General features: G+C 71.8%; 92 protein-coding genes (2 of these 92 only partly in view). 48 read left to right on the top strand and 44 right to left on the bottom strand.

The features are described 5' to 3' along the window. Positions 1-246, bottom strand: the beginning of a protein-coding gene (locus tag AN215_RS09185) for an aromatic ring-hydroxylating oxygenase subunit alpha (protein WP_070013872.1). It extends 927 nt beyond the left edge of the window; the window shows 246 of its 1,173 coding nt (coding positions 1-246); it begins with the start codon at positions 244-246; its stop codon lies beyond the left edge, outside the window. Positions 247-709: 463 nt separating this feature from the next. On the opposite strand from AN215_RS09185, the gene AN215_RS09180 reads away from it, so the two are divergent. The 9 genes from AN215_RS09180 (at position 710) to AN215_RS09140 (ending at position 10,134) form a co-directional block, all read left to right on the top strand. Continuing rightward, positions 710-1,222: a hypothetical protein gene (locus AN215_RS09180; RefSeq protein WP_070013083.1), complete on the top strand. Its 513-nt coding sequence runs from the start codon at positions 710-712 to the stop codon at positions 1,220-1,222. Then, complete coding sequence (locus AN215_RS09175) at positions 1,219-2,610, top strand: NADH-ubiquinone oxidoreductase-F iron-sulfur binding region domain-containing protein (protein ID WP_070031137.1); 1,392 nt, start codon at positions 1,219-1,221, stop codon at positions 2,608-2,610. The genes AN215_RS09180 and AN215_RS09175 overlap by 4 nt, the downstream gene beginning before the upstream one ends. Before the next feature lie 23 nt (positions 2,611-2,633). Continuing rightward, positions 2,634-2,825, top strand: coding sequence for a ferredoxin (locus AN215_RS09170; protein WP_070013084.1), 192 nt, complete (start codon positions 2,634-2,636; stop codon positions 2,823-2,825). A 1-nt stretch (position 2,826) separates the two neighbouring features. Continuing rightward, positions 2,827-4,899: an acetate--CoA ligase family protein gene (locus AN215_RS09165; RefSeq protein WP_070013085.1), complete on the top strand. Its 2,073-nt coding sequence runs from the start codon at positions 2,827-2,829 to the stop codon at positions 4,897-4,899. Between the two features lie 70 nt (positions 4,900-4,969). Further along, entirely contained in the window at positions 4,970-6,142 is a 1,173-nt protein-coding gene (locus AN215_RS09160; RefSeq protein WP_070013086.1) for an acyl-CoA dehydrogenase family protein, read from the top strand. Between the two features lie 128 nt (positions 6,143-6,270). Beyond that, on the top strand, positions 6,271-7,443 hold the full coding sequence (locus AN215_RS09155; RefSeq protein ID WP_070013087.1) for an acyl-CoA dehydrogenase family protein: 1,173 nt from the start codon (positions 6,271-6,273) through the stop codon (positions 7,441-7,443). Between the two features lie 280 nt (positions 7,444-7,723). After that, positions 7,724-8,629 carry a 3-hydroxybutyryl-CoA dehydrogenase gene (locus tag AN215_RS09150; RefSeq protein WP_070031136.1) on the top strand — a complete coding sequence of 302 codons (906 nt, stop codon included), beginning with the start codon at positions 7,724-7,726 and terminating at the stop codon, positions 8,627-8,629. Between the two features lie 104 nt (positions 8,630-8,733). After that, positions 8,734-9,336 carry a TetR/AcrR family transcriptional regulator gene (locus tag AN215_RS09145; RefSeq protein ID WP_070013089.1) on the top strand — a complete coding sequence of 201 codons (603 nt, stop codon included), beginning with the start codon at positions 8,734-8,736 and terminating at the stop codon, positions 9,334-9,336. A 147-nt stretch (positions 9,337-9,483) separates the two neighbouring features. Next, positions 9,484-10,134, top strand: a complete 651-nt coding sequence (locus AN215_RS09140) for a 2'-5' RNA ligase family protein (protein ID WP_070013090.1) — start codon at positions 9,484-9,486, stop codon at positions 10,132-10,134. Positions 10,135-10,349: 215 nt separating this feature from the next. Here the strand turns inward: AN215_RS09140 and AN215_RS09135 are convergent, their stop codons facing one another. Next, positions 10,350-11,345 (bottom strand): aldo/keto reductase, encoded by a 996-nt coding sequence (locus AN215_RS09135; protein WP_070013091.1) that lies wholly within the window; start codon positions 11,343-11,345, stop codon positions 10,350-10,352. Positions 11,346-11,497: 152 nt separating this feature from the next. Here AN215_RS09135 and AN215_RS09130 point away from each other — a divergent pair, with 152 nt between their 5' ends. Continuing rightward, entirely contained in the window at positions 11,498-12,553 is a 1,056-nt protein-coding gene (locus AN215_RS09130) for a hypothetical protein (protein WP_245694360.1), read from the top strand. Positions 12,554-12,561: 8 nt separating this feature from the next. On the opposite strand, the gene AN215_RS09125 is transcribed toward AN215_RS09130, so the two are convergent. After that, positions 12,562-13,359, bottom strand: coding sequence for a TetR/AcrR family transcriptional regulator (locus AN215_RS09125; RefSeq protein WP_070013874.1), 798 nt, complete (start codon positions 13,357-13,359; stop codon positions 12,562-12,564). A 223-nt stretch (positions 13,360-13,582) separates the two neighbouring features. Between AN215_RS09125 and AN215_RS09120 the strand changes: the two genes are divergently transcribed. Both AN215_RS09120 and AN215_RS09115 read left to right on the top strand, forming a co-directional pair. After that, positions 13,583-14,611 (top strand): ATP-binding cassette domain-containing protein, encoded by a 1,029-nt coding sequence (locus tag AN215_RS09120; protein WP_070013092.1) that lies wholly within the window; start codon positions 13,583-13,585, stop codon positions 14,609-14,611. Then, positions 14,608-15,546 (top strand): ABC transporter permease, encoded by a 939-nt coding sequence (locus AN215_RS09115; RefSeq protein ID WP_079122838.1) that lies wholly within the window; start codon positions 14,608-14,610, stop codon positions 15,544-15,546. The genes AN215_RS09120 and AN215_RS09115 overlap by 4 nt, the downstream gene beginning before the upstream one ends. A gap of 113 nt (positions 15,547-15,659) precedes the next feature. Here AN215_RS09115 and serC read toward each other — a convergent pair whose 3' ends face one another. The 3 genes from serC to AN215_RS09100 all read right to left on the bottom strand — a co-directional run bounded on the left by serC (position 15,660) and on the right by AN215_RS09100 (position 18,074). Then, a complete protein-coding gene (gene serC / locus AN215_RS09110; RefSeq protein ID WP_070013093.1) occupies positions 15,660-16,778 on the bottom strand; it encodes a phosphoserine transaminase in 1,119 nt (372 codons plus the stop codon). 253 nt (positions 16,779-17,031) lie between these two features. Continuing rightward, positions 17,032-17,793 (bottom strand): DUF1990 family protein, encoded by a 762-nt coding sequence (locus tag AN215_RS09105; protein WP_070013094.1) that lies wholly within the window; start codon positions 17,791-17,793, stop codon positions 17,032-17,034. A 20-nt stretch (positions 17,794-17,813) separates the two neighbouring features. Continuing rightward, complete coding sequence (locus AN215_RS09100) at positions 17,814-18,074, bottom strand: hypothetical protein (protein WP_245694358.1); 261 nt, start codon at positions 18,072-18,074, stop codon at positions 17,814-17,816. Between the two features lie 41 nt (positions 18,075-18,115). Here AN215_RS09100 and AN215_RS09095 point away from each other — a divergent pair, with 41 nt between their 5' ends. After that, positions 18,116-18,865, top strand: coding sequence for a DUF1990 family protein (locus tag AN215_RS09095; RefSeq protein WP_079122837.1), 750 nt, complete (start codon positions 18,116-18,118; stop codon positions 18,863-18,865). Positions 18,866-18,925: 60 nt separating this feature from the next. After that, positions 18,926-21,880 (top strand): FAD-binding and (Fe-S)-binding domain-containing protein, encoded by a 2,955-nt coding sequence (locus tag AN215_RS09090; RefSeq protein ID WP_079122836.1) that lies wholly within the window; start codon positions 18,926-18,928, stop codon positions 21,878-21,880. A gap of 127 nt (positions 21,881-22,007) precedes the next feature. Here AN215_RS09090 and AN215_RS09085 read toward each other — a convergent pair whose 3' ends face one another. Both AN215_RS09085 and AN215_RS09080 read right to left on the bottom strand, forming a co-directional pair. Next, positions 22,008-23,555, bottom strand: coding sequence for an MFS transporter (locus tag AN215_RS09085; protein ID WP_070013096.1), 1,548 nt, complete (start codon positions 23,553-23,555; stop codon positions 22,008-22,010). Continuing rightward, positions 23,552-24,163 (bottom strand): TetR/AcrR family transcriptional regulator, encoded by a 612-nt coding sequence (locus tag AN215_RS09080; RefSeq protein ID WP_070013097.1) that lies wholly within the window; start codon positions 24,161-24,163, stop codon positions 23,552-23,554. Before AN215_RS09080 ends, AN215_RS09085 begins: the two co-directional genes overlap by 4 nt. Before the next feature lie 181 nt (positions 24,164-24,344). Between AN215_RS09080 and AN215_RS09075 the strand changes: the two genes are divergently transcribed. From AN215_RS09075 to AN215_RS09035, 9 genes are all read left to right on the top strand, one after another. Then, positions 24,345-25,178 (top strand): TIGR03084 family metal-binding protein, encoded by an 834-nt coding sequence (locus tag AN215_RS09075; protein ID WP_245694356.1) that lies wholly within the window; start codon positions 24,345-24,347, stop codon positions 25,176-25,178. Between the two features lie 158 nt (positions 25,179-25,336). Further along, positions 25,337-27,052 carry an acyclic terpene utilization AtuA family protein gene (locus tag AN215_RS09070; RefSeq protein WP_070013878.1) on the top strand — a complete coding sequence of 572 codons (1,716 nt, stop codon included), beginning with the start codon at positions 25,337-25,339 and terminating at the stop codon, positions 27,050-27,052. Then, positions 27,049-28,650, top strand: coding sequence for an acyl-CoA carboxylase subunit beta (locus AN215_RS09065; protein ID WP_070013098.1), 1,602 nt, complete (start codon positions 27,049-27,051; stop codon positions 28,648-28,650). Before AN215_RS09070 ends, AN215_RS09065 begins: the two co-directional genes overlap by 4 nt. 86 nt (positions 28,651-28,736) lie before the next feature. Further along, the gene (locus tag AN215_RS09060; RefSeq protein ID WP_070013099.1) at positions 28,737-31,043 is read left to right on the top strand and encodes an ATP-binding protein; all 2,307 of its coding nucleotides are present in this window, start codon (positions 28,737-28,739) and stop codon (positions 31,041-31,043) included. Beyond that, positions 31,040-32,212, top strand: a complete 1,173-nt coding sequence (locus tag AN215_RS09055) for an acyl-CoA dehydrogenase family protein (RefSeq protein ID WP_070013100.1) — start codon at positions 31,040-31,042, stop codon at positions 32,210-32,212. The genes AN215_RS09060 and AN215_RS09055 overlap by 4 nt, the downstream gene beginning before the upstream one ends. A 262-nt stretch (positions 32,213-32,474) precedes the next feature. Continuing rightward, positions 32,475-34,073: a 4-coumarate--CoA ligase family protein gene (locus AN215_RS09050; protein ID WP_070013101.1), complete on the top strand. Its 1,599-nt coding sequence runs from the start codon at positions 32,475-32,477 to the stop codon at positions 34,071-34,073. 179 nt (positions 34,074-34,252) lie between these two features. Next, positions 34,253-35,086, top strand: a complete 834-nt coding sequence (locus tag AN215_RS09045; protein WP_070013102.1) for an enoyl-CoA hydratase family protein — start codon at positions 34,253-34,255, stop codon at positions 35,084-35,086. After that, positions 35,074-35,682 carry a TetR/AcrR family transcriptional regulator gene (locus AN215_RS09040; protein WP_070013103.1) on the top strand — a complete coding sequence of 203 codons (609 nt, stop codon included), beginning with the start codon at positions 35,074-35,076 and terminating at the stop codon, positions 35,680-35,682. Before AN215_RS09045 ends, AN215_RS09040 begins: the two co-directional genes overlap by 13 nt. A 321-nt stretch (positions 35,683-36,003) precedes the next feature. After that, positions 36,004-37,560, top strand: a complete 1,557-nt coding sequence (locus tag AN215_RS09035) for a sodium:solute symporter family protein (RefSeq protein WP_070013104.1) — start codon at positions 36,004-36,006, stop codon at positions 37,558-37,560. A gap of 121 nt (positions 37,561-37,681) precedes the next feature. On the opposite strand, the gene uvrA is transcribed toward AN215_RS09035, so the two are convergent. After that, positions 37,682-40,384, bottom strand: a complete 2,703-nt coding sequence (gene uvrA / locus AN215_RS09030; RefSeq protein WP_070013105.1) for an excinuclease ABC subunit UvrA — start codon at positions 40,382-40,384, stop codon at positions 37,682-37,684. Between the two features lie 176 nt (positions 40,385-40,560). On the opposite strand from uvrA, the gene AN215_RS09025 reads away from it, so the two are divergent. Further along, a complete protein-coding gene (locus AN215_RS09025; RefSeq protein ID WP_070013106.1) occupies positions 40,561-41,358 on the top strand; it encodes a MerR family DNA-binding transcriptional regulator in 798 nt (265 codons plus the stop codon). A gap of 52 nt (positions 41,359-41,410) precedes the next feature. On the opposite strand, the gene AN215_RS09020 is transcribed toward AN215_RS09025, so the two are convergent. Further along, positions 41,411-42,511 carry a citrate synthase 2 gene (locus AN215_RS09020; protein WP_070013107.1) on the bottom strand — a complete coding sequence of 367 codons (1,101 nt, stop codon included), beginning with the start codon at positions 42,509-42,511 and terminating at the stop codon, positions 41,411-41,413. A gap of 412 nt (positions 42,512-42,923) precedes the next feature. On the opposite strand from AN215_RS09020, the gene pdxH reads away from it, so the two are divergent. Beyond that, positions 42,924-43,571: a pyridoxamine 5'-phosphate oxidase gene (gene pdxH, locus AN215_RS09015; protein WP_070013880.1), complete on the top strand. Its 648-nt coding sequence runs from the start codon at positions 42,924-42,926 to the stop codon at positions 43,569-43,571. 508 nt (positions 43,572-44,079) lie between these two features. Beyond that, positions 44,080-45,648, top strand: coding sequence for a PAS domain-containing protein (locus AN215_RS09010; protein WP_070013108.1), 1,569 nt, complete (start codon positions 44,080-44,082; stop codon positions 45,646-45,648). A gap of 54 nt (positions 45,649-45,702) precedes the next feature. On the opposite strand, the gene AN215_RS09005 is transcribed toward AN215_RS09010, so the two are convergent. After that, positions 45,703-46,455 carry an SIS domain-containing protein gene (locus tag AN215_RS09005; RefSeq protein WP_070013109.1) on the bottom strand — a complete coding sequence of 251 codons (753 nt, stop codon included), beginning with the start codon at positions 46,453-46,455 and terminating at the stop codon, positions 45,703-45,705. A 220-nt stretch (positions 46,456-46,675) separates the two neighbouring features. On the opposite strand from AN215_RS09005, the gene AN215_RS09000 reads away from it, so the two are divergent. From AN215_RS09000 to purU, 6 genes are all read left to right on the top strand, one after another. Next, positions 46,676-47,371, top strand: a complete 696-nt coding sequence (locus AN215_RS09000; protein WP_070013110.1) for an iron-dependent transcriptional repressor DtxR — start codon at positions 46,676-46,678, stop codon at positions 47,369-47,371. 706 nt (positions 47,372-48,077) lie between these two features. Further along, complete coding sequence (locus AN215_RS08995) at positions 48,078-48,995, top strand: alpha/beta fold hydrolase (RefSeq protein WP_070013881.1); 918 nt, start codon at positions 48,078-48,080, stop codon at positions 48,993-48,995. A gap of 288 nt (positions 48,996-49,283) precedes the next feature. After that, positions 49,284-50,672, top strand: a complete 1,389-nt coding sequence (locus AN215_RS08990) for an NsdA family TPR-like regulatory protein (protein ID WP_070013111.1) — start codon at positions 49,284-49,286, stop codon at positions 50,670-50,672. Between the two features lie 139 nt (positions 50,673-50,811). Continuing rightward, a complete protein-coding gene (locus AN215_RS08985) occupies positions 50,812-52,608 on the top strand; it encodes a hypothetical protein (protein ID WP_070031135.1) in 1,797 nt (598 codons plus the stop codon). A gap of 131 nt (positions 52,609-52,739) precedes the next feature. After that, on the top strand, positions 52,740-53,186 hold the full coding sequence (locus tag AN215_RS08980) for an SCO4402 family protein (RefSeq protein ID WP_070013113.1): 447 nt from the start codon (positions 52,740-52,742) through the stop codon (positions 53,184-53,186). Positions 53,187-53,253: 67 nt separating this feature from the next. Continuing rightward, complete coding sequence (gene purU / locus AN215_RS08975) at positions 53,254-54,240, top strand: formyltetrahydrofolate deformylase (RefSeq protein ID WP_079122832.1); 987 nt, start codon at positions 53,254-53,256, stop codon at positions 54,238-54,240. A gap of 48 nt (positions 54,241-54,288) precedes the next feature. On the opposite strand, the gene AN215_RS08970 is transcribed toward purU, so the two are convergent. Together AN215_RS08970 and AN215_RS08965 are read right to left on the bottom strand one after the other, a co-directional pair. Continuing rightward, positions 54,289-55,623, bottom strand: coding sequence for a zf-HC2 domain-containing protein (locus AN215_RS08970; RefSeq protein ID WP_338057914.1), 1,335 nt, complete (start codon positions 55,621-55,623; stop codon positions 54,289-54,291). Positions 55,624-55,871: 248 nt separating this feature from the next. Then, entirely contained in the window at positions 55,872-56,456 is a 585-nt protein-coding gene (locus AN215_RS08965) for a sigma-70 family RNA polymerase sigma factor (protein WP_070013115.1), read from the bottom strand. Positions 56,457-56,927: 471 nt separating this feature from the next. On the opposite strand from AN215_RS08965, the gene AN215_RS08960 reads away from it, so the two are divergent. Then, positions 56,928-57,305 (top strand): STAS domain-containing protein, encoded by a 378-nt coding sequence (locus AN215_RS08960; protein WP_171904156.1) that lies wholly within the window; start codon positions 56,928-56,930, stop codon positions 57,303-57,305. Between the two features lie 426 nt (positions 57,306-57,731). Continuing rightward, a complete protein-coding gene (locus tag AN215_RS08955) occupies positions 57,732-58,235 on the top strand; it encodes an ATP-binding protein (RefSeq protein WP_070031134.1) in 504 nt (167 codons plus the stop codon). Between the two features lie 29 nt (positions 58,236-58,264). Here AN215_RS08955 and AN215_RS08950 read toward each other — a convergent pair whose 3' ends face one another. After that, positions 58,265-59,458 carry a GlxA family transcriptional regulator gene (locus AN215_RS08950; RefSeq protein WP_079122831.1) on the bottom strand — a complete coding sequence of 398 codons (1,194 nt, stop codon included), beginning with the start codon at positions 59,456-59,458 and terminating at the stop codon, positions 58,265-58,267. Positions 59,459-59,601: 143 nt separating this feature from the next. On the opposite strand from AN215_RS08950, the gene AN215_RS08945 reads away from it, so the two are divergent. Further along, positions 59,602-60,933, top strand: a complete 1,332-nt coding sequence (locus tag AN215_RS08945) for an MFS transporter (RefSeq protein WP_070013884.1) — start codon at positions 59,602-59,604, stop codon at positions 60,931-60,933. A gap of 92 nt (positions 60,934-61,025) precedes the next feature. On the opposite strand, the gene AN215_RS08940 is transcribed toward AN215_RS08945, so the two are convergent. After that, positions 61,026-62,162, bottom strand: coding sequence for a flavin-containing monooxygenase (locus AN215_RS08940; RefSeq protein WP_079122992.1), 1,137 nt, complete (start codon positions 62,160-62,162; stop codon positions 61,026-61,028). A gap of 211 nt (positions 62,163-62,373) precedes the next feature. After that, positions 62,374-63,021: a TetR/AcrR family transcriptional regulator gene (locus AN215_RS08935; protein WP_070013118.1), complete on the bottom strand. Its 648-nt coding sequence runs from the start codon at positions 63,019-63,021 to the stop codon at positions 62,374-62,376. Positions 63,022-63,617: 596 nt separating this feature from the next. Here AN215_RS08935 and afsK point away from each other — a divergent pair. After that, the gene (afsK, locus tag AN215_RS08930) at positions 63,618-66,254 is read left to right on the top strand and encodes a protein serine/threonine kinase AfsK (RefSeq protein WP_070031133.1); all 2,637 of its coding nucleotides are present in this window, start codon (positions 63,618-63,620) and stop codon (positions 66,252-66,254) included. 85 nt (positions 66,255-66,339) lie between these two features. Beyond that, complete coding sequence (locus AN215_RS08925; protein WP_245694352.1) at positions 66,340-66,723, top strand: VOC family protein; 384 nt, start codon at positions 66,340-66,342, stop codon at positions 66,721-66,723. Between the two features lie 16 nt (positions 66,724-66,739). Here the strand turns inward: AN215_RS08925 and AN215_RS08920 are convergent, their stop codons facing one another. Continuing rightward, entirely contained in the window at positions 66,740-67,672 is a 933-nt protein-coding gene (locus AN215_RS08920) for a hypothetical protein (protein WP_070013121.1), read from the bottom strand. A gap of 197 nt (positions 67,673-67,869) precedes the next feature. Between AN215_RS08920 and AN215_RS29500 the strand changes: the two genes are divergently transcribed. Further along, entirely contained in the window at positions 67,870-68,463 is a 594-nt protein-coding gene (locus AN215_RS29500) for a hypothetical protein (RefSeq protein ID WP_070013122.1), read from the top strand. 107 nt (positions 68,464-68,570) lie between these two features. Here AN215_RS29500 and AN215_RS29770 read toward each other — a convergent pair whose 3' ends face one another. The 11 genes from AN215_RS29770 to AN215_RS08865 all read right to left on the bottom strand — a co-directional run bounded on the left by AN215_RS29770 (position 68,571) and on the right by AN215_RS08865 (position 81,104). Next, the gene (locus AN215_RS29770; protein ID WP_171904155.1) at positions 68,571-68,720 is read right to left on the bottom strand and encodes a hypothetical protein; all 150 of its coding nucleotides are present in this window, start codon (positions 68,718-68,720) and stop codon (positions 68,571-68,573) included. Positions 68,721-68,874: 154 nt separating this feature from the next. Continuing rightward, positions 68,875-69,117, bottom strand: a complete 243-nt coding sequence (locus tag AN215_RS08910; protein WP_070013123.1) for a hypothetical protein — start codon at positions 69,115-69,117, stop codon at positions 68,875-68,877. A gap of 219 nt (positions 69,118-69,336) precedes the next feature. After that, a complete protein-coding gene (afsR, locus tag AN215_RS08905) occupies positions 69,337-72,291 on the bottom strand; it encodes an SARP-family global regulator AfsR (protein WP_070013885.1) in 2,955 nt (984 codons plus the stop codon). A 199-nt stretch (positions 72,292-72,490) separates the two neighbouring features. Further along, positions 72,491-73,678 (bottom strand): cytochrome P450 family protein, encoded by a 1,188-nt coding sequence (locus tag AN215_RS08900; RefSeq protein WP_245694451.1) that lies wholly within the window; start codon positions 73,676-73,678, stop codon positions 72,491-72,493. Beyond that, entirely contained in the window at positions 73,627-75,075 is a 1,449-nt protein-coding gene (locus AN215_RS30040) for a cytochrome P450 family protein (RefSeq protein ID WP_070031132.1), read from the bottom strand. Before AN215_RS30040 ends, AN215_RS08900 begins: the two co-directional genes overlap by 52 nt. A 134-nt stretch (positions 75,076-75,209) precedes the next feature. Next, the gene (locus tag AN215_RS08890) at positions 75,210-75,785 is read right to left on the bottom strand and encodes a GTP-binding protein (RefSeq protein ID WP_070013887.1); all 576 of its coding nucleotides are present in this window, start codon (positions 75,783-75,785) and stop codon (positions 75,210-75,212) included. A gap of 121 nt (positions 75,786-75,906) precedes the next feature. Beyond that, positions 75,907-76,272 carry a DUF742 domain-containing protein gene (locus AN215_RS08885; protein ID WP_070013125.1) on the bottom strand — a complete coding sequence of 122 codons (366 nt, stop codon included), beginning with the start codon at positions 76,270-76,272 and terminating at the stop codon, positions 75,907-75,909. Then, complete coding sequence (locus AN215_RS08880; protein ID WP_070013126.1) at positions 76,269-76,694, bottom strand: roadblock/LC7 domain-containing protein; 426 nt, start codon at positions 76,692-76,694, stop codon at positions 76,269-76,271. The genes AN215_RS08885 and AN215_RS08880 overlap by 4 nt, the downstream gene beginning before the upstream one ends. After that, positions 76,691-78,382: an ATP-binding protein gene (locus tag AN215_RS08875; protein ID WP_070013127.1), complete on the bottom strand. Its 1,692-nt coding sequence runs from the start codon at positions 78,380-78,382 to the stop codon at positions 76,691-76,693. The genes AN215_RS08880 and AN215_RS08875 overlap by 4 nt, the downstream gene beginning before the upstream one ends. Positions 78,383-78,779: 397 nt before the next feature. Further along, positions 78,780-80,279, bottom strand: a complete 1,500-nt coding sequence (locus AN215_RS08870; protein ID WP_488803504.1) for a CehA/McbA family metallohydrolase — start codon at positions 80,277-80,279, stop codon at positions 78,780-78,782. Between the two features lie 222 nt (positions 80,280-80,501). Continuing rightward, complete coding sequence (locus AN215_RS08865) at positions 80,502-81,104, bottom strand: hypothetical protein (protein ID WP_139140706.1); 603 nt, start codon at positions 81,102-81,104, stop codon at positions 80,502-80,504. A 133-nt stretch (positions 81,105-81,237) separates the two neighbouring features. Between AN215_RS08865 and AN215_RS08860 the strand changes: the two genes are divergently transcribed. Together AN215_RS08860 and AN215_RS08855 are read left to right on the top strand one after the other, a co-directional pair. Further along, positions 81,238-83,847, top strand: a complete 2,610-nt coding sequence (locus AN215_RS08860) for a bifunctional FO biosynthesis protein CofGH (RefSeq protein ID WP_070013130.1) — start codon at positions 81,238-81,240, stop codon at positions 83,845-83,847. Between the two features lie 147 nt (positions 83,848-83,994). After that, the gene (locus AN215_RS08855; RefSeq protein WP_070013131.1) at positions 83,995-85,089 is read left to right on the top strand and encodes an ADP-ribosylglycohydrolase family protein; all 1,095 of its coding nucleotides are present in this window, start codon (positions 83,995-83,997) and stop codon (positions 85,087-85,089) included. A gap of 93 nt (positions 85,090-85,182) precedes the next feature. Here the strand turns inward: AN215_RS08855 and AN215_RS08850 are convergent, their stop codons facing one another. The 3 genes from AN215_RS08850 to AN215_RS08840 all read right to left on the bottom strand — a co-directional run bounded on the left by AN215_RS08850 (position 85,183) and on the right by AN215_RS08840 (position 87,793). Next, a complete protein-coding gene (locus AN215_RS08850; protein ID WP_070013132.1) occupies positions 85,183-85,392 on the bottom strand; it encodes a DUF397 domain-containing protein in 210 nt (69 codons plus the stop codon). Positions 85,393-85,530: 138 nt separating this feature from the next. Continuing rightward, on the bottom strand, positions 85,531-86,391 hold the full coding sequence (locus AN215_RS08845) for a helix-turn-helix domain-containing protein (RefSeq protein ID WP_070013133.1): 861 nt from the start codon (positions 86,389-86,391) through the stop codon (positions 85,531-85,533). Between the two features lie 598 nt (positions 86,392-86,989). Continuing rightward, the gene (locus tag AN215_RS08840; protein WP_079122828.1) at positions 86,990-87,793 is read right to left on the bottom strand and encodes a GOLPH3/VPS74 family protein; all 804 of its coding nucleotides are present in this window, start codon (positions 87,791-87,793) and stop codon (positions 86,990-86,992) included. A gap of 229 nt (positions 87,794-88,022) precedes the next feature. Here AN215_RS08840 and AN215_RS08835 point away from each other — a divergent pair, with 229 nt between their 5' ends. Together AN215_RS08835 and AN215_RS08830 are read left to right on the top strand one after the other, a co-directional pair. Continuing rightward, a complete protein-coding gene (locus AN215_RS08835) occupies positions 88,023-91,127 on the top strand; it encodes a D-alanyl-D-alanine carboxypeptidase (RefSeq protein WP_070013134.1) in 3,105 nt (1,034 codons plus the stop codon). A 99-nt stretch (positions 91,128-91,226) separates the two neighbouring features. Then, positions 91,227-93,608, top strand: coding sequence for a DUF8823 domain-containing protein (locus tag AN215_RS08830; protein ID WP_070013135.1), 2,382 nt, complete (start codon positions 91,227-91,229; stop codon positions 93,606-93,608). A 107-nt stretch (positions 93,609-93,715) separates the two neighbouring features. On the opposite strand, the gene AN215_RS08825 is transcribed toward AN215_RS08830, so the two are convergent. The 3 genes from AN215_RS08825 to AN215_RS08815 all read right to left on the bottom strand — a co-directional run bounded on the left by AN215_RS08825 (position 93,716) and on the right by AN215_RS08815 (position 95,450). Then, on the bottom strand, positions 93,716-94,102 hold the full coding sequence (locus tag AN215_RS08825) for a VOC family protein (protein WP_070013136.1): 387 nt from the start codon (positions 94,100-94,102) through the stop codon (positions 93,716-93,718). 191 nt (positions 94,103-94,293) lie between these two features. Next, on the bottom strand, positions 94,294-94,728 hold the full coding sequence (locus AN215_RS08820) for an SSI family serine proteinase inhibitor (RefSeq protein WP_070013137.1): 435 nt from the start codon (positions 94,726-94,728) through the stop codon (positions 94,294-94,296). Positions 94,729-95,039: 311 nt separating this feature from the next. Continuing rightward, on the bottom strand, positions 95,040-95,450 hold the full coding sequence (locus AN215_RS08815; protein WP_070013138.1) for a hypothetical protein: 411 nt from the start codon (positions 95,448-95,450) through the stop codon (positions 95,040-95,042). Positions 95,451-95,659: 209 nt separating this feature from the next. Here AN215_RS08815 and AN215_RS08810 point away from each other — a divergent pair, with 209 nt between their 5' ends. Further along, positions 95,660-96,241: a dihydrofolate reductase family protein gene (locus AN215_RS08810; RefSeq protein WP_070013139.1), complete on the top strand. Its 582-nt coding sequence runs from the start codon at positions 95,660-95,662 to the stop codon at positions 96,239-96,241. A gap of 47 nt (positions 96,242-96,288) precedes the next feature. Here the strand turns inward: AN215_RS08810 and AN215_RS08805 are convergent, their stop codons facing one another. The 4 genes from AN215_RS08805 to AN215_RS08790 form a co-directional block, all read right to left on the bottom strand. After that, a complete protein-coding gene (locus AN215_RS08805) occupies positions 96,289-99,162 on the bottom strand; it encodes an NHLP bacteriocin export ABC transporter permease/ATPase subunit (protein ID WP_079122990.1) in 2,874 nt (957 codons plus the stop codon). A gap of 352 nt (positions 99,163-99,514) precedes the next feature. Next, the gene (locus AN215_RS08800) at positions 99,515-101,632 is read right to left on the bottom strand and encodes an NHLP family bacteriocin export ABC transporter peptidase/permease/ATPase subunit (protein WP_245694450.1); all 2,118 of its coding nucleotides are present in this window, start codon (positions 101,630-101,632) and stop codon (positions 99,515-99,517) included. Positions 101,633-102,006: 374 nt separating this feature from the next. Beyond that, the gene (locus AN215_RS08795) at positions 102,007-102,810 is read right to left on the bottom strand and encodes an HlyD family efflux transporter periplasmic adaptor subunit (RefSeq protein ID WP_070031131.1); all 804 of its coding nucleotides are present in this window, start codon (positions 102,808-102,810) and stop codon (positions 102,007-102,009) included. Between the two features lie 296 nt (positions 102,811-103,106). After that, positions 103,107-103,310 (bottom strand): hypothetical protein, encoded by a 204-nt coding sequence (locus AN215_RS08790; RefSeq protein ID WP_070013141.1) that lies wholly within the window; start codon positions 103,308-103,310, stop codon positions 103,107-103,109. Positions 103,311-104,430: 1,120 nt separating this feature from the next. On the opposite strand from AN215_RS08790, the gene AN215_RS08785 reads away from it, so the two are divergent. Together AN215_RS08785 and AN215_RS08780 are read left to right on the top strand one after the other, a co-directional pair. Next, on the top strand, positions 104,431-105,711 hold the full coding sequence (locus AN215_RS08785; protein WP_079122827.1) for an MFS transporter: 1,281 nt from the start codon (positions 104,431-104,433) through the stop codon (positions 105,709-105,711). Between the two features lie 108 nt (positions 105,712-105,819). Beyond that, the gene (locus AN215_RS08780) at positions 105,820-106,296 is read left to right on the top strand and encodes a phospholipase (RefSeq protein WP_070013143.1); all 477 of its coding nucleotides are present in this window, start codon (positions 105,820-105,822) and stop codon (positions 106,294-106,296) included. A 130-nt stretch (positions 106,297-106,426) separates the two neighbouring features. Here the strand turns inward: AN215_RS08780 and AN215_RS08775 are convergent, their stop codons facing one another. Then, entirely contained in the window at positions 106,427-106,660 is a 234-nt protein-coding gene (locus AN215_RS08775) for a hypothetical protein (RefSeq protein ID WP_070013144.1), read from the bottom strand. A gap of 444 nt (positions 106,661-107,104) precedes the next feature. Further along, positions 107,105-108,934, bottom strand: coding sequence for a bifunctional metallophosphatase/5'-nucleotidase (locus tag AN215_RS08770; protein ID WP_070013145.1), 1,830 nt, complete (start codon positions 108,932-108,934; stop codon positions 107,105-107,107). A gap of 348 nt (positions 108,935-109,282) precedes the next feature. Between AN215_RS08770 and AN215_RS08765 the strand changes: the two genes are divergently transcribed. Beyond that, a complete protein-coding gene (locus tag AN215_RS08765; protein WP_070013146.1) occupies positions 109,283-110,104 on the top strand; it encodes an SAM-dependent methyltransferase in 822 nt (273 codons plus the stop codon). 93 nt (positions 110,105-110,197) lie between these two features. Here the strand turns inward: AN215_RS08765 and AN215_RS08760 are convergent, their stop codons facing one another. Next, positions 110,198-110,647, bottom strand: coding sequence for an SRPBCC family protein (locus AN215_RS08760; protein ID WP_070013147.1), 450 nt, complete (start codon positions 110,645-110,647; stop codon positions 110,198-110,200). A gap of 228 nt (positions 110,648-110,875) precedes the next feature. Here AN215_RS08760 and AN215_RS08755 point away from each other — a divergent pair, with 228 nt between their 5' ends. Continuing rightward, complete coding sequence (locus AN215_RS08755; RefSeq protein WP_070013148.1) at positions 110,876-112,159, top strand: CapA family protein; 1,284 nt, start codon at positions 110,876-110,878, stop codon at positions 112,157-112,159. 95 nt (positions 112,160-112,254) lie between these two features. Here AN215_RS08755 and AN215_RS08750 read toward each other — a convergent pair whose 3' ends face one another. Then, the gene (locus AN215_RS08750) at positions 112,255-112,941 is read right to left on the bottom strand and encodes a response regulator transcription factor (protein WP_070013149.1); all 687 of its coding nucleotides are present in this window, start codon (positions 112,939-112,941) and stop codon (positions 112,255-112,257) included. Then, positions 112,938-114,212 carry a sensor histidine kinase gene (locus AN215_RS08745; protein ID WP_139140705.1) on the bottom strand — a complete coding sequence of 425 codons (1,275 nt, stop codon included), beginning with the start codon at positions 114,210-114,212 and terminating at the stop codon, positions 112,938-112,940. The genes AN215_RS08750 and AN215_RS08745 overlap by 4 nt, the downstream gene beginning before the upstream one ends. 192 nt (positions 114,213-114,404) lie before the next feature. Between AN215_RS08745 and AN215_RS08740 the strand changes: the two genes are divergently transcribed. Further along, a complete protein-coding gene (locus AN215_RS08740) occupies positions 114,405-114,851 on the top strand; it encodes a hypothetical protein (RefSeq protein WP_139140704.1) in 447 nt (148 codons plus the stop codon). A gap of 127 nt (positions 114,852-114,978) precedes the next feature. Here the strand turns inward: AN215_RS08740 and AN215_RS08735 are convergent, their stop codons facing one another. Then, positions 114,979-115,343, bottom strand: partial view of an SAM-dependent methyltransferase gene (locus AN215_RS08735; protein ID WP_070013152.1) — the final stretch only. Its footprint extends 448 nt past the window's final position; the window shows 365 of its 813 coding nt (coding positions 449-813); the start codon falls outside the window, past its right edge; it ends in the stop codon at positions 114,979-114,981.

Genomic DNA, 115,343 nt, shown 5'->3' with positions numbered 1-115,343 from the left:
AGCGGCGAGGCCGCCGTCCTCGGTGCGTACGACGAGGACTTCGCGTCCGGCCGCGGTCGCGGCGAGCCGTGCGCCCGCGCCGGGCAGGTCCGACTCGTGGCAGACCAGCTGCCAGGACTTGGCGAAGATGTGCCGGTTCTCGGCCTCGGCGACACCCGGGTCGGTGTAGTAGCGGCCCGCCAGCGCCTCGCCCGGCGTGGGCGGTGCGGCTTCCGCGCGGCTGCGCGGCGGCTTCGTGGCGGGCAAGCCGGGGGACGGTCCCGTGGGGGGCGAGCCCGTGGTCCCGGCGGGGGTGGCGGGGGATTTCGCGTACATCGGCTGACTCCAGTGGGGAACTGGCTCGAAGCTGACTGAATGGTTAGTCAGCCTGGGGAGCGACTTGTGAACTGTCAAGGGTTGCGGACTGACTAATCAATTAGTTAGCTTCGGTCCGTCGCCGCGCCGGTTCCTCTGCCGTACGCGGCCCGCCCCGGGCCGTCCCCGCCCGGCTTCGCCGCGCTCCGCGGCCCCGTTCACTTCCCCGACCCGTATCCCGCCACCCGACCTCTCCGGTCACCCCTGCCGTCCCGGCGGTGCCCGGGACGCTCCCGGGCCGCCCGGCACAACCGGTCCCGCCGCACACCCGGTCCGGCGATCCACCCGGTCCGGCAATCCACCAGGTCACCTCCCGGCAGCGGCCGGGTCCCCACACCTCACCCCGGAGGCACGCATGAGCGGTCGTCGGAGTCTGGTCTGGCTCGGCCTCACCCCCGAGCCGGAACGCGAACTTCCCTCGAACGTGGCTGCCCTGCGCAGCCCGCCGACGGCCTCCGCCGTCGAGTACCGCCGCGTGCAGCGACTGATCCTGCACGGCAGCGAGCGCAGCTGGCTGCGCTACCTGGCCGAGGTCACCGAGCTGGTGACCGGCGTCGCGACCGGCACCCGGCCCGGCGACCGCCGGGCCGCCCTGCTGGCCGCCGAGGTCGTCCTCGACCACCACCGGATGCTCATCGGACTGCCGGGCAGCGCCTACGCCCGTACGGCCCGCCAGCGCGACGCCCTGGAGTCCGCGCTCCACAGCCTGCGCACGGGTGACGCCGACGCGGCCGGGAGGGCCGACGACGCCGGCGGCACCGGCCACGGCAGCGACGTCAGCAGGGCCAGGAGGGCCCGCGGCGCACACGGCTCCGGGGACACGGCCCGCTCCCACGACGCCACCTCACACCTTGGAGGGCACGCATGACCACGACGCGAGCCCGCGGGGCACGGCGGACCGCCGTCCGGTCCCTGATGCCCCCCGCAGCAACCGGTCCCGACGCGGGTGAGCGCACCCCCGGCACCGTTCTCGGCCCGCACCCCGACCGGCTGGAGAACGCGCGGACCTACCTCGCCCACGGCGGGTACGCCACCGCCACCGCCCCCGACGCGCTGCCGGGGCTCCTCACCCGGTCAGGGCTGTGCGGGCGCGGCGGCGCGGGCTTCCCGACCGCCGTCAAAATGGCAGCCGTGCGCGACGCAGGCGGTGCGCCCGTCGTCGTCGCCAACGGCGAGGAGGGCGAGCCCGGTTCCGTCAAGGACCGGTGGCTGCTGCGGGCACGCCCCCACCTCGTACTCGACGGCCTCGCCCGGGCGGCCACCGCCATCGGCGCCCGGCGCGGGTACGTCTACCTCTCCGACCCGGCGGCGGCCCGCCACGTCCGGCAGGCCCTCGCGGAGCACCCGCCGCCGCTGTCCGTCCAGGTGGTGGAGACCGAGCACACCTATGTGGCCGGTGAGGAGAGCGCGGTGGTCCGCCGTATCAACGGCGGCCCCGCACTGCCGGCCGCCAAACCGCCCCGGCCCTTCGAACGGGGCGTCGGCGACGAGCCCACCCTCGTCGCCAACGTCGAGACCCTCGCCCGGATCGCCCTCCTCGCCGCCCGCCCCGACCTGAGCCGCCGGATCGCCGAGGCCACCCTGCTGACCGTCTCCGGCGGCGGCGACCACGCCCCGCTGCTCACCGAGGCCCCCTACGGCACGACACTGCGCGAGCTGGCCTCCGCCCACGGCGGACCGGACGGCGGCGCGCATCCCGAGGGGGCGCTCATGGGCGGGCTGTTCGGCGGCGTCGTCGCCGGGGAGTCGCTGGACCTGCCTGTCGACCCCGGCCGCCTCGCCGCGGCGGGCACCGCCCTGGGCTGCGGCGCCATCCGCTTCCTCGGCCCGCAGGACTGCCCCGTGACCGCTGCCGGCGAGGCCGCCGCACACCTCGCCGCCGAGAGCGCCCGCCAGTGCGGCGTGTGTGTCGCCGGTACGGGATCGATCCGCGACGCCCTGCGGCAACTGGCCGCCGGCAGCGCGACGGAGGACGTCCGCGCGTCGCTGGCGCGCTGGTCCGCGGGGCTGCCCGGCCGCGGCGCCTGCGGGCTCCTCGACGCCGCTGCCGGCACCGCGGGCAGCCTGCTGCGCGCCTTCCCGGCAAAGGTCGGTGCCCACCTGGCCGCCCCGTGCACCGTCTGCGCCGCCGGCTTCGGCATGCCGGACGGGCCTCCGGCCTCCACCCGGCTCACCGTGCCCGTGCCCGTGCCCGAGGTGCCGGACACTCCCCAGCCCGCTCCCGGCCAACCGGCCGGGGCCGCTCGCCGCCCCTGAGACGGACCGCTGAAAGGACCGCCATGAAACTCCTGCTGGACTCCACCCTGTGCCAGGGCTACGGCCTGTGCCAGGAACACGCCCCCGAGCTGATCGAACTCGACGAGTGGGGCTACGCCTCCGTCGTCGCCGCCGACGTCCCGCCCGGCGCGGAGAACGCTGCCCGGGACTGCGCCGACAGCTGCCCCAACTCCGCACTCAGGCTGGAGAATTGACATGGCCCGCACGCCCGGCCGGCACCTGACGCCCCTCTTCGACCCCAAGTCCGTCGCCGTCGTCGGCGCCAGTGACGACCCCGCCAAGTACGGCAACGCGATCGCCGCCCAGGTCCTGCGCGCCCCCGGACGCCGCCCCGTACACCTGGTGAACCGGCGCGGTGGCACCGTGCTGGGCAGGACCGCGGCACCCAGCGTCGCCGCGATCGGCGAACAGGTCGACCTCGTCGTGCTCTCCGTTCCCGGAGCGGGCTTCGAGGCCGCCGTCGACGACGCGCTGGCCTGCGGTGCCCGTGCCCTGGTGGCGATCACCGCCGGATTCGCCGAGACCGGCGCCACCGGGCGCGCCCGCCAGCAGGCGATAACCGCCCGCGTCCGCGACGCCGGAGCCGTCCTCGTCGGCCCCAACTGCCTGGGCATCGCCGACAACACCACCGAGCTGTACCTCGCCTCCGGCACCTTCGCTCCCGGCGGCGTCGCCCTGCTCAGCCAGAGCGGCAACCTCGCCCTCGAACTCCAGCTGCGGCTGACGCCGTACGGGCTGGGCTTCTCCCGGTTCGTCTCGCTCGGGAACCAGGCCGACATCACCCTCGTCGACCTCGTCGCCGACTGCGCCAGTCACGAGGGCACTTCGGCCATCGCCGTCTACGCCGAGGACTTCGGCGACGGCCGGGCCTTCGCGGAGGCCGCCGCGGTGGCCGGCAAGCCCGTCGTCCTGCTCACCGCGGGACGCGGCACAGCGTCCGCGCGCAGCGCGCAGTCCCACACCGGAGCCCTGACCACCTCCGCCGACGTGGTGGCCGCCGCCTGCCGCGACGCCGGTGTGCAACTGGTCGCCACCCCCCGGGAGATGGCGACCGTGCTGGCCGCCCTCGGCACCCAGGACCGCCGGGCCGGGAGGCGCACCGCGATCTTCACCGACGGCGGTGGCCACGGCGCGATCGCCGCCGACGCGGCCGAGGCCGCCGGGCTCGACGTCCCCGAACTCGGCGAGCCCGCACAGGCCCGGCTGCGCGAGGTGCTGTGGGAGCAGTCCGCCGTCGGCAACCCCGTGGACCTGGCGGGCATGGGCGAGCAGGACCCCGGCTCCTACGCCACCACGATCGAGGCGCTACTGGCCACCGAAGAGGTCGACACCGTGTTGCTGACGGGCTACTTCGGCGGCTACGCCGCCTCGGAGGCCGGTCTCGGTGAGGGCGGAACGGCACTGTCCGTGGGCGAGCTGGAGGCCGCGCAGGAGATCGTCCGCGCGCACGACGGGCGTCCCAAGCCGCTGGTCGTGCAGTCCATGTACCCCGCCTCGCCCAGCTGCCGGATCCTCGCCGAGGGCGGCATCCCCGTCTTCGGAGCCACCGAGGACGCGGCCCGCGCACTCGCCGCCCTCACCATCAGGGAGCCCGCCGGCCCTGCCGGGGTGCCCCCGCTGCCGCCTCCCGCTCCCGTGGTGACCGACCCCGGCTACCACTCCGTGCGGGCCCTGCTCACCGCCGCGGGCCTGCGCTTTCCCGCGGCCCGCCGAATCACCGGCGAGGAGCAGCTGCGCGCCGCGGCAGCGGAGTTCGACGGTCCGTACGTCCTCAAGGCGCTGCACCTGCTGCACAAGTCCGACGCGGGCGGTGTCGCGCTGCGGCTGCCCGACGAAGCCTCGCTGCTGGCCGCGTACCGCGAGATGGACGCCCGGCTCGGGGCGCCCGCCTACTCGGTCGAGGCCATGGCCGACCTCGGTGACGGGGTCGAACTGATCGTCGGCGTCAACCGGGACCCGCGCTTCGGCCCGGTCGCCATGGTCGGTCTCGGCGGCATCCTCACCGAGACCCTGCAGGACGTCGCGTTCGCCCTGGCACCCGTTCCGGCGGCACGGGCCGAGCGCCTGCTGCGCGGACTGCGCACCGCCGGGCTGCTCGGGGGCGTCCGTGGCCGCCCCGCCGTCGACGTGGCCGCGGCCGCCGAGGCCGTCGCCCGCATCACCGAAGTCGCCGCCGCACACCCCGAGATCGCCGAATTGGAGATCAACCCCCTCCTCGTCCGGCCCGACGGCGCTCTCGCCCTGGACGCCCGCGCCGTACTCGCCTGACCCGACCGCCCCGACCGCCCCGACCCGCCAACCGGCACGTGTCACCCACCGACCGCCTGGAAGGATCGCCATGGACTTCCGCTACACCCCCGAGCAGGCCGACCTCAAGGCCCGCGCCGCCGCCTACTCCCAGCGGCTGATGCAGTACGAGAACGAGTCGGAGGAGGCCGGCGGCCCGCTGCCGGCCGAAACCGTCCGCGCACTCACCCGCGAGGCCATCGACGCGGGTGTGTTCGCGATCAACATGCCCGCCGAGTGGGGTGGCGCCGGACTCAGCCTGCTCGATCAGGTCATCGTCGAGGAGGAGTTCGGCAAGGTCACCAACTGCCTGTGGGACATCCCCTGGCGGCCGGCCAACGTCCTGGCGTACGGCACCGAGGCGCAGCGCGAGAAGTATCTGCTGCCCGTCATCCGCGGCGAACGCTTCGACGCGTTCGCCGTCACGGAGCCCGGCGCCGGATCGGACGCCGGATCCGGTTCCAGCACCGCCGAGAAGACCGAGGGCGGGTGGCTGCTCAACGGTGAGAAGTGGTTCGTCACCTGCGGCGACGTCGCCGACTTCCTGCTGGTGCAGGCGGACGCGGGTCCCGAGCGGCAGCCCACGCTCTTCTTCGTCGGCAAGCAGGCGCCGGGCGTGCGGATGACCCGCGTCCCGCGCTTCATGCACTCGGCGGTCAACGGGCACCCCGAGTTCGTCTTCCAGGACGTGTTCGTCGCCGACGAGGACGTGCTCGGCGGCGTCGGCAAGGGCTACGAACTCACCAAGGAGTGGTTCACCGACGAGCGGCTGATGATCGCCGCCCGTACGACCGGCGCGGCGGAGCGCGCCCTGGAGCTGGCGCGGGAGTGGGCGGTGGAGCGGCGGCAGTTCGGCTCCCGTATCGCCGACTTCCAGCTGATCCAGGGCATGCTCGCGGACTGCGCCGTGGACATCGCCGTCAACCGGGCCTACACCCACCAGGTCGCCTGGGAGGCGGACCAGCCCGGGACCGAACGCAAGGCCCTGCACGCCAAGGCCTCCACGGCGAAGCTGGCCGCGAGCGAGGTGGCCGGCCGGGTCGTCGACCGCTGCCTGCAGATCTTCGGCGGGCGCGGCTACGACCGCTCCTACCCGGTCGAGCGGCTCTACCGCGAGCTGCGGGTCGACCGGATCTGGGAGGGCACGTCCGAGATCCAGCGCCTGATCATCGCCAACGAGCTGATCAAGCGCGGCACCCGGGCCCTCGCCCTGCCCCGTCACTGACTGCCCGACCCGGCTCCCTGACTGCCCGACCCGGCTCCCCGCGTCCGCCGGGTCCGCAGCCCCGCTCCCCGGCCCACGGGCCTTCGTCGTCTCCGCCCCGCCCGTCACTCCGCATCCCAAGGACCGACATGGACTTCCGCCTTACCGCCCGCCAGCAGGAACTCAAGGGCACGGCCCGCAGGCTCACCGACCTCGTCATGAAGTACGAGGAGGACTGTGAGGAGAACAACGGTCTGCCCCCGCAGGCCCACGACGCCATCCGCGTCGCCGTGCTCGACAGCGGCCTCCAGGCCGTCAACATGCCCGCCGAGTGGGGCGGCGCCGGGCTCAGCATCTTCGAGCAGGCCGTCGTCCAGCAGGAGTTGGGCCGGCTGACCGGCGCCCTGTGGGACATGGTCTGGCGCCCGGCCAACGCGCTGCGCTTCTGCACTCCCGAGCAGCGCGAGCGCTTCCTCGTTCCGGTCATCCGCGGCGAGCGCCGCGACTGCTACGCCGTCACCGAACCGGAGGCGGGCTCGGACCCGCAGAACCTCAGCACGACCGCGACCCGCACCTCCGGCGGGCACTGGAGCCTCGACGGGGAGAAGTGGTTCGTCACCGTCGGCGACCACGCCGACTTCCTGATCGTCCTCGCGGCGGCCGGGGACGAGCGGGCACCCACCCTGTTCCTCGTGGACAAGGACACCCCGGGCGTCGAGATGACCCGGGTGCCGCGCTTCATGCACACCTTCGTCTACGAGCACCCCGAGTTCACGTTCACCGATGTGCGGGTGCCCGACGGCGCGGTGCTCGGCGGCATCGGCGAGGGCTACGACATCACCCGCTCCTGGTTCACCGAGGAGCGGCTGATGATCGCGGCGCGCACCATCGGCGCGGCGGAGCGCGCCCTGGAGCTGGCGCGGGAGTGGGCGGTGGAGCGGCGGCAGTTCGGCTCCCGTATCGCCGACTTCCAGCTGATCCAGGGCATGCTCGCGGACTGCGCCGTGGACATCGCCGTCAACCGCGCGTACACCCACCAGGTCGCCTGGGAGGTCACCGAGGGCACCGTCGACCGTAAGACCGCGCACGCCAAGGCGGCCATCGCGAAGCTCGCGGCGAGCGAGGCGTCGGGCCGCGTCGTCGACCGCTGCCTGCAGATCTTCGGCGGGCGCGGTTACGACCGCTCCTACCCGGTCGAGCGGCTCTACCGCGAGCTGCGTGTCGACCGGATCTGGGAGGGCACGTCCGAGATCCAGCGTCTGATCGTCGCGGGCGAGCTGATCAAGCGCGGTACGGGCGTTCTGCAACTGCCCGCCGCCTGACACGCCGTGCTGAAGGGGCGTCCCCGACGGGCGTCCCCGACGTCCCCGACGTCCCCGACGTCCATGCGGGATGTGTCCGAGTGCGCGGGCGCCGCGTCGGACCGCTGACGCGCCCGGCAGACCGGCGAGGCGGATGGACGGACGGCCATGAGCCCCACGGCCGGCCCGTCCGGCGTCACGAGCCGACCACGGGCGGCTCCCGGTCCCGCCGGGAGCCGCCCGCCCGGAAACGTGCCGTCCCGGGACCACCGGGACGGCCATCGTTCGGAAGGAGCCACACATGACGGAGCCGGTGACCGCGGGGCCCGCCCCGCTCCCTGAGCACGGTGCGCCCGTCCGACGGGTCGGCATCGTGGGCTGCGGCCTCATGGGTTCCGGCATCGCCGAGGTGTGCGCCCGGGCCGGGCTCGACGTCGTCGTCGCCGAGTCCGGCGCCGCGGCCGCGGCCGCGGGCCGCTCCCGCATCGCCAGGTCCCTGGAACGCGCCGCCGACGCGGGCAAGCTCACCGCGGCGGACCGGGACGCCGCCCTGGACCGGATCGCCGTGACCGGCGGCCTGGACGGGCTGGACGACCCCGATCTCGTCATCGAGGCCGTCGCGGAGGACGAGACGGCGAAGCTGGAGGTGTTCAGGCGGCTGGACGCCGTGGTGCGGCGCCAGGACGCCGTCCTGGCGACCAACACCTCCTCCCTCCCGGTCATCCGCCTCGCCGCCGCCACCCGACGCCCCGAACATGTCGTGGGCCTGCACTTCTTCAATCCCGTTCCCGTGCTGCCGCTGGTGGAACTGGTTCCGTCGCTCCTGACGAGCGAGCACACCGCGCGCCGCGCCGAGTCCTTCGTCACCCAGGTGCTGGGCAAACAGGTCGTACGAGCCCGGGACCAGTCGGGCTTCGTCGTCAACGCCCTCCTCGTCCCCTACCTCCTCGCGGCCGTGCGCATGGTCGAGTCCGGAACGGCGTCGGCCGAGGACGTCGACCGTGCGATGACGCTCGGATGCGCCCATCCGCTCGGTCCGCTCGCGCTCACCGACCTCATCGGACTCGACACCACCCGGGCCATCGCCGAGTCGCTGTACGGAGAGTTCCGCGAACCCCGCTACGCCCCACCGCCGCTTCTTGCCCGCATGGTCGACGCGGGTCTCCACGGCCGGAAGACCGGCCGTGGCTTCCACACCTACCACTGACCGGTCCCGCCCCGGTCGCGCCCAGTGCCGATGCGGGAAGATGGGACAGGGCGAGAGGCCGGCGCACCCCGGCCACCGGACCGAACGACCAGGGGAGCACGCACGTGTCCACCGCCGAACGCACCCGCGAGCGGATCCTCGCCGCCGCGTGCGAAGTGATCGCCGAGGTCGGCTTCGAGAAGATCCGCATGCGCATGGTCGCCGAGCACGCCGGGGTGTCCACGGCTCTGCTCCACTACCACTTCGAGAACCGCGAGAAGCTCTTCGCCGAGGCGATGACGCACTCCTTCGCCCACACCAGCACCGAACTCGAACGGGACGCGGGCTCGGTGCCCGCCGCCGTCATCCTCGCCCGCATCCTGCGCAACCTCTTGCCGACCGATCCGGAGCTCCGCCAGGACTGGCGGCTGTGGCAGGAGCTGTGGGTGCGGGCGCTGCGTGACGAGACGGCACAGGGCCTCGCCGTGGACCTCTACGACCAGCTGCACAGCTGGGTGGGCGAGGCCCTGCGGCGAGGCATCGGCTCCGGCGAGTTCGCCGACTGCGACATCGACACCACCAGCACCACGCTGCTCGCCCTGTGCGACGGCTTCGGCATCCGCCTCATGCTCGGCGACCCCCGGGTCACCGTCGGGACGGCGCAGACCGCGATCTGGGCGGCGGCGGCCCGGGAGCTGAAGATCACGCCTGAGTTCCCCCGGCTGTGACGCGCCGGTTCTCGCCGTCGTCTCTCCCACGTCTCCGCCGGGACTCGAACCGGCCGTGCAGGGCTGCGGCGGACACACCGCGGAACCGGGGAGCGCCGGGGTACGACCCGGGCCGCAAGGCTCAGGGTAGGGCGGCATGCTGGGGCCATGAGACTCTTCACGGCTCTGCTGCCGCCCGCCCGCGTGCTCGACGGCCCAGGCCAACTCTCCGACAAGGTCGCGGAGTTGCGCTCCCTGGACGACACCGGACGGTTGCGCTGGGCCGACCGTGCCAACTGGCACATCACCCTTGCCTTCTACGGCGAGGTGAGCGACGCGAAGCTCGACGAGCTGTGCGAACGCCTCTCGCGCGCGGCCCGGCGCGGGCACCCGCTGCGCCTGCGGATCGCGGGCGGCGGACGGTTCGGCGACCGCTCCCTGTGGGCCGGTGTCACGGGCGCGCCCCCGGGCGACGGCGGTGAAGGGGAGGAACGGGAGCAAGCGGGCCATGCGCAGGTGAGCGGTCCCGGCGGCGAGATGCACGCGCTGCGGCGGCTGGCCGCCGCCGCGACCGCCGCCGGGCGCCGCACGGGCCTCGGGACGGACGAGCCCCACCAGTTCCGGCCCCATCTGACGCTGGCACGGGCCCGTTCGCACGGGCCCGGTCTGCGCCCGTTCACGGCGGCCCTGGACGGGTTCGCGGGTGAGCCCTGGACCGCGGACGGGCTGGCGCTCGTACGCAGCAATCTGCCGGACAGCGGCGTGCAGGGTGAGCAGCCCCGTTACGAGCAGATCGCGGGCTGGCCGCTGGGAGAGTGAGGGACTTGGTTACCGTTGGGGGCGTGAATACCAAGACGAGGACGCGCATCGTCAGCGGTGCGCTCGTGCTGATGCTCATCGTGGTGGCCGTCGCGGCCGCCGTCGGAGGCTGAGGGCTTCGCAGCCGAAGGCGCTGTCCGGCCCCGGTGCGTCCGGGGCCGGACGGCGCCTGTCCGGTGCGGTTGACCTCTCCGGTCAGAGCACCGGCGGCGCCGCTACCAGGCGAAGGCCTCCGGTGTCGGCCCCGGGCCCGGGAAGATCTCGTCGAGCGAGGCCAGCAGGCCGTCGTCGAGCTTCAGTTCCACCGCGCGCAGTGCCGACTCCAGCTGCTCCGGGACGCGCGGGCCGACGATCGGGCCCGTCACGCCGGGACGGGTGAGCAGCCAGGCGAGGGCCGTCTCACCCGGGTCGAGGCCGTTCCCGGCGAGCAGGTCCTCGTAGCGCTGGATCTGCTCGCGGACCCGGGTGTTCGCCAGTGCGTCCGCCGAACGTCCCGATGTGCTGCGTGCGCCCTCGCCCGACGTCTCCTTACGGATCGCGCCGCCCAGCAGCCCGCCGTGCAGCGGCGACCAGGGGATGACGCCCAGGCCGTACTCCTGCGCCGCGGGGATCACGTCCATCTCGGCGCGGCGTTCGGCGAGGTTGTACAGGCACTGCTCGCTGACGAGGCCGTACGTGCCGCGCCGGGCGGCCGTCTCGTTTGCCTGCGCGATGTGCCAGCCGGCGTGGTTGGACGAACCCGCATAGATGATCTTGCCCTGCTGGATCAGGACCTCGATGGCCTGCCAGATCTCCTCCCAGGGCGTCCTGCGGTCCACGTGGTGGAACTGGTAGAGGTCGATGTGGTCGGTCTGCAGCCGCTTGAGGCTCGCGTCCACGGCGCGGCGGATGTTGAGCGCGGAGAGCCGGTCCTGGTTGGGCGTGCGGTCACCCTCGGCGGCCATGCTCCCGAACACCTTGGTGGCCAGCACGGTCCTCTCGCGGCGGCCGCCGCCCTTGGCGAACCAGGTGCCGATGATCTCCTCGGTGCGGCCCTTCTCGGGGCCCCAGCCGTACACGTTGGCGGTGTCGAAGAAGTTGACGCCGGCGGCCTGCGCGGCGTCCATGATCGTGTGACTTCCGGCCTCGTCGGTCTGCGGTCCGAAGTTCATCGTTCCGAGGACGATCCGGCTGACCTTGAGGCCGGTGCGGCCGAGCTGCGTGTACTCCATGCCTGTAGAGCCAAGCCCTTGGAGTGGGCTCGAAGCAAGCGCCGGGGGGAGCCGGAAGGGAGCCGGAGGGGGCCGGGGGAACGGGCCGGGGGAACGGGCCGGAAGCAGGCGCCGGGCGCCTGCCGGGTACCGCCGTACGGGAGACTGGGGCCATGTCTGTGCTTTGGCGCCGCGCCGTCGCGGCTGTGGGGGTCGGGGGAGCGGCGGGTCTTCTCGCGCTGGGGCCCACGACGGGGGCGTCCGCCGTACCTGCCGTCTCCGCCGCAGGAAACGGCGGAGACGGGGCCTTCCGTATCAAGGACCCCCGGATCACCGAGTCGAGCGGGCTGGCGGCCAGCCGTACGCACAAGGGCGTCTACTGGACGCACAACGACTCGGACGACGGCCCGTACGTCTACGCGGTCGACTCGTCGACGGGCCGGACCGTCGCCACGGTCACCCTCAAGGGCATCGACCCCCGCGACCTGGAGGCCGTCTCGGCCGGCCCCGGCGGCGAGGTGTACGTCGGCGACATCGGCGACAACCTGAACGGCGGCTGGAACGAGGTGTGGATCTACCGCTTCGACGAGCCGGAGGAGCTGCGCGACGTCACGGTGACGCCGACCCGCTACACGGTGCGCTACGCCGACGGGCCGCGCGACGCCGAGTCGCTGATGGTCCATCCGAAGACCGGCCGGGTCTACATCGCGAGCAAGAGCCAGGAGAAGAAGGGCGGCGTGTACGCCGGACCCGAGCGCCTCACACCGTCAGGCGTGAACACTTTCCGCCGCATCGCCCGTACGGAGGTCTGGGCGACGGACGGCGCCTTCTCGCCGGACGGGACGCGGCTGGTGCTGCGCGGCTACTTCGGGGGCGAGATGTTCCGGTGGCGGGACGGGAAGCCCGAGGCCCTGGACACCCCCGTCAGCGTGCCCGTGGCAGGGCAGGGCGAGTCGGTGACGTTCACCGCGGACGGGCGCACCCTGATGTGCGGCTCGGAGGGCAAGGGCAGCACGGTCGACCCGCTGGAGCTGGACGGGGAACTGCTGCCGGAGAGCGTCCCGGCGGGCGAGGGGCAGGCGGACGGCGGCACGGAGGGCGGCGGTGCCGCGAGCGGCGGTGACGAGGGGAAGCTCAGCGAGAAGAAGGTCGTCGTGGGAGGCGCGGCTGTTGCGGTCGCCGTGGTGCTGTGGACGTTGCTGCGGCGGATCTTCCGGCGGCGCGGCTGACCCGCGGGTCACCGCTCACCGTCACCCCTCGCCGCGTCGCCGCGTTTCCGCGTCTCCGCCCTTCTTTCGTCGATGAGTGTCTGGAATCCGTCCAGCAGTGCCCGCAGCCCGAGCCGCATGGTCTCGCGGGCGCTCATCGAGAAGGAGTCCTCCGGCATGGCGGCCAGATGCGGGTACTGGCCGGTGCTCATCGCCCGTTCCAGATAGGGCACTTGGGCGTCCCAGAACTCCCGCTCGGACCGGCTGGAGCGCTCCGTGGCCTGCTGCTGCAGTACGTGTGTGCGCGCGGCGCCCAGCACGTAGTTGTCGAGGCCGCTCAGCAGGCCGATCTTCTCCCTGCCCGCCAGCTCCAGCCCGTCCAGCGCCGCCAGCGCGAACTCGACGCTCATCAGCGAGGCCGGGCCGAGAACAGGGCGCACGTACGAGACCTGCAGCAGCCAGGGGCTGTTGATGTAGCGCTTCCAGGCACCCTCGGCGATCAGCTCCATGCTGGTGCGCCAGTCCTTGCCGCGGTACTCGTCCAAGTCCCCGGCCGGGCCGTTGACGTGGTCGAGCATCAGGTCGAGCAGCTCGCCCTTGCCCGGCACGTACCGGTAGAGCGTCATGGTGCCCACGCCCAGCTCGGAGGCGACCCTGCGCATGGAGAGCGCTGAGAGGCCCTCGTCGTCGGCGAGTGCGACGGCTGTGGCGACGATCCGTTCCAGCGTCAGGCCCGGCTTGGGTCCGCGGCTGGGCTGCTCCTTGCCCCGCCAGAGCAGGTCCAGGGTGCGGGTGAGATCGCCCGTGCCGCTGTACTCGGTCGTCATGCGCGCCCGCCCGCCGTCGAACGGAGGTGCGCTCGCCGGCATGTGCGGGGCTGCGCCTGGCGCGGTGTTCGTGGCTGTCTCGTCGGCATCGTGGCCGCCATCCTAAGCCGCTTGCGTAAATCTGCGTGCGCTGTACGCTGTTCTTTATGAGTACACCGTACCCAATTTCTCTGGCCCGCAGTGCGTGCAGTGCGCACTGCCCGGAAGCAAGGGGGGAGCAGCTGTGACAACCACACCGGGGGAGGCCCCGCCGGCGGGCGGCCGGGAGTTCTCGGTCGTCGCCCAGGGGCTGCGCAAGAACTACGGCGACAAGCGCGCACTGGACGGCCTGGACCTGGCGGTGCCGCGCGGCACCGTCTTCGGCCTGCTCGGCCCGAACGGCGCGGGCAAGACGACGGCGGTGCGCATCCTGTGCACCCTCAGCAGGGCCGACGGCGGCAGCGCCGGCGTCGGCGGCCACGACGTGACGAGCCGGCCCCGCGAGGTGCGCCGCAGCATCGGCCTCGCCGGGCAGCACCCGGCGGTCGACGAGATCATGACCGCCCGTCAGAACCTGGAGATGTTCGGGCGGCTGTTCCACCTCGGCCGTGCGCGGGCGCGGCTCCGCGCGGGCGAGCTGCTGGAGCAGTTCGGCCTGAGCGACGCCGCCGGGCAGCAGCCCAAGAACTTCAGCGGCGGCATGCGCCGCCGCCTCGACCTCGCCTCCAGCATGATCCTCGCCCCGGAGGTGCTCTTCCTGGACGAGCCGACGACCGGACTGGACCCGCGAGGGCGCAGCGAGGTGTGGCAGGCGGTGCGGTCGCTGACGGAGACCGGCACGACCGTGCTGCTGACGACGCACTATCTGGACGAGGCCGACAAGCTGGCGGACCGCATCGCGGTCATCGACCGCGGCCGTAACGTCACCGACTCCTCGCCCGCCTTCGGTGGCGAGACGCCCACGCCCGCGGCCCTGAAGCGGGCGATCGGAGGGGACCGCATCGAGGTGATGGCCCGCGAGGCCGCCGACATGCCGGACATCGTCAAGGCCGTGGCCAGGGTCGCTGCCGAGGGCAGCGAACCGGAGACCGAGGACGCGACCGGGCGCATCCATGCGTCCGTCCCCGCCGGGGAGGGCGTGGCCGCACTGACGGAGGTCGCGCGCGGCCTGCAGGAGGCCGGCATCACCGTCGAGGACATCGGTCTGCGCCGGCCCACGCTGGACGAGGTCTTCCTGACGCTGACCCGGGAGAAGCAGGAGGCCGCAGCATGAGCAGCGACGTCACCGGAACCGTCACCGGAACCACCGACGGGACCACCGCAGCAACCGCGGCCGGAACCCCCGGCGGGACCGCGGCCGCGACCGCCGCCGGCCCGGGCGCTCCGCTGCCGCCGCCCGCGCACGGCTCGGCCGGGGAGCGGCGCCTGTACTGGGCGCTGGCCGACTGCTGGACGGTCGTACGGCGGGACCTGACCCACCTCGCCAAGCAACCCTCGGTCATCGCCTGGCAGTTGGGCTTCCCGATCGTCTCCGTCCTGCTCTTCGTCTTCGTCTTCGGCAGCGCGATGGACGTCGGCGAGGGCGTGGACTACAAGGACTACGCGATGCCCGGCATGTTCGCGATGACGATGGCCTTCGGCTTCATGAACACCGCGATGAGCGTCGTCATCGACAAGGAACGCGGCGTCACCGACCGCTTCCGCTCCATGCCGATGGCGCCCTCGGCGGTCGTCACGGGGCGCGGCGTCTCCGACGTCCTGCACGCCGCGCTCGACCTGCTGGTGATGGCGGGGATCGCGCTCGTCGTGGGCTGGCGCTCGGACGGAGGGCTGTTCGCGACGGTGTACGCCTTCGCGCTGCTCCTCCTCCTGCGCTTCTCACTCATCTGGGTCGGGGTCTGGCTCGGCTTGATCGCCCCGAACCAGGAGGTGGCGGGCAATCTCTTCGCCGTGGCCTTCCCGTTCGGGATGATCTCCAGCGTCTTCACGCCGCCGTCGGCGATGCCGGACTGGCTGGGCGCCATCGCCATGTGGAACCCGGTCTCCGCCACCTCGAACGCCGTCCGCGAGCTGTACGGGAACCCGCTGCCGGTGGGGAGCAGCTGGATCGAGCAGAACTCGGCGCTGATGGCCGTGGTCTCGCCGCTGGTCATCACGGCGGTCTTCCTGCCGCTGGCCGTACGGAAGTTCCAGCGGCTCTCGGCCTGACACCCGGCGGCGCCCGGCACCCGGCGGTGGCTGATACCCGGTGGTGCGGGCGAGCGAGGCGGGCCCGGGCGTTCTCACGACGCCCGGGCCCGCCTCCTGTCCGTGCGCGCTGCCTACTGGTTCTCGATGACGTAGTCCACGCAGCGTGTGAGCGCCTCGACGTCGGAGGGTTCGACGGCGGGGAACATCGCCACGCGGAGCTGGTTGCGCCCCAGCTTGCGGTAGGGCTCCGTGTCGACCACGCCGTTGGCGCGGAGCACCTTGGCGACGGCCGCGGCGTCGACGTCGTCGCCGAAGTCGATCGTGCCGACCACCTGCGAGCGCTGCGCCGGGTCGGAGACGAAGGGCGAGGCGAACTTGGCGTCCTCGGCCCATCCGTACAGCGTCCGGGAGGACGTCGCGGTGCGGCGCACCGCCCAGTCCAGGCCGCCCTGGCCGTTGATCCACTCCAGCTGGTCGTTCAGCAGGAAGAGAGTGGAGACGGCGGGAGTGTTGTACGTCTGGTTCTTGCGGGAGTTGTCGATCGCGGTCTGCAGGTCGAAGAACGCCGGGATGTGCCGGTCGGACGCGGCCAGGCGCTCCGCACGCTCGATCGCGGCGGGCGAGAAGACGGCGATCCACAGGCCGCCCTCGGACGCGAAGGACTTCTGCGGGGCGAAGTAGTACACGTCGCTCTCGCGCACGTCGACCGGGAGACCGCCCGCGCCGGAGGTGGCGTCGACGAGCACCAGCGCGCCGTCGTCGGCACCCGCCACACGCCGGATGGGCATGGCGACGCCGGTGGATGTCTCGTTGTGGGTGAAGGCGTAGACGTCGGTGCCGGCTTCGGCCCGCGGAGCCGGGTGGGTGCCGGGCTCCGACTCGATCACCGTGGGCTCGCCCAGCCACGGTGCCTGCTTGGAGGCCTTAGCGAACTTGCTGGAGAACTCGCCGAAGGAGAGGTGCTGCGACCTGGACTCGATCAGCCCGTGCGTCGCGATGTCCCAGAAGGCGGTCGTACCGCCGTTGCCGAGGACCACTTCGTAGCCCTCCGGCAGCTGGAACAGGTCCTTGACGCCCTCACGCACCCGGCCGACGAGGTTCTTCACCGGGGCCTGGCGGTGTGAGGTGCCGAGAAGTGATGTGCCGGTGGCAGCCAGCGCGTTCAGCGCCTCCGTACGCACCTTGGACGGGCCCGAGCCGAATCGACCGTCGGCGGGCTTGATGTCAGCGGGAATCTGGAGATCAGCCACACAGGCAGCCTAGTGCGTTCCTTCACATGGCACGGCAGGTGGTCCAGCGGGTGAGACGAACGCCCTGCTCGGGCCGGGTCTGGTGGAGTCCCCCTCCACGGAAGGCATGTACCTCCGCGGAGGGGGCCGGCGGCCGGTGCTGTGTTCTCAACTGCCGGCGCCTTCATCCCGTGCAGCGCTGCGAGATGCACAGACTCGGGTCTCCGTTCACGGCTTGTTCAACCACGCGGGTGCCGAACGACTGCGGACGGGTTCAGGAGGCGCCCGCTCCTCGTCCGCCTCGTCCGACTCGTCCTCCCCGCCCTTCCCGTCCGGGGGCTCCGGGACCGGGGGCGATCACGACGCCGCCGCCGTACGGGTGGGGCTCGGGCACCGACGGCGGAGCCCCGTCCAGCTCCTGGAGCAGCAGTCTGCGCAGCCGCCGTCCGCTGCGGCGGTAGAAGCGGCGCTGTGTGAGACGTCCGAAGAGCAGAAAGCCGTACCGGATCAGGGGACTGCGGATCGGGGCGCGGCGGGAGTATCCGGCGATGACGAAGTCCACGCGGCCCGTGGCCAGATGCTTGACGACCTCGTATGTGAGCTCGCCCTCTTCCAGGTGGCCGTCGAGCGTGCGGTAGCTCCAGCCCCAGACGCGGCGTGCGCCCGCGTCCGAGCCGCGCGTGACGTCCGTCACGGAGGTGACGCGTACGCCCATGTCGAAGCGCAGCCCGCAGAAGCGGCCTTCGAGGAGCATGTTCCGTCCCGGCAGCGGCTCTCCGGCGTCGTAGAGAGCGCGCAGGATGCGGGGATCGGCGAACTGGTAGTCGCGCACGAGACGGCACGCCGTCTCCCACGGGCCTCCCGCGGCCGGCGCCCCGGCGGGCTCCGCGGGCAGCGCCTGCACGAGCGTGTCGAATTGCCAGCCGGAGGCGGGGGCGGGGTCCGGCGGCGGCTCCGCGTAGTTGACGCCGAGGCCGCGGAGGGCGCGCAGCGTCCTGACCGCACGCTCACGGCGCAGGCGTCGCTCACGGATCATTCAGGGCCGGGCCTTCGGGGTCAGTCGAACTCCCGCAGCGACTGACTCATCAGCCACAGCATCGGAGCCCACATGGAGACGAAGAGTGCGCGGCGTTCCGCGTTGCCGCGCTCGTCCTGGTCCACACTCGCGGCGCGCGACCACAGGGCCACGCAGAGCGCGATCGAGCCCAGGGACGCGGCTTCCAGGTGCCCGCTTCGCAGACCGAGCATCCGCAGCAGGCGTCCGGTCCGCATGACGACCTCCTTCGCCGCCCCGGCGGGCGGCCGTTCCTCGGACATCCAGATCGCTCATGTATCGCTCATATGGTGTCATAAGCCGCATGAGCGCACTCCGCAGAGCCTCGTCCGGTGGTGTGACTCTCAGGCGGCGGGCCGGGACCCTGCTGCGGCTTCCGGCCGGCATCCTGCTGGTCTCATGGCAGTACTTCTGGCGCATCACGGCCCTCCACCGGAGCGAGACGCGCGGCGACGAGGGCGATCTGCCGCCGCCCATCCCGCCGGACGCCGTGGACGAGCGGAGCAAGCTGCTCTCCGACGGCGTCGGGCCGATGTTCCACCGCCGATTCAGGGTCCGCATCGTCGGGGCGCGGATGAGCGCCGGTGAGCTGGCCGCCACCGTGGCGGCGAACCCGAACCGGGCCGCCCCGTGGACCGTCGCGGTCTTCGTCAAGACCCGCGGTGAGAGGGGGAAGCTGCGCGTCGGCGACGAGTACCGGGTGCAGATGCCGGGCCCCTGGGACGGGCCCGTACGCGTCGTGCACAGCGGTCCGGCCTCCTTCAGGCTCGGCACCCTGCGGGGCCATCTGGAGGCGGGGCAGATTCAGTTCAGCGCGCGCGCCACCGGTGACGGCGCACTCGAGTTCCAGGTCGAGGCGTGGTCGCGGGCCGGGGACCGGATGGCGGCGCTGCTCTACAGCCGGCTGCGGGTGGCCAAGGAGATCCAGTTCAACATGTGGGTGCACTTCTGCCTCAACGCCGCCGCCTTCTCCGGCGGGCGTCCCTCCGGCGGCGTCGTGATCGAGACCCGGGGAGTCCCGGCCGGGCTCTGCCGGGACGCCGACGGGCGCTGAAGGCGGACGGGTCGGTGGGGAGGGTGCCCCTCAGGCACGATCACCGTGCACGCTGGTGGCATGGCACATGCACAGGCGCGGGTGGCGGCAGACGGACGGGCAGACGGACAGGCAGGCGAGCGGGAGCGGGCGCGCGAGGCCGAACGGGCACGCGAGGTCGAAGGCGCGCTGCGGCAGGCGCTGCGAGGCGGAGAGGTCGAGTTCGGCACCGGCACGCGCTCGCTGTTCACCATGGACGCCTCGAACTACAGGCGCGTGCCGCTGGGCGTGGTCGCGCCCCGCGACGCGGACGACGTCGAGGCGGTGCTGGCCGTCTGCCGCGAGCGGGGTGTGCCCGTGCTGGCACGCGGCGCCGGTACGTCCATCGCGGGGCAGGCCACCGGGACCGGAGTGGTGCTCGACTTCACCCGGCACATGGACCGCATCGAGTCCGTCGACCCGGAGACGCGCACCGCGCTCGTACAGCCCGGCGTGATCCTCGACCGGCTGCGTGACGCCGCCGCGCCGCACGGGCTGACCTTCGGGCCCGATCCCTCCACGCACAGCCGCTGCACCCTCGGCGGGATGATCGGCAACAACTCCTGCGGCTCGCACTCCGTCGCCTGGGGCACGACGGCCGACAACGTGCGCGAGCTGGAGGTGACCGGCTACGGCGGGCGGCGGATGACGCTCGCCCGCGGCGGTGAGGGCGTGCCGTCCGCGCTGCGCGAGGACGCCCGTGCGCTGGTGCGGGAGGAGCTGTCGCGGCTGCGCACCGGCTTCCCCGAACTGCCGCGCCGCATCTCCGGTTACGCCCTGGACGAGCTGCTGCCCGAGAAGGGCGAGGACTGGGCCCGCGTCTTCACCGGCAGCGAGGGGACGCTGGGCGTCCTGACGCGGGCACGCGTCTCGCTCGTGCCGGTGCCTGGGGCGCGCGTGCTCGCCGTGCTCGGATACGCGGACGAGAGCGCGGCGGCGGAGGCCGCGGCGGGGCTCCTTCCGTACGGACCGCTGACCGTCGAGGGCATGGCGAACGACCTCGTCTCGGACGCGGCCAGGAGCGGACTGCCGCGCGGCGGTGCCTGGCTGTTCGTCGAGATCGGGGGCGACGACGAGGCGCACGCGCGCTCACGGGCCGGGGAGCTGTGCCGGGCCGCCGCCGCTGACGGCACGACCGACCACAGCCTCGTCGTCGAGGCGGCGGCGCAGCGCGCGCTGTGGCGCATCCGCGAGGACGCCTCCGGCACGGCGACGCGGCTTCCCCTGTCCGGGGACGCCACCCAGGCCGACGGTTCCGGCGGAGTGGACCGCGAGGCGTGGCCCGGCTGGGAGGACTGCGCGGTTCCGCCGCCCCGGCTGGGCGCGTATCTGCGGGACTTCAGGGCGCTGCTGCGACAGCACGGGCTGCACGGACTGCCGTACGGGCACTTCGGCGACGGCTGCATCCACGTACGCATCGACTTCGACCTGATGAGCGAGGCGGGCATCCGGCGCTTCCGCGATTTCTCGGCGGACCTGGCCGACACCGTCGTCGCGCACGGCGGTTCCCTCTCCGGCGAACACGGCGACGGGCAGGCGCGCGCCGAACTGCTGCCGAGGATGTACGGGGAGGAGATGGTCGGCCTCTTCGGACGCTTCAAGGACATGTGGGACCCGGACGGCGGGCTCAACCCGGGAATGCTGGTGCGGCCCGCGCGCATCGACGAGAACCTGCGCTTCGCGCCGCTGCCGCGCGAGCCGGTCGACGTGGAGTTCGGCTACCCGCACGACGGCGGCGACTTCTCGGCGGCGGTGCGCCGCTGCGTGGGCGTCGCCAAGTGCCGTAACACGGACGCCGGTTCGAGCGTGATGTGCCCGTCGTTCCGCGCGACCGGCGAGGAACAGCACTCCACGCGCGGACGTGCGCGGCTGCTGCACGAGATGCTCGCGGGTGAAGTGGTCACCGACGGCTGGCAGTCGGAAGAGGTGCGGGAGGCCCTCGACCTGTGTCTCTCGTGCAAGGGCTGCCGCAGCGACTGCCCGGTGGGCGTCGACATGGCCACGTACAAGGCCGAGTTCATGCACCACCACTACGAGGGCAGGCGCCGGCCGATGGCCCACCACTCGATGGGGCGGCTGCCGCAGTGGCTCCGGCTGGCCGCGGCGAGCCGGATGGTTCCGCTGCTCAACGCGGCAGCCCGCGTACGGCCGTTGGCGGCCGTGGCGAAGCGGCTCGGCGGCATCGCGCCGGAACGGGACATCCCCGCGCTGCCGCGCGAGCCGTTCACGCGGTGGTGGCGCAGGAGGGCGCGCGGGGGTGCGCGGGGTGCGGGTGCCGGGCGGGAGATCGTGCTGTGGCCGGACACCTTCACCAACTACCTGTCGCCCGAGGCCGGTTCGGCCGCCGTGCGGGTGCTGGAGGACGCCGGTCTGCGGGTGGCCGTCCCGGACAGGCAGGTGTGCTGCGGCCTCACGTACGTCTCCACGGGCCAGCTCGACCGGGCGCGTGAGGTGATGCGCCGCACCCTGGACCGCATCGAGCCCGCCCTGGACGCGGGTCTGCCGGTCACCGTCCTGGAGCCGCCGTGCGCCGCCGCCCTGCGGACGGACGTACCGGAGCTGCTGGGCGACGACCCGCGTGCGCGGCGGCTTGCCGGAGCCGTACGGACGTTCGCGCAGACGCTGGAGGAGTACGCCCCGGACTGGGAGCCGCCACGTGTCGGCCGTCCCGTCGCGGGCCAGACCCACTGCCACCAGCACGCCGTCATCGGCGACGCGGAGGACCGGCGGCTGCGCGAACGGGCCGGGCTGACAGGTGAGTTGAGCAAGGGCTGCTGCGGCCTCGCGGGCAACTTCGGCTTCGAGAAGGGGCACTACGAGGTGTCGGCGGCCTGCGCCGAGGACCAACTGCTGCCCGCCGTACGGCAGGCGGCGCCCGGCACGGAGCTGCTGGCCGACGGCTACTCGTGCCGTACGCAGCTGGAGCAGCTCGGCGGTCACCGCAGCCGGCATCTGGCGGAGGTGCTGGCGGAAAGGCTGGACGCGCGGGACGGGTGAAGGCCGGACACCGGTGAACCGGCAGGCCGTGCCTCCGGGCTCCGGTCGTTGAGGACGAGGGCCTCACGCGGTCACGAGGACCGCCGACCGGAGCCCCGTGGCTTGCCGGACGCTCAGTGGGTGACGGTCAGTGGGTCTGCTTGGTGATGTCGAGGTCGCGGGGGACGAGCACAGCGGCGACGACGGCGGCTCCGGTCATGATGAAGAAGCCGACGAGCCCCGTGAGGGTGAGGGAGTCCGTGAAGGCGTCGGCGGCGCGGTCCGCCAGGGCGGACGAACCCGTCAGCGCGGCGATCTCCATGGCTCCGCCGAGGGATTCCCGTGCGGCGTCCGCCTGGGCGTGGCTGAGGCCCAGCGCGGACAGGACGGCGCCGCCGAGGTGGGACTTGTAGGCGGCGGAGGCGATGCTGCCGAGAACGGCCACACCGAGCACGCTGCCGAACTCGTAGGACGTCTCCTCCAGGGCGGCGGCGTTGCCGGCTTTCTCCTGCGGGGTGCCGGACATGACGATCGCCGACGCGACCGCCAGCGAGCTGCCGCCTCCGCCGAGCAGCGCCAGGGACAGCGCGATCCAGGAGTACCCGAGCGGACTGGGCGCCACGCAGATGACGAGGAACCCCAGTCCGGCGACTGCGAGGCCGCCGCCGAGGACGTTCCGGGCGCCGATCCGGGCGGCGAGCGCCGGGGCGATCGGTGAGACCACACCCATGGCTATGGCGGCCGGCAGCAGGGCGACGCCTGCCTGAATGGGGGAGCGGCCGTCGACGAGCTGCAGCCACTGGGCGACCAGCAGCAGGAGCGCACCCATGGCGAACATCGAGGCGAGCGCGGCCAGGATGCCCGCGGTGAACGGCGGCCTGCGGAAGAGCCGCAGGTCCAGCATCGGGTCCGGCCGGTTCAGGCATCGGCGTACGAACCAGCCCAGGATCAGGACTGCCGCCGCGAGCGCGGCCCATGACGCGGCGTCATGGAAGCCCTTCTCCGCGAAGTGCTTGACCGACCAGACCAGCGCGACCATGCCCGCGATCGAGGCGAGCGTGCCGGCCATGTCCCAGCGCGGCTTGGCCTTCGTGCGGTACTCGGACAGCAGGAACAGGCCGGCGAGGACCGCCACGGCCATCAGCGGCACGTTGATCAGGAACGCCGACTGCCAGGAGACGTGCTCCAGGAGGAGACCCCCGACGACCGGCCCGACCGCCATGCCGACAGCCGAGATCGCGGCCCATATGCCGAGGGCGGTGGCGCGCTCCTTCGGGTCGGTGAAGAGCACGCGGATCATCGACAGCGTCGTCGGCATGATCATGGCACCGGCGCCGCCGAGCAGCGCCCGGATCAGGATCACTCCCGCCGGGCTGTCGACGGCCAGGATGGCCAGCGAGAACCCGCCGAAGAACAGGTATCCGGTCAGCAGTGTGCGCTTGCGTCCGTAGCGGTCGGCCAGCGCGCTGACGGGGACGAGCAGGCCGGCCAGGATCAGCGAGTAGATGTCGACGATCCAGAGCTGCTGGGCGGCGGTGGGGGCGAGTTCGGCGGTTATGTGCGGCAGGGCGACGTTGAGGATCGTCATATCCATGACGATCACGAGGAGGCTGGCGGACAGCACCACCAGCGCCCCCCAGCGCCGCCCGGCACTCAGCGGTGAGGGGGCCTGCTCCTCGGTCCGTACGGCGGTCACTTCTCCTCCTCGGCGGGGTGCGGACGCATCAGGGCGGTGAAGACGCGGGTGAGGTCCGCGAGACTCAGCGGCTCGTCGTGGACCGTCGCGTGGAGGCTGACGCCGTCGGCGAACGTGGCCACCAGCCGCGCCGTGGCCGGGTCGGTCCAGTCGGACAGCAACTCGACCATCCCGTCGAACCAGCGCATCGCCAGCGGACGCAGTTCGGGGCGCTGGATCGCGGCGCAGTACAGGGCGGTGTCGGCCCGCACGCTCTCGCGGTCGGCGAGGTAGTCGTGCAGGAGCCGGGCGAGGACCTCGGGGTCGCCCTGCGCCTCCGCCGCCTCGCGCCGTACGTCCCCGAGAACCTCCTCGACCTCGTCCGCCAGGAGTTCGAGGCCTGCCTCGCGCAGCTCGTCGAGCGTCTTGAAGTAGTACGTGGTCGCTCCGAGCGGCACCTCGGCGCGCTCGGCGACCCGCCGGTGGGTGATGTTGCCGCCGCCCTCCTCGATCAGGAGGTCGGCCGCGGCCTGAATGATCGCCCGCCGGCGTGCCTGCGGGTCGCGCCGGCTGCGGGAAGCGGGCTGTTCGGAGCCGGTGGACGAGGGCGTCGTGGACGGGCCTGGCATCGCGGTCCCTTCTTCTTGTACGGATGTACTAGTGCGAGTGTACATGTACATCCGTACAAGAAACTCGGCCGGGTCCGCCGCCTCGTTCCGGGCCGGAGAGAAATAACAAGCACGCTTGATTGTTTCGCTGTCCGCTGTCACGCTCATGGGGTCCCGAACTCGACGAGGAGGGTGCGTGGTGGTGGCCGAGAGTTCGAGTGCGGGTACCGGTACGGGCGACGCAGGCGTCACCGAGGCCGTCCTCGCGGATCTGCGGGACGAAGGCGAGGCCCTGGAAGGGCTGGTGGCCGGGCTCGACGCGGAGGCGTGGGCTCTGCCGACACCGGCCCCCCGCTGGACGGTCGCCCACCAGATCGCCCATCTCGCCTGGACCGACGAGCAGTCGCTGCTGGCCGCGACGGACGAACCCGCTTTCCGCGAGGCCTCACAGGCCGCGCTGGCGGCGCCGGACACCTTCGTCGACGAGGGTGCGGAAGCCGGCGCCGCGCAGCCGCCGGACCGGCTCCTGGAGCGGTGGCGCGCAGGGCGCGAAGAGTTGCTGCGGGTGCTGGGGGGAGTGCCGCAGGGCCGCCGGATCGCCTGGTACGGGCCGTCGATGAGCGCCGCGGGGATGGCGACCGCGCGGATCATGGAGACCTGGGCCCACGGCGAGGACGTCGCCGAAGCCCTCGGCGTGCCCCGCGATCCGACGCAGCGGCTCCGTCACGTCGTACGGATCGGCGTGCGGGCACGGGACTTCGCCTACGCCGTGCGCGGCCTCGAGCCCCCGTCCGAACCCTTCCGCGTGGAACTGGTCGGCCCCGGCGGCCAGTTGTGGGCGCACGGTCCCGAGGACGCGGCGCAGCGCGTGACCGGCGACGCCGTCGGCTTCTGCCGGCTCGTGACGCAGCGGGTCCACCGGGACGACGCCGGCCTGCGGGCCGAAGGGGCGGACGCACAGCGGTGGCTGGAGATCGCCCAGGCCTTCGCGGGCCCGCCGGGCGAAGGCCGCGAGCGCAAGGAGGCACAGCGGTGAGCGGCGCGGCGAGCGGGACCGGGAGCGAGTCCGAGGGCGGGACGGCGAGCCGGACGGCGAGCGGCGCCGCGAGGGCAACGACTGGCGGGGCGGTCGGCGCGGCGGACGTGCTGCGCATCGGCAACTGCTCCGGCTTCTACGGCGACCGCTTCCGTGCCATGGAGGAGATGCTCACCGGCGGCCGGCTCGACGTGCTGACCGGGGACTATCTCGCCGAGCTGACGATGCTGATCCTCGGGCGGGACCGGCTGAAGGACCCCTCGCGCGGCTATGCGAAGACCTTTCTGCGGCAGCTGGAGACGGGGCTCGGACTCGCGATGGACCGCGGAGTGCGGATCGTCGTCAACGCGGGTGGTCTCAATCCTGCCGGACTGGCCGACGCCGTACGGGAGTTGAGCGAGCGCACCGGTGTGCCGGCCGCCGTCGCGCACGTCGAGGGCGACGACGTACTGGCACTGGGCGGCGGACACGGCGGCTGGGGCGAGGGCGTGCTGACGGCCAACGCCTACCTGGGCGGCGGCGGCATCGCCGAGTGCCTGCGGGCCGGCGCCGACATCGTGGTGACCGGCCGGGTGACGGACGCCGCGCTGGTGAGCGGGGCGGCGGCCGCGCACTTCGGCTGGGCGGGCGACGACTGGGACGCGCTCGCCGGAGCGGTGACCGCGGGACACGTACTGGAGTGCGGCGCTCAGGCCACCGGCGGCAACTACGCCCTCTTCGCACGGGAGAACCTCGATGTGACGCACCCCGGCTTCCCCCTCGCCGAGATCGCGCGGGACGGAAGCGCCGTCATCACCAAACACCCCGGCACCGGCGGCGCGGTGACTACCGGCACGGTCACCGCCCAGCTCCTGTACGAGACGGCGGGCGCGCGCTACGCCGGACCGGACGTGACGGCACGGCTGGACTCGGTGAGCCTGTCGCAGGAGGGCCCGGACCGGGTGCGGATCGACGGCGTACGGGGAGAGGCGCCGCCGCCCCGGCTCAAGGTCGGCCTGACCAGGCTCGGCGGCTGGCGCAACGAGGTCACGTTCGTGCTGACCGGCCTCGACATCGAGGCCAAGGCGGCGCTGGTGCGGCGGCAGATGGAGGCGGGGCCGGCGGGACCCGGCCGGGAGGGCGGCGGGCGGCCGCCGGCGGAGGTGACCTGGACCCTCGCCCGTACCGACCACGCCGACGCGCCCGTTCAGGAGGAGGCGAGCGCGATGCTGCGGATGGTCGTGCGTGACCCCTCCGAGGAGGCCGTGGGGCGGGCCGTGAGCGGCGCCGCGATCGAACTTGCGCTGGCGAGCTTTCCCGGCTTCCACGTGACGGCGCCGCCCGGAAAGGGCTCTCCGTACGGGGTGTTCGAGGCCGCCTGGATCGACGCGGACCGTGTGCCGCACGTCGCGGTGCTGCCGGACGGGCTGGGGTCACCATCCGCCGAAGGCAGCGGGAAGGTGGACGTACCGGCGCCGGAGAAGACGCAGGATCTCGTCCCTGTGGAGGAGCCCGCACTGCCGGAGCCCCTGTCCTCCGACGCGTACGGGCCGGTGCGCAGGATGCCGCTGGGCGAGCTGGTGGGAGCGCGCAGCGGGGACAAGGGCGGCAGTGCGAACGTGGGGGTGTGGGTGCGCGGGGATCTCGGGGAGGACGCATGGCGGTGGCTGGTCCATACGCTGACAGTTGATGAAATCTGTCATCTGCTACCTGAAATCCGTCATCTGTCCGTCACCCGCCACGTCCTCCCCAACCTCCGCGCCGTCAACTTCGTCGTCGACGGCCTGCTCGGTGAGGGCGTCGCCTCCCAGGCGCGCTTCGATCCGCAGGCCAAGGCGCTGGGCGAATGGCTGCGTTCCCGCCACACCGACATACCGGAAGGGCTTCTCCCGTGAGTGCACTGACCTCGGCGCTGGACGTGTCGGGCGGCGAGTACGCCGGACACCGGCGGCAGATGCTGGAGAGGATCGCAGAACTCGACGCGGAACTCGCCAAGTCCGTCGCTGGCGGAGGTGAGAAGTACACCGAACGCCACCGCGGGCGCGGCAAGTTGCTCGCCCGCGAACGCATCGAGTTGCTGCTCGACCCGGACACGCCCTTCCTGGAGCTGTCGCCCCTGGCGGGCTGGGGCAGCGACTACGCGGTCGGGGCCTCGCTGGTGACGGGCATCGGCGTCGTCGAGGGCGTCGAGTGCCTGATCACGGCGAACGACCCGACCGTACGGGGCGGCGCCAGCAACCCGTGGACGCTGAAGAAGGCCCTGCGCGCCAACGAGATCGCCTACGCCAACCGGCTGCCGTGCATCAGCCTCGTCGAGTCCGGCGGCGCGGACCTGCCCAGCCAGAAGGAGATCTTCATCCCCGGCGGGGCGCTCTTCCGCGACCTCACGCGGCTGTCCGAGGCCGGAATCCCCACGCTGGCCGTCGTGTTCGGCAACTCGACGGCCGGAGGCGCGTACGTACCCGGCATGTCCGACCACGTGATCATGGTCAAGGAGCAGTCGAAGGTGTTCCTCGGCGGCCCGCCGCTGGTGAAGATGGCCACCGGCGAGGAGTCCGGCGACGAGGAGCTCGGCGGTGCGGACATGCACACCCGCGTCTCCGGCCTCGGCGACTACTTCGCGCTGGACGAGCCGGACGCGCTGCGCCAGGCCCGCCGCGTCGTCGCCCGCCTCAACTGGCGCAAGGCGCACGGCAGTCCGGCCTTCCCGGCGGCGCCTCCGAAGTACGACGAGGACGAGCTCCTCGGCATCGTCCCCGGAGACCTGAAGACGCCCTTCGACCCGCGCGAGGTCGTCGCCCGTATCGTCGACGGCTCCGACTTCGACGAGTTCAAGCCCCGCTACGGCACGAGCCTCGTGACGGGCTGGGCGGAGCTGCACGGCTATCCGCTGGGCGTCCTCGCCAACGCGCAGGGTGTGCTCTTCAGCGAGGAGTCGCAGAAGGCCACGCAGTTCATCCAGCTCGCCAACCAGCGCGACATCCCGCTGCTGTTCCTGCACAACACCACCGGCTACATGGTCGGCAAGGAGTACGAGCAGGGCGGCATCATCAAGCACGGCGCGATGATGATCAACGCCGTGTCGAACTCGAAGGTGCCGCATCTGTCGGTGCTGATGGGCGCCAGCTACGGAGCCGGCCACTACGGCATGTGCGGACGGGCCTACGACCCGCGGTTCCTGTTCGCCTGGCCGAGCGCCAAGTCCGCCGTCATGGGCCCGCAGCAGCTCGCGGGTGTGATGTCGATCGTCATGCGGGAGTCGGCGGCGGCGAAGGGCAAGCCGTTCGACGAGGAGGCCGACGCCGGACTCCGCGCCATGGTCGAGCAGCAGATCGAGGCGGAGTCGCTGCCGATGTTCCTGTCGGGACGGCTCTACGACGACGGTGTGATCGACCCGCGCGACACCCGCACGGTGCTGGGTCTGTGTCTGTCCGCCATCCACACGGCGCCCGTCGAGGGAGCGCGCGGCGGCTTCGGCGTCTTCCGGATGTGAGGGCTGGGACGGTGCCGGGAGCTGCGGGAGCTGTGAGTCCTGCGGGAGCTGTGAGTGCTGCGAGGGGCGGCGGAGTGGAGCAGAGAATGATCACATCGGTGCTGGTCGCGAACCGTGGCGAGATCGCCCGACGCGTCTTCCGTACGTGCGCGGAGCTGGGCGTCGCCACGGTCGCCGTCCACTCGGACTCCGACGCGGACGCGCCGCACGTACGGGAGGCGGACGCGGCGGTGCGGCTCCCCGGCGACGCGCCCGCGGACACCTATCTCCGGGGCGACCTGATCGTCGCGGCGGCGCTGGCGTCCGGGGCGGACGCTGTGCACCCGGGCTACGGATTCCTCTCCGAGAACGCCGGGTTCGCACGTGCCGTGCGCGACGCGGGTCTGGTGTGGATCGGCCCGCCTCCGGAGGCGATCGAGGCGATGGCGTCCAAGACGCGTGCGAAGAAGCTGATGGGCGAGGCCGGAGTGCCGCTGCTGGAGCCCGTACGTACGCAGGAGGCGCGCGAGAGCGACCTGCCGCTGCTGGTGAAGGCCGCGGCGGGCGGCGGCGGACGTGGCATGCGCGTCGTGCGTGAACTCGCCGCGCTGGAAGGGGAGATCGCCGCGGCGAAGGCGGAGGCGGCAGCCGCTTTCGGCGACGGCGAGGTCTTCGTCGAGCCGTACGTCGAGCGCGGACGCCACGTGGAGGTGCAGATCCTCGCCGACGCGCACGGCGCGGTGTGGACGTTGGGCACCCGCGACTGCTCGCTCCAGCGGCGCCACCAGAAGGTCGTCGAGGAGGCTCCCGCACCGGGCCTGAGCGGTGAACTGCGCGACCTGCTGCACAAGTCGGCGGCCGACGCGGCACGTGCCGTGGACTACCGGGGCGCCGGCACGGTGGAGTTCCTGGTCACCGGTGGCGACGTGCAGGGCACGGGGACGCGGGAGTCCGGGGAGGGCTCCCGCGCGTACTTCCTGGAGATGAACACCCGGCTCCAGGTCGAGCATCCCGTCACCGAGTGCGTGCACGGTGTGGATCTCGTCGCGCTGCAGATCCGGGTGGCCGAGGGCGAGCCGCTGGACCCGGAGGGGCCGCCCTCCCCCCGCGGGCACGCCGTCGAGGCCCGCCTCTACGCGGAGGACCCGGCCCGTGGCTGGCAGCCGCAGACCGGCACGCTGCACTGTCTGCGCGTCGCGGGCGCCGGCGGGCACGGGCAGGGCGGCATCCGGCTGGACAGCGGCGTCGCGGACGGCGACGTGATCGGCGTGCACTACGACCCGATGCTGGCCAAGGTCGTGGCATGGGCGCCCACGCGGCGCGAGGCCGTACGCAGGCTGGCGTCCGCGCTGGAGCGCGCACAGGTGCACGGGCCGGTGACCAACCGTGAGCTGCTCGTACGGTCGCTGCGGCACCCGGACTTCGCGGAGGGCCGCCTCGACACCGGCTTCTACGACCGGAACCTGGACTCGCTCACCGAGGACCTGGACGGCGGCGGCCCGGACGCCGCCGGGGCCGGGGGCGGGGCCGGGACGGGCACCTCCGCGGGCCGCCCCGGGGGTACCACCCGGGCCGCGAGGCCCAGGGGGAGGCTGGCCGCGCTGGCCGCCGCGCTGGCCGACGCGGAGCGGTCACGGACCGCCGGCGGCACCGTCTCCGCGCGGCTCGGTGGCTGGCGCAACGTGCCCGCACACCCCCAGTCGAAGACGTACCGGGCCGAGCCCTCCCAGGAGGAGACCGAGATCCGCTACCGCCTCACCAGGGGCGGACTGCTCCTCCCGGACGGCGGCTTCCCAGGGGTGAAGCTGCGCCTGCTGCACGCGGCACCCGACCACGTCTCACTCGAAGTCGACGGTGTGCGCCGGGACTTCGCCGTGGCGCGCTACGGGGAGGACGGCTCGCATGTGTACGTGGACGCGCCGCCGCCCCTGGGCTGCCACGCCTTCACCGCGCTGCCCCGGCTCCGTGAGCCGGAGACCGCGAACGAGCCCGGTTCGCTGCTGGCGCCGATGCCGGGTGCCGTGGCCCGCGTCGTGCCCGGGCTGGCCGTCGGCGTCACCGTCAAGGCGGGGGAGCCGCTGCTGTGGCTGGAGGCGATGAAGATGGAGCACAAGGTCGTCGCGCCCGCGTCCGGCACGCTCACCGCCCTCCACGCGGAGGCGGGCCGCCAGGTCGAGGTGGGCGAACTGCTCGCCGTCGTCAGCGAGGACGGGGCGGCCCCCGGTACAGACACCGCCGCGGAGACAGAGCCCGTAAGAGCCGAGTCCCGGGAGTCGGAGTCCGCAGCAACGGAATCCCCGGCAACCCAGTTCCCGGCAACCGAGTCCCAGGTAACCGAGTTCCCGGCAACCGAGTCCGCAGAAGCCCGTCGTACGGAAGCAGCACAGTCCGCCGCCCCGAAGGAGCCGTCATGACCAATGCCCTGCTGGAGACCGAGGAACAGCGTGACCTGCGAGCCGCCGTCGCGGCGCTCGGCAAGCGCTTCGGACGCGAGTACTTCACCGGCGTCGTCGCGGAGGGCAAGCACACGGACGAGCTGTGGGCCGAAGCGGCGTCGCTCGGGTATCTCGGCGTCAACCTCCCCGAGGAGTACGGCGGCGGAGGCGGCGGCATAACCGAACTGGCCATCGTCCTGGAGGAGTTGGGAGCAGCCGGCTGCCCGCTGCTGATGCTGGTCGTCTCGCCGGCGATCTGCGGCACCGTCATCGCCCGCTTCGGCACCGAGGAGCAGAAGCGCGAATGGCTGCCCGGACTGGCCGACGGCAGCCGCAAGATGGCGTTCGGCATCACCGAACCCGACGCCGGGTCCAACTCCCACCGCATCACCACCACGGCACGCAGGGAAGGTGAGGACTGGCTGCTCACCGGCCGCAAGGTCTTCATCTCGGGCGTCGACATCGCCGACGCCACGCTCGTCGTCGGCCGCACCGAGGACGAACGTACGGGCAAGCTCAAGCCCTGCCTGTTCATCGTCCCGCGCGACGCACCCGGCTTCACGCGCAGCCCCATCGAGATGGAACTGGCCGCGCCGGAGAAGCAGTTCGAACTCGTACTGGACGACGTGCGGCTGCCGGCGGACGCGCTCGTCGGCGGAGGACAGGGAGAGGACGCGGGGCTGCTCCAGCTCTTCGCGGGCCTCAACCCCGAGCGCATCATGACGGCCGCCTTCGGCATCGGCATGGGCCGCCACGCGATCGACCGGGCGCTGGACTACGCCCGTACGCGCCAGGTGTGGAAGGAACCCATCGGCAGCCACCAGGCCATCGCGCACCCGCTCGCCCAGGCGCACATCGAGCTGGAGCTCGCCCGGCTGATGATGACCAAAGCCGCCGCGCTCTACGACGCGGGCGACGACATGGGCGCGGGCGAGGCGGCCAACATGGCGAAGTACGCGGCCGGGGAGGCGTGCGTGAAGGCCGTCGACCAGGCGGTGCACACCCTCGGCGGCAACGGGCTCACGAAGGAGTACGGCATCGCCTCCCTGATCACGGCGGCGCGCGTCGGCCGCATCGCGCCGGTCAGCCGCGAGATGGTGCTGAACTTCGTCTCGCACCAGACGCTCGGCCTGCCGAAGTCGTACTGAGCGGCGCCGACGGGCCCGGCCGCGCCGGGGGCTTCTGAGGAGGGACGCCACGAAGGAGACTGTGGGGCATCTCCGGTCATTTCGCCGACGGCGGAACGGACGGCGGAACGGACGGCACCACGGACGGCACCGCACGAACCGGGTGCGCCGCGCCGCACGCACCGCACCAGGCGTGCGCACCGCACCAGGCCCCGTGCGCACCGCGCCGTACCGCCGAGGCCACCGCTCCGTCGCCGACGACCACCTTGCTCGGGAGGACCACATGATTTTCCACAGCGAGTACGCCGACGTCCCCCTCGTGGACGAACCCATCCACGACGCCGTACTGGGCCACTCGGCGGGCCTGTACGCCGAACGGACGGCGCTCGTGGACGGCGTCGACGGCTCCACACTCACCTACGCACAGCTCGACGCCTTCACCCGCCGCATCGCCGCCGCGCTGGCGGAGGCCGGGCTGCGCAAGGGCGACGTGCTCGCCCTGCACAGCCCCAACACCCTGGCCTTCCCCGCCGTCTTCCACGGGGCGACGCGAGCCGGGGCGGCCGTGAGCACCGTCCATCCGCTGGCGACGGCCGAGGAGCTGGCGCGGCAGCTCGGCGACTCCGGCGCACGCTGGATCGTGACCGTCTCGCCGCTGCTGGAGACGGCACGGCAGGCGGCGGAACGGGCAGGCGGCGTGGTGGAGATCTTCGTGTGCGACCACGCGGAGGGGCACCGCAGCGTGCTCGACATGCGCGGCAGCACGGCTCCCGAGCCGCGGGTCGTCATCGACCCGGCGCACGACCTGGCCGCACTGCCGTACTCCTCGGGCACCACGTCCATGCCGAAGGGCGTGATGCTCACCCACCGCAACATCGCCACCAACCTCGCCCAGCTCAACCCCCTGATGCCGGCGGGCCCCGAGGACCGGCTGCTGGCGGTGCTGCCGTTCTTCCACATCTACGGTCTGACGGCGCTGATCAACGCACCGCTGCGCCAGGGCGCATCCGTCGTGGTGCTGCCGCGCTTCGACCTCGGCCAGTTCCTCGCGGCGATCGAGACGCACCGCGTGAACGTCCTCTATGTCGCGCCTCCCATCGTGCTCGCCCTGGCCAAGCACCCCGACGTCGACAAGTACGACCTGTCGTCGCTGGAGTTCGTCCTCAGCGCGGCGGCGCCGCTGGATGCCGAGCTGGCCGCCGCCTGCGCGACGCGCCTGAACGTGCCGGTGGTCAAGCAGGCGTACGGGATGACCGAGCTCTCGCCCGGCACGCACGTCGTGCCCCGGTACGAGTCGGGGCCGCCCGGGGCGGTCGGGAAGCTGCTGCCGTCCACCGAGATGCGCGTCGTCTCCCTCGAGGACCCCGACCGCGACGCCGGCGCGGGCGAGGAGGGCGAACTGCTCTTCCGCGGGCCGCAGGTGATGAAGGGGTACCTGGGGCGTACGGGCGAGACCGACGCGATGATCGACGCCGAAGGATGGCTGCGCACCGGCGACATCGGGCGCGTGGACGCGGACGGATGGCTGTACGTCGTCGACCGCGTCAAGGAGTTGATCAAATACAAGGGGTACCAGGTGGCCCCGGCCGAGCTGGAGGCCGTGCTCCTCACCCACCCGGCTGTCGCCGACGCCGCGGTGATCGGGGTGACGGACGCAGAGGGCAACGAGGTGCCGAAGGCGTTCGTCGTGCGGCAGCAGGGCGAGGCGGGGGAGCGGCTGAGCGAGGAGGACGTAATGGCGTACGTGGCCGAGCGGGTCTCCCCGTACAAGAAGGTGCGGCGGCTGGAGTTCACGGCGGCCGTGCCGCGTGCGCTCAGCGGCAAGATCCTCCGGCGCGAACTGCGCGCGGCGGAGGCGGAGAAGGCGCGGGGCGAGGGATGACGGCGTGACCGGAGTGACCGGTGTGACCGGCGTGACGGATTGCCGGGTATGACGGCGTGATGACGGGTGACAGTTGGTGAAATCTGTCATCTGTCATCCGTCACCCGTCACCCGTCAACCGTCACCGTCATCCGATTGACGGCAGATGACAGCGGACCAGTGCGGGAGGACGAGCGAGAATGACCGGAACCGCCGAAGAGGCACACCCCGAGGGGCAGTTGGTGCGCAGCGCGCACGAGCGTGGCATCACCACACTCACCCTCGACTCCCCGCACAACCGCAACGCGCTCTCCAAGGCCCTCGTCTCCCAGCTCTACGCGGGCCTGGAGGAGGCCGCAGCCGATCCGCGGGCACGGGCGGTGCTGCTGACCCACACCGGCAACACCTTCTGCGCGGGCGCCGACCTGCGCGAGGGCAGCGGGAGCCCGGGCGATCTCGCGGCGCTGCTGCGCACGATCGTGGAGCTGCCCAAGCCGGTCGTCGCACGCGTCGAGGGGCATGTACGGGCCGGCGGTACGGGCCTGCTCGGCGCCTGCGACATCTCGGTCGCCGGGCCGGGCGCGAGCTTCGCCTTCACCGAGGCGCGCATCGGGGTGGCACCGGCCGTGATCTCGATGCCGCTGCTGCCGCGCCTCGACGCCCGTGCCGCCGCCCGCTACTACCTCACCGGCGAGCGCTTCGGGGCCGCCGAGGCGGCGCGTATCGGACTGGTGACACTGGCGGCGGACGCGGACGCCGGTGTGGCGGCGGGCACCGGTGTGGACGCGGGCGAGGGCGTGGACGTCGTGGACGGCATGGACGCCCTGCTGGAGCCCGTCCTCGACGGCCTGCGGCGAGGCTCGCCGCAGGGTCTGGCGGAGTCGAAGCGGCTGGTCACGGCGGAGGTGCTGCGGGCGTTCGACCGGGACGGCGATAGCCTCGCGGAGCTGTCCGCGCGGCTGTTCGCCTCCGACGAGGCCCGCGAGGGCATGACCGCTTTCCTCGAACGACGGGAGCCCGCATGGGTGCTGTGAACACCCGCGGTGCCGAACCGAAGCAGGACCGCAGCCGCGCGACGCGGCAGCGGCTGCTGGAGTCGGCCGTGACCTGCCTCGCCGAACACGGCTGGACGGGCAGCACGGTCACGGTCGTCGCCGAGCACGCCGGTGTCTCACGGGGCGCGGCGCAGCACCATTTCCCCACCCGCGAGGACCTGTTCACGGCCGCGGTGGAGTACGTGGCCGAGGAGCGTTCCAAGGCGCTGCGCTCGCCCGAGCGGGACCCGGACCACCCGCCCGGCACGAGGGCGGCCGTGGGAATGCTGGTGTCCCTCTACACCGGGCCGCTCTTCCGGGCCGCGCTGCAGCTGTGGGTCGCGGCCTCGAACGAGCCCCAACTGGGCCCGCGTGTCACCGCGTTGGAGGCACGCATCGGCCGGGAGACGCACCGGATGGCGCTGGAGCTGCTCGGTGCCGACGAGTCCGTGCCGGGGGTGCGCGAGACGGTGCAGGGCCTGCTCGACATGGCGCGCGGCCTTGGTCTGGCGAATCTGCTGACGGACGACAGCGCGCGGCGCGAACGGGTCGTCGCGCAGTGGGAGTCGATCGTCCGGGAGGCGCTCGCGCGATAGCGGCCGCCCCGGCCGCCTGCCCCGACCCCGACACCCCTGCGGTTCGCATTCACCGATGTGGATGGGGCCGCAGGGGTGTTGTGCCGGCGGATCACCAGATGCCGTCGTGGATATGCGCTTGTGCGCGGTATTGACGCCCTACAAGGCCACTTCTATGGTGACGCTCGATTCATAAACCTGGCAAGCGTTCATGTCAGTGAACATATCGGTGAGCGCTCCAGTGAGCACCGGTGAACGTGCCAGTGAGCAGCAGCGCTCAGTGCCGAGCGGTGGACACCGCACGGGAACCTGCCGGCGCATACCCAACGTCGAGGAGTCGTGATGTCCGCACTGGACTGGACCGTGGTGGGCGCGTACTTCTTCGTGATGCTGGGCATCGGGGTGTGGTCCAAGACCCGCGTCGAGAACGTCGCCGACTTCTTCACCGCCCGCGGCCGCGTGCCCTGGTGGCTCTCCGGCATCTCCCACCACATGTCGGGCTACAGCGCGATCATGTTCGTCACCTTCGCGGCAGTCGCGTACGACCACGGCGTCACCGTCTACTTCTGGTGGGCCCTGACGATCGGACTCGGCATCGGCGTCGGGGCGTTCCTCTTCGCCCCGCGCTGGAACCGGCTGCGCGCCAAGCACGGCGTCAACTCGCCGCTCGCCTATCTCGCCGTCCGCTACAACCTGCCCACACAGCAGGTGCTCGCCTACAGCGGTGCCGCACTGAAGGTCGTCGACATCGCGGCCAAGTGGGTCGCGATAGCGGTGCTCCTGCAGGGCTTCGCCGACATCCCACTGGCCTGGGGCATCGGACTGACCGGCGTGTGCACCATGTTCTACGTGACCTTCGGCGGCCTGTGGGCCGACGTCCTCACCGACTTCGGGCAGTTCGTCATCCAGGCCGTGGCCGGGTTCGCGATGTTCTTCGCCGTACTGGCGCACCTCGGCGGCGTCTCGTCCCTGTGGACGATGTACGACGAACTGCCGGACGGGCACGGCGACCCCGTGGCGGGCAACGTCACCACCGGCCTCCTCCTGGCGTTCCTGCTGGTGAAGACCTTCGAATACAACGGCGGCATGTGGAACCTCGCGCAGCGCTACATGTCCGCCCCCAGCGGCTCCCGGGCCCGCAAGTCGGCGCTGCTGTCGAGCGCGCTGTGGCTGGTCTGGCCGTTCGTCCTCTTCGTGCCGATGGTCGCGGCGCCGCTCATCGTGCCCGGCCTGGACAACTCCGAGGACTCCTACATCCGTCTCGCCCAGGAGCTGCTGCCCACGGGCCTGATCGGTCTGCTGCTCGCCGGGTTCTTCTCGCACACCATGGCGATGGTCGCCTCCGACTCCAACGTCATCACCGCCGTCATCACCCGCGACCTCGCGCCGGTGCTCGTACCGCGGATCAAGCGCATGACGCAGCGCGGCCAGCTGCTCTTCGCGCGCGTCACCACGGTCGCCTTCGTGACGTCGAGTATGGCGCTGGCGCTCTTCAGCGACCCGGACGGCTTCATCATGACCGTCGTCGTCAGCATCGTGGCGGCGACCATGGGGCCGATCTCCATTCCGCTGATGCTCGGGCTGCTGCCGTGGTTCAAGCGGACGGGCCCGCTCGCCGCTATCGCCTCGTGGGCGGGCGGGCTCGCGGTATGGGCGTATCTCTACTGGGGCGCCGGGAACGCATCGGAGGCAGCCACCGTCGGCTTCCCGGTCCTCACCTCGCTGGTGCTGTACGTCGGCATCGGCCTGCTGAGGCCGGAGCCGCGCGCGGACCGTTCGGCGCTGGTCGACTCCCTCGGCAGCGATCCGACGGAGGAGGAACGCCTCGCGCTGGAACGGCAGTTCCTCGCCGACCCGGACAAGGGCGGCGAACCGCAGGAGCCGACGGCGGTCCGGTAGGGGCGGGGGAGATCGCGATGACGGCTGACAGTATTTGATATCTGTCAGCCGTCAGCCGTCAGCCGTCAGCCGTCAGCCGTCAGCCGTCAGCCGTCAGCCGTCAGCCGTCACCCGTCACCCGTCACCCGTCACCCGTCATCTGCGACGCTTCCCGCACACCCCCGCGCAGGAACCTTCCCGTACGGGAAGCCGCGACGTGGGCGACCTGTTCCGGAGTGCCCTCCGCGACGATCTCGCCCCCGGCGGCACCGCCCGCCGGGCCCAGGTCGATCACCCAGTCCGCCGCCCCGATGACGTGGAGGTCGTGCTCAACGGTGACGACGGTGTGGCCCGCGTCGACGAGCTGCTGCAGCACCCCGAGGAGCCGTGCCGTGTCCGCCACATGCAGGCCGGTCGTCGGCTCGTCCAGCAGGTAGAGCGTCCGTCCCGTCGAGCGCTGCCCTAGCTCTTTCGCGAGCTTCACGCGCTGCGCCTCACCGCCCGACAGCGTGTTCGCCGGCTGGCCCAACTGCAGGTAGCCGAGGCCGACTTCGTCCAGCCGCCGCAGCCGCGCCGCCGCCCTGGGGACCTCGGCGAAGACGTCCAGCGCCTCCTCGACTGTCATCTCCAGCACCTCGGCGACGTCGTGCCCCCTCCCTCGTGCCTCCCGCGATCTCGTCCCCGCCCCTCGCTCTCCGTAGCGCGCCGCGAGCACCTCGCCGCGGAAGCGCCTTCCCCGGCACTCGGGACAGCGCACCTCCACGTCCGGCAGGAAGTGCATCTGGACGCTGAGCACTCCGGCCCCGGTGCAGCGCTCGCACCGTCCGCCCGGCATGTTCGGGGAGAAGTACCCGGCCGTGAGACCGGCTTCGCGGGCCGCGGCCGTCGCGGCGAAGGCCTCGCGTATCGGCGTGAAGGCCTCGGAGTACGTCGCCGGGTTCGACCTGGGCATGCGGCTGATCGGCCGCTGGTCGATCGTGATGACCTTGTCCAGGTGTTCCCAGCCCTCGATCTGCCCGTACGGGCCCGGCGGTTCGCCCGTACCGTGAAAGCGTCTGCGCGCGGCGCGGTCGAGGATGTCGAAGAGCAGCGACGACTTGCCCGATCCCGACGGCCCGCTCACCGCGACGAACTTCCCGAGCGGCAGCCGCGCCGTGACGTTCTTGAGGTTGTGGGCACGCGCGCCGCGCACCACGAGTGAGGTGCCGTCGCCGGTGCGCGGCACCGGCGGACGGGGCATGGTCACACGTCCCGAGAGGCAGTCGCCGGTGACCGATCCGGGTGCCGAGGCCACGTCCTGCGCGGTGCCCTGGGCGACGATGCGTCCGCCGTCGCGTCCCGCGCCCGGCCCGACGTCGATGACGTGGTCCGCTGCCCGCAGCATCTCCAGGTCGTGCTCGATGACGAGGACGGTGTTGCCCAAGTCGCGCAGCCCGCGCAGCACTTGGACCAGCCGACCGGTGTCGGCGGCGTGCAGGCCGATGGTCGGCTCGTCCAGTACGTACAGCACACCGGTGAGTCCCGATCCGAGCAGCGAGGCCAGGCGCAGCCGCTGCGCCTCACCGGCGGACAGGCTCGGCGTGGCCTGCTCCGGCGTCAGATAGCCCACGCCCACATCGACGAGCCGGCGCAGTCGTTCCCGCAGGTCGGCCATGACGGGTTCGGTGACGAGCCGCTCCTTCCCCGTGACGGCGTCCGCGAGTTCGCCGACCCAGCCCGTCAGCGCGGTGAGCGGCATGCGGGCGGCGGCCGGGAGGCTGAGCCCGCCGACGGTCACGGCCCTGCTCTCCGGCTTCAGGCGTGTGCCCTCGCACCCGGGACAGACGTCCTTGACCAGTGAACGCTCGGCCTTCTCGCGGTAGCCGGAGTCGTCGATGCGTTCGGCGTAGCGGCGCAGCATGTTCGTCACGACGCCCTCGAAGCGTCCGCGAGCGACCGTCGGCGGGGGTTCGGTGCCGGGGAAGCGGGCGCGGAAGGCGTCGCTGCCGACACCGTGCAGGAGCAGGTCACGCTGCACGTCCCCGAACTCCTTGACGGGAACGTCCGGTTCGAAGGTGAAGCCGTAGTGCCGCGCGGCAGCCCGCAACACCTCGACGTTGCGCTCGGTGACGACGGGGTGCCAGCCGCGTACGGCGCCTCCGGCGACGCTGCGGCCCTCGTCGACGAGGCTCTCCACATCGGCCTGGAAGACGGTGCCGAGACCGGTGCACGTGGCGCAGGCGCCGGCCGGCTTGTTGAAGGAGAAGTTCCCCATCACGATCTCGGGCACCGGAGTTCCGCAGTGCGGACACGGCACGCTGCGCCGGGCGCCGTCGTCCTCGTCGTCCCCGCCGCCGGCGTCGTGTCCGGGCCCGGCACCGTGTCCGGGCCCGGCACCGTGTCCGTGGTCCTCGTCGTCCCCGCCGGGACCGTCGTCGCCTGCCACGTCGTACGAGGGCGGGACGTCGCCGCCGCAGGCAGGGCACGGGCGCCGGCCGATGCGGGCCCACAGCAGCCGCAGGCAGGTGAAGACCTCGGTGACGGTGCCGACGGTCGAGCGGGGGCTGCGGTTCGTCAGATGCTGGTCCACGCTGATCGACGGGGACAGACCGCTGATGGAGTCGACGGAGGGCTTGCTCACGAACATCGTGACCATGCCCAGCGATTCGAGGTACTGCCGCTGGCCTTCCCTGTGCAGCGTGTCGAAGGCCAGCGTGGACTTGCCGGAGCCGGACAGGCCGGTCAGTACGACGAGTGCGTTCCTGGGTACGGCCAGGGACACGTTCTTGAGGTTGTGCAGGCGCGCGCCCTCGATGCGGATCTGTGCGGGAGACGGATTCTGGGTGGCTTTCTCCGCGGTATCCATGCTTTAAAGTTTCTCATTGAAGCTCTAGTTGAGACTTGGTGAGCAAGGTGCCCCAGCATCAGCGAATGACTTCCGGCGCAAGTCTCAAATCGCGGCGGAAGGCGGCGCATCGGTCCGCGGTCGGGGGAGGCCGGCACCGGCCCCGTACGGGCCGGGCGGGGGAAAGGGAGGAGCGGATGCCGCGTGTGAACGGCGAGGGCGGAAAGCCGGTGCGCCGTCCGGTGCGACTGCGCCCCGTCGATCTCGCGCGGGCCGCCGGCGTATCGGCCCAGCAGATCCGCAACTACGAGGCTGCCGGCATCCTGCCGCCCGCCTCACGCACGGAGTCCGGCTACCGCGAGTTCACCGGCCGGCACCGCCGCGCGCTGCTCACCTACCGCGCTCTGGCGCGGGGTTACGGCCCCGGCACCGCCCAGGCGATCATGCTGGCGGTGCACGACGGCGAGGTACCACGGGCGCTCGCGCTCGCCGGCGAAGGCCACGCTTCGCTGCACGAGCAGCGCTGTTCCCTCCGCGAGGCCGCTCGCGCGCTCGAAGCGATCGCCGCACAGGACCCGGAGGCCGACGCGCACCGGATGCCGCGCCCGGACCTGCGCATCGGTGAGGCCGCCGCCCTCGTCGGCGTACGGGCCTCGGCGCTTCGCGTGTGGGAGGACGCCGGCCTGCTGGCTCCGCGGCGCGACCCCGCGACCGGCTACCGCCGCTACGGCGCGCGAGAGGTCCGGGACGCACGCCTGGTCAGCACCCTGCGGCAGAGCAGATATCCGCTGCCGCGCGTCGTCGCCGTACTCGACGGGCTGCGCCGCACCGGCAGCACGGACGAGCTGCGCGCAGCGGTCGCCCAGCGCCAGGAGGAGCTGGACAGGCGGGCGTTGGCCATGCTGGAGGGCTCCGGCCTGCTGTACGGCTACGTCACGGGGCCCGACGGCTGCGTCACGGAGCCCGCCGCCACGGAAGATGCGGACGCGGACTGAACACGCGCGGGCAGCCGGGCTCCCGCCGCCTCCTACCGACTCGGGTGCGGGGTCAGTGGAGCGCCTCCCCGAACCCGTCGACCTCACGCGGATCGCGCGGGCCCGGGCCGGTGTACCGCGCCGAGGGCCGCACCAGACGCCCCGTGCGCTTCTGCTCCAGTACGTGCGCCGCCCAGCCGGCCGTGCGCGCACACGTGAACATCGAGGTGAACATGCTCGCGGGCACCTCGGCGAAGTCCAGCACGATCGCCGCCCAGAACTCCACGTTCGTCGCCAGGACCCGGTCCGGACGGCGTTCGTGCAGCTCCTTCAGCGCCGCGCGCTCCAGCGCCTGCGCCACCTCGTAGCGCGGCGCGTCCAGCTCCTCGGCCGTACGGCGCAGCACGCGCGCCCGCGGGTCCTCCGCACGGTAGACGCGGTGCCCGAAGCCCATCAGGCGCTCGCCGCGGTCGAGTTGACGCTTCACGAAGGCCTCGGCGTCGCCCGTGCGCTCGATCTCCTCGATCATGCCGAGCACCCGGGACGGTGCTCCGCCGTGCAGCGGTCCCGACATCGCGCCGACCGCGCCGGACAGCGCGGCCGAGACGTCGGCGCCGGTGGAGGCGATGACGCGGGCGGTGAACGTGGAGGCGTTCATGCCGTGTTCGGCCGCGGAGGTCCAGTAGGCGTCCACGGCAGCGACGTGCTTGGGGTCGGGTTCGCCGCGCCAGCGCCGCATGAAGCGCTCGACGATCGTCTCGGCTTTGTCGATCTCCTGCTGCGGCACCATCGGAACGCCCGGCCCGCGCGCCGACTGCGCGACGTACGACAGCGCCATCACCGCCGCGCGCGCCAGGTCGTCCCGTGCCTGCCGCTCGTCTATGTCGAGCAGCGGTTTCAGGCCCCAGACGGGAGCGAGCATCGCCAGTGCCGACTGGACGTCGACGCGGATGTCGCCCGAGTGCACGGGGATGGGGAACGGCTCGGCCGGCGGCAGCCCGGGGTTGAAGCTCCCGTCGACCAGCAGGCCCCACACGTTCCCGAACGACACGTGCCCGACCAGGTCCTCGATGTCCACGCCGCGGTAGCGCAGCGCGCCGCCCTCCTTGTCGGGTTCGGCGATCTCCGTCTCGAACGCGACGACTCCTTCGAGCCCGGGTACGAAGTCGGACATCAGGCGGCTCCTCATGAGGTTGTCGGCGCCGGACGCCGGGGGCGCGACCGGATTCGCCGGTGTCGGGTCTGACGGGTACGCGGGGGTTCCACCGCCGGAGGCCGGCTGGCGGACCGTGACGTCGCCACTTCAGGGCCTGCCCCGTGCGGAGCGTGGTCACCCCTGGTCCGTACGGCCGTGACGGGGCGGCCCGGCAACTCCTCCGCACACGGGCCGCGGCAGGGGTGCCGGGGAACATCCCCATGGCCCGGCTGACGATTCTGGAGCCTGCCCGCGGCCCCGGACATCCGTGTACGGGGTGAGATCAGGCACACGGACGACGCAGCGGACGATGCTGCAAGATGAACGCGTGCCCGACGCTGACGAAGACGCCGCCCGCCACGCTCCCCTGACCGTCCTCGACCCCGCCGCGATGCGCGCCCGCTACCGCGCCGAGGGCATCTCGGAGCAGGAGCTCGCGCCCGACCCGTACGGCCAGTTCGCGCGCTGGTTCGCCGACGCCGCCGCGAGCGGCCTCCACGAACCGAACGCCATGATCGTCTCCACCGCCGGCGCGGACGGCATGCCCAGCTCCCGCACGGTCCTGATGAAGCAGTACGACGAGCGCGGCTTCGTCTTCTTCACCAACTACGGCTCCCGCAAGGGCCGCGAGCTCGAGGTGAACCCGCAGACGTCGCTGCTCTTCCCCTGGCACCCCATCGCGCGGCAGATCATCGTCTCCGGCATCGCCGAGCGGATCGGAAGGGACGAGACCGCGGCCTACTTCCGTACCCGCCCGCACGGCTCGCAGCTGGGCGCCTGGGCCAGCGAGCAGTCCTCGACGGTGGCGTCCAGGGCGGAACTCGACCGCCTCTATGCCGCCCTCGCGGAGCGCTATCCGGAGGACGAGGACGTGCCGGCGCCTCCCGGCTGGGGCGGCTTCCGGGTGCGGGCCGAGTCGGTCGAGTTCTGGCAGGGCCGGGAGAACCGGCTGCACGACCGGCTTCGCTATGTCCGTACGGCCGGCGCCGGCGGGCAGCAGTCCCCGGAGGGCTGGACGGTCGAGCGGCTCTGCCCCTGAACTTTTCCGGACCCTCGCACGGGGGGATGGCTGCGCGCGGGTGGCCGCGCGCCTCGCGGCGGGCCCTGTGCCGCCGCACCCGGGGAAGGACCGCCGCCTGGGCCGCGATGCCCGGGGGCCGGCGCGTTCAGCGTCCGCGGAGGCGGACAGACGCAGAACGGCCCGCGGGCTGCTCCGCTCGCGGTGGGCGAACGGCGCCGGTCGGACGAGTCCGACGAGCCCGCGGGCCGGGTGACTGCATTGAGATTGGCCGGCGATACCGGCGTCACACTGTGGCGTCGGCTCTAGGCCGCAGCCACCTCACGCGTCCGGGTAAGCATCATTTACCGGATCACCTCCTTTCTCGTGTACTCAGCACGCTAGGCAGCGCGAAAGACACTGGCAAGCGATTTCGGGGCGGCAACGATTTCGCTGAACTGCGTGTGCGCTGCGTCACGTTCGAGTTGAATGATCCGTACGCGCAGCGGCAAGCGGCAGTCAATCGGCGCGTTCGGCTGGGGGTGCTCAGGTGTCCGCTCGATCCAGGACCCACGCTGCTTCGTCGTCGGACGGCGACGACAGGCAGGGGCCCGACGACGAATTGCTGCTCGCCGCGCTGCTGGACGGCATGGACGCGGCGCTGTGCGCATTCGACGCCGACGGAGCGGTCACCCACTGGAACCGTGAGGCGGAGCGCCTCCTGGGCTGGACGCAGGAGGAGGCCGTCGGCCGCAAGGGCCTGGCGGGCTGGGCGCTGCGCGAGGCGGACGCGGAGCAGGTGCAGGCCCGGCTGTTCTCCGCGATGGACACACCGGGGCGGCAGGTCCACGAGTTCGCGCTGCTGACGAAGGACGGCCGCCGGCTGCTCGTACGGACGCAGGCCTCCGGCGTCGTCGCGGCGGACGGCAGTCCCATGGGTGTCTACTGCGCCTTCAGCGAGGTGCACGCGCAGATCGACCTGGAGCGCTCCATCGCGCTGAGCGAATGCCTCTTCGAGGACGCGACCTGGGGCGTGGTCCTGGTCGACGCCGATCTGCGTCCCGCCGTCGTGAACGTCTCCGCGGCGAGCGCCTTCCGCGTCTCGCGTGCCGCGATGCTCGGACGTCCGCTGGGTGAGCTCGTCGACCAGGGCGTGGAGGAACTGGAGGGCGCGCTCCAGCATGTGCTGGCCGACGGGCCGCCCTCCGCTCCGGCCGAGATCTGGGTGACCCTCCGGTCGGGCCGTCGCGGACCCGGGCCGGGGGAGGCGGCAGGCGCGGGCCCGCAGGGAGCCGGGCAGGGCGAGGCGTACGGGGCCCGCAGGTGCTGGCGCAGCGGATTCCTCCGGCTGTCCTCGCCCATGGCGGAGGCGCCGGTGCCGCTGGGGGTCGCGTGGCTCTTCCAGGACGTGACCGACTCCAAGCGCATGGAGCAGGAGGCCGACCGGCTGCGCTTCCGCGACAACCAGCTCCACCGTGCCGCGCGTGCCGCCGCCGAGTGCGAGAAGCCCATGGAAGCGGCGACCGTCCATCTCGACTTCGCGCTTGCCGGCTTCGCCGATCACGCCCTGCTGGACCTCGCCCTCCCGGCCGGGGACGGCGAGAGGGGCGACAGCCACGGCCTCGACGCCTTCGACGCCGACGGGCAGGGCAGCGAGCCGGGCCTGGTACGGGTCGCGGCGACGCCCGCCTCCGGGCCGGACCCGGTGCCGTCGCTCCAGCGGCACATGGCCGCCGGGCAGGCCGGTCAGGGGGCCTTCGGCGGCATCCCCGTCAGTTACGCGGAGGGGCACCCGGCGCATCAGGCCTACGCGCGCTGCGGTTCGGTAAGGGCCAGTGTCGGGGGAGTCGCTGCCGCCGGATCGGCCGGCGGTGCCGTGATCGAGGGCTGGGCGGCGGCCCGCAAGTGGCCGGACGGCACGGTGCACGGGCTGTGCACGGTGCTGCGCAGCCGGGGCCGCACGCTGGGGGTGGTCACCTTCCTGCGGGGAGCGAGCCGCCGCTCCTTCGACCGTTCGGACGCCGCGTACGCGGAGGACATCGCCGTACGCATCGCCGCGGCCGTGGACATGGCGCAGCTGACCCAGGCGCCGCGGGGGCCGGGCGGCGCCGGTCACTGAGGAGTGGCGGCGCACCGGCCTGGCAGCGCGCCGGCCGGTCGGCCGGCCGGCACGTCAGTGGTAGAAGATGCGGTCCGCGTAGCGCTCCATGACGGTGTCGTTCCAGGCGAGCCCGCCGTCGACGTTCCCCGAGCGCAGCAGCGGGGGTTCGATCCCGCGGGAGACGAGTTCACCGGCGGCGGTGGCGACCACGGCCTGCATCAGCGCGCTGGTGACGACGGTCGACGCAGGACCGAAGGGCGCCGGGACGCCGTCGGTGCTCAACTCGGCGTCCCCGACCGGTATCCGGCTGTCGAGGACGATGTCGCAGTGGTCCTTGAGGAAGGTTCCACTGGAGTGGCGTGAGGTCGTCTCGTGCGCGTAGGCCACGGAGGTCACGCCGACGACCTTGATCCCGAGGGTGCGTGCGTGCGACGCCATCTCCACCGGCAGCGCGTTGCGGCCGGAGAGGGAGATCACGAAGAGAAGGTCGCCTTCGCGGGCGGGACCGGTGTCGAGTACGGCGGAGGCGAGCCCGTCCACACGCTCCAGGGCGCTGCCGAGCGTGGCGGGGCGCACATCGACCCCGACTGCGCCCGGAACCGGCAGCAGATTCATCACGGCGAGGCCGCCGGCTCGGTAGACGACGTCCTGGGCGGGGAGCGAGGAGTGCCCGGCGCCGAAGGCGAAGACGCGGCCGCCGTCCTCGACGGTGCGGGCGAGCAGCGTCCCCGCGGCGGCGATGTCCTCCGCGGCGGCGTCCCTGACCTGCTGGAGCAGGGATATCGCGGCGTCGAAGAAGTCGCTCGCCAGCGTGTTGTCGCTCATCCCGCAGGTCCCCCCGGGTCTCGTCGTGTGCGTCTCCGTGCCCTTCGTCGGGCCCTGGCCGCCGGCCGCCGGTTCGTCCCCGTCCGGGTGCGGCGTGATCACGTTAGAGGTCTGGACCAGTCGTCTGTCAAGAGAGCGATGCGTCCAGGGAGGGACGGTTGTCCGACCGATGCGTCAGAATTGGAGCAGGGCCACGATGCACGACTGACGAGGGGCACGCATGTCCGGACTGATCGACACCACGGAGATGTATCTCCGCACCATTCTGGAGCTCGAAGAAGAAGGCGTCGTCCCCATGCGTGCCCGTATCGCCGAGCGCCTCGACCAGAGCGGGCCGACGGTGAGTCAGACCGTGGCGCGCATGGAGCGGGACGGCCTGGTGAAGGTGGCCGGGGACCGGCATCTGGAGCTGACCGACGAGGGCCGCAGGCTCGCCACCCGCGTGATGCGCAAGCACAGGCTGGCCGAGTGCCTGCTGGTCGACGTGATCGGCCTGGAATGGGAGCAGGTGCACGCGGAGGCGTGCCGCTGGGAGCACGTGATGAGCGAGGCGGTCGAGCGCCGCGTCCTCGAGCTGCTCCGGCACCCGACGGAGTCGCCGTACGGCAATCCCATCCCGGGCCTGGAGGAGCTGGGCGAGCAGGCGGAGACCGAGTCCTTCCTCGACGAGGGAATGGTCAGCCTCACGGATCTGGAGGCGGGCGGCGACGCGAAGACCGTCGTGGTGCGCCGCATCGGCGAGCCGATCCAGATGGACTCGCAGCTGATGTACACGCTGCGGCGTGCGGGCGTGCAGCCTGGCGCGGTCGTGAGCGTCCACACCGGTGCGACGGGCGGTGTGCAGATCGGCAGCAGCGGCGAGGCGGCCGAGCTGGATTCGGACATCGCTTCGCACGTGTTCGTCGCGCGGCGCTGATCCCGGCGTAGTCGGTTCCCGGCGTATCCGGATTCGCGGGGTTCCGGGTCTCCGGTGTACGCCGGTTCGAGCGGCGGCTGCGGCTTTCGCAATCCCTGACGGCCCGTCAGCAGGTCAGGGTGTGTGCGCCGGGCATGTGCGCCCGGACTGAAAGCGGAACATCTTCCCAAAGAGGCCTGCCGGTACGAAAGTTACGGTAAACCGGGTGCCCGGCCATGCGCCGTGCGACGCTGTGGCTACGCATGTACGGGCGGAGGGGAGCCGTCGATGGATCGCGCTATGCGGGCCGAGCTGGCCGGCGGAGCGGGAGGCGGGACGCCGCCCAGACCGGACCCGTCCTCGCGCGGATCCGAACCGCCTCGCAGACCCCTGCTTTTCGGGCCCGGGTGTCGCGTCCGGCCCGCCGGTCCCGGAAGCCTCGCACTCCCCGGCCTGCGGCCGGGCAAGCGCCGCGGCACCCGCCATGACAAGGGCCCCGGCGCCTTCGGCGTCCGGGGCCCCGCCTCCCCTTTTCCCCTAGAGGCGACCCAGAGCCCCGAGCTCTCAGGGTCAGCCCTCCTCCCGGTAGCTGTCTTTCCACGACCCCGGCGATCAACCCTTGAACGCAGTCACTCGAAAGTAGGGGTTTCCACTGGACCGCGGCGCGTTCGAATAGAAGTTCGATAGCGTGGGGGAGCGGTCAGAAGGAATGGGGGTGCCGGAGCGGATGGTGCGACGGCTCGACGTGACTGGTTCGGACGGAGTCCGGCTCGCGGCATGGGAGTTCTCCGACGTGCCCAAGTGCGGCCCGGAAGCGGAGCCCGGCGCCGGGGCCCGGGAGAGCAAGCCGTTAACGCGGTCGAAGAGCGTGCTGCTGCTGCACGGTCTGATGGGCCGTGCGGCGCACTGGGCCGACACCGCGCGCTGGCTCTCGGGCCGCTACCGGGCCGTGGGCCTCGATCAGCGGGGCCACGGACGCAGCGAGAAGCCCGTCGCCGGCGACGACCGGGACCCCTACGACCGCGAGGAGTTCGTCGCGGACGCCGAGGCCGCGATCGAACAGCTGGATCTGGCGCCGGTGGCGCTCATCGGCCACTCCATGGGCGCCCTGACGGCCTGGCAGCTCGCCGCCAAGCGGCCCGACCTCGTACACGCCCTGATCATCTGCGACATGAAGGCGGCGGCGCTCGGGGAGCAGTCCCAGCGGGAGTGGGAGGAGTGGTTCAAGTCCTGGCCGGTGCCGTTCGCCACCCTCGCCGACGTACGCCGGTGGTTCGGCGAGGAGGATCCGGCGCTGGAGCGGCCGCAGGCTTCCAGGGGCGACTTCTTCACCGAGGTGATGACGGAGAAGGACGACGGCTGGTGGCCGGTCTTCTCCCGGCGGCAGATGCTGCAGGTGCGCGAGACGTGGGTGCACGACGCGCACTGGGACGAGCTGGCGCGCGTGGTCTGCCCGACGCTCGTCGTACGGGGCATCGACGGCGAACTCGGCCGCGCCGAGGCCCAGGAGATGGTCCGTGTGCTGCCGCGTGGGATCTACGCGGAGGTGCCGGATGCGGGTCACCTCATGCATCTCGATCAGCCCACCGACTGGCGCCGTGTGGTCGAACCGTTTCTCCAGGCGGTGCTTCCCGCCGACGGGTAGCCGTGTCCGGCCGAGCGGACGAGTCTGCCGGTCGTGGTCGCCCTGCCGGACCCTCGCCGTCGTGGTCGCCCTCCCCTGTATCCCCGCGCTTCTCCGGGGCCGGAGAAGCGCCCGGTTGCGGCGGGAGCCGCAGGGCGCACAGGGGCACTGCGGGGGGCGCACGCGTAAGTGTCCGGGCGTAAGGGGTAGTTCCACACTGCGGTGCGCTGTCCGGAAGACGGTGCGTCGACTGAGACACGGGCATATGTCCTGGGCAGTGGTCATCCAATGTCGTCCTGAGGGGGATACATGACCGCCCGGCCTCTGGTCGCTCGGCAGCCCAACGAAAAGCTGCAGGCACTCATCCAGGAAGCCAATTGTTCCAACGCGGGGCTCGCGAGGCGGGTCAACGTCTGCGGTGTGGAGCACGGACTGGATCTGCGCTACGACAAGACGTCCGTCGCGCGCTGGCTGCGCGGCCAGCAGCCCCGGGGCCGGGCCCCCGCGGTCATCTCCGAGGCGCTCGGCCGGAAACTGGGGCGCACGGTCACGCTCGACGAGATCGGAATGGCCGACGGCCGCAACCAGGCCGCCGGCGTCGGGCTGCACTTCGCGCCGACAGTCGCCGGAGCCATAGAGCAGGTGTGCGAGCTGTGGCGCAGCGACGTCGGACGCCAGGGTTTCTTCGGCGGTTCGACCGTCGCCTCGTCCGCGCTCGTCGAGCCCAGCCGGGACTGGCTGATCACCACGCCGGACGGGCAGGTCGCGCGGAGCGCCGGGCCGCGCGTGGGCATGTCCGACGTAGCGGCCGTGCGGGCGACCACGAACTCGCTCTGTCAGCTCGACCACCGCTTCGGCGGCGGGCACGTGCGTCCCGTCGTCGTGCACTACCTCAACAGCGTGGTCTCCGGGCTGCTCGTCGGCTCGTACAAGGAAGGGGTGGGGCGTGCCCTGTTCGCCGCGGCGGCACGGCTCACCGAACTCGCCGGCTACATGGCCGTCGACACCGGGCAGACCGGTCTGGCGCAGCGCCACTTCATCCAGGCGCTGCGTCTGGCGCAGGCCGCCGGTGACCGCGCATACGGCGGATACGTACTGGCGGCGAGCATGAGCCATCTGACGGCGTCGCTCGGAAACCCGCGCGAGGCGGCCCAGTTGGCGCGCGCGGCGCAGGAGGGGGCACGGGGCCACGCCACTCCCCGTACCGAGGCGATGTTCTGCGTGGCCGAGGCGCGGGGGCACGCGCTGCTGGGAGACGTACGGGCGTGCCTGGAGGCGGCGGGCAGGGCGCAGTCGGCGATGGAACGGGCGGTGGCGGGAGACCCGTCCGACGACCCGGTGTGGATCTCACATTTCGGACGCGCCTATCTCGCCGACGAGTTGGCCCACTGCCACCGGGATCTGCGGCGGCCGCGGGAGGCCGCCGAACTGGCAGGTGAGTCACTTGCGGGCCATCCCGCCGACCGGGTGCGGCGGCGGGCCATCGGTACGTTCCTGCTGGCGTCCGCCCAGTTGGAGAAACGTGAGCTTGAACACGCTTGCCATACCGGTGCAAACGGGATGGAACTTCTCTCAACTCTCCGCTCGGGCCGCGGCGCCGAGTACCTCCAGGACTTCCGGCGGCGACTTGTGCCGTTTGTGAAGGAGCCGGTCGTGCGGGAGTTCACGGCGCGGCTGGAGGCCTCCGCGGCCGCCTAAGTGCGTTTCTGTTCGGGTTTGCTCCATATCCGAGGTGAAGGGTTGGTGTCGCCCCATCAGCTGCGTGGTCGCTCCTCGTGGCCACCCGGTAGCGTGACCCGACGGTTCCGGCAGTCAGTTGATCGATCGAGGAGTCCCGGTGACAGCGCACAGCGGACGTGGACAGGGCGACCAGCCCCTCTACGAGGGTGTCGTGCTGCCGGCGAACGGCGACCCCTGGACCCCGGAACAGCAGCGTCAGGTCGACGAGGCCCAGCGGCAGCCGACAGCGGGGCAGCCCTGGGGCGAGCCCTGGGGGCCTCAGTCGCAGGCGGCCGTGACGTCGGGGGAGCACTCGGGTTCGCCGCTCCCTCCTCCGCCGCAGACACCGCCTGCCATGCCCGGGCAGCAGCCGCCCGCCGCCATGCCGCCTCAGCAGCACTCGCTGCCGGGGACCACGGAGGAGGCGGGCGCCGATCGGGGCGGGAGACTCGGCGGCGGCGATTCCACGCCGCCGCCCGCTCCCCACTCCCAGGGCCAGCCGCCTGCGTCCGTACAGCCGGAGACGGCCGCCGGCGCTCCTCTGCCTGCCGCGCAGCCAGGGGAGGGCCCGTACGCGCCCTACGCGCCGCACGCACCGCAGACGCCCCAACCGCAGGCAGGCCAGGCCTGGTACGGGAACGGGCAGTTGCCGCCGCAGTCGCCGCAGCCGGCCCAACAGCCGCCCGCCGCCCAGCAGTTCGCTTCGGCGGCTCCCGCCGCGGACGCGTCGGCCGACGCCACGCAGTACATACCGCCGGTTACCGGTGGAGCGCCCCTGCCCGGCGAGTACCAGCACGGTCAGTACCAGCCCGGTCAGGCCCCGCCCGTGGCCGACGCCGAGGCGACGCAGATGCTTCCCCCGCAGACCGGCGGCCCGCCGGCCGCCGACCCCGAGTCGACGGCACAGCTCCGTTCGCCGCTGCCGCCCGAGGCCCCCGCCGGCGGGCAGGGCGGTCACGGCGGCCCGGCCCAGCAGCCCCAGCCCCAGCCCCCGGCCGGGTTCGAGAGCCTCTTCCGTTCCGAGCCGGGGGCCGCGCCCGGCTCCGGTGAGCCGGGCGCGACACAGAGCCTTCCCCTCTTCGACGGGGCGGTCGCACGTCAGCGCCGCGGCGGAGGGGTCGGCGGCCTCGGCAAGTCCGGAGGGCAGCCAGGTCCCGCCGGTCCGTCCGGTCCGTACGGTCAGGGTCCCGGTTACGGACAGGCCCACGGCCAGGTTCCGGGCCAGGGCGCGCAGAACGGCCAGTGGGAGCCGCCGCAGGGCCGCGCCGCCCGCCGCAACGCGGAGCGCAGCGCGATCTCCCGCATGTCGCCCGGCATCCTGATCGGGGTCGGCGTCGCCGTCGTCGCCGGTGTGGGCATGGTGGCGGGCGCCGCGCTGAGCGGCGGCGACAAGGACGACCGGAAGTCCGGGAGCAAGTCCTCCGCGGCACCCGCGAGTGAGAAGTCCGAGGGGCCCGACCCCGCCGAGGCGCAGGCCAAGGAGCTCGACAAGCTTCTCGCGGACAGCAACAACAGCCGCGCCACGGTGATCCGTTCGGTGGAGAACATCAAGTCCTGCAAGAAGCTCAAGCAGGCCGCCAGTGATCTGCGGGCCGCGGCAGGGCAGCGCAACAGCCTGGTCACCCGCCTCGGCAAGGTCGAGACGGGTGACATCCCCGCCAACGCCCAGCTGAAGTCCTCCCTCACCCGAGCCTGGAAGTCCTCCGCCTCCGCCGACAGCCACTACGCGACCTGGGCCGACCAGACCGCCGGCAAGAAGGGCTGCCGCAAGGGCAAGGCGCGTACGACCACGCACACCGGCCTGGGCGCGCGCTCCAGCGGCGAGGCGACGGCCGCCAAGAAGCAGGCGGCCAAGCTCTGGAATCCCACGGCGAAGAAGTACGGGCTCCAGCAGCGGCAGGTCGGCGAACTCTGACGCGGGGCCCCGGTCAGAGGTCCGCACAGGGGAACGTATGGTCGAGAACCATGCAGCAGCGTTCCGTGCCCCGGGCTTCCTCCGAGCGAGATTCGGCGAGGGCTTCCCGTCGCACCCCCCGGTCCACCACCATGGACCCCATGCCCGTCCATGACATGCCCTGGTGGCGCTGGCGCAGCAACGTGCGCTCGGCGCTGCACATGCTCTCCGACCCTTCCTTCCAGCAGGACTGCTGGGCGACGGGCCGGCCCGGCTACGGCGACGTCACCGACGCCGTGTACCGCCTCGTCGAGGACACCTGGCTGGACAACTGGTCGGCCGAGAAGTATGTCGGCACGATCTTCCGCGACTCGCAGGAGGCCGCCCTCGTCGACACCGCGGTGCTGCGCGTGCTGCGCATAATGCACCAGGTCGGCGCCGACGCCCCCGTCGCCTCGTACATGGAGCACCACGGCTGGTCCGAAGCGGTACGGGCGGCACGCGACGCACACGTACGGCTTGCCACGAACGACGGCGACGACCCGGACGAGGCGCCCCGCTCCCTCGACGTGCTGGCGATCATGCTGCACTCCGTCTGAGGAACGCAGGACTCCGCCTCAAGAACACCGGTCGGGAGGGGCCCTCCGGCTGTGCAAGGCTTGGCACATGAGCCAGCCGCACGCCGATGCCGGGACCACCTCCGGGACCGCCTCCGGGACCGCCTCCCGGGCCACTTCCGGGACCGCCTCCGGGGACACCGCACAGCACCCCACGTCCTCCCGTTCCGGCGGAGTCCGCGAGGAGTACGTCCTCACGCTCTCCTGTCCTGACAAGCAGGGCATCGTGCACGCCGTGTCGAGCTATCTCTTCATGACGGGCTGCAACATCGAGGACAGCCAGCAGTTCGGTGACCACGACACGGGCCTGTTCTTCATGCGCGTCCACTTCTCCGCCGACCCCGGCGTGACGGTGGACAAGCTGCGTGCGAGCTTCTCGGCGGTCGGCGACTCCTTCCACATGGACTGGCAGGTGCATCCGGCGGAGGAGCGCATGCGCGTCGTCCTGATGGTCAGCCGCTTCGGCCACTGCCTCAACGACCTGCTCTTCCGCTCCCGCAGCGGCGCCCTTCCGGTCGACATCGCCGCCGTGGTCTCCAACCACACCGACTTCGAGGGGCTGGCCGGCTCATACGGCGTCCCCTTCCACCACATCCCGGTGACGAAGGGGAGCGAGGAGAGCAAGCAGGAGAGCGAGGCGAGGCTGCTGCACCTGATCGAGGAGGAGAACGTCGAACTGGTCGTGCTGGCCCGCTACATGCAGGTCCTCTCCGACAGCCTGTGCAAGCAGCTGCCCGGCCGGATCATCAACATCCACCACTCGTTCCTGCCGAGCTTCAAGGGCGCACGGCCCTACCACCAGGCGCACGCCCGCGGCGTCAAGCTGATCGGTGCCACGGCGCACTATGTGACCGCGGAGCTCGACGAGGGCCCGATCATCGAGCAGGAGGTCGAGCGGGTGGGCCACGAGGCGTCGCCGAAGCAGCTCGTCGCCGTGGGGCGTGACGTCGAGTGCCAGGCGCTCGCGCGGGCGGTCAAGTGGCACAGCGAGCACCGGGTGCTGCTGAACGGACACCGCACCGTCGTCTTCGCCTGACGGCCGGGCGGTCCGCCCGTCGCGCCGCCGGGGCTGGTCGGGGGTGCCCTACATGCGGGAGAGCGAGGCCGCCGCGAACAGGACGTCCCGTACGGCCTCCGGGTCGCCGTCCTGGCCCGCAGCGGTCTCCAGCGGCGGCACGTGACCGGCCACGAGCTGGCAGAACTCGTAGCTGTCCAGGGCCACATGAGCCACCGCGTCGTCCGGGCGAACGGACGCCGCGGGCGAGTCCAGCGGGATGTACCAGTCGCCCCCGCCGTCGCCCTCCACCTCCAGATGGAGCGCGCGCCCCGGGGCTCCCGCGGTCGTCAGCCGCTGCGGTGCTCCCGCCAGGCCCGTACGGCGGCGCCAGGCGATCGTCCCGGGCAGCAGCCGCGCCGCGAGGTCGACCATGCGGTGCATGTGCTTGCCCTGCGGTGCCGTGTACGGATAGTGGATGGCGTCGGCGATGTCCTCCGCGTGCATCCAGCACTCGAAGGCCCGGTCGAGGAGCGCGTCACGGACGGGGAGAGTGAAGTCGCCGTAGAGGACGTCGAGTCCGGCGGCGCCGCTGCCGGCGAACGACGCCGTACGCACCATGGCGTGACCCTGCTCCCGCCACGGACCGCGGGCACTCGGCGTGCGGAGCACATCGCAGTCGGCGTTCCAGAACTCCTCCGTGCGCCGCGCGGGACCGGACGGTCCGCCGCCCTGCGCGGCGCGCTCCGGGACGGCGGCGTCCAGCGGGTCGGGCAGCCCCAGCGCGGTGGCCACCAGGCCGTCGACGGCGAGCAGATGAGCGATGACCCCGGCGACCGTCGTCTCACGCTCCGCGTGCTGCCGCCCGTCGAACCAGCGCAGCAGAACGGGTGCGAACCACTCGGCGTCCGCCATGTCCCGCAGCAGGGCGTCGAGCCGGGAGGCCTCCGCGTCGTAGGGGGCGGCCCACTCGGGCACCGGAACGCGCGGCGCGCGCCGCACCATGCAGCCCTCCAGCACCTGTGAGCGCAGCATCGGGTCCAGGTCGAGGCTGTCCTCCGGATGCAGGAGCCCGACGGCGTCGCGCAGCCGCAGCGCCTCATCGGCACAGGCGCCGCATTCGCTCAGATGGCCTTCGACGGCGGCCGTCTCCTCCGCGGAACAGGCGGCGAGCGCCCACGCTCCGAGCAGGGACTTCAGCACGCGGTGGTCGAGCTGTCCGGCCGACAGGCCTTCGGGCAGGGGCTGTTCCCCGGACGCGGGCTGCTCTTCGGGCCCGGCCTGCTCGCCGTGCGTGGCCTTCTCCTGGGGCAGCGGCTGCCCTCGGGGCGGGGTCCGGCCGGACGGACCGTGCGGCGCCGGGGCCGTGCCGGGGTGCGGTGCCGGCGGTTCGCGGAGCTCGAACTGCCGTGGCAGCTCCGTCACTTCGGGTGCGTCCTGCGCCTCCTGTGCGTCGGCCGCGTCCGGTCGTGGCCGCGGTTCCGGTTCTGGTTCTGGTTCCTGAGACCGCGGTTCGTACGGCTCGAACGGTGAGTCCTCCGCGGGGCTCCGCGGCGGTGGTATGCGGTGCGCGCCGCCCCGGGCGCCGCCCTCACCGTCCCCGGTGCCTCCTGTGCCGCCGGCGCCTCCGGTGCCGCCGTCCCGTCCGCCGGGGAAGTCTTCGTACGGCCCGTTCACCGTGGACGCCCCAGGGCGGTCGGGTGTGCGGGCATCGGATGGCTCGCCGCCGAGGACAGCAGCTGCAGGCCGAGCCGCAGCCGGCGCCGGGCCTCGTCCTCCGTGACGTCCAACTGCCGTGCCGCCTGGCGGTAGTCGCGGCGCTGGAAGTACGTCAGTTCAAGGGCGGCACGCAGGGAGGAGGGCATCGACGTGACGATGTAGTCGGCGCGCGCGGCCGTGGACGCGGCGCGGACCTTCTCCTCGATCTGCTCACGCCGCTCCGGGGACTCCGGCGGCTGCGGGCCTTGTCCGCTGTGCTGTCTGCGCAGCCATCCGGCCGCGATCTCCTGTGTGACTCCCGCTATCCAGGAGCGCATCGGGCCCTTCTTCGGGTCATAGGCGTGCGGGTTCTCCCAGATGTAACCGAAGACGTCGCGCGTGGCGCGGTCGGCAGCCGACTCGTCGTCGAGCACCCGGTGGGACAGACTGTGCACAAGCGAAGCGAAACGGTCGTACAACTCGCCCAGTGCTGCGGCTTCTCCACGCGCGAGACGCTGCTGCATCTTCCGGTCCCAGCGCGGTGGTGTCTCGTTCGCCATGGTGACTCCCAGCCGATCCGTGCCTCCCCCAGAGCCTTCGGCCTGGGTGGAGGTCCCCCTGGGGGCACCTCCCCGCGAAGCGAGGGGGAGGAGCGAGGGGGAGTGCCTCCATTGCCGATTGCCGTGCCTGCCGTGATCCTCTCGCAACCCGGCACCTCGAATGTAGTGCGAGGGGCTGACAACGCACGCCCCTTTGCGGCAATGTGCCTCCAGTGCTGATCGCTGATGGTGTCGATCCCGTCACGTTGCGGCATTGCTCAGGAAGTGTCGGCGCGTGATCACACCCGAAATTGCCAGGGGGTCATGCGGGTATGACTGTGACGATTGCGGGGGAGGACGCCTTCCGAGCGCATAGGCTCAGGTGAGTGGCTCGTTTTGACCGTGGGGGGCCGGGCAGCCGAACAGGGAAGGGACCATTCCGGTAGGCGCAGGGCCCAGGCAGGCGTAGTCGAGCGAAGGGGATACGAGGACGTGTCGTTGAAGGTGTTGGAGGAGGAACGGGGGGAGTGGGCCGTTCTCCGGGTCTCCGGAGAGATGGATCTGGTCACCTCGCCCGCCGTGCGGCAGCACGTACACGACGCCGTTGCCGACGGACGGCGCAGTCTCGTTCTCGATCTTTCGGAAGTGCTCTTCTGTGACTCCAGCGGTGTGGGAGTCCTGATCGCTTCGAGGCGGCTGATGCGCTCCTGTGCCGGGCAGTTGCGGCTGATTCTCCCCGCGCAGGGCGCGGAGGACGGATCACATGTGAACCGCGTGCTGGCGGCGCTCGGCGTGCGACGCCTCTTCGACTGCTATCCGGATCTGCCCGCCGCCACCCAGCAGACGGCGGCCGGTCCGCTCTCCGCCTGACTCTCCCGCTCCCCTCGCTTTGGCCCTTCAGCGGGACTGAACCCTTCGGCCTGGCTGACTGATCCGTCAACCGGCCTGCCCCGTCGACCCGTTGGACGTCGTGCGGCCGGAGCCGCCGCCGGCCGCGGATCGTCCGTCCCGCCCTCGCCTGTGCCGACCCGTTCCGTCGTCCGGCCCTCGCCTGCGCCGCCCCGTCCCGCCGCGATTCTCCGCCCGTACCGCAAGCGCGTGCGCGGGGCCGGGCCGGTGCGGTCTTCCAAGTGGTGCCGCGCAGTATGCAGCACGGCTGGTCCTTTGCGCCGGAATATGCCCGAAGCGCTTGTTGCCCCAACTATGCGTCAATCATGCTGTTCTCCGACGGGGTCACGGTCCGTGACCTCATGAGGACGCGAGGCGATGTGCTTGCCAGTTCGGACGGTGTGAGCAGTGCGGGTGCTTCAGGTGCAGTTGGAGATCGGGGCGGACCCGGCGGAGGTGGGGCGCGCACGCAGATGGGCCAGGACCAGGCTGGCCGGCTGGGGAATCGGCGGTGACGAGGCGCTGGCGGAGACGGTGCTCCTGCTGGTCTCCGAGCTGGTGACCAACGCCGTTGTGCATGCGGGCACTCCGTCGGTGCTCCGCATGCTGCTGCCCGGACGCCATGCGCCGGGGGCCGTACGCCTGGAGGTGGCCGACATGAGCACATGCCCGCCACGTCAGCGTCACGCCGAAGGCGACGACACCAACGGGCGTGGCCTGGAGCTGGTTTCGGGGCTCGCGGACCGCTGGGGCTGGCAGAGGGAGGGCTTCGGCAAGCGCATCTGGTGCGAACTGGACACGCCCGGGCCCGGCCAGGGATGCCAGGGCTTGCTGTCCGCTCTCTCCGGCCCGCCCGCCCGGCAGTTGACGGCGGGCGCGGTGAGCGGCCCGGACGGCGTCTTACCCGCGTAGGCGCGCCCCGCCGGCGTGGACGCACGGGTTCAGGCGGCGGCGCCCCCGGCGCCGTCGCCCGCCCTGTCGACGCTGCGACCGCCTCTGCCGCCGCCGCTGTTGCCGCCGTTGCCCGTCTCGGGGGCGTCGCCACGGACGCGGAAGGTGCGCCGGTATGCGCTGGGCGAGATCCCCAGTGCGGCCTGGAAGTGCAGGCGCAGCGACGACGCCGAGCCGAATCCCGCGTCCCGTGCGACCTTCTCGACGGCCAGGCCGCTGCTCTCCAGCAGATGCCGCGCCCGCTCGACGCGCTGCCGCGTGAGCCACACCTGCGGGCTGGTTCCGACCTCCTCGCGGAACCGCCGCGTGAACGTCCGTACGCTCATGGCCTCCTGCTCCGCCAGATCACGCAGGCCGAGCGGCCGCTCCAGGTGCCGCAGCGCCCAGTCGCGGGCGGTGCCCGTCGTGTGGACACCGGGCTGCGGTACGGGACGCTCGATGAACTGGGCCTGGCCGCCGTCCCGGTGGGGCGGCACGACGGTGCGCCGGGCGACCGAGTTGGCGACCTCCGCGCCGAAGTCCTCGCGCACCATGTGCAGACACAGATCGATTCCGGACGCGACGCCCGCCGACGTCAGCACGTGCCCGTCGGCGACGTAGAGCACGTCCGGGTCGACCTCGACGTCCGGGTGAAGGCGCTGCAGACGCTCACAGGAGGACCAGTGCGTGGTCGCGCGCCTGCCGTCCAGCAGCCCGGCCGCGGCCAGCACGAAGGCTCCCGTGCAGATCGACGCGACGCGGGTGCCGGGCCGGATCAGCGCGAGAGCGCCGGCGAGGGGCGGTTCGAGGCGGCCGCTCGCGTACGCGTCGTCCAGCTCGTGCGACGCGGGCACGATCACGGTGTCCGCCTGGGCCAGCGCCTCGGGACCGTGCCGGACATCGACGGTGAAGTCCGCGTCCGTACGGACCGGGCCGGGCGTCACCGCGCACGTGACGACCTCGTACAGCGGCTCGCCGCGCTCGTCCCAGGAGCGGCCGAACACGCGGTGCGGGATGCCGAGTTCGATGGGCAGCAGACCGTGCCGTACGAGCACGGCGACACGGTGACGGCCGGGGTGGCGGAAGACACCTCCAGCCGGGGCGTCCGCCGTCACGGCACCCGCCGTCGTGACACCCGTCGTCACAGCACTCGCAGCCGTGGCGTCCGCCGTCGTGACACCCGCATCGAAGGCTCTCGCATCCATGGCCCGATCCTCGCACAACATGGCCTCCCGGCCACTCGTGCGCCGGATGTGCCCCGGCGGAGTCTGATTCCGTGACCGAACGCGCGACTGAACCCGTGCAGGAACCCGTGCAGGAGCACGAGACCGAGCCCCCGAAGCGGCCCCTGACCGCACCCGAACACGCGCCCGCACCCGGGCGGCCCGTCACTCCGCCGCCCGGGCGGCGTCCACCGCGCGTGCACCGCGCCTGGTGGGTGGCCGCGGTGTCGTTCGTCGCGCTCGTCGGCGCGGCCGGTTTCCGGGCCACGCCCAGTGTGTTCATCGATCCGCTGCACGAGGAGTTCGGCTGGTCGCACGGCACCATCTCCGCCGCCGTCTCCGTCAACGTCCTGCTCTACGGCCTCACTTCTCCCTTCTCGGCCGCGCTGATGGAGCGCTACGGCATCCGCCGCATCGTCTGCGGGGCGCTGCTGCTCATCGCCGCCGGAAGCGGACTGACCGTCTTCATGGACGCCACCTGGCAGCTCATTCTGTGCTGGGGCTTCCTCGTCGGCCTCGGCACCGGTTCCATGGCGCTGGCCTTCGCGGCGACGGTCGCCAACAGCTGGTTCATCGAGCGCCGCGGCCTGGTCAGCGGCATCCTCACGGCCGGCGGCGCCGCCGGGCAGCTGGTCTTCCTGCCGCTGGTCGCGCTGCTGGTCGAAGGTCCCGGCTGGCGTACGGCGTCGCTGACGGTGGCGTTCGCGGCGCTCGCGGTCGTGCCGCTGGTGCTGCTCGTGCTGCGGGACCGGCCGGAGGACGCGGGGGTGCTCCCGTACGGAGCGGGCCCCGAATACGTCACCCCGCCGCCCCCGCCTCCCGGAGCCGCCAAGCGGGCCCTGCGAACGCTGCGCGACGCGGCCCGTACCAAGGTCTTCTGGCTGCTGGCGGGCACCTTCGCGGTGTGCGGGGCCTCGACGAACGGGCTGGTCGGCGTGCACTTCGTGCCCGCGGCGCACGACCACGGCATGCCCGTGCCCGCCGCCGCCTCGCTGCTCGCCGTCATCGGCGTCTTCGACCTGGTGGGGACGGTCGCCTCGGGCTGGTTCACCGACCGCTTCGACGCGCGCAGGCTGCTCGCCGTCTACTACGCGCTGCGTGGCGTCTCGCTGCTCTTCCTGCCGATGCTCTTCGCGGAGAGCGTGCAGCCTCCGATGCTGTTCTTCATCGTCTTCTACGGGCTCGACTGGGTCGCCACCGTCCCGCCGACGATCGCGCTGTGCCGCGCGCACTTCGGTGAGAACGGCGCGATCGTCTTCGGCTGGGTCCTCGCCTCGCACCAGGTCGGCGCCTCGGTGGTCGCCTTCCTGACGGGCCTGGCGCGGGACACCTTCGGCAGCTACGACGTGGCCTGGATCGCCTCCGGCGCGCTGTGCGGTACGGCCGCGCTGATGGCCCTGGTGATACGCGGACGGGGGCAGCCGGAGCCCGGGCGGGGGACGGCTCAGCCGTCCTGACGGCGCCCGCAAGGGAGTCCGCACCGGGACCTGCCAGGGGCCGAAGGGGCCAGGGCCACGAGCTGGACCGGGCGGCCCTGGGGCAGGCGGTGTCAGGCGACGGCCCGGTTCACCGCCTTCGCGATCCGGCGCGCGTCCAGCGACAGCTCCCGCAGCATCCCGCTGAGCGGATTCGTGTAGCCGATGAAGTACAGCCCCGGGGCCTCCGGGTGGGTGCGCCGGCCGTGCGCCAGCGGACGTCCGGCGTCGTCGAGCACTCCGAGGCCGCCGACGAGGTCTTCGAGCCCGCGCCGGAAACCCGTCGCGGCGATGACGGCGTCGGGGGCGACGGACGATCCGTCGGCGAGCTGGATCTTCGCACCGTCGAAGGACTCCACGGCCGCGACGGGCTCCACCTTCCCCTTTCGTACGGCCTTGATCAGCCCCACGTCCTGTACGGGGATAGCACCCTGGCGGGCCCGCGTGTACAGCCCGGTGTCGGGGCGCGGGAGCCCGCGGGCGGACAGGTCCGGGACGGCGACCTTCGCCATGCGTGCCGCCAGGGCGTCCACGAGCCGCGTCGGCAGGCGCCGGCAGAGGATGCCGTTGGCCTGCGCGGGCCAGCCCAGGGTGGAGCGCCGGACGATGTGCGGGACGGTGCGTACGGCCAGCCGCACCCGTGCGGCCCCGCCCTGGGCGAGATCGGCGGCTATCTCCGCCCCCGTGTTGCCGGCGCCGACGACCAGCACGTCCTTGTCCGCGTACGGCTCCGGGTTGCGGTAGCGCGAGGCGTGCAGCAGTTCGCCCTCGTAGGTCTCCCGGCCGGGCCAGGACGGCAGCCGCGCGGTGTGGTTGTAGCCCGTGGCCACGACGACGACCGGCGTGGTCAGCCTGCGGCCGCCGTTGGCGTGCAGCACCCAGTCGTCCCCGTCGCGTGCGACCGAGTCGACCTCGACGCCGGTGGCCACCTCGATGCCGTGGTGCTCGGCGTAGCTCTCCAGGTAGGAGACGAAGTCGTCGCGCGCGACCCAGCGTCCGTACGAGCGGGGAATCGGCAGCCCCGGGAGCGCCGACCAGCGACGCGTGGTGTGCAGTCGCAGCCGGTCGTAGTGGGCGCGCCAGGAGGCGGCGACCGACGGGGACTTCTCCAGTACGACGGTGCTGATGCCGAGTTCGTGCAGCGCCGCGGCCGTGGCCAGGCCACCGGGACCGGCGCCGATGATGTGAACGGGAACTCCGTCGTCGGTCATGGGCATGACGGAGAGCTTAGTGCTGGTCGCGTGGTGTTCCCGTCACGGAAGAGTCACGGGAAGAGCACGTGGAGGCGGCCGCCGCCCGTGACACGTGCGGTTGCCGCGGAACGCGGGGCGGACGTGGAGACCGCGGAGGCCGCGGGGTCCGGCAGGGGGGTTTCGGAGAGGTGGGGGAGAAACGTTTTTCGGAGTACCCGGAGGAAACGGTTCATCTCGTGGGCTTGCGGCCCGTCACACCGAGGTGGACCAGCAGAGCCAGGTTCGGCTTGAGCTCCGCCTGCTTGACGCCCCAGGTCTGGAAGCCCTTCTGGTGGCCCGCCACGGAGGCGAGCATCATCACGAGCGCGCCGGCCGTGGCTGCCGGATTGACGTCCTTGTCGACCCGGCCCTTGGCCTGGAGGTCCTTGATGGAGTCCGTCAGCGGCTGGTTGACGGAGTTCAGGACCTTCATGCGGATCTTGTAGAACCGCTTGTCGCCCTCTGCCGCGCCCAGGTCGACGACCCTCAGGATGGCGTCGTTCTTGCGCCAGAAGGAGAGGAACCCGTCCACGAGTTCCTCGGCGGTGCGCCAGCCGGACTTGCCCGCCCAGGAACGGTCGGTCACCAGATCGCTGAGCGCGGCACCGTCCTTCGCCATGGACTCGGCCAGTTCGAGGACGGCGCCCTCGACGTCCGGGAAGTACTGGTAGAAGGTCGCCGGGGACGTGCCCGCCCGCCGTGCGACATCAATGACCTTGACATCGCGATACGGCGACGAGCTGAGCATCTCGCCGAGGCAGTCGAGCAGCTTCTGCCGCGTCGCCTGCCCGCGGCGCCCCGCTACTCGCCCGTCGACGGTTCGAACTTGTCCTGTCATGCCGTCAGCTTATCGACGGGGAACGGGCGCGCGATTCGGCCGCATGCAAATGGGGTGGACGGGCCGGATCCGGGGTGGGTCCCGAGGCGCCCCGCGGGGCAGACGTAGAGGACGGCCGGATCCCGGGCAGACGTACCGGCGGGGGCCGACCGAGGGAGCAGCGAGGGGACAGCGTGGGGGGACAGCGAGGGGAGGGGAGAACACTGCGCGTTCGAATCATCGGCCTGCAGAGGCTCCCGAACGCGGCTAGGGTCTGTCGTCCGGGCGGACCGGGCCTTTCACGCCGGGGGGCGGGCGGCACGGGCGACCTGCCGGGGCGCGCCGGTGACCTGCGGTCCCGCCGCGGCGGGTGCGGCGTGAGGGGCGGACAGGGGCGCGGCGCACGCCGCACACGCCCCGTACCGGATTCGGGGGAGAGAAGGAATCACGCCTCGCGCTTCGGTGTTTGGCCTGCGGAGACCCGAAGGGGCTGCCCCCGGGTTCGCAACCACCGCCATGGGCAGGAAGAATCAGCCTGTGGACCGCGTGACCGGCAGGGCAGTGAGAAGCTGCACGGGGCGGAAGTCGAGGGGCCCCGACGGGGAGGTGGCAGGTAAGTGGTGGAGCAGCTGACGCAGCACGATCCGCGACGGATCGGCCAGTTCGAGGTGCTCGGCCGACTCGGCGCCGGGGGCATGGGGCTGGTCTATCTCGCGCGTTCGGCCTCCGGCCGCCGTGTGGCGATCAAGACGGTACGGACCGAGCTCGCCGAGGATCAGCTGTTCCGTGTCCGCTTCACGCGCGAGGTCGAGGCCGCGCGCGCAGTCAGCGGCTTCTACACCGCGGCCGTCGTGGACGCCGACCCGCGGGCGGCGGTGCCGTGGCTCGCGACGGCGTTCGTGCCCGCGCCCTCCCTTGAGGAGATAGTCAACGAGTGCGGGCCCCTGCCGGTGCAGGCCGTCCGCTGGCTCGCGGCAGGGGTCGCCGAGGCGCTCCAGTCCATCCACGGCGCGGGGCTGGTGCACCGTGACCTCAAGCCGTCCAACGTCCTCGTGGTCGAGGACGGTCCGCGTGTGATCGACTTCGGTATCGCCTCGGGTGTCTCGAACACCCGCCTGACGATGACGAACGTCGCCGTCGGTACGCCCGCGTACATGTCGCCCGAGCAGGCACGGGACTCACGCAGCGTCACAGGCGCGAGCGACGTCTTCTCCCTCGCCTCCACACTCGTCTTCGCGGCCACCGGGCATGCGCCCTTTCACGGCGCCAACCCGGTGGAGACCGTCTTCATGCTGCTGCGCGACGGGCCCGACCTGGACGGCATGAACGAGGAGCTGCGGCCCCTCATCGACCCCTGTATGCGCATGGCCGCGGAGGAGCGCCCCACCCCCGCCGACATCCAGGCACAGCTCGCCCCGCATCTCTTCTCCGCGGGCGGCGACGACAGCGGCACGGCCTCGGCCTGGCTGCCCGCCGGGGCGGTGGCTCTCATCGAGCGCAAACGCGGTGCACGTCCCACGCCCAGACGGGCCGCTCACCGTCAGGACAGTCCGCCGGAGGGACCGCCGGACGGGGCTCCGGACGGGCCGTCCGCGCAGCCGGCGCCCTCTGCCGCTTCCGCGCCGCCCGCCGTCACGCAGGCACCGCCCGCGCACGCCGCCGGCGGAGGCGGGCGCCGGGGCGGGCCCCGGCACGCCATCCCGGCCGGTCCCGGCGGGCCCTCGGCCGTCGGATCGCTGGCCTCGCATCCCGCTCACGCGGCACCGGGCGGGCCGTCGGCTCAGCCTGTGGCGCCGGGTCAGCCCGTCCACGGCGCCCCTTCGTCCGCGGACGTGGCCGACGGCGCTCCCGTACGGCTGCCCGGCTCGCAGGTGCCCATCGGTCCCGGGCCGCGCCGCTCCGACGACGTACGTGCGGAGGCGGCCGGTCCCGCCACGGGCTGGGTGCGCCCGCCGAACGGGGCGCAGCCGGCGCCGGCGGCCGCGCCGGTGACCGGGCCCGGCGCCGCGGCCGTGTCCGCGGCCGGTGCGGGTGTGACCGGTGAGGCGCCGCCGCTCGCGGAGCCCGCCGGAGTGGTCTCCGCGCCCGGTGCCCCCGGAGAGGCCGGTGGCGCGCCGCAGCGGCAGCGCTGGCGTCCGTGGCGCTTCCGCATGTCGAACGACGTGTGGGGCACGCCGGTCGTCGCCGACGACCTGCTCTACGTCACCTCCTTCGAGGTGCACGCGCTCGATGTCGCCAGCGGACGCCGCCAGTTCAGGACACGCGAGGTGGCCTGGTCGATGGCCGTCGCGGACGGGCGCGTACACGCCTCGGACGGGCCGAGCCTCTACGCGCTCGACGCCCGCGACGGCTCCGAGCTGTGGCGGCTGGCCACCGACGGCTGGGTGTTCTCGCTCCAGGCGGGCCACGGCACCGTCGTCACGGGCACGCGGGGCGGCGGCGTACAGGCGTGGGAGGCGGCGAACGGCGAGAAGCTGTGGGAACTCGGCGGTGCGCAGACGGAGTTCGAGACCCGCGAGGGCGGCCCCTCCGTGCACGAGGGCACGGTCTACACGTGGGGTGAGGGCCGGCTGTTCGCGCTGGACGCCCGCACGGGCGCCGAGCGCTGGTCGTACCCGGTCGGCGACGCGGGAGTCACCGGCGGCGTCCCGCTGCGGCTGACCCCGGCGGAGGACGGCGTGGTCTATGTGTGCGCCGGTGCGCGCGTCCATGCCCTGGACGGGGCGAGCGGAGCGGAGCGCTGGCGCTTCGACGCCCCGGCGGTCTTCCTGAGCGCGCCCGCCTTCGTGCACGGCCCGGCGGTCGCGGGGGGCGGCGTGTATCTGGCCGACCACCTCGGCACGGTCTACGCCCTGGACGCGGCGTCAGGCCAGGACAGATGGCGGATCGCGACGGAGGCCCGGCACTCGACGGAGCCGGTCGTCGTCGCCGACGGGCTCGTCCACCTGGGCAGCGGGGGCGCGCTGTACACGCTGGACGCGGTCAGCGGCGCGCCGCGCTGGCGGTTCGCCGCCGGCGGTGACCTGGTGGGCGCGCCGGTCGTCGCGGACGGAAGGGTGCACTTCGGCTCTGCCGACCACTGCCTCTACACCGTGGACGCCGTGGGCGGTCAGCTGCGCTGGAAGCTGGCCACGGGCGGTGAGATCACCGGGTCGCCGGTGGCGGACCGCGGCGTCGTCTTCGCGTGCAGCAAGGACCGCTGCGTCTACGCGCTGGACGCTGCGAAGGGCACGGGGCAGGCTCGTCAGGTCTGAGCTCGGCCGAGCTCCGCTGGGCTCGGAGATCACGTGCCGGGTCGCAAGACATCGGATGCCGGACGTCGGAGGACGAGGAGGCGCCGTGAGCGGCGGACCGCGTACAAGACTCTCGGCCATCGTGCTCGGCGCACCCGATCCGCGTGCGCTGGCGGACTTCTACCGCCACCTGATGGGCTGGCGGCTGAAGTGGGACGAGCCGGACTGGGTGATGCTGGAAGCACCGGACGGCGGGCCCGGGCTCTCCTTCCAGACCGAGTCGGAGCACGTCAGGCCCGTGTGGCCGGCCGGGCCCGGCGACCAGCAGATGATGATCCACCTGGACATCGAGGTCGACGACCTCGATGCCGCCTCGGATCATGCCGTCGCCGGGGGAGCGGTCGTGGCGGAGTTCCAGCCGCAGGAGGGCGTACGGGTTCTGTTCGACCCCGTCGGCCATCCGTTCTGCCTGTTCCTGCCCGGCCACTGAACCTGACCGGGGCGGGTCACTCGGACGTGCCGCCCCCGCGGTGGTCGGGTCGGCGCGGAATGCGCTGCGTGCCCTGGGGACCGTGGCCGTCCTGCTCCGCCGGCGCCTCCGTGTCCGGCCCGGCGGAGGCCGGAGGCTGCTGCTGCGGGCCCTGCGGCGGCTGGCCGCCCGGGGCGCCGGGCTCGCCCTGATCCGCGCCCGGCTCCGCCCCCTGATCCGCCCCCTGGCCGGGCCGGCCGGGCCGGTCCTCCGGCGGGCTCACTGGGGACGACGTGGGCCCGGGGTTCCGGGGCGCCCACGGGTCCCACTCCTCCGGAGGTGTCGAGTCGTCGTAGTAGTAGGGGTGGTGGCTGCGCTCGTACGGTGGCCAGTCGTCCGCCTGGTAGGCCTCGTGGGGACCGTGCGTCGTCCCGAAGGGGCCGTAGGGCTGGGGCATTTCGGAGAACTCCCGGTCGTCGGGCCCGGCGACGGCCGCGCTCGCGGCGTAGCTGTCGTCCACGCGGCCACTGTGGCGGCCCTTGCGGCGCCGTCCGCGCGGGCGGCGCCCCCGCATCACGAGCGAGGCGATGAGGAGGAGCACGCCGCCGCCGATGGCGTAGCCCACGCCGTCGCCGAGACCGCCGGCTCCGGCCGTGAGGGTTCCCGCGTCCTGCCCCTGGCGGATCATCCACAGAACGGTGAAGCCCAGCACGAGCAGGCCCGTCAGCGCCAGGAGCAGACGGGAGCGCATGAGCACCGCGAGCAGGGTGAGCACGCCGGCGCCGAGCATGGGCATGAACAGCCCCGTCCACAGGCTTGCCTGGGTTCCGGTGATGCCGGCGGACGAGAAGAGTTCGCGTACGAGGTAGTCGCGGCCGAGCCGCGCCCCGTACCACGCACGGAAGGGGCTCCACGCCGCCGCGGCCGCGCCGATGAGCGCGAGCAGGGTGCCGAGCAGGTTCCGGACCATCGGGTTCGCCTCGCTTCCCGGCGCCGCGCGGTCGCTCCTTCCGGCGGGTGCTTCTCCCGCCGGGGAGCAGGCTGACGCCGCAGCGTGCGTCATCCCGTACGAAACGTTACGCCGGGCGGAACCCCCCGGCCACCTGGCGGCGTCCCCGCACTGGGGCATCCGCCTCAGTGCTCATGTCAACATCGGGGGTCTCAACCATGTCGCGTCATCTCAAGCTCATCGCCGCAGTGGCGGTCGTACTCGTGGCGATCAGCGGGTTCAGCCCCGCCCGGAAGGGCGGCGGCCGGAGCGGCGGCGGAGGGTGCAGCAGTTCGAGCTCCAGCAGCCACAGCAGCAGCGACAGCAGTTACGAAAGCGGCAGCAGCTACGGCGGCGGAAGCAGCAGCTATGACAGCGGTAGGAAGGACGACTATGGCTCGGGCGACGGCGGCTACCGGCGCTCGGGGCGTTATCACGGCACCACCGGCACCAGCGGCACCACCGGCACCACCGGCACCACCGGTACGGCCAACGGAACCGCCCGGAGCGGCACCGCCACCGGGACCGTCGCGCAGTGCGCGGCGCAGAGCGGGAGCGCGGCGAAGGCCGTGGTGGAGGTCCGCAACCCGAAGAGCTACGGCAAGACCTACCAGGTGAAGGTCAAGTTCCTCGACGAGTCCGGGACTTACGTCGACTCGGGCCTCGCGGAGGTGAGTGTCGGCAGCAGGGACACGGAGGCCGTCGACGTACGCATGGCGCATCCGGAGCGGATCGGCGACGTGTCGGACTGCCTCGTCGAGTCGGTCAGATGACGGGCCCGCAGGCTGACGGACCGACGGGCTGACCGCCCACCGGAAAGCCTGAAGGGGGCGGGCCACTCAGTGGCCCGCCCCCTTCAGGCGTCGCTCGTCGTGCTGGATCAGGGTACGTGGTCGTCCTTGTGGTCATTGATCTGGACGCTGCGGATGTTCGGCACGTCGGACTGCGTGGCTCCGGCGGCCACAGCAGGAGAGACTGCTCCGGCTACGAGTAACGAGCAGATTATGAGCGTCTTCAGAACTTTCGGCATTTCTCTCCTCCGAGGTGCGTGGTCGTGCGGTCGGCGAACGGCGGGCAACTTCAGGATTCCCCCTTGGGCGGTGCCCAAGCAGCGGGGCTCGGCGGCAGCGGCGCCCCCTCCGCGCCGCTGACGCCAAGCCCCCTGTTTCCCCCGAGGAAATGGCCTACTTGCCCTTGCCCGGGCTCTCGTCCTTCACCGACTCGGCGCCGATGGGCGAGTGGTCGTCCATCGTGACCACACCGCCGTCGACCCCGGCCTCGGGGCCGATGGGCGAGTGGTCGTCCTTCACCGCCAGGTCGCCGTCGTCGCCCTTTCCGGGCCGGCCGGAGATGTGGTCGCCGTCGGTACCGACGGTCTCGAATTCCTTCTCGAAGTCCTCGACGGTGGACTGTGTCGTCTCGCTCATGACCGAACTCCTGTGGCTTGGTGGCCGATTGTGCTGACTGCCCGCCCAGCGACTCCCCCGTGGGTCGCCGGGCGGGCTTTAGGGCCGCTCACCATAGCCGGAGTGCGGCCTCCCCCCGGATCCGCCTGCCCCCCGACGCGACGGATCGATGTAAGAACCTTGCCGAGTCGCGATAAACGATCGATGAACGACCGATAAGTGCGCCTGTCGCGGGGGCGTTTACGCCGCAGGAGCGGGGGTCAGCAGCCCGCGGACCTCTTCGGCGTCCGACGCTCCCATCTCCTCGAAGACGGCCAGCGCGTCCTTCCAGCAGACACGGCCCCGGTCGCGCTGACCCAGCGCCACCAAGGCCCGTCCCAGCACGGTGAGCATCCTGCCACGCATCCATTCGCCGCCGATTCCGCGCAGGGCGAGGGCCTGTTCGGCGTGACCCGCGGCCTCGGCCGGGCGGCCTGCCGCCAAGTGGGCCTCCGCCATGCGGAAGTGGGAAACGCCCTCCCACAGCGGCTGCCGGGCCTCACGGAAGAGCTCCACCGCCTTGGTGAGCTGTTCGAGCCCTTCCGGAATGTGATCGGCTTGCGTGAGAGCTCGCCCGAGCGCGTATCGCCCGTTGGCCATCCGCATCTTGTGGCCGAGGCTCTCGTAGACCTCGAGCCCCTGCCGCGCCAGCAGAATCCCCCGTTCCATGTCCCCCGATGCCAGGCTGGCCTGCGAGAGGTTGCACAGGGCGCTCGCCTCGCTGGGACGGTTGCCGTCCGCGCGGAAGGCGTCGATCGCGCGCAGCAGGAACGCCTCGCTATCCGCGTAGCGGCTCTGGCAATTGGCGATGATGCCGCGCTGGTTCAGGGACCAGCAGCTCGTCAGGGGGTCACGGGCGGCCTCGGCGAGAAGCAGGGCTTGCTGGGCCTCCTCGTCCGCCTTGCCGAAGCGGCCAGCCACGATGTGCGCGTGGGTCAGCATCGCCTGGGCCCGGGCCCCGGGCAGGGCGTCGTCCGCGGCACGGGCGGCGTCCCGGACGGCGGTTGCGGCCCGCTCGTATCGCAGGGAGTGCACTCCGGATTCGGCGCAGTCCTTGGTCACGATCAGGAGATCCGCGGCATGGTGCAGCATGCCGCGCTCCGCCGCCTGCTGCACGCAGGAGAGTACGCAGTCGGCCTCAGAGAAGAGCCAGCCGAGTGCCTCGTCCCGGGTCGCCAAGTACATGCCCTCGGCCTGCGGCTGCAGGACGTGGTCCAGGGCCCGCTCCCCCGGACGTTCGAGACCGAAGACCTTCGAGGCGGTGGCGAGGTAGAAGTCCAGCAGCCGGGAGAAGGCCTCGTCCCGGAGGGACGGCGGCTGTTCGTCGCGCTCGGCGCAGGCGCGGGCGAAGAGCCGCACCAGGTCGTGGAAGCGGTACCGGCCGGGCGCGGCCGACTCCAGCAGGGACGCGTCGACGAGGGACTCCAGCAGGGACTCCGTCGTGTCCACGGTGCGGTCCAGGAGCGCCGCCGCTGCCGGCACGGAGATGTCCGGTCCGTCGGCGAGGCCCAGCAGGCGGAAGCCGCGGGCCTGTTCGGCGTCGAGCTGTCCGTAGCCGAGCTCGAACGTTGCCTTGACGGCCTGGTCGCCGACCTGGAGTTCGTCGAGACGCCGGTGCTCGTCGGCGAGCTTCTCGGCGAGGGTGGCAACGGTCCAGGTGCGGCGGGAGGCGAGCCGGGCGGCCGCGATGCGGATGGCAAGCGGCAGGAATCCGCAGGCGCCGACCACGGACATGGCCGCCTGGCGCTCCGCGGTGACGCGCTCCTTGCCGACGATGCGCGTGAAGAGCGTCATCGCCTCTTCAGGGCTCATCACATCGAGGTCGATGAGGTGCGCGCCGGCCAGGTCGACCATGCGGACCCGGCTGGTGACCAGCGCCGCGCAGCCGGCCGCACCGGCGAGGAGCGGGCGCACCTGCGCGGCGTCGCGGGCGTTGTCCAGGAAGGTCAGCACGCGGCGGCCCGAGAGGAGTGACCGGAAGAGCCCGGCACGTTCCTCCACACCGTCCGGGATGAGTTCGTCCTGCACTCCCAGCGAACGCAGGAACGCGCCCAGCACCGCCTCCGGCTCGGCCGGCGAGGAACCGGCGCCCTGAAGGTCCACGTAGAGCTGGCCGTCCGGGAAGTACTCCGCCGCCGCATGCGCGACGTGCACGGCGAGAGTCGTCTTTCCCACGCCGCCGATGCCCGCGACGGCCGAAACGGCCATCACCGTGCCCTCGGCCTGGGCCAGTTGCTCCTTCAGCTCCGCCACGAACGCGTCGCGGCCCGTGAAGTCCGCGACGGCGGCGGGCAGTTGAGCGGGCTGGGCGGGCTTGGGCGTGGCGGGGCCGGACGGCTCGTCGGGAGTGAGGGTCAGGCTGTCGTCGGCTTCGAGGATGCGCTGGTGGAGGCTGATGAGCTCGGGGCAGGGGTCGACGCCGAGTTCGTCGGCGAGGAGCCGCCGCGTATCGGCGAAGACCGCCAGCGCCTCGGCCTGCCGGCCGCTGCGGTAGAGCGCCAGCATCAGCAGCTCGCGCAGCCGTTCGCGCAGCGGATGCGCCGCGGTCAGAGCCGTCAGCTCGCTCACCGCCTCGGTGTGGCAGCCGAGTTGGAGGTCCAGGTCGGTGCGGTGTTCCTGCAGGGAGAGCTGCCATTCCGTCAGACGGCTGCGGTGCCGCTCGGCGAAGGGGCCGGGCACATGTGCCAGCGGTTCGCCGCTCCACTGTGCGAGGGCGGCCGCGTAGCTGTCGCGTGCGCCCGAACGGTCCCCGCTCGCCGCGGACTTCTCCGCGTCCGAGACGTGGGCGGTGGCGGTGTCGAGGTCCAGGACGACATCGGAGTACGCGCGGCCCGTACGGATCGCATAGCCGCCGGACTCGCTGACCATCAGCTCCGCGTCGTCGCCGAGTGCCTTGCGGATGCGCGAGGCGTACGTGCGCAGCGTGGCCTTCGCCTGCTCCGGGGGCTCCTCGCCCCACAGCGCGTCGATAAGCTCCTCGGCGGTCGCGGTGTGGCCGCCGCGCAGCAGCAGGGCGCCGAGCAACGCGCGTTGCTGCGGTGAGCCCATGGGGATTTCCTGGTCGCCGCGGTGGGCGCGGACCGGTCCGAGCACGGCGAAGCCCAGCTTCTGTTCCTGCTGTTCACTCGCGCGACCGATGTTCCCCTCGGCCCCCATCATGGCCCCCTGCGCTCTTCATCCCACTCCGCAGGGGTCAGTCTGCCTTGCTTGTCAGCTATACGTCATCAGGGCCCCGGCTCCTCTACGAGTCCTTCGAACTTTGCACGGAACAGGGGCGATTGGTGTGGTAACAGCACCTCCACGGGGGCGGCGGGTGGGGAGGCCGGGGCGTCCGGGTGTCATGGGAGCGGTGGTGTCAGCCGGGGCCGTGCAGCAGCACCGGCAGCGTCCGGTAGCCGTGCGCGATGAAGGACTCCACCTGCTCCAACTCCTCCGGCGGGACGGCGAGAGACAGCTCTGGGAAGCGCTCGAAGAGCGCTGGGAGCGCAGTACGGGCTTCCATGCGCGCAAGGGGGGCGCCCAGGCAGAAGTGCACGCCGTGTCCGAACGACAGATGCTCCACGTCTGTGCGCTGCACGTCGAACTGCCCCGCGTCGGCGCCGTGCCGCCCCGGGTCGCGCCCGGCCGCGGCGTACGTGGCGAGGATCGCCTCGCCCTGCCGGATCGTCGCGCCTGAGGGAAGGGCGATGTCCTCGACGGCGTAACGCAGCGGCAGCGAGGCGATGCTGGGGGCCCAGCGCAGCGTCTCCTCGATGACGTCGTTCCACGGGACCTCGCCGCTGCGGACGAGTTCGAGCTGGGCGGGGTGGGTGAGCAGAGCGTGCACCGCGTTGCCGATCAGGTTCACGGTCGTCTCGTGGCCGGCGCCGATGACGAGCAGGAGCGTGTCGAGCAGTTCGGCCTCGGAGAGCTTCGAGCCCGTCTCGTCGTCACGTGCGGAGACCAGCACGCTGGTCAGATCCTCGCCGGGCTGCTCCCTCTTGAGCTGGACGAGGGCGCCGAACGTGCTCTGCACCTCCTCCGCCGTGCGGGCCGCCTCCTCGGGCGACGCGGAGGTGTCCATGATCTTCTCGACGAGACGTGCCATGCCCGGTCGCTGCTCGTCGGGGATGCCGAAGAGTTCGCAGATGACTCCCATCGGCAGTGGATGCGCGTAGGCGCTGCGCAGGTCGGCCTTCTCGCCGCGCGGTAACGCGGCCATCGCGTCGAGCAGTTCGCCCGTTATCCGCTCGACGCGGGGCAGCATCGCCTCCGTGCGGCGGCCGGTGAAGGCGGGTGCGACGAGCTTGCGCAGACGGCGGTGCTCTGTGCCGTACGAGCTGAACATGTTGGTGACGCCCACCCAGGAACGTATCCACGTGTCGTGGAACTCGCCGCGCTGCCAGGCCGGCCAGTGCCGCCGCGGATCCTTGGAGACACGGTCGTCCGTCAGCAGCTGCTTGAGCAGGTCGAAGCTGCTGACGGACCACGCCTGGATGCCGGCGGGAAGCTCTACGAGGGCGGCGGGGCCGGATCCGCGGAGGCTGTCGGCCTCGGCGTGGATGGCCCTTCCGGCGGGGTCGATGGGGACGGGCCCGGGGGCTGCGGCGTCTGCCTGCTCTCCTCCTCGGGCCTGCCGCCCCGGTCCTGTCCTGTGTCCCTGCTGTCCCATGGGGTGGCTCCTGCCTGGTCGGGGCTGATGGGAGTGAACTGTGCGGGCAGGTGTGTCAGGGCGCGGTGGAACGGCCCTGGCCTGTAGGTGAGTTGGTCGTGCGGGACGGTCAGCTGGATGTCGGACAGCCATGCGCAGAGCCGCTCGATGGCGGTGGTCGCGATCAGCAGTGCGGCGCGGGGCACGGGGCAGGAGTGCGGGCCCGCCGACCACGCCAGATGGGCGCCGCCGCCGGAACCGCTCGCACCGCTGCCGCCCGCGCCCGCGCCGTCACCCGGGCCCGCACCCGCGCCCGGGCCCGCACCCGCGCCCGTGCCCGTACGGCCGTGGGCCGCGCCGGCCGCCGCGTACGAGACCATGACGAGCTGGCCCTTACGAATCCATGTGCCGTGGAAGTAGACGTCCCTTTTCGGGTAATGGGCCGAGTAGTTGGTGATCGGCGGCTCGTTCAGCAGGACGTCCTGGATGGCGTCGCGCGGGGTGAGGGCGCCGCCGGACAGCGTGCTGTAGTAGCGGTCGTCGGTGAGCATGCGGGCCAGGGCGTTGCCGACGAGGTTGGTCGTCGGCTCGTGGCCTGCGCCCATGGTCAGCACCATCTGGTGGGCGACTTCCTCGTCGCTGAGCCCGACAGGGTGGTCCAGGAACCACGACGTCAGATCCCGGCCGCGTACCTGCTTCTTGGCCGTGATCAGCTCGTTCATGTAGCCCTGGAACTCGTCCCCCGCCGCCGACGCCTCCTCGGGGTCGCCCTCCATCATCCCGGCCAGGGAGCGGATGAGCTGCTCGCTGTAGGAGTCGGGCAGCCCGAAGAGCCGGTTGAAGAGCTTCAGCGGCAGCAGCCGGGCGAACTGGCCCATCAGATCTGCTCGTCCGTCCGCGCCGAACTCGGCTATGAGCGAGTCCGAGATGCTCACCACCATCGCGCGCAGCTCGTGCGGCGGGATGCGGTCGAAGGCGTCCGTGATCGCCTGGCGGTAACGGGCGTGCACGTCACCGTCGTTGAACATGACGTTGGGCCGCCAGCCGAGCATCGGCAGGATGGGTGAGTCCTCGGGGAGCGTCTCCTGCCAGTTCCGCGAGTCCTTGGACCAGGTGACGGGGTCGTGCAGGAGGTCGAGCGCCGCCCGGTAGTCGGTGACCAGCATCGCCATGACGCCCGGCGAGATCTCGACCGGTGCGAGCGCGCCGTAGCGACGCAGCCGGTCGTAGACGGCGTGCGGGTCCGCGGCGAATTCCGGCCCGTACAACTGCGCGATCTCGTGGTGCGGTTCGCCCCTGGGGGCGGGCATGACACCGCGCGGCGGCCCGGACGCGCCCGGCCCGGACGTGCCTGCTGCGGACGTGCCTGCTGCGGACGCGCCCGGCGCGGACGTGCCTGCCTCGGGAGGGGGCGGTTCGGGTGTGCCTGGTCCGGGTGTGGCGGTCACGCTGTCTCCTCAGGCGTGAGGGCGAGCACGTGGCCCACGAGTCCGATCAGCGCGTCGGTGGCCTGGTCGCGGTCGCGCGCGTCGCACAGCACGAGCGGGGTGTCGGGCAGCAGGTCGAGATGGTCGCGGAGCGTTGCGGGCCGGTGCGAGGGGGAGTCGGGGAAGGCGTTGACGGCGACCGCGTAGCGCAGGCCCGCGTCCTCGATCATGTCCATCACCTCGAAGGAGTCGGACAGGCGACGGGTGTCGGCGAGGACGAGCGCCCCCAGCGCGCCCCGCGAGATGTCCTGCCACAGCGGCGAGAAGCGGCGCTGGCCGGGTGTGCCGAACATGTACAGCACCAGATCACCGGGAAGCGTCAGACGCCCGAAGTCGATCGCCACCGTGGTCGTGGACTTCTCCCGGATTCCCGAGAGGTCGTCGACTGCCGCGCTTCCGCTCGTCATCACCTCCTCCGTGTGCAGCGGCTCCGTCTCCGACAGCGAACGGATGAAGGTGGTCTTGCCGACGCCGAAGGGGCCCGCCACCAGCAGCTTCACCAGGGTCTGGGTGCGCTCGCCGTCCAGGTACATGCCGGTCCCGGGAGCGGTGACGGCGCCGGTGCGCCGACTTGCGCCGCGGACTGACGGCGGTACGTCACCTTCGTCACCGGAGTTGTCACCGAGATCGGCCCCGGAATCGTCACCGTGGTTGTCATCGGGAGGACTTGAGAGTGCGGAGTCCATCGAGAACTTTCTCCAGAATCTGCCGCTCGGGCAGTTCGGCGTCGGGTACGGGGGCGCGGGCCGAGAGGTGACCCGCGTCGACGAGGTCGGCCACCATGACCTTCACCACGCTGACCGGCAGCCGCAGATGCGCGGCGGCCTCGGCCAACGAGAGCGGCCCGGGCTGCAGCAGCTCCAGCAGGCGCCGCTGCTGCGGGCGCAGGCCGGTTTCCGACGGGTCCGCGGGGGCGTGCAGCACGGTGAGCCGGTCGAGCGTGTTGCGGCTGGGCCGCGCGCGTCCGGTCGTGGCCAGATACGCGGGCACGAGACGTCGTTGGTCACGCGGCGGATTCATCCCGGACTGTCGCTCCGTGTGGGGCTGTTCATGGTCTTCGAGCCCAGGGTGGCCACCTGGACCTGCATCTGGTGCGTGACGACGCCCATGTTGACCTCGGGGCCGGCGAAGACAGCGAGGCAGGTGTTCTCGCCAGCGGGTATCGCGAACACCCAGCCCAGATCGGACTCGATCACGGTCTGCCGCAGCTTGACGTCGTACTCGCCGGCGAAGGCCGCCGTGGTGGTACGGGCGGCTCCCTGCAGGGCGGAGAGCATCGCGGCGACGCCCTCCGCGGAGTCCCGCTCCAGATTCGGCGAACGGCCCTCGATGAGACCGTCACCGGAGATGACGGCCGCGTGGATGACATGCGGCAGTTCGAGGAGCGGGGCCAGCACCCAGGAGGTGTCCTCCCGGACGGAACGGCGGGCGGGAGTGGTCATACGGGCTGATTCCCTTCGGCTGCACCGGGACCGGCGTCTTCGTCTCCTGCGTCGCCGCCGGTCCCGCCGGTCTCGCTTGTCGTGCCGGTCTCGGCCGGCTCGCCTGCTTCGCCCGGCCTGCTCGTGGGGCTTGGGGTGGTGGGGCTTGCGGCCGTGGGAGTTGCGGTGGTGGGGCTTGCGGCCGTGGGGCTCTCCCGGTCCGCCGCGGCGGCGCGTCCGGAGGCGGTGCCCTTCTGGAACGCGGCCCAGCGCTCGGCGCTCTCCTCGGGCGTCGAGGGCGGAGCGGTGGCCACTCCGGAGCCGGAGCCGGGCCCTTCCGATGTCTCCGGGACCGGGGACGGACCGGCCGCGCCGGGCACGTCAGTACCCGTGGCGGCCGGGGAATCCGTGACGCCCGTGAGGCTCGCGCCGGCGGCGCCGGCGCTCTCCGCCTTCCGCTGTGCGTCTGCACGGCTCCGCCTGCGACGGCGCGGCAGCTCCTCCGCCTCCGCCGTGCCCGGGGACCCGGACGCCGCGCCTGTGCCCCCGGCCTCGGACGGGTCCGGCGCACGGGCGTCCGTGGCGGCACGCCCCGGCAGTACGGGCGTGCCGTACGGGGCCGTCGGTGCCATCGCCGACAGGGGGTGCTCCTCCTCGTCGAGCAGCGTGAGCAGGGGCTCGCCGGGTATGTGCACGACCGCACGCACGCCTCCGTACGGGGAGGCCTCGGCGTGCGTGCTGAAGCCGTACTGGCGCACGAGCTGACCCACGGCCGCGAAGCCGTTGCGCGGAGGATCGCCGAGCTCCGTGATGAGGATCGCCTCGTCGCCCGACATCAGCCGCTTGGCGCGGGTGAGCTCCTCCGAGGTCATGCCGACGCCCGCGTCGTCGATGATCACCGAGACGCCGCTGTTGCCCTGCTGGAGCGTGACGACGACGGGAAGCTCGGGGTGGGAGTAGTGCAGCGCGTTGGCCATCAGCTCCGTCAGCGTCACGGCGACCGGCTCGACCGCGCGTGCGACGACGCCGACCGGGTCGCGCAGCAGGTTGGTGACCTGGACGCGTTCGTAGCCGCTGAGCCGGGACGAGGCACCGACGACGACATCGGCGAGGTGTGAGTTCTCCCGCGTCAGACCCGGCCAGGCACCGCACACCACCGCCGTCGACTGGATGCGGCGCAGGGCCTGTTCGTTGAGGAAGTCGGCCGCCAGCAAGTCCTCGGCGACGAGCGGGTCCTCGTACTTCTCCTGCATCCGCTGGAGGAGGGTCTGCAATTGGTAGAGCAGCGCCTGGATGGTGGTGGTCGCGCCGCGCATGGCTGCCTGGGCGGCAGCGTCGACGCGCAGGCGCTCCTTGGTGACCTCCTCCCTGACCTGAGTGAGCACGGCGTCGAGGGACCGGTCGAGGTCGGGGCTCAGCGTGGCGGTCCCGAGCGGACCCGGTACGGGCACGTTGGAGTGGGCCAGGGAGGTGGCCAGTTCGGGTATGCGGGCTCCCACGAGATGCCGCAGTTCGGCCTCGACCGCCCGGAGCCGCGCCCCGAGGTCCGCGGCGTACCGCGACGCGCTCTCGAGTTCCGTCTCGGTCGCCTCTGTGTGCAGCTGCGACCTGCTCAGCTCCTGCCGTGAGCGGACGAGAAGCAGAGCCAGAACGACGGCGACTGTACCCAAGGCGAGGAACACGATCAGCGCCACCGGTGTGTCGGTCATCGGCGTCCTTGGTCAACTGGATTGCTGTGAACGGTGGTTCGGTCGACTGGCGGGGGTGAAACGTGCCTCCCCCTGACTGCCGCCCCTGCGGCTCTCCTCGCCCGGCGGTCCCCACATGCTGCCGCAGACACATGGTGTGCACACCCGTAACAGGAACATCCGTACACATCGACTGATCGCATTCCGCGGGCAAACAGGGAGAGTTCAGTCAGAGACCGATGGCGAGTGGCCGGTCGGGTGACAGCTCCTGGAAGCGCGGCGCCGGCACGTCGGCAAGCCGGCACGCCAGTAAGCCGGCACGCCGGCACGCCCTTGCGTCAGTCAGGACGTCGGCCCGTACGTACGCGCGTACGGCCCGTACACCGGTCGCCCCCCGGGGAGCCTCAGCCGCAGCGAGTCAGCCCCCGCCCCTGCCGAGCCGGACCGGGTTGGTCATCGCCGCCATGGCGCCCGGCAGACCCGGGGGCGACCCCACGGGCGGACGGTGACGTATCTCCGCTCGTACGTACGCCGCCAGCGACGCCGTCGTCCGCCATTCCAGAGGCGCCGCCGAGGCCGGGCTGGTGAACATCTCGCCCTGGTCGGTGAGGAGCCGGGCCGTGGCGCCCGCCGGCGCGCCCGAGACCTCCAGGCGTACGGCGACCTCCGCATCCGGGTCCACCGCCAACCGCCCCCCGATGTCCGCGTGTTCGCCGTGCCCGCCGCTCGCCGTGAGGCTCACGGAGACCTCCGAGGACTCCGCGATGTAGCTGCGGCCCGCTCGTATGCCCTCCAGCAGGGCCTGCCGCGACAGGTCCTCCGCGAGGACCACCGTCTGCGGTACGCCGACGGCCTGCGGCTCGGCGTGCGCGTCGCTGTTGCCCAAGGCAGGGAGCGGGCCCCGGCCGGACCGCGGGGCCAGAAGCATGTTGTCCCAGGCGGCCACGGCGAGCTCGTCGTCGGCCGTCCAGGGGCCGTTCCACACCTCCACCGCGTCCGCGTCCTCGTAACCGAACTTCCACTGGCAGCCCACGAACGGGCAGTCGGGGTGGGCCGGGACGACGAGGCCGCCCGCGCGGCGGACGCGGCGTGCGAAGCGCGGGAAGTGGCCGTCCCTCGCCCTGTAGCGCCAGTCGACGAAGGTGCCCGGGTCGGTGCCGAGGGCCAGCACATGGCCGTTGCGGGTGGTGACCTCCTCGCCGCAGAGGATCAGGAACTCCTCGTCCCACAGCCCTTCCCAGGCGCCGTGACCCGACGTGGTGTTGTGCTCCGTGGTGGCGATGAAGTCGAGCCCCGCCTCACGGGCGGCCGCGGCGGTCTCCGCCGGCGTGCGCTTGCCGTCGGAGTGCACCGTGTGCAGATGGCAGTCGCCCCGGTACCAGGCCCGGCCGCGGCCCCTTGCGCGCTCCGGCGGGTGGACGGGGCGCGGAGTGCTGCCCGGAGCCCCGTGCCGCAGGGTGACGGTGACCTCGTAGTCCAGGCCCTGCGGGGCGACGGTGTACGGACCGAGGACCACATGCCAGGTCCCCTCACGGACCGGACCGGGCAGATAGCCGGGCGTCGCCTCCTCCGCGCTGATGGTGAACCGGTCGCGCGCGCCGCCCGACCAGCCACGGAAGCCCCGGCCGCCGAGCGCCGTGCCCCGCTCGTCGAAGACGCCGATGTCCAGGGCATTGCCCTTGGTGCCCTCGGGGACGGACGGCTTGCCGTAGGTGTAGGACACCTCGATCTCGCGGACCCCGGCCGGGACCTCGACCGGCAGATACACGAAGTCGGGCGCGCCCGTGGGCAGATGGCCCTTCACCGTCCTGGACTTCTCCGAGCCGTCCGCGGCACGGGCGAAGCTGACGCCGCCGAGGGTGAGCACCCCCGTGGCACCGGCCACCGCGGACAGCCGGAGCATGTCGCGTCTCTCCACACCTGGCATCTGTGCCTCCCCCTGGCCCGCGGGCCGATGCGGCGCACCGTCCCGCACCGCGTCCTGAAGTCGTCCCGAGGCGCCCACCTTGACGCCACGAACCACTGTTGTACGCGTCGGAGACGGGCTGGGAAACCCCTGTGGAAAACTCCGGAACCGTGCACGCGGCGGACGCGAGGGCCCGGCCCGGAAGCCTCCGGTAACGCTGCTCCGGAGCCCGGTTCAGGCGCGCCGCCGCCGGGACGCGGCGAAGACGATCAGCGCCGCCGCCACGATCACGATGAGGACGACGGGTATGACGACCCACAGCCACCATCGGCTGCTGCTCTTCTTGGCGACGGAGTCCGTGCTGCTGTGACCGCCGCCGCCGGCCGTGGTCGTGGTGGTGGTCGTCGTGTTCCTGCCGAGGGTCGAGCCGCCCTTCGAGCTGCTGCCCGAGCTGGTCTTGCTGACGCCTCCGCCGGTGCTGACGGTCCCGCCCGTGCTGCCGCCGGTCGTGGACGAACTCGAGGAGCTGCTGCTCGTCGTGCCGCCCCTGCTCCCGCCGCTGCTGACCCCGCCCGAGACCCGGCCGGGTGCCGCCTGCGTACGTACGCCGTCCTCGCCCTCCCCGCCGCCCGCGCGGTCGCCGGACACCCCGTGGGACGTACCGCCGGAATCCCCTCCCGAGACCGGACCCGCAGCTCCCGGACCGGCAGCTCCCGGAACCGCGGCCCCGGCCGCCGGTCCTCCCTGAAGCCCGGACGCGGCGTGCGCGACGGCGCCGCCTCCGCCCAGCATGCCCAGGAGCAGCACGGCAGCAGTGGTCAGAAGTCGAATTCGCATGTGTTCCCCCGTAGTTGTGGTGTCGGTACGGCATCGCACGTTCGGCCGAACGTCACGCAGCACCGTAGACGATGTGACATTGCCCGCAGTTGCGGCCTCGGAGGGCCGCCGATCCCGCTCGTATGCTCGGTTCATGACTTCGAACGCGCAGGCAGCCCCCACCGCCAACGCAATGCGGCGCGCACTTCGCCGTGCCCGCGACGGTGTGACGCTCGACGCCGCCGAAGCCGCCGTCCTGCTCCAGGCGCGCGGCAGCGATCTCGCCGACCTGGCCCGCTCCGCGGCCCGCGTGCGCGACAGCGGGCTCGAAGCGGCGGGGCGCCCCGGAGTGATCACCTATTCGCGCGGGGTCTTCATCCCGCTCACCCGGCTGTGCCGGGACAAGTGCCACTACTGCACGTTCGTCACGGTTCCCGGGAAGCTGCGGCGCGACGGTCACGGGATGTTCCTCTCCCCCGACGAAGTGCTGGACATCGCCCGCCGAGGCGCCGCGACGGGCTGCAAGGAAGCCCTGTTCACACTCGGGGACAAGCCCGAGGAGAGGTGGCCGGAGGCCCGCGAGTGGCTGGAGTCGCACGGCTACGACGACACGCTCTCGTACGTACGGGCCATGGCCGTCCGCGTCCTGGAGGAGACGGGTCTGCTGCCGCACCTCAACCCGGGGGTGCTCTCCTGGTCCGACTTCCAGCGCCTCAAGCCCGTGTCGCCGTCCATGGGCATGATGCTGGAGACCACGGCCGAGCGGCTGTGGAGCGAGCCGGGCGGCCCTCATCACGGATCGCCCGACAAGGAACCGGCGGTGCGGCTGCGCGTGCTGGAGGACGCCGGGCGCTCCAACGTCCCCTTCACCACGGGGCTGTTGATCGGCATCGGCGAGACGTACGAGGAGCGCGCCGAGTCCCTCTTCGCGCTGCGCCGCATCCAGAGGGCGTACCACGGCATCCAGGAACTCATCATGCAGAACTTCCGCGCCAAGCCGGACACGGCGATGCGCGGAGCGCCCGACGCCGAACTGGAGGAGCTGGCCGCGACGATCGCCGTGGCGCGGCACATCATGGGGCCCTCGGCCCGCATCCAGGCGCCGCCGAACCTCGTCGACGGGGACGCCGGAGAGTTCGCGATGCTCATCGACGCCGGCATCGACGACTGGGGTGGCGTCTCCCCGCTGACGCAGGACCACGTCAACCCGGAGCGCCCCTGGCCGCAGATCGACGACCTGGCCGAACGCACCGCCGCCTCCGGCTTCGTGCTGCGCGAACGGCTGCCCGTCTACCCGGAGTTCATCAAGCGCGGCGAACCCTGGCTCGACCCGCGCCTGCTGCCGCACGTGAACGCGCTCGTGGAGCCGGAGACGGGCCTCGCACTTGAGGACGCCCCCGTCGAGGGCCGCCCGTGGCAGGAGCCCGACGAGGGGTTCATCGCGCCCTCGGGACGCACCGACCTGCACCGCACCATCGACACCGACGGGCGCACCGCCGACCGGCGCGACGACTTCGACGAGGTCTACGGCGACTGGGACTCCCTGCGCGAGGCCGCACAGCCCGGCATGACACCCGAGCGGATCGACACGGACGTGCGTGCGGCGCTGGCCACCGCCGCGGACGACCCGACGCGCCTCACCGACGACGAGGCGCTGGCGCTGCTGCACGCGGACGGCTCAGCCCTGGACGCGCTCTGCCGGATCGCCGACGAGCTGCGCCGCGACGTGGTCGGCGACGACGTGACGTACATCGTCACCCGCAACATCAACTTCACCAACGTCTGCTACACGGGCTGCCGTTTCTGCGCCTTCGCGCAGCGCCGCACCGACGCCGACGCCTACACCCTCTCCCTCGGCCAGGTCGCCGACCGTGCACAGCAGGCGTGGGACGTCGGCGCCGTCGAGGTGTGCATGCAGGGCGGCATCCACCCGGATCTGCCGGGCACCGCCTACTTCGACATCGCACGCGCGGTGAAGGAACGCGTGCCGGACATGCATGTGCACGCCTTCTCGCCCATGGAGGTCGTCAACGGCGCGAGCCGCACGGGACTTTCGATCCGCGACTGGCTGCTGCAGGCGCGCGAGGCGGGACTCGACTCGGTCCCCGGCACCGCCGCGGAGATCCTCGACGACGAGGTCCGCTGGATCCTCACCAAGGGCAAGCTCCCGGCGGCCACCTGGGCCGAAGTCATCGAGACCGCACACGAGTCGGGCATCCGCTCGTCCTCCACGATGATGTACGGACACGTGGACCAGCCCCGCCACTGGCTCGGTCATCTGCGCAAGCTCGCCGAGATCCAGCGGAAGGCGCTCGCCAAGGGGGTGGAGGGCTTCACCGAGTTCGTGACGCTGCCCTTCATCCACACCAACGCGCCGGTCTATCTGGCGGGCATCGCCCGGCCCGGCCCCACCACCCGGGACAACCGGGCCGTGACCGCGATGGCCCGGCTGCTGCTGCACCCGCACATCACCAACATCCAGACGAGCTGGGTCAAGCTCGGCACCGAGGGCGCCGCGGAAATGCTCCGCTCCGGCGCGAACGACCTCGGCGGCACGCTGATGGAGGAGACGATCTCCCGGATGGCCGGGTCCTCATACGGCTCGTACCGCTCCATCCAGGATCTCGTCGCGATCGCCGAGGCCGCCGGCCGTCCCGCCCGCGCCCGTACGACGCTGTACGGTCGTGTGCCGGCGGAGCGCCTGGAGGCCGCACACCGTTCCGACGGACACCTTCCGGAGCTCCTTCCGGTGTTGGAAAACTGAACCGGCGTTCTAGAGTGCTGACCCCGGTGCCGTGACCGGTAATGAAGCTTGCCGGGAGGGCGACGGGGGCCGACCACCCCCTTGCTTGCCCTTACCCGTCCGTCGTACCAGTGGGAGAGAGACGTGGCCGCTTCCGGCGGTGATGCCATGTGGGGCCGCACCGAGCAGCAGGATTTCCGCAGCAGGGTGCGAGGCTGCCTGCTGGGGGGCGCGATCGGCGACGCGCTCGGGGCGGCCGTGGAGTCCGACTCGCTGAGCGCGATCCGGCAGGCCCACGGTGAGGCCGGAGTGACGGATTACGTGCCGGCCTACGGGCGGCGCGGAGCCATCACCGACGACACCCAGATGACGCTGTTCACCACCGACGGCCTGATCCGTGCGCACGTACGCCGCGACACGGGCGCCTGGCACCCGCCCACCGATGTGCACGCCGCCTACCGCAGGTGGCTGGCCACACAGCGGGACTGGGGGCCGGACGAACGCAAGAAGGAGGACGGCTGGCTGGCCCGCGAGGAGTGGCTGTACGCGCAGCGCTCCCCGGGCAAGGCCTGCCTCAGCGGGCTTGCCGACGACCGCATGGGCACCTTGGAGACTCCCAAGAACCCCGAGTCGAAGGGCTGCGGCACCGTCATGCGCTCGGCGCCGTTCGGGCTTCTGGTGGGCTGGGAGCCGCAGTTGGTCTTCCAGCTCTCCGTGGAGTGCGCCGCTCAGACGCACGGCCACCCGACGGGATATCTGGCGGCGGGCGCGTTCTCCGCGATCGTGCACGCGCTGGCACGCAAGGACACCCTCGACCACGCTGTGCAGAAGGCTCTGGCCATGCTGGCCACACGGCCGGGCCACGAGGAGACGACGGACGCACTGAAGCGCGCGCTCGGTGCGATGCGGCAGGGCATGCCGTCCGCGGAACGCGTCGAGTCGCTGGGGGAGGGGTGGACGGCCGAGGAGGCTCTCTCCATCGGTGTCTACTGCGCGCTCGTGGCCGAGGACGTACGCCACGGGCTGCTGCTTGCCGTGAACCACGGCGGTGACAGCGACTCCACGGGCGCCGTCTGCGGCAACCTGCTCGGCACCATCCACGGGGAGACGGCGCTTCCGCCCGCGTGGGTCGCGGAGCTGGAGGGGCGCTCGACGGTGCTCGAACTGGCCGACGACTTCGCCATGGAGATGACTCAGGGGCCCGCCCTGCACGCGCCGGGCGCGGCGTCACAGGCCTGGCTGGACCGCTACCCGCGGGCGTGACGTCGCCGGGGCGGCCGTTCCGGGCATGGAAGAGCCCTCTCGGCAGGGACGGCGGGCCGGTCGAGAGGGCTCTGTTCCAGGGTGGACGCGGCTTCAGGCGGTGCCGGCGTCCTCACCGCCGGACAGGCCGGCCACGAAGCCGGCCCAGGCTCCCGGCGGGAAGCTCAGCGACGGCCCGTGCGGGACCTTCGAGTCACGCACCGCCACTGCACACCGGGTCGGGGACTTCACTTCGACACACGCCCCGTTCGCCGAGTACGTCGATTTGGTCCATTCGGTCGTGTTTCCCTGCTGAATTGCCATGTCTGCTCCGGTTGTTCGACTCCGGTGGTCGACCGTACGCCTCGATTTCCCAACGCGAAGGGGCCGTTCACTCGACCGGATGGCATATTCCGAGCCGCTCTTCACGCCGCTCTTGGGCAGGGTGTACGCTCCCCGCCCTCAGCCGCGGGCATAGTCCTTTGCCACATTCTCGATGAACTCGCGTGTCTGATCCGGGTTGAGAGCTTCGGCGCGCAAATGCTCATACATCACGCTGTAGCTCTGCACGTCGTGCGACTTCTCCAGATAGAGGTCGCTCGTGACGCCCTCCAGGTAGACCACCGAGGAGTCGGAGGCGTCGGGGAACTCGAGGATCGCGTACTGCCCGTTGACCCCCGGGTGCGCGCCCATCGAAAAAGGCATCACCTGGACCGTCACATGCGGCAGTTGGGAGATCTCGTTGAGCCGCTCGAGCTGCTCCACCATGGTCTGCCGGCCGCCGACGCGGCGCCGCAGCGCCGCCTCGTCCAGCACGGCCCACAGCCGCAGCGGATGACGGGTCTCGCTGATCCGCTCCTGACGGCGCATGCGCACCTGGACGCGCTTGTCGATGTCCGCCGCCGAGGCCTCGGGCTGCGCGCCCACGCATACGGCCTCCGCGTACGCCCGCGTCTGCAACAGGCCCGGCACGACCTGGGGTTCGTAGACGCGCAGTGACGCCGCGTCCGTCTCCAGGCCGATGTAGACGCTGTAGGGGATGTCTCCGAACGCGTGCCACCAGCCTTGCTGGCGCGACTCCTTGGCCATCTGCATGAGCGATTCGACGACGCGGTTGTCCTCGACCTCGTAGACCCCGCACAGGTCTCTCACGTCGCGCTGGCTGATGCTGCGCCGGCCGTTCTCCAGGCGGCTGATCTTCGACTGGGAGACCAGCAGGCGGTCGGCGACCTCTTCCGCCGTCATGTTCTTCAACTCGCGGAGGCGACGAAGTTCCTGGCCCAGACGGCGGCGCCGGACGGTGGGGTTGACGTTTGACGCCACAGGGGCTGCACCTCCGCGTAAGTACGACTACTTTCAAGCAGGTTGCCACCACCGTGAGCGATCTCGCTGGCGAATGGCAACAGAGGGTGCAGAGCCGGGCACACAGACGGTCCGGTTACGGCCACGGCCGACGGCGGCGGCCAAGGGTTTCCAGAGGGCCGGCGGGGCGAGCGGAGAAGACGGTGACGGCCGGGCGCCCGGCGAGCGGGAGCGGGCGGGGAACCGGGGGCGGCGTCGAAAACAGGCCCTTGTTCCGGGCGCACTTGGCCGGGCGGGAGCACGCCCCGAGGGGCGTTCCCGGCCTGCGGGGAACCGCCGGATTCTTCAACTTCCTTGCAGGTCAGGGCCGTTGCGGCGCCCGCGGGTCCTGCGGCCGCGCGGCTCGTCCGCCGCGGCGTTCCGTCGCAGGTGCCGGGCCGTCGGCGTCGCCCGCGCCGCCCGCCTCCAGGGCCGGTTCGTCCACGGGCGCGCGTGCGCGCGGGGTGGTGGTCCGGCCGTCCCCTTCGACGGCCGGACCACCACCCCGCGCGCCATCACGGCCCGGCAGGCGCGTTGCCGCGCTGCCGGTGGTGCCCGGTGCGCTCGCGCGCACCTGTGATCAGCGTGCGCCGGCGCGGACCATCCCGCCCACACTCGGCCGTGCCTTCTCCGGCACATGCCTGGACTGGACGTGCCCGGAGGGTACGCCGGCGCCCGCTGCCGCGGGACGACCGCCCTGAGCGGGGGGCGCCGCCGGAGCACCGGCCGCACCGTTGCCCGCCGCACGCCGGGGCTGGGCCCCCGCGCCGTTCTGCACATCCATCACGGCGTGTGCGACGAGACCGCCCATCGGGTCGTGCCTTATCAGGTCCCGGAGCCGGGAGCGGCATGAGCGCCCCTCGTTGCCGGGATAGAGGTGCTTGCCGAGACCGACCGCGTGGGCCAGCGCCGCGAGCGCAGCCGTCCGCGGGTCCGGCGGTACGCCGGTACGGATCGCGGCATCCAGCCGGGTTCGGATCTCCCGGCTGATCGCCGTCTCCGTCGCCTGATAGCGCGTCGTCGGCAACACCCCGCACATCTGGCTTGATACGGCATGCACCATGCCGCACCGCTCCAGGTGTGTGAGATAGGTTTGGCGAAGTCCCAAGCGGGGCCCGCCGATCCAGTGGACAGCGCGCACCGGGCTGCCACGCCTTCGCAGCAACTCCAGTGCGGAGTCCAGAGTTGGATCTCCGGTCGGCCGTGGCAGCACCACGGCGATGCGGTCCCCATCAGGGGCTATACGTCCTGCGAGAGCCAGCTCGACGAGCTGGGCCCCGGCCAGGCCGAGGTCAAGCGACTGCGGCTGTGCCGTGGTGCCCGTGGCCGGGTCCAAGGCCAGCAGCAGAAGCTCCTCCGGAATAGTTCTGCGGCTCCTGCCCATCCATGCCTCCCCGCGTGGATGTCTGACAGGGTGACCCCTCTCACAATGGTCTGTCGAGAGCGCCTGGGCGTTATGGACGGGAACCAGTAGGTATGTCGTTCTCGTCTGCACGGTCGGAGAGACCTGTCTGTGACCTTGCCGGAGCCCCCGCGCGATGTGGGAGGCGCGGCGCACAGGACACTGTTAACTGGTACGGCGAGCGGCGAGCATTCATCAGCAGGAGGCATCGGTGGCGGGCGAGTCCCCCGACAAGGTGGAGCGCGGGCAGTCGTCGGGGGAGACGACGGACGACGGCGCGGCGGTTGCGTCCACCGGCGGGAAGAAGGCCGGCGCGGAGAAGTCCGGCGGAAAGAAGTCCGGCGGCGGGAAGCGCGAACGGAAGACGGGTGCACGCCCGGACGCCGCACGTACCGGCTCCAAGAAGAATCCCGGCGAAGCCCGGAACGAAGCCCCGGGCGACGCTTCGACGGAAGCGCCCGCGGACTCCGCCCGGAGCGGTGACGAAAGCGAAGCGGAAGCACCGGGGACCGCCACCCGGGACGCCGCCGCCGACCCCGGTTCGCCGGACGCCTCGGACGCCCCGGACGACTCCGGCCCCGCGGGAGCCGCTGACCCCGGCAGCGCAGCCGAGGGCAAGGGGCGCAGCGACGACAGGCTGAAGGCGGCGGTCGCCGCCTGGGTCGCCGGCTCGGACGACGAGCCGGACGAGGCCGCTCCGGACGCCGCGAGCGCGGACGGTCCCGGAGGCCGCGTGGACGACGAGGGCGGCGGGGACGGCGGGGACGGCGGGGACGGCGGGGCAGTCAAGGACGGAGCGGCGAAGTCCGGCGCGGGGGAGAAGGTTTCAAGCCAAATCCCGGCCAGCCATCTGCCCGTACGCCCGAAGTCCGAGGAGGACGAGGAGCCGGACCCGGCGGATGACCCGCGAGCCCCGGAGGCCTCAGAGGGCTCAGAGGCCTCAGACGGCGCTGAGAGCTCGGCGGAGGCCGTCGCCGAGGCCGACCACCCCACGGCGATGTTCAGGACCGTACGGCCCGGCTCGGACGACTCCGCGGCCGCGATCGACAGCGAGGAGGCGGCGAGGCGGGCCGAGCGCATGACGTCGGCCTTCTTCGGGTCGGGCAAATCCGCCGCAACCGAAGAAGCAGCAGCAAAGACAGAGAAGGCGGACAAAGCGGCCGACGAAGCGGAAGACTCTGCGCGATCCGCCGGGAAGGAGGACCGCTCCGGAGCTCACGGCGAGAGCCGGGACGGTCGCCGCGACGAGGAGCGGGGCGAGGACCCCGGCGAGCGGGAGCCAGCCGCCGGCGAGGCGGAGCCCGGGCAGGGCCGCGAAACCGCGGGCGATCCGGACGGGTCCGGCGAGCCTGACGGGCAGGCGGGACAGGACACCGAACGGATCGACGAGCCCACGGCCGCGTTCCGCACGGTCCGGGCGGACGATTCCGCGACCGGGAAGACCGGGAAGAAGAGCCCGCCGGAGAAGAGCGGGAACGGCCGCGTCGACCAGCCGACGACCGCGTTCCGAACCGTGGAGCCCGGCAAGGGCAGCGAGGCGCGCGGCAAGGAGGACGCAGAAGCAAAGCCGGCAAAGCCGGTCGACCCACGGGTGGCGGGCTTCGTGAAGCCCCGCACGGACGGCGGTGACGAGGCCGGGTCCGGGACCGGGCCGAAGAGCGCGGAGTCCACGTCCACGGACTCCAAGTCCACGGACTCCAAGTCCACGGAATCCGAGCCGACGTCGAAGTCCCCCGCGGCCGAGCCCGAGTCGAAGCCGAAGCCCGGGACCGAATCCAGGACCGACACGAAGCCCGAGCCGAAGCCCGAGTCGGAGTCCAGGACCGAGGCGAAGCCCGAGTCGGAGTCGGAGTCGGAGCGCACGAGCCAGTTCGTGCCCCTCCGTTCCGCCGACGCGCCGCCGAGCGCCAAGCGCACGCCCTCCGCTCCCGTCGTACCGCCGAAGCCCGAGGGCAAGCCCACCGCGGGTGAGCTGCCCCCCGAGGCCGAGTCGCCGAAGCTCACCGAGGCCGAGCTGACGCGGCAGCAGGTGCGGCCCGACCAGGCGCCGCTCGACCTGCTCGCCCAGCTCACCAACACCCCGCCGCCGCCGGAGACTCCGCTGCGTACGGCGGTGCGCCGGGTCAAGATCTGGACGCCTCTGGTCGTCGTGCTGGTGGTCCTCTTCGCCATCGCACAGGCCGTACGACCGCTGCCGGAGCCGGAGTTGTCCCTGTCGGCCCAGCCGACCTACAGCTTCCAGGGGCCGAAGCCCTCCGTGCCGTGGCCCTCCGAGGGGCAGGCGGCGCTGGACGTGCAGGGCCTCGGCTCGTTCGGTACGTCCGGCAAGCAGAAGCCGGTGCCGATCGCGAGCGTGGCGAAGGTGATGACCGCGTACGTGATCCTCCGGGACCACCCCGTCAAGAAGGGGTCGAAGGGCGCGAAGATCCCCGTCGACCAGAAGGCGGAGGACGAGGCGGGCCTCAGTGCGCAGAACGAGTCGACCGTCGAGGTGAAGAAGGGCGACACGCTCTCCGAACGGGAGGCCGTCCAGGCGGTGATGATCGCTTCTGCGAACAACGTGGCCCGGCTGCTCGCCCGTTGGGACGCGGGGTCGGAGAAGGCGTTCGCGAAGAAGATGAACGCGGCCGCCGAGGATCTCGGGATGAAGAACACCAAGTACACCGATCCCAGCGGTCTGACGTCCTCCACCGTGAGCACCGCTTCCGACCAGGTGAAGCTCGCGAAGAAGGCGATGGGGATCGACCTCTTCCGCGAGACCGTGCGGCTCCCCGGCTACAAGGACGCCAAGGGTGAGCAGCACGGCAACTGGAACAAGCTCGTCCCGCTCGACGGAGTCGTCGGCATCAAGACCGGTACGACGACGAAGGCCGGCGGCAACCTGCTGTTCGCCGCGGAGAAGAAGGTCGGCGGCACCGAGCAGTTGATCATCGGAGCGGTACTCGGGCAGTACGAGCCGTCGATACTCGACACTGTGCTCCGCGAGAGCAAGAAGCTCATCGACACCGCCCAGGACTCGCTGCGGGCGCAGAAGGTCGTGCAGAAGGGCGAGGTCGTGGGTTACGTCGACGACCAGCTCGGCGGCAGGACACCCGTGGTCGCCTCCCGGGACGTCTCTGCGGTCGGCTGGTCCGGGCTGAAGGTGAAGCTCGGACTCACGGACGGCGGCGATGCGCTGCCGCACGAGGGGAAGGCGGGCGACAGGGCCGGCACGCTGACTGTCGGCGACGGACCCGGCCAGGTGAGGGTCCCGGTCACGCTGAAGGAAGACATGAGCGAGCCGGGCTTCGGAGCCAAGTTGACCAGGATCTTGTGATCCGGGTGGCATGGCCCGGTGAGAGGGGCCCGGCTCACAGCGGGTGAGGCGGGCCGAGCCGTACGGGGGAGAGCGCAGTGCCGATCGCAGGAGCCGCAGATGCCGGAAGGTGACGACGCCGGCATAGCGCCCGGGGACGAGTACGTCCCCGGGACGGAGCGGGGCACCGTACCCGGGCCGAGGCGGGGAGCGGACCCGGACGCCGGCGGGGAGAGCCGTGAAAGCGCGGCCGCCCGGACCCGCGGCGGTACGCGGGAGCACGGGCGTACCGCGTCGCGCCCCTCCCGCAGGACCTCGGGCGACGGGCGCAACGCAGCGGCCTACCCCGGGGCGCTGCCCCGTACCGCCGCCGACCAGCACACACGTGCGGCGACCGATGCCCGTCCGGACGCGCCCGCGAACGAGCGCGACACGCTGCGCCCGGGCCGCCCCGGCCATCCCGGCCACCTGGGCCATCCCGGTCACCCCGTTCCCCTCGGCCAGCCCGGCGACCGCCGCCCTCCAGAACTTCCCGGCCCGGACCGCGACCCGCACCCCGGCCCGCACCCCGACGACGGCCCCGGTCAGGACCCCGGTCAGGACCGCGAGGGCGCCCCGCGCCCCGGTTCGCCGGCCGCCGCCCCCGCTGCGGCGCCCGCACCCGCTCCCGCCGCTCCCCGCCGTCGGTCCCGGGCACGGCGTCTCGCGGTCGAGCCGCTGCGTCACCCGGTGGCCGCCCCCGTACTGCTGGCGACCGTCCTGCATCTGCTGTGGCTGTGGCTGCTCGCCAGCGGCGGCGGCGACCTCGCGGCGCAGGACGCGTGGGCCGAGTTCGTCAGGGAGCACCCGGATTCCGCGTACAACCTGGCCTGGTACGGAGGGCTGCACCCCTTCTCGTACAGCGTGATCTCGCCGTACCTCATGGCGTGGCTGGGGGTGCGCAGCACCCTGATGCTGGCCGGAATCCTCTCCTCCGGTCTGCTGGCGCTGATCCTCCGGCGCGTGCTGCACAAGCCGCTCCTCCCCGCCCTGTGGGGCGCCTTCTCCTTCACCTGCAACGCCGCCTCGGGGCGCGTGACCTTCGCCCTCGGTGTGCTCTTCGCGCTCGGGGCGGTCGCGATGGTGTGGGCCTGGCCGCAGCGCTGGTGGCGCAGCGCGGGCACGTGGCGGTACGCGCGGGGCGCGGCAGCGGCTGTGCTCGCGGCGCTCGCGACGACGGGCAGCCCCGTCGCCGGGCTCTTCCTCGAAGTCGTCGCGGCCGCGCTCTTCCTCGACCGGCGCCGCCAGGCCGCGTACTCGCTCGCCGTCACGCCGCCCGTCGTGGTGGCCCTCTCCGCGGTCTTCTTCCCCTTCCAGGGGCTGCAGCCGATCCCGTGGTGGTCGGTGCTCTTCCCGCTCGCCGGCGCCGTGTCGGCCTTTCTGTTCGTGCCCCGCTCGTGGCGCACCGTGCGGCTCGGGGCACTGGTGTACTCGGTGGGCGTGGTGCTGACCTGGCTGATCCCTTCGCAGGTCGGGTCGAACGTGGAGCGTCTCAGCCTGCTGTTCGGCGTGGTCATCCTGCTGGCCGCGGCCCCGCTCGTGGTGCGCCACTGGCGGTCCCGGCGGGGGGTGGCGATGATCGTCGCGCTGGTCGTGGCGGCGGGCTGGCAGCTCGGCAAGCCCTCGTACGACGTGTTCGCGACGACCCCTGACGACGCCTGGACGAAGGAACTGCGCCCGCTGGTACAGCAGTTGAAACGAGTCGACGCCACCCGCGGACGGGTGGAGGTCGTGCCCGTACGAAGCCACCGTGAGGCCTCGGCACTCGCTCCGTACGTCAATCTCGCCCGCGGCTGGAACAGGCAGGCCGACCTCGACCGCAATCCCGTCTTCTACGAGAACGGCGGTCTGACCGCGAAGAGTTACCACGAGTGGCTGCGGCGCTGGGCGGTGCGTTACGTGGTGCTGCCCTCCTCGCCTCCGGACGGTGCGGGCAAGGAGGAGGCCGAGATCGTCCGTGCGGGGCAGCCCTATCTGAAGGAGGTCTGGAGCGGCGTGCACTGGCGGCTCTTCCGCGTCGCCGACCCGCTGCCCCTGGCCGAGCCGCCCGCGACCGTGGAGCACGCGGGTGCGGGCCAGGTGAAGGTGAGGGTGCGGGAGCGCGGAGCGGTCCTCGTACGGATTCCGTGGTCGCCGTGGCTCGGCCTGGTCGACGCGGGGGGCCGCCGCATCGAGGCACCGGCGCCGGGCAGGCCGAACCTTCAGGGCTGTCTGCGCAAGGCCGAGCCGCGGGTGGGCGGATCGCCGCCGCCCGGCGAGGAGGAGCCGGTGACGGACACCTGGACCCTGCTGGATGCCCCGCGCCCCGGCACGTACCGGCTGGCGGCGCCTTACAAGCTGCCCCGCGGTACGACCTGCCCGGACACGAGCGGCCTGGGCGGCACGGTCGGTCCGGCGGCGGGGACGGAAGGTCCGGAGCGGCCCGGCCGTACCGACGGGCCGGGGGCCGACCGGGACCGGTGACCAGGGCGACCGGCGGACCGGGAGCGGTGACCGCCCGCGCACGGCGCCGGACGCCCGTACGCATCAGCGCCGGACCGGCCGTCGGCGGCGCACCCGTACGGGACGGGTCAGCTGCCGCTGCCGTAGGGGCGGGTGAGGATCTCCAGGAAGTGCCCGTCGGGATCGGCCCAGTAGACGCCCCGGCCGCCGTCGTTGTGGTTGATCTCGCCCGGGCGCTGCCTGCCGGGGTCCGCGTAGTAGGTCAGCCCAGCGTCCTTGATGCGTCCGAAGATCGCGTCGAAGTCCTCCTCGGAGACGAGGAAGGCGTAGTGCTGCGGCGTGATCGGGCTGTCGCCGGCGTCCATGAAGTCGAGCGTGGCGTCGTTGTCGGCGACCACGGGCAGGAACGGGCCGAACTGCGGCCGCACTTCGAGCCCCAGCAGGCCCGCGAGGAACTCGGCGGAAGTCCTCTTGTCGGTGGCGTGCACGATCGTGTGGTTGAGCTGGACGGGCATAGCGTCTCCTCAAGCGCTCGCGGACGGGGCTCGGCAACGGCTCCCCGCTGACATCGCTGACCTTCCTTCACATCCAACGAACGTCCGGCGCAGCGGATTTCGGGATCCCGTTCGGTCTTTCGTCGTAGGCCCGCGGCCGGTGAGCGGGCCCGGTCCGCGGGACCACGGCGTTCGACCGGCCCCTGGTCCGGTCAGGAAGGTGCGCGCATGCCGGTGCGGGGAAGCAGTGGTACGAGGGCGTCCCAGCGCTTCATCTCGCAGCCGTTCTCGCGGTTGAAGTGGGCGTCGACGGGCCGCCCGGCCCAGCGTCCGCGCACATGGGCGCTGGCCGGACCTCCGTACTGCATGGTGCAGCGGGTGCCCGAGGGCACGGGCGCGAAGGGGTCCTTCCCCCAGGTGGTCAGCTCGTCCAGCCCGTCGCAGGCCTGCTCGGCACGCGGGTGGTCGCCGGCCGTGGGGTGGCAGTACAGCTCGTAGGTGCCTTCCGTGGCGCCGTCGCCGGATTCGGCGACGGTGACGGTGAGGCGGTCCTGCTGCCCGTGGCGCACGTCGCCGAACGCCTCCGGGGTGACGGTCAGGGCGCAGGTCAGTGCGGTCGCGGTGAGGGCGAGGCGGCGGATCAGCATCGGGACTCCTTGACACCGGTACGGGCGGAACAGAGGGAGGACGGGAGCGGGAGCGGCGTACGGACAGGGGCCGGACGGCGTACGGACCGGGCGGGGAACGGGCGCACGGCGCGCGGGCGGTCCGGTGGGCCGGCCGTCGCACGTGCGGCAAGCTCCCTCGGCCCGCCAACGCCTCTCAGGGGGCGCGCGTCATGCCCGGGGCCGCGGGTTGACCAGAACGAGTTACGCTCCGGGCCGCATACGGCCGGACCCCGGGCCCATCGGCCGCGTGCTGACCCGGCGGGCTCACCCGGGGGCGTCGACGGCCCGGCTCACTCGGGCAGGTCGACGGCGAGGAGCGCCGGGCGGCTGCCGCGGCCGTCCAGGGCGGGGGCGTCCAGGGCCGGGGCGTCCGGCCCGTCGTGCCGCTGAGTCTCCTCGCGGCTCCGGGCACCGCCGTCGGTCTGCCTCTCGTCGCGGTTCTGACTCCCGTCGTGCGTCTGCCGCTGGACGTGTGTGTCCGGCTCTCCGGGTTCGGAGGACCCGTCCGGCAGCACCCGCCGGTGTTCCCGTGGCGCGCCGGGGACGGTCCTGCCCTGCCTGTTCCATTCGTTCGCGAGCCCGGCGTAGATCGGCTCCAGCCAGTAGGCGCCGGTCAGTTCCGCGAACTGCGTGCGGGGTTCGGCGGGACCGGGCCCGTCCTGGCGTGCGGTCCTCAGAACGATGAATGACGTGTTTCCCATGCACGAGCAACACGGGGCGGTGAGCCGGGGACACCGTCCGCGCGGTCGCTTCACTGCCACGAGAGCCCTCGTTCGATCACGCCTTGGTCACGGAAGGTCAAGAACCGGTGGCGATGCCTGATTCTGTACGCAGCGGTCCGCTGTCGCGGCCGTGCACACCGGCGCCTCGCCGGCCGCAGGCCGGCTCCCGCGCCTGACAGGGGGGCATCTTGCGCAAGCTGACCTACTTCATCGCCGCGTCGGTCGACGGCTTCATCGGCCGGCCCGACGGCGAGGCCGGGTTCTTCACCGAATACGTGGACGAGGAGTTCTTCGAGTTCCTCAAATCGGAGTTCCCCGAGACCATGCCGACCCACGGGCGGCAGCCGCTGGGCATCGACGACCTGGAGAACCAGCAGTTCGACACGATCGTGCAGGGGCGGGCGAGCTACGACCTGGCGCTGGAGGCCGGCGTCACGAGCCCGTACGCGCACATGCGTCAGTACGTCGCCTCACGGACCATGGAGAAGTCTCCCGACCCCGCAGTGGAGATCATCTCGGAGGACCTGAGGGGGAGGGTCCGCGCTCTCAAGGAGGAGGGCGGCCTCGGCGTCTATCTGTGCGGCGGCTCCGTGCTCGCGGGTGAACTGCTCGACGAGATCGACGAGTTGATCGTCAAGACCTATCCCCTGGTGCTGGGTTCCGGCATGCCGATGTTCGCTTCCGGCTTCGGGCTGGAGCGGTTCGCGCTGGAGTCCGTGCGTACGTTCGGCAACGGCGCGCTCGTCAGCCGGTACAGCCGGGAGCGCTGAGCGGCGGGCGGTGCCGAGTCCGGCGTCCCCCCGGCGCGGGCGGGCGCTCAGCGGATCTGGCGGCGTACCAGTTCGTGGAACTCGCCCGAGGTGTCCGCGAGCAGTTCCGCGGGCGATCCCTGCTGGACGATCCGCCCCTGCGACATCACCAGCACCCGGTCGGCGTCCATGACGGTGGAGAGCCGGTGGGCGATCACGAACCGCGTGGCCTGGAGCTTGCGGGTGCTCTCGATGACGGTGCGCTGCGTCTCGTTGTCGAGTGCGCTGGTCGCCTCGTCGAAGTAGAGGATGCGGGGGCGCCGGATCAGGGCCTGGGCGATCATCAGGCGCTGCCGCTGTCCGCCGGAGACGGCGGCGCCGCCGTCCGAGAGGATGGTGTGCATCCCCATGGGCATGCGCTTGATGTCCTCGGCGAGGCCCGCCATCTCCGCGGCCTCCCACGCCTCGTCGTGCGAGTAGATCTCCGCGCCGCAGATGGAGTCGAGGATCGAGCCGACGAACGGCTGCGCGTTCTGCAGTACGACGCCGCACTGCCGGCGCACCGCGGCCTGGTCGAGGGCGGAGAGGTCCTGGCCGTCGTACAGAACACTGCCCGAGACCGGCTTCTCGAAGCCGATGAGCAGCCTCAGCAGCGTCGACTTGCCGCAGCCGCTCGGACCGACGACGGCCACGAACTCGCCCGGCTCCACGCGCAGCGAGACGTCGTCGAGCGTCAGAGGGCCGTCCTCGCTGTAGCGGAACGAGAGCTGCCGCGCCTCGACCGCCCCGGTCAGTTCGCCGGGCTGGGTGCTGCCGCCGCGTACCTCGGTGGGCTCGTGCAGCACCGGTTTGACCTTCTCGAACATCGGCAGGGCGGCGGCGGCCGAGATCAGCGAGTTGGTCAGCTGGGTCACCGACGTCAGCAGCATCGTCACGGCGGTGTTGAAGGTGAGGAAGCCGCTGGAGGAGAGGCTGCCGCGGGCCGGCCCGGCCAGCAGCATGAACAGCATGAGCGAAGTGAGCGGCAGATAGACCGAGTTGAGGATCGTGGTGAGGTTCTTGATCCGGCCGACGCGCTGCTGCAGCTCGCGGCTGCGCGCGAACTCCCTCGCCCACGCCGCGTACGCGAAGCTCTCGGCGGCGGCGACGCGCAGCTTCGGCAGACCTCGCAGGGTCTGGAAGGACATGTTGTTGAGCTTGTTGTTGAGGTCCACCAGCTTGCTCTGCCAGCGCAGTTGCCAGACCCCCATGGCGGTGAACGCACCGGCGATGACGATCAGCAGCCCGAGCGCCATCAGCGCCAGCGGAACGCTGTAGAAGAGCAGCAGCACCAGGTTCATCGCGCCGATCGTGCACGCCTGGACCGCCACCGGCCCGACGCCCGAAAGCACGCGCCGCATGGTGCTGATCCCCATGGCGGCGCTCGCGAGTTCGCCGGTGGAGCGTTCCGCGAAGAACTTCGTCGGCAGGCGCAGCAGCCGGTCCCAGACCGCGGGCTGCAGCGCCGCCTCTACGCGTCCCTCCATGCGCAGGATGGACATGTTCTGCAGCAGCATGAAGGCGGCGGTGACGATACTGCTGAGCACGATCGCCAGCGAGACCTGCTTGATGAGGCTGGTCTCGGCGTTCGGCACGAACACACCGAGCACCTGGCCGGTGGCGATCGGCACCAGCGCGCCCAGGCCGACGGCGACGAGTCCGCCGAGTGCGAGGTTCCGCAGGTCCATGCGGGTGCCGCGGAGGCAGAAGCGCAGCAACTGCCAGGCGTTCATGGGCTCTTCGGGCAGCGGCCGGTAGAACATCACGGCACGCGGCTCGAATTCGCCGGCCCGGGACTTGCGGATACGGGTGCGTGCGCCGTCCGCTTCCACCGCCTCGTACCGTCCGCGGCGCCACAGCAGCGCCACGGGCTCCCCGGAAGCGGCCTTGTGGCCCACGAGCGGACCAGTGTTCTCCCGCCACCAGCGGTCCCGCAGCTTCACCACGCGGGTACGGACGCGTGAGCTGAGCGCGATGCGTTCGACGGGGTTCGTACGGTCGCCCGCGGCGCGGCCCTGCGCGGGCGCGGCGAGCTCGATGCCGGCGGCGCCGGCGGCCAGGCGGGCGACGGCGAGCGTCGCGTCGTCGTTCGCCGAGGAGGTGCCGGAGCTGCCCTTGCCGGTGGTGTTGATGGAGGCGAGCAGCGCCTGGTCGGCCTGGGCACGCACGGTCTCGCCCGCCTCGATGCCGGCGGCGGTGCGGTCCTCGTGTGCACGTTCGAGGCGTTCGATCCAGCGGTCCAGGGCGGAGAGCAGCCGGAACTGCTGGTCGACCATGCGCTGCCACATCGCGCCGTCCACCAGGAGCTGGGACGCCGCCGCCGGGCTGAACTCGGCCCCGTACTGGACGCTCCGAGGGTCCACATGCATCCACAGGATCTCGTCGTCGTCCTGGCTCCGGCCGGCGCCAGGGTGGACGGAGTCCGGGGTCACCTCGCCGTCGAGCGGTGCCTCGAAGAGCACGCGGAGGCTGCGTCCGATGCCGAGGGCGAAGGCGGAGTCGAGCTGTGTATGGGGCAGTGCGGCGATGCCGTCGGCCTGGTTCCGGGGCTGGACCTGCTGCTGGTGAGGGTGCTGGTGCTGGTGCTGGTGCTGGTTCCAGCCGGTGTGGCTCTGGAAGTGGGCGGAGACGCTGCTGTACTCGGGCCGCGCCAGTTCGCGCAGCTCGATGCGGCGCAGCGAGCACTCGCGCAGCGGCCTGCCGACCAGCGTGTGCAGAGTGCCCTCGACGGGGCCGAGGAGCAGGGTGCCGGGTTCGAGCCGTCCGAGGAAGTGCCAGTGGCCCTGCTGCACGGCGTCGACGGCGAAGAGGTCCATCGCTCCGGCCGTCACCAGCCAGAGCACATGGGGACCTTCGAGGGGGACGCTCCGCACCCCGAGGCAGTCGACGTCCTCGCCGAGCATGCCGAAGGCGGCGGTCACCGGATCGTGCGGCGGAGCAGCGGCACCGACGGCGGCGTGCCGGCCGGTGTCATGGGTGACGGGGCGGTGCGAGCCGGTGTCGTGCGGGACGGCCGCGGGGTACGAGCCGGTGTCCTGCGGGACGGCCGCGTGTTCGCCCGTGTCGTGGGGAACGGCGGGGTACGAGCCGGAGTCTTGGGACACCGAGGGGTACGAGCCCGTGTCGTACGAGCCGTTCCGTGGCCCCCCGGTGCCGTACGAACCTGTGTCCCACTGGTCGCCGCCGGTCTGCCACGAACCGGTGTCCTGCCCCCTCTCGCGGGGGTCTCCTGCGGAGCCGTCGCCGGATGCCACGTCAGTGCTCCTTGACCAGTTCGGCGTACGGGCCGCCGCGGGCCACCAGCTCCTCGTGGCGCCCGCGTTCGACGACGCTGCCGTGGTCCAGCATGACGATCTCGTCGCTGTCACGGACCGTGCTCAGGCGGTGCGCGATGACCACGCACGCACAGCCGCGCCGCCGCAGGTTGTCGATGATGAGCTGTTCGGTCTGGGCGTCCAGCGCGCTGGTCACCTCGTCCAGTACGAGGATGCTCGGCCGGCGCACCAGCGCCCGGGCGATCTCCAGACGCTGCCGCTGTCCGCCGGAGAGGTTGCGGCCGTCCTGCTCGACTCGGCTGTGGATGCCGCCGGGGCGCCGCGCGAAGTCGTCGAGGACGGCCGCGTCCCGCAGCGCGGTCGTGACGGCCTCGTCCGGTATCGAGGGGTCCCACAGCGCCACGTTGTCGCGCACGGTTCCCTCGAAGAGGAAGACGTCCTGGTCGACGAAGGAGACCGATGCGGCGAGCGCGCTGCGGGAGATGTCCTCCAGCCGCTGCCCGTCGATGCGGATCACGCCCTCCCACGGGCTGTAGAGCCCCGAAATCAGCCTGGAGACGGTGGACTTGCCGCTGCCGGAGCCCCCGACGAGCGCGACCTGCCGGCCCGGGCCGACCGACAGCGAGAACTCTGTCAGCAGCGGCTTGTCGAGCGGGCTGTAGCCGAAGGTGATGTTCTCCAGCGACACATGGCCCTTGAGGCGGCGGGTGTCGGCGACGGGCTCGCGGCGTGAGTAGAGCGAGTCCACCGGGAAGTTCTCGACGTCCTTCAGCCGCGTCACGTCGGCGGCGAAGTCCTGGATGCGTCCGGCGACGCCGTTGAGCCTCGTGATGGGAGCGGTGAAGCGCGTCACGAGCGCCTGGAAGGCCACCAGCAGACCGATCGAGATGTGCCCCTCCACGGCGCGCATGCCGCCGATCCACAGGATCATCGCGCTGTTGAGGGTCGCGAGCGTGGGCGCCACGACGGCCAGCCATGCCGTGGGCACGCCGAGCTTCTGCTGCTCGTCGAGGGTGGTGGCGTGCTGCCCCGACCAGCGGCGGAAGTAGCCGTTCTCACCGCCGGTGGCCTTCATCGTCTCGATCAACTGCAGGCCGGTGTATGAGGTGTTGGTGAGCCGGGCGGTGTCCGCGCGCAGCTTCTGCGTACCGGTGGCCCGCAGCCGGAGCACCACACGCATGGCGACCAGGTTGAGCAGCGCGATCAGCACACCGATGACGGTCAGCTGCGGATCGTACGTCCACAGCAGCACCGCGTAGAGGATCACGACGACGGCGTCCACGCCCGCGGCGGCCAGATCGCGGGAGAGCGTCTCGGCGACCGTGTCGTTGGACTGGAGGCGCTGCACCAGATCGGCAGGGCTGCGCTGGGCGAAGAAGGTGACGGGCAGCCGCAGCAGATGACGGAAGAAGCGTGCGCTGCTCAGCGTCGAGGAGATGATGCGCCCGCGCAGCAGATTCGCCTGCTGGAGCGCGGTCAGCACGGCGGTCAGCAGCACCATGGCGCCCATCGAGGCGAACAGCACGCCCAGCAGCGACGTCTGGTCCCCGATCAGGAACATGTCGATGTACGTGCGGCTCAGCGCCGGCACCGCGGCACCCACACCCACGAGCAGGAGGCTGGCGAGCAGCGCGGCCAGCATCGTCCCGGTGGTGCGGCGCAGCCTCGCCGGCATGGCGCTCATGGCGCCGGGGCGCTTGCCGCCGCGGCGGAAGTCCTCACCGGGTTCGAAGGTGAGGACGACGCCCGTGAAGCTGGTGTCGAATTCCTCCAGCGGGACGAAACGGCGGCCCTTGTCGGGGTCGTTGATGTGCACGCCGCGCTTGCCGAGGCGGCGTCCCATCCCCTCGTAGACGACGTAGTGGTTGAACTCCCAGAAGAGGACGGCCGGCCCCGGCACCTCCGCGAGGGCCGCCGGCTCCATCTGCATGCCCTTGGCCGTCAGACCGTAACTGCGGGCCGCCTTCAGGAGGTTGCTGGCGCGCGAGCCGTCGCGGGAGACACCGCACGCGATACGGAGCTGTTCGAGAGGCATGTGCCGGCCGAAGTAGCCGAGGACCATGGACAGGGCGGCGGCGCCGCACTCCACGGCCTCCATCTGCAGCACGGTCGGCGTGCGGACGGTCTTGTAGCGCGCCTTCGGTATCTGCTGAGGCGCGCTGCGCCGGGCGGCGCCCGTACGGTGCTTGCCGCTGCTCCGTGCGCCGGACCTGCCGCTCCTGCCGCCGTCGGGGCGGTGCTTGCGCCTGCCCGGGGGCGGCAGCCGGTTCTCGCCTGTGGTCTCCGTGTCCGGGGCCTCGGTGTCCTGTGGCCCGGCGCCCGGGGCCGGGTGGCGCGGGGGACCGGAGCGCGGGGTCCCGGCGGCCTTGGCGGCCCTTCCGCTCCTGCCTGCCTTGGCGGCGCCGGCGGTGTGGTCCGTCCTGTCCGCGGTCTTCTTCTGCTTCTTCTGCTTCTTCTGCTTCTGCCGCGGGCTCACGGGAGCAGCCAATCGACGGGGCGCTCCGAGGGCTGGTGTATCGCGCCGTCGGTGACCGTCATGGACTGGAGCCGGTACGGCGGGCCCTTCTCGGAGGACCATCTGTAACCGGACTTCGTCGCCGCCGACTTCTCCAGCTCCACCAGGACCGCGACCGGCTGTCCGTCCTTGGTGAACTGGGCGGCGAGCTGGCTGTTGCCGAGGAAGCCGGAGATCTGCTGACGGGTCTGCGCTCTGCCGACGGCCTTCACGCGGCCGCGCAGCACGCCGTACTCGTCCGTCGGGGCCGACTGCACCGTGAGGTCCACCGCCGCACCGGGGGAGACCGTGGATCCGCTGCTGCCCGGCACGTACAGCATGGCGACCAGCGGCTCGCCGGGCTTCTCCACGCGCTCGACGGTCGCCACGTCCTTGCCGGTGGTGATCACGGAGCCGATCTTCGCCGTCAGCGATGTCACGCGGCCTGCCGCCACCGTGCGAACTGCCTCGTATCCGCGGTCCGTTCGCACCTTCAGCACCGGTGTACGGGCGGGAAGCATGCGGCCTTCCTCGGCCAGCACCTCGACGACCTGGCCCGAGACCGGGCTCTGCAGCACGTAACTGCCCTTGGCGTGGGTGAGGATGCCGGGCGCGTCGAGTTTCCCCGAGACCTTGCCCGTGACGGCCCAGTAGCCACCGCCCGCCATGACGAGGACGGTCACGAGCAGCACGAGCCAGCCCTGCGGGCGCGCGTAACGCACCGGCAGGTCGAGTTCCTCTGGGGACTGCAGCTTGGAAAACGCCTTCTGGCGGAACTGCACGGGGCTATTCCCTCAACTGCGTTCGTCGCTTTCAGGCATGACGCTTCCTTCGGGACGACGCCTCAAGGCATCGGCTTCGTCGGCGGGGCGGGCGAGCGCACGACCGGCAGCCGGGGCGGCCGGCGGCGCGAATTCGGGGACAGAAGTCGCAAGGCTTTCACAACTTCCCCCGGACGCATCCGTAAGCCCCGGAACAAGGGGGTTCCGGGGCTCACGATCACCCCACTGGGATTCGGATGCACCGAGCGGGACGGGCTGTGCACTGCTGACCCGTCCGCCCGGTGACGGGCAACGCCTCAGAGACCGGCGAGGCCCGTGACCTGGGAGGTGTCGACACCGGTCAGGCCGGAGGCAACGCCGTTCACAGCGGCGGTGGTCTCGGAAACCGGGGCCACGGAGTCGGCGGTGCTCACCGCGGTGCCGACGACGGAGCCGACGACGCCGCCCGAAACGTTGTCCAGGTCGTTGTCGGAAATCTCGCGGGTCTCAATGAAGTCCATGAGTTGAGCTTCCCTTCGCTTGCTCTGGTGTTCTCAATAGCAGCGGCCGGCTCGGGGAAAGCCGTCCGGCCGTACGAGCGGTCGTCTGATGCCCGACAACGGGAACCATTCGTTCAACTTCCGCGTCAGGGCCCGATCAAAGCATGCGTACGCGCTGCCAGGCCACTCATCCGTGTGCCGGTCCGGCACCGATACGGCCGCTGAACTTCGTTCACGTGTAGTCGTGTCCACGAATTCGTGGCGATCTCTTCACTTGTTACTCCGGTGTCAGCGGCTCCCATCGGGCCCTGACCGCACCGCAATTGGACATTCCCGCACCAACCTCACCGGGTGCATTCGGCCCCGGTGGACGCGTGTGGGGTCATGTGCCGCCCGTACGAACCAGTTGTGCAGGTTCGCTGAATTCAGTTTCGGGGGGCTGCACTTGTTCTCGCCTGCACGGTCTGACCTGGGGCTGGGGGCTCTGTTGAGCCGGTCCACTCAAGGCGTGACTCATGGTGACGGGGAAAATCCACTGTGAAGTCCTCCCGTAATACAGGCGCCTTAGGAGTGGTAAGGGCGAAATGACGTGTTCAAATGCTGAGACGTGCGCAAGGTGTGTGGAGGTGAATCTCCTCCGCGGGCGGCGTGCGGTCCGCGCGACGAATCCACAAGTGTCCGTGTACCGCTGCGACATGAGGGCAAGTCAGCCAAGTCCACAGGTCCACGGCGGAAATGGTGCTTTTCGGCTGCGGCGGCCGGGCGTGGGGGGCCCGGTGTGTGAACACGGTGGTGCCGGCGGATCGGGGGCATATGGGTCAGGCGCGGGTCCTCGGCCGGGGCGTGGGCGGCGCCCCGGAGCCGGGTCCCGCGTACGTGCGCGAGACCGCAGACGGGCCGGTCCTGCCGGTGCGGCTTTATCTCCTCGGGCGGACAAAGTCCAGAAAATCGGAGAACCGTGCAGAACCGTGACGAATGCAGAACATCTTCGTTGGAACGTCTGCAGGCAGGTAGTGGGCTCCCCCACGTTGGCGACCGAGGCCCCGGGCTCCCCGGGGCCTCGGTCATTGCCGCGCGCGGCCCGGGCGTCCTGATGTACTGAGGGGCCAGCCGGCACCGTCGTCCCACCGGAGCCCGCCCCGTGCGTCAGACCAGCTCTCCTCCGCCGCCGTATCTGAGACGAGCGCGCGTCGCCGTATCCGCCGTGTTCTTCGTGCACGGAGCGGTGTTCGCCTCCTGGGCCGCCCGTGTCCCTGCCGTGCAGGAGGAACTCCAGCTCTCCGCGGGCATGTTGGGCCTGGTGATGGCCGGGCCCGGCCTGGGGGCGCTCGCCGGCAGCCAGGCCGGCGGACTGACGGTGCACCGGCTGGGCAGCCGCGCGGTCAGCGCTTCGGCACCGGTCTCGCTGTGCGTGCCGCTGGCCCTCGTACCGGCGGGCGGTTCGGCGTGGACGCTCATGGCGGTGCTGGTGCTGCTCGGCGCCGCCGACGGATGCACATCGGTGGCCATGAACGCCCAAGCGGTCGTCGTGCAGCGGCAGTACGGGCGTACGGTGCTCAACTCCATGCACGCCATCCGCAGCATCGGTGCCGTCGCCGGAGGCCTGGCCGGCGTCGCCGGCTTCGCCGTCGGTCTCACTCTCACCGCGCAGTTCGTCGTCATGGCCGCCTTGCTCGCCGCGGTCTCCGCCGTCGCCGCGTGCGGGCTCCTCCCGGACGCGGGGGACGGCGGGAGCCGCGCGGACGACGAGGGGACGGGGGCGGGCTCGGGCGTGCGTACTACCGAGGAAGTGCCGGGGGAGGAGCCACGGCCGGGGCAGGCGAAGCCCGCGGGCGCGCGGCGCACATCCACCACCGTGCTCCTCCTCGCGGTGATGACCTTTCTCGCCGCACTCGTGGAGGACGCCCCCGCGTCCTGGAGCGGTGTGTATCTGCGTCACCTGGGCGCCGACGCGGCGACGGCCGCCGCCGGTTACGCGGCCTTCAGTGCCGGCAGCGTCGTCACCCGCCTCTTCAACGACCGGCTGGTGAACCGCCTCGGGTGGGTACGCCTGATCCGTACGGGCACCCTGTGCTGCGCCACCGTGCTCACGGCGGCACTGCTCATCGGGGCGCCCGCGGTGGCACTGGCCGGGTTCGTGGTCGCGGGGGCGGGGATCAGCGCGGTCTTTCCCGGTGCCTTCACGGCCGCCGGTGCGCTTCCCCGTCCGGCGCCGGCGATGGGCCAGATCGGCTTCGCGGGCAACCTCGGCTGGCTGCTCGTCTCACCGCTCGTCGGAGGGCTGGCGACGCTCGCCGGGCTGCCTGCCGCGCTCGGGCTGCTGCCGCTCGCCGCGCTTGCCATCGCGGTGCTCGCACCGGCAGTACGCTCGCGCCCCGCCTGTAGCACAGGTCACACACGCGCTACCGGCGAGTTGCGTTGAACGGAAAACTTCTGCGCACGGAGCTATTTGGCAAGCGGTTGTTCTGTCATGCTCATGCTTTGTCAGTCCCCGATGTCTGGACCGCCTCTCCCCCCACGGAGGTACGAAATGCGTCGAAGACTCGCCGCGGGCGCCATCGTTTCGTCCGCAAGTCTCCTCGCCCTCATCGGCACCGCGACAACCGCTGCCGCGGACCCGGCCGACAAGCCCCAGGTCCTCGCGAGCTGGACCCAGACCGACGCCGGAAGCCAGAGCGCCTTCCTGGCCGCCCGTGCCGACCAGGGCGCATGGGCCGACTACAACTTCGACTGGTCGACCGACGTCTGCTCCTCGTCCCCTGACAACCCGTTCGGATTCCCCTTCGAGAACGGCTGCATCCGGCACGACTTCGGCTACCGCAACTACAAGGCGCAGGGCACCTTCGAGGCCAACAAGGACCGGGTGGACGACGCCTTCTACGAGGACCTCAAGCGCGTATGCGCCGGATACGACGGCGCGAAGAAGGAGTCCTGCGACGCACTCGCATGGACCTACTACCAGGCCGTGGTGATCGTGGGCGTCAAGAAGGGCAGCCCGGTCGGCTGACGCCGCCGGACTGCGAGCCACGACTGCGAGCCACGGCGCAACAGTGCGCGGGGCGCCGCCTGGTGGCGGCGGCGCCCCGCGCACTCATTTCATGGGCCACGGTCGCTGATCCGGCCCACGGCCGGCCGGGTCAGACGCTGTCGGCCAGCTCCATGCGCCCCTGCATGCGTGCGCAGCTCGCGCAGCAGAAGAAGCGCCCTTCGGCCTGCAGGCCGTGCCCCAGGATGCGGCACCCGCAGTTCTCGCAGATCGGCGCCATCCTCTGCGCGGCACATTCGAAGCTGTCGAAGATGTGCACCGCGCCTGCCGCCCGCACTTCGAAGGTGTATTCGTAGTCGTTCCCGCAGACCTCACATACGGCCATCTCATGGCTCCTCGGGTGGTGTGGATGGTGGACGGTGGAAGAGCGGACGCATCGTCCGGCACCGGTCGGCACGGACGAGTGGTGCATAAGGGGCGCGGGTAGCACGCCCCGGCGCGCTCAAACCCCGGCGTAAGGGGGGTGCGACGGGGCCGCGAGGGTGAGCCGGCGGTCCCGGAGCCCTCGGCTGCGCCGGGACGGACCCGCGGCGTGCGTGCCGGGGCCGGTGGGCGGGGCCGGTGGGGCCGGGCAGTGGGTGTCCGCTGGGGCCGGGCGCAGCGGGTGTCCGCTCCCTCCCGGCCCCGGCCCCGGCCCCGAGCCCGAGTCCGGGCCCCGGCCCCTGGCCGTCCCCGCCACCGCGGGTCCGCGGGCACAGGAAACGCCCTGTCCGGCGGGGAGACCCCACCGGACAGGGCGCAGTAGTCCCTTGCGCTTCCCGCCGGGCCGTTACTCGACGACCTTGATGCGGTCCGCCTTCGGCGGCTCCAGCGGGTCCGACTCCGAGGAGTGCTCGCCGAAGTACGCCTCCAGGGCCTCCAGATCGGACTTGCCGACGAGCTTGTCCTTGCCGTCCTTGAAGACCGGGAAGCCGTCGTTGCCGCCCGCGAGGAACTCGTTCATCGCGACGCGGTAGGTCTTGTCCGCCTCGAGTGCCTTGCCGTCCAGCTTCACGGAGTCCGTGACGATCCGGTCCTTGCCGGACTTGGTCATGTCGAGCGTGTAGCTGAAGCCCTCCGAGACCTGGAGGATCTTCGGCGACTTCTCGTTGGCGCCACTGACCTGCTGCTGCAGTGCGGTGATCAGCTGCTCACCGGTCAGGTCGATCGCCGTCATCATGTTGGTGAACGGCTGCACCGTGAAGCCTTCGCCGTACGTCACGACGCCGTCGCCCTCGCCGTCCGACTGCTTGTGCACGAGGTCGGAGCGGATGCCGCCCGGGTTCATCAGCGCGAGCTGCGCGCCGCCCTTGTCCTCCGGTGCCATGAACTCCAGCTGCGCGTCACCGATCAGGTCACCGAGCGGGGACTCGGGCGACTCCGCGCCGCGGCCCGGGACGTCGTCGGAGATGTAGCCGATCGGCTTGTCCGCGATCGGGTCCGCGAGCTTGCCCCAGCGCTTGATGAGCGCGGTCATGTCCTTGGCCTTGGCCTGCTCCCGGCTCACCACGTGGTTGGCGCTCTTCACGCCCGTACGCACGATGTCGCCGCTACGGCGGTCGTAGGTGAGCGTGGTGTCCGTGTAGAGCTTGCCGAACGAGGACGCCGAGGTGACCGTGCGCGGGTCGCCCGCCGGGTCCGGGATGGTGCACGCGTACGCCTCGTGGGTGTGGCCGGTGACCAGCGCGTCCACCTTGGGGGTGATGCCCTTGGCGATGTCGGTGATCGGGCCGGAGACGCCGTCGCCCGGACCGGGGCTGTCGCAGTCGTAGTTGTACTCGGGCTTCTCCGGAAGTCCGCCCTCGTGGATGAGCGCGACGATGGACTTCACGCCCATCTTGTTCAGCTTCTTCGCGTACTTGTTGACGGTCTCGATCTCGTCGTGGAACTTCAGGCCCTTGATGCCCTCTTCGCTGACGATGTCCGGCGTGCCTTCGAGCGTGACGCCGATGAAGCCGATCTTCACGCCCTTCTTCTTCCACACCGTGTAGGGCTTGAGGATCGGCTTCTCGGTCTTCTCGTCCGTCACGTTCGCGGCGAGGTAGGGGAAGTCGGAGCCCTTGAAGACCTTGCCCTCCTCGGAGCAGCCGTCCTTGGGGTGACAGCCGCCCTCCTGGAGGCGCTGGAGCTCCTTGCGGCCCTCGTCGAACTCGTGGTTGCCGACGCCCGCGACATCCAGGTCCATCTTGTTGAACGCCTCGATGGAGGGCTCGTCGTGGAAGAGTCCCGAGATCAGCGGGCTCGCGCCGACCAGGTCGCCGGCCGCGGCGGTGACGCTGTAGGGGTTGTCCTTGCGTGCCTTGCGCAGTGAGCTCGCCAGATATTCGGCGCCGCCCGCTGCCACCTTCTCCGTGGAGCCGTCCGGCTTCAGCCGGGAGACCTCGCCTGAAGAACCGGGGGGCGGCTCGATGTTGCCGTGGAAGTCGTTGAACGAGAGCAACTGCACGTCGACCGTGCGTCCTTGGGCGTGCTGCCCTTGGGCCTTCCCGCTGCGGGCGCCGTCGCCGCTCTCCGCGCCGGCGGGCAGCGCGGCGGCGAGCACGCCGACGGCGGCGGCCAGCGCGGCCACGCCGGTGGTCAACCGGCCGATGCGTCTGCGCCCTTGTGGTTTCACGGTCATCGAGTTCCCCTTCGTGGACTGCGCGAGCGCTGGCAGCCTACGGTCAACGCGCGTAGTCCGTCAGGAGTGTTGCGGTAACGACAGGGTTGCGGGAAGGGGATCTGCCGGTGGCAGAGGTGCCTGCGCTTGCCGGTGGCCGCCCGGTACGGACCCGTCCGCCGGGTCCGTACGTCCCTTCTGTCCGTTCCTCCGTCCCGTCCGCACTGATGTCGTCGCGATGTCGTCGCGAGGGACGCCGAGGCCGGGCCGAGGCGCTAACCTCGGCTCCATCCGCGCGGACGGCACGAGCCAACTGCCCTTCAGGGCACGACTCGTGGCACTCGTGGCGTCCTTCCGAGAGGGGCACAGTTGAGCAGTGAGGGGCCGGGGCACCGTACGTCCGAGGACGTACGGGACAGGATCGACACCAGCATCACGCACACCGCCCGGGTGTGGAACTACTGGCTGGGCGGCAAGGACCACTACGAGGTGGACCGGGAGACCGGCGACCAGATTCGCAGGCTCCACCCGGGCATCGGTGAATACGCACGCGCCGACCGGCGTTTCCTCGGCCACGCCGTCACACATCTGGTGGGCGAGCTCGGGATCAGGCAGTTCCTGGACATCGGCACGGGCCTGCCGACCGCCGACAACACGCATGAGGTCGCCCAGCGGATCGCGCCCGACAGCCGGGTCGTGTACGTCGACAACGACCCGATCGTGCTCGTACACGCGCAGGCTCTGCTCACCAGCACCCCCGAGGGCAGGACGTCCTACCTGGACTGCGACCTGCGCGACGTCGACACGATCCTCGAACAGGCAGCCGCGACACTCGACTTCAGCCGTCCCGTGGCCCTGATCCTGCTCGGCGTGGTCATCTTCATCGAGGACGACGAGGAGTCGTACGGCATCGTGCGGCGGCTCATGGACGCCCTGCCCTCCGGCAGCCACCTCGTCCTCTCGCACACCATCACCTCACCGGCGATGCCGGACGTGGACGACGCCGTCGCCTTCTGGAACGCCAACGGCACGCCCAAGCTCACGCAGCGCACCCCGGCGCAGGTCGAGCGCTACTTCGACGGGCTGGAGCTGATGGCTCCGGGCGTCGTCTCCTGCTCGCGCTGGCTCCCGGGGGCGCCGCTCGACGTGGAGGACGTGGCGATGTTCGGGGGTGTGGGGAAGAAGGCGTAGCCGGCGCTTGCCGGGCAAAGGCGCGTCGCGTCCGTTCCGACCCGCCGGCGGTGCGGCCGTTTGCAGCGGAGCGGGGAGGGCTGCCCCGGCAGCTCAGTCGAATGCGCCGGCCAGATAGGCGTTGCGGATTCTGATGAGGCGAGGCATATAGCGGCTCAGGAGGAGCCTGTCGACGATGCGTCCGACAGGCCCCAGTGGTGAAGCGAAGTCGATGACGTCTCTCATGACGGTGCCGTCGGCGCCGTCCGGCTCGAAGTGGTGGGCGTGACGCCATCGCTTGAAGGGCCCCGAGTCCTGCTCGTCCACGAAGCATCGGGGCCGGTCATAGGAAGTGATGCGTGCGGTGAGTCGCCAGGTGAGGCCGAGGTGGCGGGCCTGGAAGGTCACCGTGTCACCGAGCGACAGCTCGCCACGGGTCTTGCCGCCAACCGCTCGCTCCGACGAGTCGGCCATCGAGCTGGTGTGGGCCTCCACGTCCAGGCATTTCGCGAACACCTGGTCCGGAGGTGCGGCGACGGCCGTCACGACCTCGAAATGCTGCACAAGCTCAGTCTAGAAGCAGGGTGGTCCGGGCCCTTGGGCCCGGGCCGGGCGCTCATCTCATCTCGGGACCGGGCGGCAGCCCGAGCGGCTGCCGTTCATGATCCAGTCGCTCTGGCGCACACAGGTGGGCGCAGGCGTTGAGCCGTATGGCGGCGAGATCGCGCGGGGGCCGCCGCGGCACCATATATGTGGGTTTGTCGACTTTCTCCGAGAAAGCGAGAGCCCACCATGAGCACGTACATACGTCAGGCCGCCCTCGTCACCGCCACGACAGTGCTGCTGGGAATCGTCGCCGGATGCGGCACCCAGCGGAACCCGCGTCTTGAGGGGGACGACCGCCGCGACGATGCCGCTGCGAAGAGTGAGGCGTCCGCCGCGGCCTCGCACCGGCCGTTCACCCTCGTCGCCACCGGCGACATCCTCTCCCACGACTCCGTCATACGTCAGGCCCGCCAGGACTCCGGCGGCTCCGGCTACGACTTCCGCAAGATGCTCGCCGGCGCCAAGTCCGTCGCTTCGGGCGCCGACCTGGCGATATGCCACATGGAGACGGTCTACGGCCGCTCAGGCGGGCCCTTCACCGGTTACCCCGCCTTCAAGACGCCCCCGGACGTCGCCCGGTCCATCAAGGACACCGGTTACGAGAGCTGCTCCTCCGCCTCGAACCACACCATGGACGACGGAGTGGACGGCGTGCGCCGCACCATCACCGCCATGGACGAGGCAGGACTGAAGCACGCGGGGTCCGCCGACTCGGCTCGCGCCGGAAGCCGTACGACGATGATGAAGGCGGGCGGAGCGAAGGTCGCCCAACTCGCCTACACCTACGGCACGAACGACATACCCGTACCGAAGAACAAGTCGTGGGCCGTCAACCTCATCGACCCGAAGCGGATCATCGCCGACGCCCGCGCCGCGCGCCGCGCCGGCGCCGACATCGTGGTGACGAGCATGCACTGGGGAACAGAGTGGCAGCAGGCCCCGGACAGCGACCAGAAGAGACTGGCGAAGCAGCTCACGAGCTCCCGGGACGGCAGCGGCCGCAAGGACATCGACCTCATCATCGGCACCCACGCACACGTTCCGCAGCCCTACGAGAAGGTCAACGGCACGTGGGTCGTGTACGGGATGGGCGACCAGCTCGTCGGGAAGATGAGCGACAAGCGCGGAGCGATGAGCTCGGCGGCCCGCTTCACGTTCGTACCGCCGAAGGCCGGGGCGGACGCGAAGAAGGCGCCGGAGAAGCCGGCGGAGCCGGAGGAGTCGGCGGCGAAGCGTGACGCGAAGTCCGCGAAGTCCGCGGGCAGCCGGGGACGCCAGGGCGAATGGAAGGTGAAGAAGGCCGAGTTCATCCCCTTCTTCGTCCAGACGACGCCGCGGATCAGCGTCGTCGACCTCAGCCAGGAGAACGCCCGCGACGCGGGTGCCGGGCGTGCCGACGCCTACCGCACCATCCGTGAGGCGGTCCTCAGCAGGGGCGCGGCGAAGGACGGCCTCCGCATGGGCCACTGACCCCACGGACGCACTGACGCACTGAGGTGCGGAGACACTCAGATCCTCCGCACCGCGGGCGAGCCCGGGCCGGCCGGTCGCCGGCCAGGTCCGGGCTACCGGCCGCTTTCCGGCTCACCGGACGGCCGGGGCGGCCCGCGTCCGTCCAGGCCGAAACCGCATGCGGCGACGGCGAGTTGGACGCGATTGCGGCTGCCGGTCTTCGTCATCAGGCTGGCGATGTGTGACTTCACCGTGGTGACGCCGATGAAGAGCCGCTCGGCGATCTCGGCGTTGGAGCGGCCGGCCACGACGCATTCGAGGACCTCGCGTTCGCGGCCGGTGAGCGCCACCGCCTCGGCCCGCCCGGCCGGGGGGTGTTCGGCCGCGACGGCCCGCCGGACGAGACGGCGCAGGACGTGCGGGCTGAAGGGGCTCCCGCCGTCGGCCGCCAGCCGTATCCCGTCGAGCAGCTCCTCGGGTGCGGTGTCCTTGGCGAGGAACCCGCACGCTCCCGCCTCCAGCGCGGGATACAGGTGCTCGTCGTCGTCGAAGGTGGTGAGCACGAGGACGCGGACCGACGGACGTGCTCCCAGAATCCGGCGCGTGGCGGTGATCCCGTCGACGCCGGGCATACGCAGGTCCATCAGCACCACCTGCGGCGCCAGCTTCTCGACGAGCGCGACGGCTTGACGTCCGTCCTCCGCCTCGCCCACGACCTCCACCCCGTCCGCGGCCGTGCAGAGCATGCGCAGTCCGGCCCGTACGAGCTGCTGGTCGTCGACGACGAGGGTGCGTATCACGGCGCACTCCGGGAACCCTGGGCGCTCCGGGCGCCTTGAGGACTCTGAGAACCCTGAGCGTTCCGGGCACCGGCAGCCGCCGGCGCAGGTGCCTCCGGCAGCACCGCGCGCAGCGTCCAGCCGGGCCCGTCCGGACCGACGCACAGCTCGCCGCCGAGCAGTTCGAGACGTTCGCGCATCACGAGGAGTCCGTGGCCGGGTTCCGGCGCGGGAGTCAGGCGCGACGCGTCGGTGCCCCGCCCACCGTCGTCCCTCACCTCGACCCGCGCCCGTCCCCGTCCGTCGCCCTGGAGAACGAGCCGTATGTGCACACCCGGTCGCGCGTGCTTGAGTACGTTCGTCAGGCCCTCCTGCACCAGGCGCAGCGCGGCATGCCGGCAGGCGGTGTCCAGCCGCTCGACCGTCTCCGCGTCCACGGCGGTCTCCACGCTCGCCCCTGCCTGCCGGCTGCGTTCGACGACGGTCTCCAGCTCCGCCGAGAGCGCGGACGCCGTCAGCAGTACGGGCTCTCCCGCGCTCTCGGGATCCCTCAGCACGGACACGAGCCGGCGCAGGTCCGCAAGGGCCTGGCCGCCGATGGCGTGCACGTCTTCCAGAGCCTCGTCGACCCGGGGATCGAAAGACGGCACCACATGCCGTACGACGCCCACGCGCAGCACGACGGATGCCACGTGGTGCGCCACGACGTCGTGCAACTCACCTGCCACGGCGGCCCGTTCGTCGGCCCTGGCCACCTTCGTCTCCCACGCCCTGCGCTGCTCGGCCTCCTCCGCCCGCCGTTCGGCCTGGGAGGCCAGTTCGCGCTGGGAGCGCAGGAACGAGCCGAGCAGCAGCGGAAGCCCCGTATCCACCAGCAGGACAAGGGCGTTGGCGGCGAGCGGGTAGTGGGGGATGAAGTTCACCGCGCTCGCGGCGCCCAGTGCGACGGCGCTCCACCACATCCTCCGCCGCGGGCACCGCAGTGCGACCTCCCCCAGGGCCACGCACGCCAGGATCTGCGCGACCCCGCCCCCGATCTTCGCGGTGGCCGCCACAGAGGCGACGACCAGGGCGCACTGGAACAGGAGCACCGTCACAGGACGGCGGCCCCCGGCCGGCACCAGTGCCGCCGAAGCCACCGCCAGCAGCCAGTCCGCGGCCGACGGCTGGATCTGCGGCACATGGAGCAGGCCGACGAAACCGACGGCTCCGGTCATGGGCAGCAGCCGCACCCATCCGTACCCCGGGACATGGGTGCGCAATGAGCGCAGGGACTCACCGATCGGCCGCACAGGGCGAACGTAGCCCCGGCCCGGGGCGTCCGGCGTCCTCCCGGGGGAGGGGCCGCCCTCCTACTTCAGGCCGCGGGAGAGGCCGGATGCACGGGGCGGTCGGCGCGGCCCGCGCCGAGACTGACGGCGACAACGCCTCTGCGCGGCCTCGGAGAGACATGGACCGCGCGAATCCGGAAGGACGCCGAGACCTTGCGATCCAGGAAGCTTCCACCCCGTCTGATCACCGGCGTCAGGCTCTTGCTCTTCGTCGTCTTCGCCGGATACGGCACCGTGAAACTGCTCGGCGGACAGTACGACTACGGGGACTGGGAGATCTCCAACCACACGGCGGACGGCACGAGCGTGGTGTGGGCCTTCTACGGCTACTCCGAGTTCTACGGCCGGTTCACGGGCCTCTACGAACTTCTCCCCGCCCTGCTGCTGCTCTCGCGCAGAACGGCAACGCTCGGTGCGCTGGGGCTCTTCGCGGTCTCGCTGAACATCACGGTGATGGACTTCGCCTACGGCTATCCGATGGTCAAATACTTCTCGCTCGTCTACACGCTCCTCTGCCTCTTCCTGATCGCCCAGGACCGCGACCGCCTCCTCGCCGCCTTCTGGCACGGGCCTGCCCGGTCCCCGGGCAGGACGCCCTGAGGAAGCGTTTGCGGCAACGGGCACCTCGGTGCTGCGGTGTTGCAGGGTGCTGTCGTGCTGCACGGTGCCGCGCGAGCCGGCGCCGGCGCGGGAGGCCCTGACGGGAGCCCCCGCGCCGGCCGCCGCGCTACGGCTTCCTCGCCACGCCGCCGTACTGGTCGACTTCCTCGGGTCCCCCGACGGGCTCCGTCTCCGGGCGCCAGCGCGGGCAGGACACCACTCCTGGTTCCAGCATCTCCATGCCGTCGAAGAAGCGGGTGATCTGTTCCGGGCTGCGCAGGATGTAGGGGACCGAGCCGCCTTCGTTGTAGAGGCGCAGTGCCTCCACGTACGCCTCGCTGGTGTCGGTGCTGTCGTACTGGACGAGGTAGCTGCCGGAGGGCAGGGCGTCCACGAGGCGGCGCACGATCGAGCGTGCCTCGTCGTAGTCCTCGATGTGGCCCAGGATTCCCATCAGCATGAGGGCGACGGGCTGTGAGAAGTCGAGGGTGT

It is taken from the genome of Streptomyces abyssalis, assembly GCF_001751365.1.
Taxonomy (GTDB): Bacteria; Actinomycetota; Actinomycetes; order Streptomycetales; family Streptomycetaceae; genus Streptomyces; species Streptomyces abyssalis.
This window is presented reverse-complemented; position numbering and strand designations above follow the sequence as displayed.

What these genes read in the sequence shown, in the direction of transcription:
- AN215_RS09180 (WP_070013083.1), top strand. Translation starts at nt 710, where the DNA reads ATGAGCGGTCGTCGGAGTCTGGTCTGGCTCGGCCTCACCCCCGAGCCG.
- AN215_RS09175 (WP_070031137.1), top strand. Translation starts at nt 1,219, where the DNA reads ATGACCACGACGCGAGCCCGCGGGGCACGGCGGACCGCCGTCCGGTCC.
- AN215_RS09170 (WP_070013084.1), top strand. Translation starts at nt 2,634, where the DNA reads ATGAAACTCCTGCTGGACTCCACCCTGTGCCAGGGCTACGGCCTGTGC.
- AN215_RS09165 (WP_070013085.1), top strand. Translation starts at nt 2,827, where the DNA reads ATGGCCCGCACGCCCGGCCGGCACCTGACGCCCCTCTTCGACCCCAAG.
- AN215_RS09160 (WP_070013086.1), top strand. Translation starts at nt 4,970, where the DNA reads ATGGACTTCCGCTACACCCCCGAGCAGGCCGACCTCAAGGCCCGCGCC.
- AN215_RS09155 (WP_070013087.1), top strand. Translation starts at nt 6,271, where the DNA reads ATGGACTTCCGCCTTACCGCCCGCCAGCAGGAACTCAAGGGCACGGCC.
- AN215_RS09150 (WP_070031136.1), top strand. Translation starts at nt 7,724, where the DNA reads ATGACGGAGCCGGTGACCGCGGGGCCCGCCCCGCTCCCTGAGCACGGT.
- AN215_RS09140 (WP_070013090.1), top strand. Translation starts at nt 9,484, where the DNA reads ATGAGACTCTTCACGGCTCTGCTGCCGCCCGCCCGCGTGCTCGACGGC.
- AN215_RS09135 (WP_070013091.1), bottom strand. Translation starts at nt 11,345, where the DNA reads ATGGAGTACACGCAGCTCGGCCGCACCGGCCTCAAGGTCAGCCGGATC.
- AN215_RS09130 (WP_245694360.1), top strand. Translation starts at nt 11,498, where the DNA reads ATGTCTGTGCTTTGGCGCCGCGCCGTCGCGGCTGTGGGGGTCGGGGGA.
- AN215_RS09125 (WP_070013874.1), bottom strand. Translation starts at nt 13,359, where the DNA reads ATGACGACCGAGTACAGCGGCACGGGCGATCTCACCCGCACCCTGGAC.
- AN215_RS09115 (WP_079122838.1), top strand. Translation starts at nt 14,608, where the DNA reads ATGAGCAGCGACGTCACCGGAACCGTCACCGGAACCACCGACGGGACC.
- AN215_RS09105 (WP_070013094.1), bottom strand. Translation starts at nt 17,793, where the DNA reads ATGATCCGTGAGCGACGCCTGCGCCGTGAGCGTGCGGTCAGGACGCTG.
- AN215_RS09100 (WP_245694358.1), bottom strand. Translation starts at nt 18,074, where the DNA reads ATGTCCGAGGAACGGCCGCCCGCCGGGGCGGCGAAGGAGGTCGTCATG.
- AN215_RS09095 (WP_079122837.1), top strand. Translation starts at nt 18,116, where the DNA reads ATGAGCGCACTCCGCAGAGCCTCGTCCGGTGGTGTGACTCTCAGGCGG.
- AN215_RS09090 (WP_079122836.1), top strand. Translation starts at nt 18,926, where the DNA reads ATGGCACATGCACAGGCGCGGGTGGCGGCAGACGGACGGGCAGACGGA.
- AN215_RS09080 (WP_070013097.1), bottom strand. Translation starts at nt 24,163, where the DNA reads ATGCCAGGCCCGTCCACGACGCCCTCGTCCACCGGCTCCGAACAGCCC.
- AN215_RS09070 (WP_070013878.1), top strand. Translation starts at nt 25,337, where the DNA reads ATGGAGGAGATGCTCACCGGCGGCCGGCTCGACGTGCTGACCGGGGAC.
- AN215_RS09060 (WP_070013099.1), top strand. Translation starts at nt 28,737, where the DNA reads ATGATCACATCGGTGCTGGTCGCGAACCGTGGCGAGATCGCCCGACGC.
- AN215_RS09055 (WP_070013100.1), top strand. Translation starts at nt 31,040, where the DNA reads ATGACCAATGCCCTGCTGGAGACCGAGGAACAGCGTGACCTGCGAGCC.
- AN215_RS09050 (WP_070013101.1), top strand. Translation starts at nt 32,475, where the DNA reads ATGATTTTCCACAGCGAGTACGCCGACGTCCCCCTCGTGGACGAACCC.
- AN215_RS09045 (WP_070013102.1), top strand. Translation starts at nt 34,253, where the DNA reads ATGACCGGAACCGCCGAAGAGGCACACCCCGAGGGGCAGTTGGTGCGC.
- AN215_RS09040 (WP_070013103.1), top strand. Translation starts at nt 35,074, where the DNA reads ATGGGTGCTGTGAACACCCGCGGTGCCGAACCGAAGCAGGACCGCAGC.
- AN215_RS09035 (WP_070013104.1), top strand. Translation starts at nt 36,004, where the DNA reads ATGTCCGCACTGGACTGGACCGTGGTGGGCGCGTACTTCTTCGTGATG.
- uvrA (WP_070013105.1), bottom strand. Translation starts at nt 40,384, where the DNA reads ATGGATACCGCGGAGAAAGCCACCCAGAATCCGTCTCCCGCACAGATC.
- AN215_RS09025 (WP_070013106.1), top strand. Translation starts at nt 40,561, where the DNA reads ATGCCGCGTGTGAACGGCGAGGGCGGAAAGCCGGTGCGCCGTCCGGTG.
- AN215_RS09020 (WP_070013107.1), bottom strand. Translation starts at nt 42,511, where the DNA reads ATGTCCGACTTCGTACCCGGGCTCGAAGGAGTCGTCGCGTTCGAGACG.
- pdxH (WP_070013880.1), top strand. Translation starts at nt 42,924, where the DNA reads ATGCGCGCCCGCTACCGCGCCGAGGGCATCTCGGAGCAGGAGCTCGCG.
- AN215_RS09005 (WP_070013109.1), bottom strand. Translation starts at nt 46,455, where the DNA reads ATGAGCGACAACACGCTGGCGAGCGACTTCTTCGACGCCGCGATATCC.
- AN215_RS09000 (WP_070013110.1), top strand. Translation starts at nt 46,676, where the DNA reads ATGTCCGGACTGATCGACACCACGGAGATGTATCTCCGCACCATTCTG.
- AN215_RS08995 (WP_070013881.1), top strand. Translation starts at nt 48,078, where the DNA reads ATGGTGCGACGGCTCGACGTGACTGGTTCGGACGGAGTCCGGCTCGCG.
- AN215_RS08990 (WP_070013111.1), top strand. Translation starts at nt 49,284, where the DNA reads ATGACCGCCCGGCCTCTGGTCGCTCGGCAGCCCAACGAAAAGCTGCAG.
- AN215_RS08980 (WP_070013113.1), top strand. Translation starts at nt 52,740, where the DNA reads ATGGACCCCATGCCCGTCCATGACATGCCCTGGTGGCGCTGGCGCAGC.
- purU (WP_079122832.1), top strand. Translation starts at nt 53,254, where the DNA reads ATGAGCCAGCCGCACGCCGATGCCGGGACCACCTCCGGGACCGCCTCC.
- AN215_RS08965 (WP_070013115.1), bottom strand. Translation starts at nt 56,456, where the DNA reads ATGGCGAACGAGACACCACCGCGCTGGGACCGGAAGATGCAGCAGCGT.
- AN215_RS08950 (WP_079122831.1), bottom strand. Translation starts at nt 59,458, where the DNA reads ATGGATGCGAGAGCCTTCGATGCGGGTGTCACGACGGCGGACGCCACG.
- AN215_RS08940 (WP_079122992.1), bottom strand. Translation starts at nt 62,162, where the DNA reads ATGACCGACGACGGAGTTCCCGTTCACATCATCGGCGCCGGTCCCGGT.
- AN215_RS08935 (WP_070013118.1), bottom strand. Translation starts at nt 63,021, where the DNA reads ATGACAGGACAAGTTCGAACCGTCGACGGGCGAGTAGCGGGGCGCCGC.
- AN215_RS08920 (WP_070013121.1), bottom strand. Translation starts at nt 67,672, where the DNA reads ATGGTCCGGAACCTGCTCGGCACCCTGCTCGCGCTCATCGGCGCGGCC.
- AN215_RS29500 (WP_070013122.1), top strand. Translation starts at nt 67,870, where the DNA reads ATGTCGCGTCATCTCAAGCTCATCGCCGCAGTGGCGGTCGTACTCGTG.
- AN215_RS29770 (WP_171904155.1), bottom strand. Translation starts at nt 68,720, where the DNA reads ATGCCGAAAGTTCTGAAGACGCTCATAATCTGCTCGTTACTCGTAGCC.
- AN215_RS08910 (WP_070013123.1), bottom strand. Translation starts at nt 69,117, where the DNA reads ATGAGCGAGACGACACAGTCCACCGTCGAGGACTTCGAGAAGGAATTC.
- afsR (WP_070013885.1), bottom strand. Translation starts at nt 72,291, where the DNA reads ATGGGGGCCGAGGGGAACATCGGTCGCGCGAGTGAACAGCAGGAACAG.
- AN215_RS30040 (WP_070031132.1), bottom strand. Translation starts at nt 75,075, where the DNA reads ATGCCCGCCCCCAGGGGCGAACCGCACCACGAGATCGCGCAGTTGTAC.
- AN215_RS08890 (WP_070013887.1), bottom strand. Translation starts at nt 75,785, where the DNA reads ATGTACCTGGACGGCGAGCGCACCCAGACCCTGGTGAAGCTGCTGGTG.
- AN215_RS08885 (WP_070013125.1), bottom strand. Translation starts at nt 76,272, where the DNA reads ATGAATCCGCCGCGTGACCAACGACGTCTCGTGCCCGCGTATCTGGCC.
- AN215_RS08880 (WP_070013126.1), bottom strand. Translation starts at nt 76,694, where the DNA reads ATGACCACTCCCGCCCGCCGTTCCGTCCGGGAGGACACCTCCTGGGTG.
- AN215_RS08875 (WP_070013127.1), bottom strand. Translation starts at nt 78,382, where the DNA reads ATGACCGACACACCGGTGGCGCTGATCGTGTTCCTCGCCTTGGGTACA.
- AN215_RS08865 (WP_139140706.1), bottom strand. Translation starts at nt 81,104, where the DNA reads ATGCGAATTCGACTTCTGACCACTGCTGCCGTGCTGCTCCTGGGCATG.
- AN215_RS08860 (WP_070013130.1), top strand. Translation starts at nt 81,238, where the DNA reads ATGACTTCGAACGCGCAGGCAGCCCCCACCGCCAACGCAATGCGGCGC.
- AN215_RS08855 (WP_070013131.1), top strand. Translation starts at nt 83,995, where the DNA reads ATGTGGGGCCGCACCGAGCAGCAGGATTTCCGCAGCAGGGTGCGAGGC.
- AN215_RS08850 (WP_070013132.1), bottom strand. Translation starts at nt 85,392, where the DNA reads ATGGCAATTCAGCAGGGAAACACGACCGAATGGACCAAATCGACGTAC.
- AN215_RS08840 (WP_079122828.1), bottom strand. Translation starts at nt 87,793, where the DNA reads ATGGGCAGGAGCCGCAGAACTATTCCGGAGGAGCTTCTGCTGCTGGCC.
- AN215_RS08830 (WP_070013135.1), top strand. Translation starts at nt 91,227, where the DNA reads ATGCCGGAAGGTGACGACGCCGGCATAGCGCCCGGGGACGAGTACGTC.
- AN215_RS08825 (WP_070013136.1), bottom strand. Translation starts at nt 94,102, where the DNA reads ATGCCCGTCCAGCTCAACCACACGATCGTGCACGCCACCGACAAGAGG.
- AN215_RS08820 (WP_070013137.1), bottom strand. Translation starts at nt 94,728, where the DNA reads ATGCTGATCCGCCGCCTCGCCCTCACCGCGACCGCACTGACCTGCGCC.
- AN215_RS08815 (WP_070013138.1), bottom strand. Translation starts at nt 95,450, where the DNA reads ATGGGAAACACGTCATTCATCGTTCTGAGGACCGCACGCCAGGACGGG.
- AN215_RS08805 (WP_079122990.1), bottom strand. Translation starts at nt 99,162, where the DNA reads ATGCTCGGCGAGGACGTCGACTGCCTCGGGGTGCGGAGCGTCCCCCTC.
- AN215_RS08800 (WP_245694450.1), bottom strand. Translation starts at nt 101,632, where the DNA reads ATGGAGGCCGTGGAGTGCGGCGCCGCCGCCCTGTCCATGGTCCTCGGC.
- AN215_RS08790 (WP_070013141.1), bottom strand. Translation starts at nt 103,310, where the DNA reads ATGGACTTCATTGAGACCCGCGAGATTTCCGACAACGACCTGGACAAC.
- AN215_RS08780 (WP_070013143.1), top strand. Translation starts at nt 105,820, where the DNA reads ATGCGTCGAAGACTCGCCGCGGGCGCCATCGTTTCGTCCGCAAGTCTC.
- AN215_RS08775 (WP_070013144.1), bottom strand. Translation starts at nt 106,660, where the DNA reads ATGGCCGTATGTGAGGTCTGCGGGAACGACTACGAATACACCTTCGAA.
- AN215_RS08770 (WP_070013145.1), bottom strand. Translation starts at nt 108,934, where the DNA reads ATGACCGTGAAACCACAAGGGCGCAGACGCATCGGCCGGTTGACCACC.
- AN215_RS08755 (WP_070013148.1), top strand. Translation starts at nt 110,876, where the DNA reads ATGAGCACGTACATACGTCAGGCCGCCCTCGTCACCGCCACGACAGTG.